This window comes from Anabaena sp. WA102, from assembly GCF_001277295.1.
GTDB classification, from domain to species: Bacteria; Cyanobacteriota; Cyanobacteriia; order Cyanobacteriales; family Nostocaceae; genus Dolichospermum; species Dolichospermum heterosporum.
In genome coordinates this window covers 3,223,015-3,338,357 of the sequence record NZ_CP011456.1, presented here as the reverse complement: position 1 = coordinate 3,338,357, position 115,343 = coordinate 3,223,015, and the positions used below count along the sequence as shown (strand labels likewise).

Here is a 115,343-nt window from a genome sequence, read left to right as displayed (position 1 = left end):
AGTTTTTAACAGCTTTGGAAATTGAAGTTAAATCTGCTCAAGAGAATATCAGTAATTTAGAGTTTAGATTAAATACTCAACTAGAACAACTAACTTTATCTGCTCAACAGCAAAAAATTACAATTGACAATATCAAAAAGTTAGAATTTGAGTTATTTTCTCAATTTACCCAACTCAAATCAGAAGTGGAAAATCAAAAAGATATTGCTATTAGTGATATTGAAAAATCTCGCGCTGGTTTAATATCTCAATTTCAAGGGTTAGAGTCAGAAACTCAACAAGAGAAATTCCATATTGTTGAGAACTTAGCAAAACTACAATCAGAATTTAATAATGAATTATCTCAATTTGAATTAGATGTTAAAACTCAAAAAGATATAGTTCTAGGTAATATCGAAACCCTTAATAATATATTTAAATCAGACATTACTGAATTAAAAACTGATATCCAAGTTCAAAAATATCAATTGCTTGAAGATTTAGCTGTATTACAAAGCGAATTTTCTCACCAACTAAGAGAATTACAAAATACAGCTATTCAACGACAACAGCAAATAATTGAGAATCTAGAAAAATCTGGAGGAGAATTTACATCTCAGTTTTCAGATTTACAAAATGATGTGCAAAAACAGCAAGTTACTGTTCTAGAAAATCTGCAAAACTTAGAAATTGAATTTTCTCACCAACTAAGAGAATTACAAAATACAGCTATTCAACGACAACAGCAAATAATTGAGAATCTAGAAAAATCTGGAGGAGAATTTACATCTCAGTTTTCAGATTTACAAAATGATGTGCAAAAACAGCAAGTTACTGTTCTAGAAAATCTGCAAAACTTAGAAATTGAATTTTCTCACCAACTAAGAGAATTACAACATACAGCTATTCAACGACAACAGCAACTAATTGAGAATCTGGAAAAATCTGGAGGAGAATTTACATCTCAGTTTTCAGATTTACAAAATGATGTGCAAAAACAGCAAGTTACTGTTCTAGAAAATCTGCAAAACTTAGAAATTGATGCTCAACAACGTAAAGAGATAATTCTCAAAGAATTAGCAGAAATTACACCTACAATATTACCAGCAATAGAACAAAAATCAGAATCATTACAACCAGAAATTTCTATTGATGATTATATCAAACAGGCAGAAGTGCTATTTTTAGAAAAACGCCATGAAGATGCTTTAGCTATTTATGAACAACTCATTAAAATTCAACCAGAAAATCCAGAAAATTGGTTAAAACGGGGGATAATTCTCAATAGATTAAAACGCTACAAAGATGCTATAGCCTCCTATAATCAAGCTATCAAAATTAATCCTGAATATCATCAAGCTTGGTGTGATATTGGTGTGGCTTGTGGAAATTTAGGAAAACATCAAGAGGCATTTAACTGTTTTGATAAAGCTACTAAAATCAAACCTGATGATGGGGTTGCTTGGGTAAATCGTGGTTTATCTTTGCTAGAATTAGAACGTTGTGAAGATGCAGTTGCTTCTTTTGATAAAGCTTTAGAATTTCAACCCAACTCTCCCAAAATTTGGGATAAACGGGGTTACACATTGGTAATGTTGGGAGAAGATGATCAAGCAATTATCAGTTTTGATAAAGCACTAGAAATCAAACCTGATTATTCTAGTGCTTATTACAACAAAGCTGCCTGTTATGCACTACAAAGAAAAATTGAATTAGCTTTAGAAAATCTGCAAAAAGCTATTGAATTTAATCCCAGTTATCGAGAAGATGCTGTAAATGATATTGACTTTGATGAGATTAAAAATGATCCAGGTTTCCAAACATTAATTAAGAGTTGATGTGAGGAAACCCTCCAAAACTTGCCCTCAAGGGTTTTTAGCCTATTTTCTTATCATTAATAACATTGCCAGGTTGAATATCACTTTTTTGTCAATTTGTCAATAGGAAATTTTTGCGATCGCTCAAATTAGATCATTTCTGAGCAAATTCATGGCTACAATTGTTGAAGGAATAGCTGTTTAATATCACTTTTTCGTCAATTTGTCAATAGGAAATTTTTGCGATCGCTCAAATTAGATTATTTCTGAGCAAATTCATGGCTACAATTGTTGAAGGAATAGCTGTTGAATATCACTTTTTCGTCAATTTGTCAATAGGAAATTTTTGCGATCGCTCAAATTAGATTATTTCTGAGCAAATTCATGGCTAAAATTGTTTAGAGACTTCCAAATAAAAAAATGTCCCAAAACTGATGCAAAAATTCTCTCTCTGTGTACTCTGTGCCTCTGTGGTTCGTTTCTTGGGATAATTTATTTCTTGGAAGTCTCTTAAGGAATAGCTATTAATTTTGTAAAGTTTTGTATTAGCCTGGGAAAATGATTTCTGAACCTACTGTCAATCAAGGGTTTGAGACTAACATCTTCTGAAAAATCTAAAATTGACAATAGTAACCCAATTATGAAATTCTCTGAAATTATAGCAAATCGCTGAAAGTATAGCAACCTCGTTGATAAATAGAAAAGATTCTCAACTAATTATTAAGGAAATATAAAGGCAAATTGCTAAAAGTTATAAATATCAAAAGTATTATTGATTTTCTATAATTTAAGCTAATCATACAGCCATTATGAATAATATATCTGATAAATAGCATCTAGGATAAAACTAAGAGTAAGTAGGTGAACACAATAAAACCAAACTGTGTAAAGAAACGTAAAATCGCCCAAACCCTCTTCACTCTTGCCTATTGCCTCTTGCCTTTTGCCTTGCCATAACGACAATTTTCAACGCCAACCTACTTATATTATTAGATTAAGTAGGTGAACACAATAAAACCAAACTGTGTAAAGAAACGTAAAATCGCCCAAACCCTCTTCACTCTTGCCTATTGCCTCTTGCCTTTTGCCTTGCCATAACGACAATTTTCAACGCCAACCTACTTATATTATTAGATTAAGTAGGTGAACACAATAAAACCAAACTGTGTAAAGAAACGTAAAATCGCCCAAACCCTCTTCACTCTTGCCTATTGCCTCTTGCCTTTTGCCTTGCCATAACGACAATTTTCAACGCCAACCTACTTATATTATTAGATTATTCATAGAGTTTGACTTTTAAGGCTTTATCTGGATAATCACTAAATACACCATCTACACCCAATTTAAAAAATGATTGATATTCCTGTTCAGGATTTCCCTGACAGTCTAAGGGTAAGAAAAAATCCTCATTTCTAAAAGTCCAAGCGTGAACTTGTAAATTAGCTGCATGAGCATCTATAATTAAAGATGTTGGTGATAGTAATTGACCATGATTATCTCTGGGAATTAATAAGTTTTTATTTACACCTATTGCTTGGGCATATTCGGCAATTTCTTTCAACCCTTTTTGATTTAATAAATCTGCATAATTTCGGGGATTATTATTAATCACAAAATCGTAAGGTTGACTAGTATCATTAATGAGTTGGACTAATGGTAAATCTGTTTTTCGAGACAATTCTTTGAGGTTACTAACTTCAAAGGATTGAATAAATATGGGTAAATTAACTGTTTGTAAGCTTAATAATAAAGTGTCTTCTAATGGTAAACCAATTGATTGAAAATAACTGGGATGTTTCGTTTCAGGATAAATGCCGATATTACGGCCAATTGCTTGACTTTTATGCTGGGCTAAATCAATGATTTCTGTAAAAGTGGGAATAGGAAATATTCCCTCATAAACTAGATTTTGAGGGCGTAATTGGGGAATACGTTCTTTAGCTGTTAAGGTTTTGATTTCTGCTATGGTCAAGTCTTCTGTAAACCAACCTGTTTTAATTTCACTATCAATAATTTTCGTGGTTTTTAAATGAGCAAATTCGGGATGATTAGCAATATCTGTAGTTTCAGAGATTTCATTTTCATGACGGGCAATTAAAACACCATCTTTAGTAATAACTAAATCGGGTTCAATATAATCAGCACCTAAATCAATTGCTAATTCATAACTAGCTAAAGTATGTTCGGGACGGTAGCCACTTGCACCGCGATGAGCGATAATAATGGGGGGTTTGTTTATGAATGTTTGAGTCATGATGACTGTTGACTGTTGACTGTTCGCTGTTTGCTGTTGACTGTTGACTGTTCGCTGTTGACTGTTGACTGTTGACTGTTGACTGTTTGCTGTTCCCTGTTCCTTGTTCCCTGTTCCCTGACCACACAAGTAAATTCACAGAATCAAACCGGATTCCTATAATTAAATTCCCACCGTTATTATTTTTTGTTATGAAACTGATGATGTCAAATCAGCCGGAAGTAAAACGTATAGAAGAGTTACGCCGCTTATTGCAACAAGCTAGTTATGCCTATTATGTTTTAGATGCGCCAGTTATGGAAGATACGGTTTATGATCGGCTGTATCGAGAGTTGCAAGAATTAGAAACACAAAATCCCGAATTAATTACTCCTGATAGTCCAACTCAGCGTGTTGGCGATCGCCCTGCCACCCATTTTACTTCAGTTCGTCACAACATTCCCCTATATAGCCTGGAAAATGCTTTCAATATTGAAGAATTGCAAAGTTGGGATCAGCGGTGGCGGCGATACTCACCTACTCAGTATAATACCGGAGAAGTAGAATATGTATCTGAGTTAAAAATTGATGGTGCAGCTTTGGCTTTGACTTACGAAAATGGCTTCTTAGTCAGGGGGACAACGCGAGGAGATGGGGTAATGGGTGAGGATATTACCCAAAATGTCAGGACTATTCGCTCAATTCCCCTCCGTTTGAATTTTGACGGGTTAGAAAATATTGCTAAGGTGGAAGTCCGAGGAGAAGCATTCTTACCTTTACAGGTATTTAAGGAAATTAATGAGAAGAGACAAAAGGCTGGAGAACAGTTATTTGCTAATCCGCGCAATGCTGTGGCGGGTACGCTCAGACAATTAGATTCACGGATTGTAGCACAGCGACAGTTAGATTTCTTTGCTTATACTCTGCATATTACAGGCTTGGATGATTCTAGTATTGCCAATACTCAATGGGAGGCTTTGGAATTGTTGCAAAAAATGGGTTTTCGAGTGGATACCAATCATAAACTCTGCCATTCTATCGCTGAAGTTGCTGAATATTACCAATATTGGGATACAGAACGGCTGAATTCTCCCTACATGACAGATGGTGTTGTCGTTAAATTAAATACGTTTAGACTCCAAGAACAATTGGGGTTTACACAGAAGTTTCCCCGCTGGGCTATAGCCTTAAAATATCCGGCGGAAGAAGCCCCAACCCGTGTAGTAAAAATTACCGTTAACGTTGGTAGAACTGGGGCATTAACTCCTTTAGCGGAAATGTTGCCAGTACAATTAGCGGGAACAACTGTTTCCCGTGCTACCTTACATAATAGCGATCGCATTGAGCAATTAGATATCCGTATTGGCGACACCGTGATTGTTCGCAAAGCCGGAGAAATCATTCCCGAAGTCGTCCGGGTCATCAAAGAACTACGTCCCGCTGACACTCAACCTTTCATTATGCCTTCCCATTGTCCCGTCTGTGGTCAACAGGTGGTGAGAGAAACGGGCGAAGCTGTTACTAGATGTGTAAATGCTTCCTGTGCGGCGATTCTTAAAGGTGAGGTTGAACATTGGGTCAGTCGTGACGCTTTAGATATTAAAGGTGTGGGAGAAAAGTTGGTGTATCAACTCGTAGACAAGGGTTTAATACATTCCATTGCTGATTTATATGAATTGACAACAGATAAATTATCTGCGTTAGAACGCATGGGACAAAAATCGGCAGAAAAATTGGTGAAGGCGATCGCTCAATCAAAAACCCAACCCTGGTCTAGAGTATTATATGGTTTAGGCATCCGTCACGTTGGCAGCGTCAACGCCCAATTACTCACCGAGAAGTTTACCACCGTCGCCGAGTTAACAGCCGCCAGACAATCGGATATTGCAGGCGTTTATGGTATCGGTGCAGAAATCGCCCAGTCAGTCTATCAATGGTTTCGCACCCCAGCCAATCAAACCTTAATCTCCCGGATTCAGACCATTGGCTTACAATTAGCCAACAGCATAGAAACCAAAGCAGTAGAGAAAATTAATCAAAATTTTGCTGGGAAAACCTTTGTCGTCACCGGCACATTACCAACCTTAAAACGGGATGAAGCCAAAGCCTTAATTCAAAAAGCAGGTGGTAAAATCACTGATTCGGTTAGCAAAAAAACAGACTTTTTAGTTGTGGGTGCAGATGCCGGTTCTAAGCTAGAAAAAGCCCAGAATTTAGGAATTAGCCAATTGACAGAGGCACAGTTATTAACAATGCTGGCAGAATAGTTACAGCAGGAGTCAGGGTGTAGGGGCGCAGGGTCTGCGCCCAGTCAGGAGTCAGGAGTAAAAACCTGTTGTGGACGGAGTTTCATGATAAATACCTTGACCGTTGCTACACATATGCACATAAATTGTTAAATTCTGTTACAATTTTGGTAGTGAATTTCAACTAAAATTTGTGGGAGCGAGAAATCATGAATTCCGTTTTTAGTAAAACACTTGCTATCACTGTAGCTGCAACCACCCTTTTCATCAGTGTTCCTGCTTTTGCAGAAAGCCAACCTGCACCTATGGGCAATAAACCTCATACTAGTAAAACCAAAGTAGGAACAATTATTGATGTTGCCAGTGGTAACAGTTCCTTTAAAACCTTAGTAGCCGCTATCAAAGCCGCAGGTTTAGTAGAAACCCTATCTGGTCAAGGACCATTTACCGTATTTGCACCCACAGACGCAGCCTTTGCTGCCTTACCAAAAGGAACTTTAGAAAAACTTTTGAAGCCAGAAAACAAAGGAACTTTAGTCAAAATTCTGACCTATCATGTAGTTTCGGGTGCAGTTTACGCTAAAGATATCAAACCTGGTGATGTCAAAACAGTTGAAGGTCAACCAGTAAATATAAAAGCTAAAAAAGGCGTAGTGTATGTAGGTAACGCTAAAGTTACTAAAACAGACGTTAAAGCTAGTAATGGCGTAATTCATGTGATTAATAAAGTGCTACTTCCTCCTAATGTGAAGTTGTAGAATTTTTGGCGTTGCTGATTAAGGGTATGGATTTTAGTCTCACGCAAAGGCGCAAAGACGCAAAGGTAAGATTTTTAAAGGTTCAATTTGGAAATTTCATACCTCGATTCAACAACGCCGAATTTTTCAGATCAGGCGAAATGCTGCTTGGATAATTACCCTGATAAATTGTTTCTTTTATTGCCTGATATTATAGCGATCGCATCGAATCATAGCACATATAGGTGATCAATCAATGCGATCGCTAATTATTTGGGCGTTGCTGATTAAGGGTATGAATTTTAGTCTCACGCAAAGGCGCACTGAGGTTTGAGTTTTAAAGGTTCAATTTGGGAATTTGATACCCTTAATATCAACACAAAACCGTTAAAATAGTACCAAATCAGAAAAACTGTAAAATTTGGATATGACCACAGCCACACCCGTAAAAACTGAATATGAAGCGATTATTGGCTTAGAAACCCATTGTCAACTCAGTACCAATACCAAGATTTTCTCCAACAGTTCCACAGCCTTTGGTGCTGACCCCAATACTAACATTGATCCTGTATGTATGGGTTTACCAGGGGTTTTACCCGTACTTAACGCCAAAGTTCTCGAATACGCCGTGAAAACGGGTTTGGCGTTAAATTGTCAAATCGCTCGGTATAGTAAATTTGACCGCAAACAATATTTTTATCCTGATTTACCCAAAAATTACCAAATTTCTCAATATGATTTACCCATAGCCGAACATGGTTGGATAGAAATTGAATTGGTAGATGATGCAGGAAACCCCAGTCGCAAACGCATTGGTATTACCCGTTTACACATGGAAGAGGATGCAGGGAAACTCGTCCACGCTGGGAGTGAAAGACTTTCCGGTTCTACCTATTCTCTCGTAGATTATAACCGCGCGGGGATTCCCTTGGTAGAAATTGTTTCTGAACCAGATTTACGGACAGGACAAGAAGCGGCGGAATATGCCCAAGAACTACGGCGGATTGTCCGCTATCTTGGTGTCAGTGATGGGAATATGCAAGAAGGATCTCTGCGTTGTGATGTGAATATTTCTGTGCGTCCGGTGGGACGAGAGAAATTTGGGACTAAGGTGGAAATTAAGAATATGAACTCCTTCAGTGCGATTCAAAAAGCGATTGATTATGAAATTGAACGCCAAATCGCCGCCATTGAATCAGGAGAAAAGATTATTCAAGAAACTCGGCTTTGGGAAGAAGGTTCGCAACGTACCAGTAGTATGCGAGTGAAAGAAGGTTCTAGTGATTATCGTTATTTTCCTGAACCTGATTTAGCACCCATTGAAGTCACCCAAACAGAATTAGACTCCTGGTTAAGTGAATTACCCCAACTACCTGCAAGCAAACGCCATTATTATGAAAATGAGTTGGGACTTTCGGCTTATGATGCGCGAGTCTTAACTGAGGATAAACCAGTTGCGGACTATTTTGAAAGTGCAATATCTAAAGGTGCAAATCCCAAATCTGCGGCTAACTGGATTACTCAAGATATCGCTGGGTACTTAAACAAACAAAAACTCACCATTTCCGAAATTAAACTGACTGCTGTTAACCTAGCTGATGTGATTACCCGCATTGAAAATGGGAAAATCAGCAACGCTCAAGCTAAGGAAAAACTCACAGATTTACTCAATGGTGTTTCCCCAGAAGAAGCCTTTGCAGGTCAAGAACTGATTTCAGATCGTACCATTCTTGAACCGATCATTGATGAAATCATCGCCGCTAATGCTCAACAAGTCGAAAAATACCGCAAAGGTAACACCAACCTCAAAGGCTTTTTCGTGGGACAAGTCCTGAAAAAAACCGATAAACGCGCAGAACCCAAACTCACCAATCAATTGGTAGAAGAGAAACTCAATGCACCAATGTAGGGTAACACCCCTCACCCCGACAATCGTATAATGTGATAATAAGACGCAACTTGATTATTGGGAGAGCTAGTTTTTATTGGCTCTCTTTCTTTATATAACTGAAAAAAATCTTCTCTTCCTTCTTCCCTCCGTGTTCTCTGTGCCTCTGTGGTTCGTTAAAATACTTCAACCACAAATTGCCCAAAGAGCGTAAAGGAAAAAAAACAGAATTACGCATTAACAGAAAATAAAAAATAGGGGGTTTGACCCCTTGGTGCTAGAATCATATAACGTGCTAAGTAGATGCACCCTGATGATTTTAGAGAGCTATCCAAGTGGCTCTCTTTTATTTGTTTTAGGTTTAATTTTCGTGATTAGAAAAAGATTGTCATCAACAGATAAACTCACTTATAGACATAAATACTGGACGCTGATATCAAACCAGAGGCGGAAAGTAATTGAGCAGCAAACGCGATATAGATAATTGTGAGTAAAATTATGGCAGATTGGCAAATCATTACTGGTGGTGTAACAGCAGCGCGGGGGTATAAAGCAGCGGGAATTACAGCGGGACTAAAAGCTTCGGGATTACCGGATTTAGCCTTAATTGTATCAGATGTGGAAGCGATCGCTGCTGGTGTATTCACCACTAGCCAAGTTAAAGCAGCCTGTGTAGATTACTGTCGTCAAGTATTACAAGGGAAACATAGCGCGAGAGCCATTCTTTGTAATGCGGGACAAGCTAACGCCGCAACAGGCGAACAAGGGATTAAAGATGCTCAAGAAAGTGCAGACTTGTTAGGTAAAGAATTGGGTATTAACCCAGAATCTATTTTATTAGCTTCCACCGGCGTAATTGGTCAACGGATTAAAATGGATATATTGCGGGGTGGTATCCCCAAAGTAGTTGCAGAACTATCAGAAACAGGCTCAGACGCAGCCGCAGGAGCAATAGTCACCACAGATTTAGTCACCAAATCCATAGCCTTAGAAACCATTATCCATGACCGTCCAGTGCGAATTGGTGGCATTGCTAAAGGTTCAGGAATGATTCACCCCAACATGGCGACAATGTTAGCCTTTGTTACCTGTGATGCAGCAGTCTCTTCTACGCTTTGGCAAAAAATGTTAACCAGAGCAGCAGATAGAAGCTTCAATTCTATCACCGTTGATGGTGACACAAGTACAAATGATTGTTTAATTGCTTTAGCAAATGGTCAATCTCGCACCCCAGCAATTACCGAAATGGGGGCAGAGGCACAGAAGCTAGAAGCCATGTTAACTTATGTATGTCAGCATTTAGCAAAAGCGATCGCTCGTGATGGCGAAGGAGCAACTTGTTTAATAGAAGTCCAAGTCACAGGCGCTCATGATGAATTAGCAGCCCGTCAAATCGCCAAAACCATTGCAGGTTCATCTTTAGTCAAAGCCGCCATTTTCGGTCATGATCCCAATTGGGGACGGATTGCGGCGGCTGCTGGTCGGGCTGGAGTCCGGTTTGAACAGGAAAACCTCTCTATTAAATTAGGGGATATTTTACTATTTGAAAATGGTCAACCTTTACCTTTTGATAAAGCAGCGGCTAGTGCATATTTAAAAGCAGCCGCTCATGGTGAATATCTGCAATCAGACACAGTGTTAATTTCCGTCAGTGTTGGTAATGGTCATGGCACAGGACAGGCTTGGGGTTGTGACTTGAGTTATGATTATGTGAAAATTAACGCTGAGTATACGACCTAAAAAAATCGGCGTTGCTGATATAGCGGTATGCAAAACCTTTAGGGGCGGGGAAACCCTGCCCTTGATTGTGATAACTGTAAGAGGTTGTTTGAAAACTTTTTCGTGTGGGATCTGACACCCACAGATCCCCCTAAATCCCCCTTTCCAAGGGGGACTTTGAGGAATTTAGCCCCCCTTTGTAAGGGGGGTTGGGGGGATCTCAATTAATTCTGATACTTTTCAAACATCCTCTAAGATGACGATGCCGTTATAATATTTTTATTGTCAGCAATACTCAACAGCCATGATTCAAACCTTATCTAAAGTTACTACCTTTGAGGAATTTGTCGCTGGGCTTCCTGAAAATTCTGGGGTACGTTACGAACTACATAATGGGAATATCATTGAAATGGCACAACCAGTAGGAGAACACGAAGAAGTAAAAGGATTTCTAGGCGTAGAAATTCCCTTTGAAATCAAACGGCTTGGATTACCCTACGGTATTCCCAACCAAGTTATAGTTAGACCAGAGGGTAAAGATTCTGGTTATTTCCCAGATTTATTAGTGCTAAATCGTGAAAATCTGGTAAATGAAAAATTATGGAAAAAACAATCTATTATTAGTAATGCTGCATCTATCCCTTTAGTAATTGAAGTTGTATCAACTAATTGGCGTGATGATTACTATTTGAAATATGCTGATTATGAAGAAATGGGAATCCCTGAATATTGGATTGTTGATTATGCAGCTTTAGGTGGAAGAAATTTTATTGGTAATCCTAAACAACCGACAATCTCTGTTTGTAATTTGGTTGATGAAGAATATCAAATTAGTAAGTTTAGAGATCATGAACGGATTATTTTCCAAACTTTTCCTGAATTAGATCTCACCGCAAATCAGATTTTTCAAGCTTCCATATAATCAAATCATAAATTATGAATAAATTTTTCCGTCACATACTCTCTGAGAACAGGTTGCAAGGTGTATTTACCCCCATCTTTCTCTATTAAAGAGCGTGAATATAGTTTTTCTATTGCTTGTAAAAAATGGGATCTAGAAATCAATACCTTGTCCAAATTAAAAAAAGCCTTGATTTGTAGGTTGGGTTGAAGCATGAAACCCAACAAATGGGTTGGGTTGCGCTGTCGCTTAACCCGACAAAGCAGAAAATGGACAAGGTATTGAGAAATATGAGGTAATATATTTGCTAAATTAGTAATTGTTGTTAATTGCTGGTTAGTTGCCAGAGAGTACATAATTTGGCGTTCTAGAACGGAGAGAGGATTTAACTGCTGTTCCAGTAAGCTCATAGGTGTCAACTTAACGTAAAACCCATAGCCCGCCTGGGAATGAATTCCCAGTCTCATAGCAAAAGTCATCTGAAGATGACCTTAACGGGTGACAAGGCGGCTAAAGAGCTTGTTTCATAAGGGATAGAGCCTGAAAGCCCCGTTGAAAAAAGAGGCGTTTATGAGGCTTGAGATTGATTAAATTCAGAGCTAAATCAGCCCATAATTCCATACCATAAATCCATAGTTGTCCGTAGAGAGCAAAGCTAAAATCACTTTGACGTGGGTACTTGTCCTGATGTTGTTGAATACGTCCGGCATAAGTCTCTATACCTAATTTTTTCATCCGTTGACCGTGCATAGTGGCTAAACTATAAGCAATGACAATCAATAATACTAAAGCTAAAAAGCGAGTTTCATTTACTTTAGTATCCTCTAAATTATAACCACCAGTTTTACAATCCTTAAAGAATTGCTCAATTCCCCATCGACATCTATAGAGGCATAAAGTTTGTTGGAGAGTTGGTAGATTCGTCAAGATATACCAAGGTTCTTTTGGTCCAGAGTTCCGATATTTTCTCTTCCAATAAACAGCGATATTAAATAAGCCTAATTCATCCCCTTTACCACATTTAACTTTTTCATAAAATCTCGACATTCCTGGCTTAAATCCTTGATTTTTAAGAACTTGATATTCTTGTTCAGGTTTTTCTTGAAAATAAAGGTTTTTCTTCTGGCGTAAAGCGAAGTAAACTCCTTGCTCATCAAGCCATTTAGCCAGTTTTGGACTATGAAATTCTCTGTCTGCTAACACCACAATTCGACATTTTTTTAACAACTTTATTGCTGTCTTTATTAATCTTTTCTGTGTTTGTAAATTACTATTTCCGACATGATTTAATGTTTCCCAATATAGTGGTAGGGCATGAGTACCCCATACCAATGTCACCATAAATATATTTCGCCCCTTCCACTGTGTTCTATCCAGTGCTACCATCCAATAACCATATTTTTGATACTGTTTTTTATGAAAATAACGGCGCTGTTCTCGATTCAGTTGTTTTGGTGTTAACGATTGTCTAATCCAATATTTTATCAATGGAAACCATAATAATTTTACGCAGAGTTTACCTATTCCTAAAAATCTTTGTAGATTACGTTTCCTGCTTTCATATTTAATTGGTTGGGGAAACAAGCTGGCCAATTTTGACAGTTTTACTTGGCGATGAGCCTGTATTAATAACAACAATATCTCTAGTGTCAAATACTGCTGTTCACTCAAATGCTTTCGGAAAATTGTTTGATATGATTGTGGTAACATTTTTTGCTTCGGGGGCTTCTTTGTCCCTATTTTTTTACTCCCTTATTTTCTCAAATTATTGCCACATCTCATCTTCAACCGCCTTGTCACCCGTTAAGGAAGATGACTAAATAACCCAGAAATTTTTGAGTAAACTTTAGTTTACTTTCGCTATTAGCCCGGAAATTCATTTCTGGGCGGGTGTGGAAGCCAAACAAATTAGGTATCTGTAGCCTAAGTTGACACCAATGAGCTTTTGCTTTACCCCTACTTTGAATCATTCAAATTAATAACATTAAAAGGTTCGGAATCATTGATAAGATAAAAGAAAAAATCTGAATCCAGAGTCAATATCCTGTTTATTTGCAGACGTTCAGCAGCAATCACAAGAGTTCCATCTGCAAGATCCATTGGACGATCTTGATACTTCTTAATTAGTTCAAATAGAAGCTCGTAATCTGTTGCTTGAACTTCATAAAAAGTTAACATATCATTGGTAATTAGCTTTCCCAACTGATTTTGCATTGCCCATCCACCACGACGTAAAGCAAGATACATCGCTTCTGTAAAACATGGCCATGTCGTTATCAAGGGTATTGAGAGTTTCATTACTGCTTTCTTGATAGCTACGTGCTGAGACTGCTTGTTATCCACAAGGGCAAACAGAGGACAAGCATCACAAAGAATCATACATCCAACCCTTGACTTCTATACTTTTCCAGTAGTGCTGATCCATAATCATCTACTTCAGAATCAGAAGATATAATTTCCAAATTATCAACTTCTTCAAACCAACTATACCACTTCATCTTAAAATCTTCTGGACTTGTTTGGGGAAAATCACTATCCTGAAAACTCATATTTAATGCAGACTGAATCATTAACGCAATTTCAGTTTGTTGTGGACAATGACGTAAATATTCCCTAACTTCTGGAGGAATAATTAGTAAACCTTCTTTGAGTTCTAATCTAAATGTTTTGCTGCTCATATATATTTTAAATTCTATACCCCGTAAAAATCTTTAGCCATAATTTCCTCTATTCTAACTTTACTTTGTCATTTTACCAGAGCGATCGCTTCTAGAAGATGTTTGCCATCTCAAAAAATTCTCAAGTATCATCAAAATCATTATACTAAACACGGGTGAGATTTAAACTTTTGCCAAATGACAAAGAACCCAGATGTGTAGGGGTTTAGCTCATGCTTTACCCCTACGTTTAGAATCAAACAATCAAGCCGTTTTGAGTATATTAGATGCACCTATTTAACCTCATGAACGTTTACGCAAAACAATGCAAACAATTATTTTTAATATAGCTTTAGCAAAATTTGATGCTTATACCCGATTTAAAGCAATGGCTATCACAGGAAACCCAGAAGCAGGTTTAAGAATACTAGATAAACACCAAAAATCAATAATTTGAAATTTCTACTCTGGAGAGACTCTGCGCCTCTGCGTGAGGTAAAATTGTCCTCTATAAACAGCAACGCCGACTTTTGTAAATTTCCAATCAAAGGTGTATTTTATGCGGTTACGCTCAATGCAGTTAATTTTTATAGCAGGACTAATGGGGTTACTTTCCTGGATATGGACACCCACAGCCTTAGCATTAACACAGATTAAATTATCTGATATTTCCTATCACGAATGTCCATCAGAACTGTCCAGTGGAATAGTAGGTAGTAGCGGTTCAAATTCTGCCAGTTGCTTCATCGTTACAGGTAAAGCAGAAAATAGCACCCGCAAAACTGTTTATGATGCGGATATTTTTGGGCGCATATATGATGCTAACGGTGATTCAACCTTACAAAATCGCACCCGTCTGGGTTTAATTGCCGAAGTTCCTCCCGGAGTTAGTGATTTTGAATTTAGAATCACTGTCCCCAGTAATCAACCTTTACCATTACAACTTAAACAATTTAAAGCTGCTGGATTTAGCGGACGAGTGAGAAGATAAAAGTTGTAGAGACGTTCCTGGGAACGTCCTTACATGGAAAATCGTAATTTGGGGCTTAAAACCCTTGTACCAAGGTGGCGCGAGCTAAACTATCTAAAATACCACCAACTATGTTCAATGCCAAAAATGCCAGGATAGGGGAGAAATCCATACCACCCAAGGGGGGAATTATGGAACGAAATAGATTGAGGTAGGGATCACTAATTTGGCTTAAAGCTGCAAATGGTTGATTAGACCATTCAATAGTGGGAAACCAAGTCAACAAGACTCGAATAATCAGCAAATAGCTGTAAAGAGAGACAAAGGTAGCTAGGGTTGTAATTAGTAAATTCATGGGTAACTTTCCTGTTAAATGTCAAACATAGATTCATGATTGATTTTAATTTAGCTCACGTCGCATTGTGTAGCCAATCAATATAACTAAGGGAAAGCTTAAGAATGCTCATTAACTTCCTGGGATGAGTTGCTGTTGACATTACCTAATTGCTTCCGCACATCATCAATTGTGGCATTAAGTTGGGCAATTTTATCTTCGAGCGATCGCCTGGTTGCTTCTATTTCCAAACTTTCATGAGCAGAAGCCCTCATTTGCCGCTTTTTAGTCCCTGTCTGTCCATCATTTTCCCCAACGGTTAACCCTTCATTCTCTTCATTTGCAAACTTAGCATCTAAGCGCGAAGTAATCACCGCCCCTAAAACACCACCAACTACACCCCCAATCAATGACCCCAGTAACAAACCACTAGCAAAACCATCTTGCTGACTCATATTTTTTACCGTCTTCTCGAAAATAAGCAACTTTGACAATACTTTAGCTATTTTCCAGCCTTAGCGGCATCCTAGCTTAAGTTCCAAAAATGCGATCGCCCGCATCCCCCAATCCTGGTACAATATACCCTTGATCATCAAGCGTTTCATCAATAGTAGCGGTGTAAACGATTAAGCCAGGATAGACAGCAGCCAATTTTTTCAACGCTGGGGGAGCAACAACTACGGATATAATCCGAATTAACGCCGGATCAACACCTCTTTGGGTCAATTCCGCCATTACTGCCATTATAGAGCCTCCAGTAGCCAACATCGGCTCAGTAATTAACACCCGCGTTTCGGGAGCGAATTTTTCGGGTAATTTATTTAAATAACAAGTAGGTTCTAGAGTTTCTTCATTTCGCGCCAAGCCAACATGGTAAATTGATGCCAAAGGCAGTACACCCTGCGCTCCCTCCAACAAGCCTAAACCAGCCCGCAAAATCGGCACAACAGCCACAGGTATCTGAGGATTAATAAAAGTGGCTGCACAGGTCGTCAGAGGCGTTTGCACCATTGTTTCTTGAGTCGGCAACCACTCCCTAGCAGCCTCATAAGTTAGCCACCTACCCAACTCAGTCATAGCAGAACGAAATAATACAGATGGCGTAGCTACATCACGAGCAACTCCCAACCAGTGCTGAATTAAAGGATGAGGTGGAACATAAACACGGAGTTGTTGTGTCATAGCTAGAAAAGGGCGGCTGGATAATTGTCTTTTTACTGGAACATCATAGCAGAATTCACCGAATCAGGAGTCAGGAGTCAGGAGTCAGGAAGAAGAAAGGAGAAAGGAGAAAGGAGAAGGTAGGGGCGCAGGGTCTGCGCCCAGGAAGAAGTCAGGAGTAAATAGGGGTTGCTGATAGTTAGCCATATAAACCGAAAACCTAGATATATTAAGAGTTTCCGGGTTAAAAAAGTGAATTATGTGCAAGCCCTAAATATATTTATTGATAAATCTTCTCATTAATAGTTGACAAAGATTCTCAATCAGAGTTATATTATTCTCAAGTGTTCTCCTCTCTTTAAAGGATCGGCAGGCGGGATTAGTCAGCAGCAGCAGACTTTTCCCTCTTTTTTGGATTAAATTACAGATTATGGATTCCGCATTATTTGATGTCATTATCATTGGTTCTGGTATTGGTGGTTTAGTGACAGCCACCCAATTAGCAGCCAAAGGTGCAAAAGTTATAGTTTTTGAAAGTTATCTCATTCCCGGTGGTAGCGCTGGCTATTTTCAAAGCCAAGGATATACATTTGATGTCGGTGCATCAATGATTTTTGGCATGGGAAATAAAGGAACAACCAACTTACTCACCCGTGCCTTAGATGCAGTCAATGTTAATCTGGAAACCATTCCCGATTCTGTCCAGATTCACTATCATTTACCCAATGGTTTGGATTTAAAAATTGATCGAGATTATGAAACATTTCTCCAAAATCTAATTGCTTATTTTCCCCAGGAAGCCAAGGGAATCAGGCGATTTTATGATGAATGTCAAAAAGTTTTTAATTGCCTGAATAATATTGAATTGTTATCATTAGAAGAACCTAAATATCTCCTGCGGGTATTTCTCAAAAATCCTTTAGCTTGTCTAGCTTTAGCCAAGTATTTACCCTTAAATGTGGGAGAAGTGGCACGAAAGTATATTCAAGATCGTCAGTTATTAAAATTTATTGATATCGAGTGTTATTGCTGGTCAGTAGTTCCAGCGGACATGACACCAATGATTAATGCTGGTATGGTTTTTTCTGATAGACATTATGGAGGAGTTAATTATCCTCGGGGTGGAGTTGGGAAAATTGCCGAAAAATTGGTAACAGGTTTAGCACAATTGGGGGGTGAAATTCAATACCAAGCGCGAGTGACAAAAATCATTACCAAACAGGGAAAAGCTGTAGGTGTGCAATTAGCAAATGGTCAAGTTTATTATGGTAAAAAAATAGTATCTAATGCCACACGCTGGGACACCTTTACAAAACTACTACCAGTCCAAGAAATGCCAGTTAAAGAAAAAAATTGGCAACAACGATATATAAAATCACCCAGTTTTTTAAGCTTGCATATAGGGGTAAAAGCATTTGTTTTACCTGTAGGAACAGAATGTCATCATATTTTATTAACAGATTGGCAAGAAATGACCACAGCAACAGGAACAATTTTTGTTTCTATTCCTACCCTCCTTGACCCGGATTTAGCACCACCAGGATATCATATTATTCATGCCTTTACACCTGACTGGATTAGTAATTGGCAGGGACTTTCCGAAAGCGAGTATACGGCTAAAAAAGAAATAGCAGCAGGGCAAATTATTAACAGATTAGCCGCAATTTTTCCTGGTTTAGATGCTGGGTTAGATTATTTGGAAATCGGGACTCCACGTACTCACAGACGCTTTTTAGGACGGATAGATGGTACTTATGGACCAATACCTAAACGTAAGTTGTGGGGGTTATTGGGAATGCCTTTCAATCGCACTGTGATTCCTAATTTGTATTGTGTAGGAGATAGTACATTCCCCGGACAGGGTTTGAATGCAGTAGCTTTTTCTGGGTTTGCTTGCGCTCATAGGATTGGAGTAGATTTACAACTGAGAAAATAGCTGGGAATAAGATCCCCGACTTCTTAAAGAAGTCGGGGATCTTTTTGTTTTTAAGTCAATGGTCGAGAGGATTTTTAGAGAAAACCCTCTTCTTCATTGACACTCAGGGCTAAAGCCGCTGAGTTTCCCACTTACCGCGAGGTTTTATGAGACGATGTTTTCAAAGTGGTATCCCGTAATTTTCATCACATTGTTACCCCCCCTTTCCCCTTGCAAAGGGGGGAAACAAGAAAAATCCAGTTCCCTCCCCTTTATAAGGGGAGGGTTAGGGATGGGTGAAATATTTGATACAGCAATTACAACTCTGAAGGGTTATCATTCACTGTAAGCATCACCTGTATTAAAAAACCCATGATTCACCGTCTCAACATGACCGAAATTGGGCTTTAACGATATTAACCATAGGTATAGTGAACTACCCACACTGACCTGACGGTACAGTGTCGGCTTCCTGTCCAACAGAAAGCACAAAGGTAGGGGGGGTAGGGGGGGTAGGGGAGGTAAGGGGGGTAGGGGGGGTAGGGGGGTAGGGGAGGTAAGGGGGGTAGGGGAGGTAAGGGGGGTAAGGGAGGGAAGAACAGAAGTTTTTTCGATCATTACCCGTCAAAATAAATTTGACGAACTACTAGTTCCCTCCAAAACCATCCCCTATCGCTGGGTAGAAATTGCTGTAGGCATTTATTTAATATCTAACTTTTGGTAGATGACGATGGATTTACTTGGTGCATATTTGGATTTTATCCAATTCAAACATTAAAGAAAACTAAAAAACTAGCGAATTCTCGGAAAATTAGCGGTTTTTGCTATTGCTTTTATTTTTAAATGTGCTTATTATGTCAGAAGATATAATACTTGTTACAAAAAAAGGGAACAGGGAACTCTTAACTGGGAACAGATAAGAAACACTCATTTGCACCAGTTTAGAGCTTCAGTCAAAAAAAAGATGTTTTTAAAAGATGCGTAGCACGAAAAAAACAGTGTCATTATTTCAATCTCATGTTTTTAAACATGAGTTTTTCCTGTTCCCTGTTGCTTCTTCCTCTGAAATCAGGCAATCTTAAAAAGACCATTCGTGGTCAAAAAAACCGAAATTGGGGGGCTAATTCGGAAGTTTCGCCTGTTGACTGGACTTACTGAAGCACAGTTTGGAGCTTATCTAGATGTGACTTATGGTACTGTTAAGCGTTGGGAAAATGAGCGATCTAAGCCCTCAGCTATGGATATGGACAAGATTGGGCAGAAGTTTGGGGAAGTGGGGGAACAATTTCCCCTGCTATTGATGATCTGAATGAATTATCGGGATATAAACAATGAAGATAGAACAGTTACAGCCAGGAATCATTATTTGCGGAGACAAATTTCCTGAACCCGTAAAAGTTTTATCATCTAAAATGATAGGAACTTCCAGAGTAAAAATAGAAGCTGTTGGTATTAATACTAATAAATATTATGATCCTGTTATTCCTATTCAAGAATTAATTGATCTCCAAGAACAAAAAGACCTACAATTTCAATTTACAGGAAATCCTGAATCAGTATTTTTATACTTAGAAGGAACACGCATTCGCAATGCTTTTCAATTTGACCCTCTTTATGGTATCAGTGCATCCCAAGTTGACCCATTACCCCATCAAATTGAAGCTATTTATCATTACATTCTCAAAAGTCCTAATATTCGTTTCTTATTAGCAGATGACCCCGGTGCTGGTAAAACCATCATGGGAGGATTATTAATTAAAGAATTAAAATATCGAGGTTTAGTAAATAGAGTATTAATCGTTGTTCCTGGACATCTCAAAGGCCAATGGTTACGAGAGATGAAGGAGCGTTTTTCTGAGAAGTTTTTGATGGTAGACAGGGGAGTAGTTAATGCTAGTTGGAGTCAAAATGTTTGGACAGAATTTCCTCAAATCATTACCTCCCTTGATTTTATTAAACAAAATGATGTGCAGTTAGCTTTTAATGATGCTAGATGGGATTTAGTTATTGTTGATGAAGCTCATAAAATGTCTGCTTATAAATATGGAGAGAAAATTAGTAAAACTGCTCGTTATACTGTAGGAGAAACCCTATCTAGTAATTCTAAATATTTAATTTTACTAACTGCTACTCCCCATAGAGGAGATCCTGAAAACTTCAAATTATTTCTGGATTTACTACAACCTAACTTCTTTGCTAATACAGAAATGTTAGCAACTTCTATTGAAGATGCAGATAATCCTTTATTTTTACGTCGTTTAAAAGAAGATTTAAAAAACTTTGATGGACAACCTTTATTCCCACCCCGTTTAGTGGAAACGATTAAGTATTATCTGAATGAAGAAGAGAAAAAACTTTATAATGCTGTTACCGATTATGTAGAAGAGAACTTTAACAAAGCTCTCCAAAAAGAAAAACGTAATGTGGCTTTTGCTTTAACTGTTCTGCAAAGACGTTTGGCTTCTAGCGTCAGAGCCGTTTTAAAATCTTTAGAACGTCGCAAACAACGATTAGAAGATTTATATAAAAAAGGCAAATTAATTCAGGATGGTATTTATAATGAAGATTATCTAGAAGACTTGGAAGATGAGGAACGCTACAGTAAAGAAGAAGAATTACTTGCTAAATTATCTTCAGCCGAATCTTTAGATGAATTAAAGTTAGAAATTACTAATTTAGAGTTTTTAGTTAAGTTAGCTAAAGCAGCAGAAAAGCAAGAGATTGAAACAAAACTCAATCGCTTACGGGAAGTTTTAGAAGAAAGAAAAATTCGAGAAAGTAAGGAAAAGTTACTAATTTTCACTGAGTCAAAAGATACAATGGAATATTTAGCAGAAAAGCTGAAAAAGTGGGAGTATAGTGTGACTTTAATTCATGGTGGCTTAAATATGGATGCTCGGATTAAAGCTGAATATGAGTTTAAAAATAAAACTCAAATTATGGTAGCTACGGAAGCCGCAGGTGAAGGTATTAATCTACAATTTTGTTGGTTAATGGTGAATTATGATATTCCTTGGAATCCTAATCGCTTAGAACAAAGAATGGGTAGAATTCATCGCTATGGACAAGAACATGAAGTTCATATTTACAATTTAGTGGCTTTGGATACTAGGGAAGGTCAGGTTTTACAAAAGCTATTTGATAAGTTAGAAGCAATGAAAGAAGCTCTAGGAGATAGAGTTTTTGATGTCATTGGTGATGTTTTACAAGGTGCTAGTTTAAAGGATTTAATTCTCGATGCGATCGCTAATAAAAGAACCATAGATGATATTTTAGCCCAAATGGATAAAGTCCCAGACATGGAGGCAATTAATAAGGTAAAACAGGCTAGTTTGGAGGCTTTAGCTACTCGTCATATTGATTTATCTCGAATTAATCAAGAACAGCGTACAGCTAAGGAAAATCGTCTTGTCCCGGAATATATTGAAAGGTTCTTTTTAAGAGCAGCTAAACATTTAAAAATCAAAGTGGAAAAACGTCAAAATGGCTTTTGGCGTATTCCTAGTGTACCTTTTGAGTTAAGAAATCAACCCCATGAATTTAAACTCAAATATGGAGAAGTACAACGAGAATATTTAAACTTTGGTTTTGAGAAAAAAACTACTTCCAAAGCACAAGCAGAATTAGTTACCAGTGGTCATCCTTTAATGGAAGCAATTTTAGAACATTTATTTAAACAATATCAAAAAGAAATAGATAAAGGCTCAGTTTTTTTAGACCCTGATGGTAAATGGGACGGTTTATTATGGTTTATGTCTGGTGAAATTCAAGATGGTAGTGGAGAAATAGCCGGACGTAGATTAGTCTGTTTGTATCAAGACAAGTTAGATAATTTTCAAATTGTTAATCCTTCGGTGTTATGGGATTTAAAACCCAATGACGAATCTACAGAAATTATAGAAGAATTAGTAGAAGCATTAAAAGTTAGCAATCTGAAATCTAAACTGGAAAATGCTATAGCTTATATTTTAGATAACTATTTAGACCCCTATCAACAAGAATTATTACAGAAACGTTTATCAGATGCTCAAATTAAGCGAAAATACGGTTTAAAATCCATTGATTCTTTAATTTTAGAGTCAGAAGCCAAATTAACTGACTATGAGATTAGAAAAATCCAAGGTGATAATATTCCTGATGTCATTATTGGTAATGAACAGCGTAACCGAGATGATTTAGAACAGAAAAAACTCAAGTTAGAAGAAGATATTAGAGTCCAAACTAATCTTTATCTTTCAGAACCTGAGATTTTAAGCGTTATTCAAGTCATACCTATTGTTCCTAAATTTGGCAGTTCTGACCAACATAGTAATAAAGAAATTGAATTAATTGGTATGGAAACTACTATTGAATACGAGAAACAACAGCAGAGAAATCCTCAAGATGTTTCTTTAGAATATGTAGGTTATGACATTCGTTCCTGTGATGATTCAGGTAATTATCGTTATATCGAAGTTAAAGCTAGGTCTGCTACTGGAGCAATTTCTTTAACTCCTAATGAATGGGTAATGGCTAATCGTTTAGGAGATGAATATTGGCTTTATATTGTGGAAAATGCAGCAACTAATCCTACATTATACACAATTCAAAATCCAGCACTTCATTTAAACCCTGCTGAGGAGGTAAGTGTAATTCGGTATGTCGTTAATGATTGGCGTTATCATGCTAATTGTGAAAGCAATCAGAGTTAGATCCCGGACTTCTCTAAGAAGTCCGGGATCTGATAAAATTAATAAAATAACCAGGGATATAATATTAATTATGAGCGACATTACCGCAAATTATGATGATACATGGAAAGAAGCAATAGGAGAATATCTGGAATTATTCTTACTATTCTTCTATCCAGAAATTCACCAAGAAATTGACTGGAGTAAACAACCAATATCTTTAGATAAGGAATTAGAACAAATTACCGCATCAAGTCAAACAGAAAAACGGTATGCGGATAAATTGTTTCAAGTGTGGTTATTAAATGGTGAAATAATTTGGATTTTAATTCATATAGAAGTACAAAGTCAATATGATAAAGAGTTTCCAAAAAGAATGTTTATCTACAATTATCGTTCTTTTGATTTATTTAATCAACCAGTAATTAGTTTAGCAATATTAGGAGATGAAAACAAAAAATGGCGACCAAATAGTTATGAATATGGTTTAGGTAATAGTAGAGTAAAAATTGAATTTAGTATAGTCAAACTATTAGACTATGAATGGGAATATCTAACCACAAGTGATAATCTCTTTGCTACAATAGTAATGGCACATCTGAAAACCAAAGCTACCACTAGTAATTTAACTGAAAGAGAACAATGGAAATGGAGTTTAGTTAGAGCATTATATCAAAAGGGCTTAACTAAGTTTGATATTATTAATCTAGTTAAGATCATTGATAAAATGATGACTTTACCACCACCATTACAAACAGCATTTGAAACCAAATTAGATGATTACGAAAAGGAGTTAAATATGCCATTCCTCAGCACTATTGAAGAAAACGCCCAAGCAAAAGGTAAGGAAATTGGTGCTAGAAAAACTTGTCAAGAAAACATTATCAAAATCCTCTCCAGTAGATTTGCTAATCTTCCAGAAAAGATGATCTATACTATTAAGGGAATTGATAATATGTCTATCCTGGAAAATTTACTTTTACCCAGTATTCATGTTAATTCTCTGGAGGAATTTCAGCAGTTAATTGATTCCTATTTACCGCAAAATTAACCAAATTCAGATCCCTGACTTCTCTGCTAAAGATACCCCTCCAAAAGATCCCCGACTTCTCTAAGAAGTCGGGGATCTGAAAACCTCACAACCACTAAAACCATGAACCAAGCAGCTATAGAACAATCATTTCCCATCCAAGAAGTTAGCGAATATTCCGCTAAAGAAAAAAACATTAGACATGGACATATTTCTACCTTACATATTTGGTGGGCAAGACGACCTTTAGCTGCTTCCCGTGCTACTATTTATGCTGCTTTAGTTCCGGCTTTTACTGAATCAGAAATTAAACAGAAAAATCAATTTATAGCAGAACTTTCTAAATGGGAAAATGCTAATAATCAAGAATTATTAAATCAAGCTAGAGCAGATATTTTAAAAGCTAATAATGGGATTCCTCCCAAGGTTTTAGACCCCTTTTCTGGTGGTGGTTCTATTCCTTTGGAAGCGTTGAGATTGGGTTGTGAAACCTATGCTAATGATTTAAACCCTGTAGCGGTTTTAATTGAAAAAGCTACTTTAGAATTTCCCCAAAAATATGGACAATTAAAAACTAGAATTATTGAACTTGCAGATGCTAAAAACAAAGAAGTTCAAAATCCCACACTTGAACAGGAATATAATCCTCTATTGGAAGATGTGAAAAAATGGGGTAATTGGGTATTAGAAACAGCCAAGAAGGAAATCGGTACATTTTACCCCCATGAAACCGATGGACGCATCCCTGTAGGTTATATTTGGGCAAGAACTGTTACTTGTCAAAATCCTGATTGTAGGGTGGAAATTCCCCTCATGCGTCAAACTTGGTTAGCTAAAAAAGATAATAAAAAGGTTGCTTTAAAAATTATTCCTATTATTCATGAATCAGGAAATAATCAAATTGATTTTGAAATTGTCGCAAATGATAATATTGATTTTGATCCTACAACGGGTACAGTAGCAAGAGCTAAGGTAATTTGTCCCTGTTGTGGTAGTAGTTTAACTGATAAAGATACTAGAAAACAATTTATAGATGGTATTGCTAGTCAAAGAATGGTTGCGGTGGTTTTACACAATCCTAAACAATCTGGTAAAACCTATCGGTTAGCAACTGCTGAAGATATGGAAATATTTAATGATGCTCAATCTTATTTAGAATCTAAGCAGAATGATTTATGGGATAAGTGGGGTATTGATCCTATTCCTGATGAAGAATTACCTTTAATGAGTGGTGTTTTTAATGTTCCTTTATATGGAATGAATACCTGGGGATCTTTATTTAATTCCCGTCAAAAGTTAGCTTTAATTACGTTTGCTGATGCTGTAAAACAAGCTCATCAATTAATCTTAAAAGAAGGGTATGATGAAGATTATGCTAAAGCGATCGCTACTTATTTGGCTTTAATTATAGATAGGCAAATTGATTACAATTCAACTTTGTGTAGTTGGCATAATACAGGCGAAAAAATTAATCATACTTTTACCCGTCAAGCATTAGGTATGGTATGGGACTATTTAGAATTAAATCCATTAAGTCATTCAACAGGAGATTTTAATTCAGCCTTAGAATGGGTAATTAGAGTTATTAACAGCAATTCAATATCCTCACTTAGTTTTGCTACAACAACCCAATCATCAGCAACAAATTTATTTTATCCTGATAATTACTTTGATGCAATTATCACAGATCCACCTTATTATAACAGCGTTACTTATGCTGATTTATCAGATTTTTTCTATGTTTGGTTATCAAGAACAATAGGTGAATACTACCCCGAATTATTTGCTACTCCTCTCACTCCTAAATCAGAAGAAATTACAGAAATGAAGGGCTGGGATAGTGTCAGATATGGGAATAAAGATAAACAATTTTTTGAAGATAAAATAGGCCAAGCGTTTCAAGAAATTTCCCGCACCTTAAAACCATCAGGAATAGCTGTTATTGTTTTTGCCCATAAATCTACAGATGCTTGGGAAACTATTATTAATGCACTTTCAAAAGCTAATTTATATCTAACTGCAAGTATTCCCATTCATAGCGAAATGAAAGCTAGATTAAGAGGACAAGAATCAGCCGTATTAGCATCATCAATATATATGGTATGTCGTAAACGCACCAGTGAAGAAACAGCCTATTTTGAAGAAATAGAAACCCAAGTACAGGAAAAGATCAAAGAAAGATTAGACCATTTTTGGAGTCAAGGAATCAGCGGTAGTGACTTCTTTATTTCTGCTATTGGTCCTGCATTAGAAGTATTTGGAAAATACCAAACCGTAGAAACTTATGCAGGAGACACCATAGAAGCAGCAACCCTATTAGAATTTATCCGTAAAACCGTTAGTGAATACGCATTAACTAAAATTCTCAAAAACCCGCAAGAACTGGGAGGAATTGACCCCCAAACCCGCTTTTATTTACTATGGCGCTGGACATTTGGTAATAGTAAAGTCATATTTGACGAAGGACGAAAATTAGCCTCTGCTTGTGGTATAGAAATTACGGAATATTGGAATAAGGGATTTATTAAGAAAGATAAAGAATTTATTACTGTCCTCAGTCCCAAGGACAGAGATAAAAAATTTATTGACCAAGAAAAACTAGAAAACATGATTGATATCCTGCATCAAATGTTATTATTATGGGAGAAGAATAATAGAGAGAAAATTACAGAACTTTTAACCAACACAGGACAATTAAACAATAATGCCTTTTGGCAAGTAGCACAATCTATTTCTGAAGTATTACCAGATGGTGATAAGGAAAAGCAGATGTTACAAGGTTTACTTTATGGACGGGAAAGTTATCAAAAGGGAGGAAATGAAGGTAAACAATTAGGGTTGTTTTAATCAGGGTTGTTGGAAAATTATTACACCTCTTTTCTATAGGGAGAGGATCTGAAGTCCGTAGGTTGGGTAGAACGAAGTGAAACCCAACAAAAGCTAACAAGTAATAACTTACAAATGTTGGGTTTCGTTCCTCAACCCAACCTACAGCATCTGAACCTGTAATTTCTCTTGCTAGTCCGTAGGTTGAGTAGAACGAAGTGAAACCCAACAAAAGCTAACAAGTAATAACTTACAAATGTTGGGTTTCGTTCCTCAACCCAACCTACAGCATCTGAACCTGTAATTTCTCTTGCTAGTCCGTAGGTTGAGTAGAACGAAGTGAAACCCAACAAAAGCTAACAAGTAATAACTTACAAATGTTGGGTTTCGTTCCTCAACCCAACCTACAGCATCTGAACCTGTAATTTCTCTTGCTAGTCCGTAGGTTGAGTAGAACGAAGTGAAACCCAACAAAAGCTAACAAGTAATAACTTACAAATGTTGGGTTTCGTTCCTCAACCCAACCTACAGCATCTGAAACTGTAATTTCTCTTGCTAGTTAATACTAGTTAATAAATGTTAGCCAAAATTCAAACAAAATCACAAGGAGTTGTTTATGAACTTACAATTAGTTGATTCCCTAGTTCACATCATCAATACTTTAACCTTGGAAGAAAAACAAATTTTGCAAACAAAAATCCTTTCTATACTTCCAAAAAAACCAGAATTAACTCCATTAAAAGAAGAGCCTTTTATTGGAATATGGTCTGATAGAACAGATATGGAAAATAGCACTGAATGGGTGAAAAATATTAGACAAAAAGAGTGGAGATAAATTATGATTTTAGTAGATACAGATATATTAATAGATGTTAGTCGTAATATTGACATAGCTATTAATCGTCTTGATTTAGAAGAAAAAACGAATCAGATTAGGAATATGAATTAAATAAAGTGCAAAAGTAGGGTGTGTTAGCGACAGCGTAACGCACCATTTCAGGTTAAGTCAGAATTGCAGGTTATTAAATTTGCGTTCCTTAGTATTAGCGTTATTACTGAAATGGAATTAATAGTAGGCTGTAGAAACAAACTAGAATTACAGCATATCAACAAATTTTTATCCCGTTATGACATTAGCCAAATCAATGATAATATATCAATTTTTACGGTAGAATTAATCAAAACCTACCGTTTAAGTCATGGATTATTAATGCCAGATGCCTTTATTGCTGCTACATCTATTATTAATAATTTTCCTTTACTAACAAAGAACCAAAGTGATTATCGCTTTATTTCTGGAATTAATTTACTCCCTTATCCTTAACTAATTGATTATATTATTACCAAATCAAATAACAGGAGAAAAAACAATGACATTACCAGCATGGTGGAATATTGCCACCCCAAGAAAAGAAATTTGTGACGGTACATTTAACGAATCATCCTTTGCTGTGGATATTGCAGAAGTGGTTAAAGGTACAGCACCCCAAGAATATTTAGACGCTCGTTTATTCTTTGAAAAAACCTATTTAACTAGCGGTTTACAAAGATTAATTTGTAACGTTTTAACCTGTATAGCTAATAGTACGGGAGATAAAGTTATTCAACTACAAACCCCTTTTGGAGGTGGTAAAACCCATTCTTTATTAGCAATTTATCATCTGGTTAAATCATTTAGTGAAATTAATCATTTATCCCAAATTCAATCTTTAGCTAATAACTTATCAATTCCTAGTACCAAAGTAGCGGTATTTGTAGGAACAGAAGCTGATGTAATTAATGGTAAAACTCCTTGGGGGAAAATAGCAGAACAACTGGGTTGTTATCATTTAATTAAAGACCATGACCAAAAACGTATTGCTCCAGGGAAAGAAATATTAAGAGAAATCATCAAACAAAGTGGCTCAGTTTTGATTTTAATAGATGAATTATTAGCATATATTACCAAAGCTAACCAACTAGAAAAACAGGAAAAAATTGCCCAAGGACAAACTTTAGTATTTTTACAAGAAATTACCGAAGTCATCGCCGCTTCTAATAATTCAGTGTTAATTCTTACTTTACCAAAAAGTGATTTAGAACAATTTGATGAAGCCGCAACTAGAGCATTATCTCAATTAGAAAAAATAGCTGGTAGAGTAGAAACTATTTATGTACCTGTAGATGGTGTAGAAATTTATGAAGTTGTCAGAAAACGTTTATTTGATAGTATAGGAGATATTGACCAGCATAAACAAACAGCAGAAACCTATTTTCGTCTTTATCAACAACTAGGTAATGATGTACCCTCAGAAGTCAAAGAAATTAGCTATCGGGATAAAATAGAACAAGCCTATCCTTTTCATCCCGAATTGATAGATACTCTGTATGAAAGATGGGGTTCATTTCCTACATTTCAGCGCACTAGAGGAGTATTAAGGCTATTAGCAGAAGTAATTAAAGACCTTTATAAACAAGGTGCAGATCCTTTAATTCAATCATCACAAATAAACCTATCAAATCCAGCATTAAAACGAGAATTAATTAAACATATTGGCAATGAATTTGATAGTATTATTACTTCCGATATCATGGGTAAATCTCAACAGATTGATAGAGATATGGGAAGTGAATATGAAAAATATAATATTGCGTCCAAATTAGCAACAGGAGTATTTTTCTATTCTTTTAGTGGTTCAGATAGAAGAGGAGTTAGTTTATCTTGGTTAAGAATAGCCTTACTTAATAGTAGTATTCCTTCTACGATCATTGGAGATGCTATAGCAAAATTAGCCGATAATCTTTGGTATTTTCATGAAGAAAAACCTCTTTATAGTTTTAAAAATGAACCCAATCTAAACCGAGTTATTGTTGATAGGGAGCAATTAATTGATGATGAACAAATTACAGATAAATTACGGGAATTAATCAAAGAACAGCCTAAAAGTAAATTTTTTGAAACCCATATTTGGAAAGAGTCTCAGGATATTCCTGATCATACTAAGTTTAAATTAGTGATTTTACATCCTAATTATAAAAAGGGAGATGAAGAGACTGAGAAATTTACCCAAGAATTATTTAGCAATACATCTTTTCGCATTTATAAAAACACAGTATTTTTAGTAATTGTAGATGCTGCTAATTATGTAACACTAGAAAAGCACCTAAAACGCTATTTGGCTTTAAGTGCTATCACAGAAGATCAAGACCTGAAAAAGACTCTTTCATTATCATCTAAAACTGATTTACAGGACAAACTGAGCCAAGCGAAAAAAGACACAGTAAACGGTTTGATTGTAGCTTATCGTCATCTAGCATGGTGTGGTCAAAATACTATAGATTATAATGATTTTAGTACAGCTACAAAAGTAGAAGGTAATTCTTGGCTAGAACGGATAGAAAATCACCTCAAAAATCAACGCCATATTATTTCTAAGATTGCACCAAATGTACTTTTAAAGGGATTAAGTGCTAATGAAACTGAGAAAAGTTTACAAGATATTTATAATAACTCTCTCAGAACTCCTGGACAGAAACCTTTATTAGAAAATGAATTAGTCATTTTAGAAGCAGTGAAAATAGGAGTTAAAGAAGGTAAATTTGGTGTTAGATTTAATGAAAAACTTTATTATGAAGATAATCTTCATGAAGTGACATTAGCAGCTATTTTAGTACGTCCTGAACTTGCTCAAGCAGAAAAAACACAGTTACAAACTCAATCTGATAATAATTCAAATAATAATTCAGATTCTCATAGTAATAAAACACCAGAAAATATAAGTCAAACTTCATCAGGTAATTCAACGGTTGAAAATCCTCTAGTAAATCCTGGCAAAGTTGAAACTCCATCTGGAACTTATAATGTCAATCCTTCCAGTGAAGCAAAAACTCAAACTAAAGTTAAAAAAGTCAAATTTAAAGCAGATTTACCTTGGAGTAAACTATCTAATCTAGTTCGTGGTGTAATTACACCACTTCAAGCAGGAGCATCCAACATCAAAATTACCATTGAAATCGAAGCAGAATCAAGCCAGGGGTATGACCGTCATACATTAGACAATACAGTGAAAGAAACCCTGAAACAATTAGATTCAAAAATTTTGAATTGGGAAGAGGATGAAAAATAATAGATTAAGGCTAAAAAATTTGGCGAATATAATTCGCTACCACAGTTTAGCCAACTTGAATAGGCGATCGCCCCCGTCACCCGACCAACTTCTCAAGGAAAAAAATAATGGCATATTGGTTATTTCAAAGTAATCCCAAATATTACAAAAGAAGGGAACAGGGAACTCTTAACTGGGAACAGGGAACAGGGAACTCTTAACTGGGAACAGGGAACAGGGAACAGGGAACAGGGAGCAAATAAGAAACACTCATTTGCACAAGTTTAAAGCTCAGTCAAAAAAAGGATGTTTTTAAAAGATGCGTAGCACGAAAAAAACAGTGTCATTATTTCAATCTCATGTTTTTAAACATGAGTTTTTCCTGTTCCCTGTTGCCCGTTCCCTGTTCCCTCTGAACGAATCATGGACGGTATTCGAGACTTTGAGCAGATGTTATGGTCAAGGACAGGCAGGATGCCCATCCCACAAAATTGAGTAATTTATCTTTTGGTGCTATACAATAGTTAACAAATAGAATTAGGAGTTTATAAGTAGTGTCTGAAGAGACTAAGACCCATTGCTTTGTAGTTGGCATTGGAGCTTCTGCGGGAGGACTACGAGCATTAGAAGAGTTTTTTGATAATATGCCCGCAGACAGTGGTGCTGCCTTCGTTGTAGTCCAACACTTGTCTCCAGACTTTAAAAGTTTAATGAAAGAACTGCTAGAACGGCGCACTCGCATGACAGTGAAGCGGGTACAAAGCGGAATGCAGATTGAACCGAATACAGTATATTTAATTACGCCTCAGAATAATTTAGTTGTTAATGATGGGATATTAGAGTTAATTCAGCAAAGCGAACCGCCGCGACAACAACCGAATTTCCCCATTGATATTTTTCTCGATTCTCTTTCAAGAGATCATGGTGAACAAGCAATGGCTGTGATTCTCTCAGGAACGGGAAGTGATGGCACAAGGGGGATACAAAGCATTAGCGAGTCCGGTGGGTTAACCTTTGTCCAGTCACCAGGAACAGCAGAATTTGATGGGATGCCCCAAAGTGCGATCGCTACAGGTATTGTAGATCAAGTGCTACCACCGGCAGAAATGGCAAGGACGATTTATGAAATCATCCAAATGCAGCGCCAAGGAGCAAGTCCAGGGGAATCATTACTTCCAGAACTAGAATCAGAGAAACTCCGCGCCATTATTCAAATTCTTAATCAATACGAAAAGCTCGATTTTTCCTATTATAAACCCAGCACTCTCAGCCGCCGCATTTACCGCCGTTGTTCCCTGAGTGGGCATAATCTCTTAGATGAATATGTACAATATCTAACCACCTCCAGTGAGGAACGGGCGCTGCTACGCGATGATTTAATGATTGGGGTGACAAGATTTTTCCGGGATTCAGAAGCCTGGGAATACTTAGATAAAGAAGTCTTACCCGAATTAATTAGCCCTTTGGAAAATGGTCAACAGTTGCGGGTGTGGGTGACAGCTTGCGCTACCGGGGAAGAAGCCTATTCTATGGCGATTTTGATGGATGAAGTCATCAACCGTTTAGGTAAACAACTGAGTGTGAAAATTTTCGCCACAGATATAGATGCAGCCGCTTTAAGTAAAGCCGCCGAAGGGATTTATCCTGAAAGTATTAGTATTGATGTTTCTCGTAAACGCTTAGAAAAATATTTTACCTTCCGTAACCGGAATTTCCATGTGTCGCGGGCGTTGCGGGAAATGATTATTTTTGCTCCCCACAACTTGGCGAAAAATGCCGGATTTACGCGAATGCACCTGATTAGCTGCCGTAATGTCCTGATATATATGCAGCCAGTTTTGCAACAGCACGTGATGAGGATGCTGCATTTTTCCTTAATGCACAAGGGTATTTTGTTGTTGGGTGCAGCGGAAACACCAGGGGAATTAATTGAAGAATTTAGTCCCCTGTATGAGAAGTTTAAAATTTATCAAAAGCGGCGAAATGTGCGTTTACCGATTCTGAATCAAAATTTAGAATATATAACTCCCGTTGTCGCCCGTCCTAGTCAAACCAGACGGGGGACAGTGCAATTTGATCCAGCTTTGGGTGCGGCTTTTAGTGCTTTTGTCCGCCGCCGACAATGTACCTGTTTGTTAGTTAATGATGATTTGGAACTATTTCACGTCGTTACTGATATGGTACAGATTATGCAAGTCCCAGAAGGACAAATGACCAGAGCGATCGCTGATTTAGTCCCAACTACCCTAAAATTACCTATTAATACTGCCCTACATCGTGCCAAACGCGAACGAAAAACTGTTCTTTACGGTAATATTCACTTAAATCAGGGCAATAATATTCGTAGTGTCAATTTAGAAGTTACCTATCATACGGGAGATACCCGCATGACTGACTTCTTCATGTTAATTATTGAGAATGAAGAACGTCCTTCTCTACCCAACCGTCCTGAAGCTTTTCAGCAAGACGCGGAAGCAACCCAACGCATTCTTGATTTAGAATACGAATTACAGCAAACCAGAGAAAATCTCCAAGCCACAATTGAAGAATTAGAAACTACTAACGAAGAACAACAAGCCACTAATGAAGAACTCTTGGCTTCTAATGAAGAGTTGCAAAGTACCAATGAAGAACTACATTCCGTTAACGAAGAACTATATACAGTTAATACAGAATATCAAACGAAAATTCGTCAATTATTAGAATTATCCAACGACGTGGATAATTTGCTGCGAAGTAGTGAAATTGGCGTAATTTTCCTAGATAGAGAATTGCGAATTCGTAAATTTACTCCCGCAGCTACAACTGCTATTAACCTGTTAGAAACTGATGTCGAACGTCCGGTTCAGCATATTACCCATAATATGAATTGTCCCAATCTGCTGGAACTATTACAGCGGGTAGTGGAAACAGAACGCCCCATTGAACAAGAAGTAAGAATTAATAATACAGAAAATCATTTGTTGATGCGGTTATATCCATATCTCAGAGATGATGGACAAGCCGATGGTGTGGTCATTACTTTTGTAAATATTAATGAAATTAAGCAAGTCCAGGAAGCTCTACAACGTCGCACGGAGGAATTAGAAAAACTTTATAATACAAATCCTGTGGGGTTGGTACTTCATGACGAAGAATTCCGCTTTGTGCGAGTTAACGAAGCAATGGCGGAAATTAATGGTTTACCAGCCAATGCACATATTGGTAAAAAACTCCGAGAAGTATTACCAGATTTAGCCAATCGGGTTGAACCGATTTTAGATCAGGTATTAACAACAGGAAAACCAATTCGCAATATAGAGATTTCTGGGTTTACACCTTCACAACCAAATATCCAAAGACATTGGATTGCTAGTTATTATCCTGTTAATCAACTTGATGGGGGTAAGGCTGTCAGTGCGGTAGTTGTGGAAGTTACCGAACTCAAACAAGCACAAATGGCTTTGCTCCAAAGTGAAGAAAGATTACGAGCTTTAATGAACTCTAGCCAAACTATTTTATTTAGTTGTCAACCTACTAGAGATTATCGAGCTACCTTTATTAGTGATAACGTGCAGTTGATTCTTGGTTATTCTCCTGAAGTATTTTTAGATGAAACTGGATTTTGGTATGATTATATCCATCCCGAAGATAGAAATCGGGTGTTAGCAGGATTAAATAGGTTAGAATTTGATAATACCTATTCCTTAGAATATCGGTTACGCTGCGCTGATGGTGACTATCGGTGGTTTTTTGCTCAGTTGCGGTTAATTAGGGATCAAGAAAATGAGCCGTTAGAGTGTGTAGGCTATTTAGTTGATATTAGCGATCGCAAAGCTGCTGAAAAGATTCTCGAACAACAGGTACAACGGGAACGACTATTAAAACAAATCACCGACGAAATTCGCCAAAGTCTCGAACCCCAAAAAATCTTTGAAACCTCCGCCAACCGCATTGGTGAAGCCTTTGGCGTAGATCGTTGTTTCCTGCATACTTACGAACTTGAGCCAACAGAGCATCTACCAATAGTAGCAGAATACTTGAGCGGTGATATTGCTTCCCTTCAAGGAGTCCTAGGACCTATTGCCGGTAATCCCCAAATTCATCAAATCCTTCAGCAAGATACAGCGATTATTATAGATAATGTATTTACTGATCCACTGGTATCATCCAGCATAGAAACTTCTCAAAAAATTGGTCTAAAATCAATATTGGCAATTCGCACATCCTATCAAGGAAAAGCCAACGGGCTGATTTGTTTACATCAGTGTAATTACCAACGTCATTGGATTACTGAAGACATTGCCCTGTTAGAAGCCGTAGCTGCTCAAGTGGGAATTGCGATCGCTCATGCTAAACTTCTACAACAAGCCGAACAGCGACAAATAGAACTTGCTCAACAAAACTTAGCCCTAGAAGCAGCCACCGAAAAAGCTCAAGCCGCCAGTCGCACCAAAAGTGAATTTCTCGCCAACATGAGCCATGAAATTCGCACGCCCATGAATGCTATTTTAGGATTCTCCGAACTATTACAAACCCTTGTCAGTGACGACTTAGCCCAAAGTTATCTCCAAGCCATTCAAACCAATGGTCGGACTTTGCTTACCTTAATTAATGATATCCTAGATTTGTCCAAAGTTGAAGCTGGGAAACTCAAACTCAACTATGAATCTGTGAATCTTCCCTCACTTCTGCAAGACATTCAACAAATGTTCTTACAAAGAGCGCAAGAAAAAGGATTATTTTTAAATCTCCACGTTGATGAATCCATTCCCGTCGAAATATATATTGATGAAGTCCGGTTGCGGCAGATTCTCGTGAATGTCGTCGGTAATGCAATTAAGTTTACCGAAAAAGGTGGGATTACCATCCGTGTCCATAGCCGCATTAACCCTAATATTCAGAATAACGCCCATTTAGAAATTTCTGTTGCTGACACAGGAATTGGGATTTCTCCCCGTGATCAAATTTTGATTTTTGATGCTTTTCGTCAAAGTCAAGGACAAAGTAATCGCAAGTACGGCGGAACCGGGCTAGGATTAACTATTAGCCGCCGTCTAACGCAAATGATGGGTGGTACAGTTGAGGTAACAAGTGAGTTGGAACAGGGTAGCACCTTCACCTTAATATTTCCCGAAATTACAGTCACTCAAACCACAGCAATTTCACCCTCATTAACCCCACAAAATCATGATTTAAGTCAATTTCCGGCTCTGAAAATTCTCATTGTTGATGACGTACAATCTAACCGAGATTTGCTCTTCGCCTATTTTAATGCTACTGCTCACCAAATTATCATGGCAGACAATGGGGCGATCGCTCTTAAATTAGCCATTAAACATCATCCTGACCTGATATTACTAGATTTGGTCATGCCACAAATGGATGGAATCACCGTTCTACAAGCCCTGAAGCAAAATCCCTCAACAGCGGATATTTGTGTAATCATCGTCACAGCTTCCATTCAAGAACAGGACTTTGAAGAATTACAACCCTTAGCTCAAGGATTTCTTCGCAAACCAGTTAGTCGTCAGGATCTTTTTAGTGAGTTGCAACGTTTATTTCCCTCCCAGTTATCAGTAGAGTTAAAATCTACTTCCCAGACACAAACCATCATTTCCCCAATGTCGCCCCAAGTCTTAGAAAATTTACCAGAACTGATAGAATTGTTACAACAGGAAGAAGCGTCTGTCTGGAAAACCTTACATCAAACCCTCCTAATTGACCAACTACGAGCTTTTGCGCTGCGATTACAAAATTGGGGAGAACAGTATAAATGTCCTGATTTGATAGAATACGCTAATACGCTAAAAACCCAAATTGATACCTTTGATTTGGCTCATTTGGCTGACACCGCTGCTAATTTCCCACAAATTAGCAAAAAGTTACAAAAATTGCTACCCTAAAAGATTATCATAAATTCTACAAATATAAGTAATTGGACAAAAATATTTACAGTCATTGCGAGGGAAGGGAAGCAATCACAACCCTGGGAATTGCTTCATTTCACTTCGTTCCATATGGCTAACGCCACGCAACGCTTACGCAATGGCATTGTGTAATTAATTCTGTCTCACTACTTATCAAAGGTTTGAGTCTGCTAAAAAAGAAAATAAGTAGGTGAACACAATAAAACCAAACTGTGTAAAGAAACGTAAAATCGCCCAAACCCTCTTCACTCTTCACTCTTCACTCTTGCCTCTTGCCTTTTGCCTCTTGCCTGCCCCCACGAGAAGACTTTTTCAGCAACCCCTATATAAATAATGGAAAAAATTGCTTTTAATCCCCAAGATTGTACAATATTAATTGTTGATGACCTGATTCAAAATATTCAAGTTTTAGGAAGAACCCTAGAAACACAAGGTTATTCCATTACCTATGCTTTAAGTGGAAAAGAAGCCCTCCAACGTCTTCAAGCAATTCAACCAGATTTAATTTTATTAGATTTATTGATGCCAGAAATGAGTGGCTTGGAAGTTTGCGAACAAATTAAGAAAAATCCAGATTATCATCATATACCAATTTTATTTCTGACTGCTAGTCACGAAGAAGAACATTTATTAGAAGCCTTTGAAAAGGGCGCGGCTGACTATGTAACCAAGCCTTTTCGATCTACAGAATTATTAGCCCGTGTGCGGACACATATTCAACTAAAACGCCAAACTAGACAGTTACAACAAAGTGAAAATAAACTCAATACCATCGTTACTCATATCAAAGATGGAATTTTAATTGTTGATGAAGCAGGAGTTGTAAAATTTGCTAATCCGGCTGCGGCGCAAATGTTTGATAGACCATTATCCGATTTAATTAATCGTGAATTGGGACTACCAATTGTAGTAGGAAAAGTTGCAGAACTTGATATTATTCGTTCTCGGGGAATTCTCGGACGGGCAGAAATTACCGTTGGGAAAACTGAATGGTTAGATCAAAAAGTCTCAATTGTTTCTATGAGAGATGTAAGTGAACGCAATCAAATTGAGAATAAATTAAGAATTGCTTTAAACAAACAGAAAATATTAAGTCAGAAATTGAAAAAAATAGCAAATACTGATCCCTTAACTGGAATTGCCAATAGACGCAACATTTTAGCAATTTTGAAAAAAGAATTTCAACGAACTCAATCTTACAAAGAACCTTTTTCACTTTTAGTAATTGATATTGATCACTTGAAATTTGTCAATGATTCCTATGGATATCCCATTGGTGATCAAGTATTAAAAGAAATATCTCAACTGTTAGTTAAGTGGTTACGCAATGAAGATACAGTAGGGCGTTGGGGAGGTGAGGAATTTATGATCATTTTACCAGCGACAACGTTACAAAAAGCGATGGAAATAGCTGAACATCTATGTGAACAAATTCGTAATTTAGAGATAGATACTACCTTTCAACCCATGAAAATTACTATCAGTATTGGCGTAACTGTCTATCAAGCTGATGATAAAACCGACACAGTGATACTAAAACGTGCCGATGATGCTCTTTGTCAAGCTAAAGAGTCTGGATGCGATCGCGCGATCGCCATTTCTGGGTAAAGAAAAATGAGCTAAATCAGGTCTAAATTGAAAGCCATAATTTTTTAGAACCAGAGTAAAGCTCAGATAAAATTATATAATAATTTGGTTTTGATGAGGTAGAATGTTTAATCTATTGAAGCACACATTTTTTAAATATGGATGCTAGAATGGACGCTTTTGGGATCAGAGTTCGCTATTTCAGAAAACGTTTAAAACTTTCTCAAGATGAATTAGCTGAAAAATCTGACTTACATCGTACATACATTGGTGCTGTAGAGCGAGGTGAACGAAATATTAGTTTAATGAATATTTTTCGTTTAGCTGATGCTCTTCAAGTTACAGCTAAAGATTTATTCGATAATCAACTAGAAAATGGGGAAAACACAAAATTATAAATGAGGATGAGTTATTGAATATAGCCATAGTAAATATTAGAAAAGTTTCAGAATTTGGCGTTGCTGATTAAGGGTATGAATTTTAGTCTCACGCAAAGGCGCAAAGACGCACTGAGGTTTGAGTTTTAAAGATTCAATTTGGGAATTTCATACCTCAATTCAGCAACGCCCAGAATTTAAACCTTACAAGAGCTATGTTGGTATCAATAACAAAGAGGAATTCTACGAAGGAATAAACAGTTTTAATTTAGTGCGCTCTATTACTGGATTTGACCTTTATAGTTATAGTTTTCTTCAGAGAAATTCAAAATATTTGAAAAAAGAGATAGATAATATTTTCTCTAATTTTTAATACATACTGCTGTTTCATACAAACGTTTTTTACCACCTCTTTTCCTAAAGGAAATTATTTTCTCAACTTCAAAACCCTCGTGTTGAAAAAGCTTACCTAAAATTACCTCTGTAAATATCTCTACATTGGAAAGCCTCGAATTGCCGACAACATAAACACCCTGGAAATTTCTGGATACGCTCTGTTTTAAACATTTTATATGTTTCCACAAATCAATAAAGTATTTGGTGGCATAATTACACATCAAGAGGTTTTGATTTTTGAGTTCATCATAATAACAAAGATATGGCTTAATCTCATCAGGAACTCTAATTAAATCCTTCTGTAAAATTGAAGTCGCTCTACCCCATGTTCCACCTATTGCTTGTAAATCTATTTCCGTAGCTTCACGAACATCTTCTAAGAGTTCTAAGAAGTGTAATTGAGGTCTAGTCTGATGAACATAACTATAACGGTTTGGATAAGGAGGTGAAGTAATTACAAAATCTATAGAACGATCAATAACTATATTTTGTAAGTTGTTTGTGGAATTACTGACTATAATAGAGTTGAAATTTGAAAATAATATTTGATCTTGATTGAGATTGATCAAATCTTCTTTTATGTTCTGGAGATTTGTACTAATTTCCAAATAAACATCTATCTCCCTCTGATGATTATCATCAAATGTAATAGTTGGATGATTTCTATGAATATTTGCACAATCTAAACACGCTTTATTCAAAGACAACCAGATATATTCAGAAATAGGATTATATTTTTCCTGATTCATTATCTCACGGCAAATAATCAAATTCTTTAACACATGAATTTTCCACCAACGAAAGACATTATGAATAATTGGAACTCTGGTATTGAATATCTCAATAACATCTTCTAGTGAAAATGTCTGATATTTTTTAATCGTATCAAATATTTCTTCAAGATAAATATTAATTAAATGCGTATTATCAATATTCCATAGTAACGACTTATTTCCCACTTGCTGAAGTAGAGGATTAATCTCAATTCCCATAGCCTTAATTCCATGCTTCTGACATTCAATAACTGTTGTGCCTCTACCACTAAATGGATCAACGACAAAATCATCTTTACTAATTTTAAATATATCAATAAAAAAGCGAACTAAATTTGGCGAATAGCTAGGGGTCAACCGATACCATCTATGTACTGACTCTGTTTGTCCTGCTTTAAATGTGATATCACCTATATCAATTTCTTGATAGTTAAAACCAGACTCCTCAATGCTTCTATAAAAACAGTTAGCAATATGAGTATTTCTATCTTCAAATAGTGATAAGTAGGTGAACACAATAAAACCAAACTGTGTAAAGAAACGTAAAATCGCCCAAACCCTCTTCACTCTTGCCTCTTGCCTCTTGCCTTTTGCCTTGCCATAACGACAATTTTCAACGCCAACCTACTTAGTTGTTGAAACATGATAACTTTAATGGTAAATTGCTACTTAAAAGTAGCACAAAATGTTCATATTGGCAATACTGCTTCAACTATAAATTTAGACTCTCCTGCCACCCACTACTATAGTACATAAGTTCTATTTTGGCTAATTTACTGCCATCTCAAAAATTCATCCCTAAGATTCTTTGATCCCCCTTTATTAGTTGTTACATACAGTCCTAAACTGTAGATGAGAGTGAAAGGCAGTTGGGAGAAATTTTGTGAAAAAAGTTTTAGCAATTATTCTGGGTGGGGGTGCGGGTACCCGGCTTTATCCGTTAACTAAACTCCGCGCCAAACCAGCAGTACCAGTAGCAGGGAAATATCGTCTAATAGATATACCTGTTAGCAACTGCATCAATTCGGAAATATTCAAAATCTACGTCCTCACTCAATTTAACTCAGCCTCTCTGAATCGTCACATCGCCCGTGCTTACAACTTCAGTGGGTTTAGCGATGGGTTTGTGGAAGTGTTAGCAGCACAACAAACCCCAGAAAACCCCAACTGGTTCCAAGGTACGGCTGATGCTGTGCGTCAGTACATCTGGATGTTACAAGAGTGGGATGTAGAAGAATTTCTGATTCTTTCCGGTGATCATCTTTACCGCATGGATTACCGACAATTTATCCAGCGTCACAGAGATACCAATGCTGATATTACACTTTCTGTAATTCCTATGGATGATCGTCGCGCCTCAGACTTTGGCTTGATGAAAATTAATGATTCAGGTAGGGTAATTGACTTTAGCGAAAAACCCAAAGGTGAAGCTTTAGCACAAATGCGTGTTGATACCACCATCTTGGGGTTGACAAAGGAACAAGCTGCATTACAGCCATATATCGCCTCAATGGGGATTTATGTCTTTAAAAAAGATGTTTTGATTAAGTTGCTAAAAGAATCTTTAGAACGGACTGATTTTGGTAAGGAAATTATTCCTGACGCAGCGAAGGATCACAATGTTCAAGCTTTCTTATTTGACGACTATTGGGAAGATATTGGGACAATTGAATCTTTTTATGAGGCTAATTTAGCCCTGACTAAGCAACCCCTACCTCCTTTTAGCTTCTACGATGAAGCAGCACCGATTTATACTCGCGCTCGTTACTTACCCCCCTCTAAACTGTTGAATTGCCAAATCACAGAATCTATGATTGGCGACGGTTGTATTTTGAAAGATTGTCGGATTCAACATTCAGTTTTGGGAGTGCGATCGCGGATAGAATCAGGATCGGTAATTGAAGAAACCCTGATCATGGGTGCTGACTATTACCAACCATCTGTAGAAAGACAATGCAGTTTAGAACAAGATGATGTTCCCGTCGGTATTGGTACAGACACCATTATTCGTCGTGCCATCATTGATAAAAATGCCCGCATTGGTCACAATGTGAAAATTATCAACAAAGACAACATCCAAGAAGCAGAAAGAGAAAAGCAAGGATTCTATATCCGTAGCGGCATTGTCGTTGTTCTCAAGGGTGCTTTAATTCCTGATGGTACAATCATTTAGTTAGTAGTGATTGGTAATTGGTAATTGGTAATTGGTAATTGGTAATTGGATGATTTATCTTTCTTGTCCCCTGTCCCCTGTTCCCTGTTCCCTGTTCCCTATTCCCTATTCCCTATGACTAAATTAATTTTGCTAATTGGTCTTCCTGGTAGCGGTAAATCAACCTTAGCAAAACAATTATTGACAGAATGCCCTCAGATGCAGCTAATTTCCACAGATGCTATCCGAGGGCAGCTTTTTGGCTCAGAAGCAATTCAAGGACCCTGGCTGCTAATTTGGCGCGAACTGGAACAGCAATTACAGCAAGCCATAACCGCAGATCAAGAAGTGATTTTTGATGCTACCAACGCCCAAAGGAAAAATCGTCGGGAAGTAATTACTCTCGCCCGTGATTGTGGCTTTAGTTATATCATGGGGGTTTGGGTAAAAACTCCAGTTTGGCTATGTTTGTCCCGAAATCAAAGACGGATTCGCCAAGTTCCCCAAGATATAATTCTCCGAATGCACCGTCAACTCCAGGATGCTCCCCCCAGTGTAGAAGAAGGAATAGACGAGCTTATATTCTTTTAATCATAGCAGAAGTACGGGAATTGCGATCGCCCATTCAGCAAGAACCACACTTGATCATAGGAATGATTTGTTAGTCTAATGTCAGGGTCTTTTTATCTGAGATTAGACCAAATAAAAGTTAGAAAAACATAACGTAAACGGCGTTGCTGAATCGAGGTATGAAATTTCCAAATTGAACCTTTAAAAATCTTACCTTTGCGTCTACTCTTCGAGATCACGAAGCGTGATTGCGCCTTTGCGTGAGACTAAAATTCATACCCTTAATCAGCAACGCCACGTAAACTTATATAGGAGGCTAGTAGATGGCTGCAACCGACTTTAAAGACTATTATGCAATGTTAGGAATTAGTAAAACCGCCACTTCAGAAGAAATTAAACAAGCTTTTCGCAAACTAGCCCGTAAATTTCATCCTGATGTTAACCCCAATAACAAACAGGCTGAAGCCAAATTTAAAGAAGTTAATGAAGCCTACGAAGTATTATCAGACCCAGATAAACGCAAAAAATACGATCAATTTGGTCAATATTGGAAACAAGCCGGTCAAGGTTTTCCCGGTGGTGGTCCTGGGGATATGGGCGGAGTTGATTTTGGTCAATACGGCAGTTTTAATGACTTCTTAAACGAATTATTTGGTGGTGCAAGTCCTCGCAGCGGACGACAAAGTTACTCTTATCGGACTCCTTCCGGTAGACCAGGTGGCGGTTTTAACGATTTTGGTTTTCCAGATAGCGGTACTGGTGGCACACAAGATACAGAAGCTGTAATTATTTTAACTTTTGCAGAAGCATTTTCCGGTGTTCAAAAACGCTTTAGTTTAGGAAACGAAACTATTGATGTGCGTATTCCTGGTGGTGCTAAAACTGGGACTCGTTTACGGGTGAAAGGAAAAGGCCAAATTAACCCCATGAGTCAACAACGGGGAGATTTATACTTAAAGGTAGAATTACAACCCCATACTTTTTTCCAAATAGAAGGGGACAATCTGGTTTGCGAAGTCTTAATTACCCCTGATGAAGCCACATTAGGTGCAGCGATAGATGTACCTACACCCGATGGTCATGTCAGTGTTAAGCTACCTGCGGGAGTTCGTTCTGGTCAATCTCTGCGCTTACGTGGTAAGGGCTGGCCTATAGCTAAAGGTGGACGTGGTGATCAATTTGTCAAAGTAGCGATCGCTCCCCCCAAAGACCTCACCCCCCAAGAACGAGAATGTTATGAAAAAATTCGGGCTATCCGCACTTACAACCCCCGCAGTCATTTAGCACAAGTTAAATTGTAAGAACTATTGAGAGCATTTCCTGAGAAAACAATCCAGAACTGCTATTTTGTCACCCTTACAAAAAACTCTCCCCAATTTTTCACATCCTGCGCTGTAGTAATTTGCTACAGCCTAATATTAGCTTATATATATTTAAAAACTCGTAGTTAATTTAAAGAAAATATTTACTTATGTAAAGCTTGCCTTTAAAGTTACATTTCCTGTACAATAAAAAGTGTGTGGTCAAGTCCTTTGTAGATATATATGCAAAATAGTTAGTATTTCGTCTGAATATTAAGTACCTGGGCGGAGGAAAATCAAAATATATTTCGTTTTTTGAAATGGCTAAAACTCAACGATAATAACCCATCGAGGTGAATTTACATATCGTTACACATTTTGGTTATACTCAAAACGGCTAGAAGCTGGACTTTTTTATCATACAAAGAACCAGTTCAAAGCCTCTCCAGTATTAAATATTATTCCTTTTCCCTCTCCTCTTAGGAGAGGGTTAGGGAGAGGTTTACCAGAGGGGTTTCATATTTGGTTAAACTATGAACCGTTCGCAGTATATTTCACATCCACCTACTTAATTCAGTCAAATTCAAAAATTATCTTGTATAGCTGTATACAGGGGCATGGATTGTTGCCACTGAATAACATCTTGTGAGGAGTGATATAGATGAAAAAGCATTCTCTTATACTAATTAATCACTACAAAAGCTTTTGCTACTTGGGTTTATTGCTAACCCTGCCAAGCTTGCTGATTACCACCACCATTTCAGTTAATTCCGCATCTGCGGCAGATGACATAGTAACTGAAAATCAGCCCAGTGAATTAATCACAGATAAAGTAGTCACAGCCGCCAAATTAGAACCAAAGGTTGAATCTATTTCTGAGCAACAACAACCACAACTAATTGCACAAACAGCGGACAGCAATCCGGACGATATTAATAAAATCCGCCAAGAGCTACTAGTTGAACCCCTCATCAAACTTAAAATAGTAGCACCTAAACAAACCTACCCACCTGGACTCAGTTTTGCTGCTCCCAGTGCCTTCGGCGCTAACATGGGTGATGCGTTTGTGGGAGCATCAGCAGCAACCGCTGGTAATAGAGGTAACTCTATAAATGACATAGACGGAAGCACTAGCGTCGGTTTTGGTTTAGGGAATTCCCAGAAACTAGTTGGTCTAGAATTATCCTTCAACAACGGTAGTATCAAAAAATTTGGCTCTAATGGCACCTTTGACTTAAAAGCTCACCGCATTGTCTACGCTAAAGGAACCAATCAAGTTGGTGTAGCTGCTGGCTGGAAAGCCTTTGCCCAGTATCAAACTAAGGACAGTAATGAAGAGATCAGGCCTTCCAGCGTCTATGGTGTGGTAACAAGCTACTCTCTTTTAAAGCCTAATGATGCTGTGAATAAAATGCCCGTCTCATTCTCCCTGGGGGTTGGAGGTGGTGACTTTAGGCAAGGTAACGCCAGTACTGGTGTATTTGCTGGAGCAGGTGTGCAAGTTCATCCCCAAGTCGGTGTGGGCTTTGGCTGGAGTGGAGTTGGCTTAAACCTTGGCGCTTCTTTCGTGCCTGTACCTACGTTACCCTTAACAATTACACTCCAAGGTGCGGATCTCACAGATAACAGTGTAGGCGGTACAACATTTGCGCTAAGTATAGGTTATGGTTTCAATTTCTTGCCTAAATAGGGCTTGCTGATAGAGTAGCGTGGCGATAAACCTGAAACCCTTGTATATAAAGATTTTAAGGGATATTATAGCCAAAAAATATCCAGGTAATCAGCGACTATAGCATCAATTGTCAAACAGTTCCATATTTTAGATAATCATCATGTTGAAAACCAGAAATCTCATTTTTGCCCTCAGCTTGAGTCCTCTGCTGTTATTTGCTTGGCAGTTACCAAGCCAAGCCCAGAGTTTCAGTCCCAGTAAAGGTTCAGCCGGTGTTGATGCTGGCGCTGCTACTGGTGCTTCACAAACTAGTGGGTTTGCCGTACCAACAACAACGACAACAACACCAACAACAACAACAACGATAGGAGGAACAACAACACCAGCAGTAACAGCAACAACAGCAACAGGAATTTCTATCACCATTCCCATCATATCTGGTGTTTCAACCGCCATTACAACTGGTGTTTCCACAACAGGTACTACGTCGGCGGTTATTACAACTGGTGGCACAACTACAGGTGGTGGTGGCGCAACTACAGGTGGTGGTGACACAACTACAGGTGGTGACACAACTGCGACAGTTCCGATATCAGTAGCGACCGTAGAATCAACTTCATCTAGCGTCACTGTGACAGAAGGTGCAACGCCAAATACTATTGTGATGAGTCTTGCACCACAAGTCCAGGTTGCTGTGAATCAGTTGGCTGCTGCTATTGTTCAGACTCTTAGTACAACAGGCGGTACAACAGGTGGTACAACAGGTGGTACAACAGGTGGTACAACAGGTGGTACAACAGGCGGGGATGGTACAACAGGCGGGGATGGTACAACAGGTGGTACAACAGGCGGTACAACAGGCGGGGATGGTACAACGGGCGGGGATGGTGGTACAGCATCCGTTGCTTCACTAGTCACAGGCGGTGCTGGGTCACAACAAGCTGCGGTAGCTCTGACAAACAGTCTCACCGCTGCGGGTATTTCCCCACAACAAGCAACAGCACTAGTCTCATCTCTCACAGGTTTGTTTGGTTCTACTAACGCTTCCTTACCAAATCAGCCCCTAGCCCAAGCAACATCAGGACAGCTGATAGCAGGAACCAAAGCTCTCAAACCTGTTTATGTCATTGCTCAAGGCGGTGCTGGGCTAAGTGTAAATATCAATAAGCTGAATGATGCTATTGTTGCTTACAACGGGATTATCCTCAACAGTGAACCGAAAGCTCTCAAGAATCTCTCTCGAAATACAGGTTTCGTCGGTATTGGTGGCATACTCAAACAATTGAGAACCGGGATCAAATAGCCGTCGCTCATTGGTGTCAACTTAAGCTCAAATCCCTACCACATCTCGTTCCTAGTCTCTGACTAGGAATGCAGTTAATGAGGCTCTGCCTCTAATATTATTGAAGGCAAAGCCTTCTAGAATTCATTCCCAGTCTCTGACTGGGAATGAGATGACTTGAGTTCTTTGCGGGATAGAGGTTTTACGTTAAGTTGACACCAATGGCTATCGCTCAACCCAACCTACACAATTTCATTGTTTGAGCTTAACCGACAAGTATTGACCTACAACCAACCTGCTAGATTTTTTTTCGTTTCATAAGCATTTCCTGAGTTGCTCAAACCGGGGATTTTGGGATTATCAACGGAATGACGGGGATTTTAGCAACTAATCCGGATCAGGTGTATATAAGTAATGTATATGTATAACTTTGAGATTATCCTAGTATTTATGGTTTAATTTTTAATAAAATAAGCATATACTCATCAAATCAAGGAGTTATTTATGAGTAATCGGTTCAAATCAAAAACCTCTTGGTTCGTGGCGACATTAGCCATATCTAGTTCCCTAATTGTCACATTCCCAGTACAAGCCGAATTGCCTCCCGTTGCCCGAGTAATTTATGTTGACCCTGTTAATGGTTTAAATGCTGCTGAAGCTGGAACATCAGCAAACCCCTACAAAACCATTACTTCCGCCCTCAGTCAAGCCAAACCGGGTACAGTTATTCAATTAGCTCCTGGTAATTATAGCAACGAATCATTCCCCATATTACTCAAACCAGGCGTAACATTACGGGGTGATGAATCCAGCAGGGGTGAGAGAGTAGTTATTTCCGGTGGTGGTGATTATATCAGTCGCACCTTCGCTAAACAGAATATTACCATCCTGACAAATCAAGATACCACAATCGAAGGTGTAACCGTCACCAACACCAATCAAAGGGGTACAGGTGTATGGGTAGAATCAACTAACCCAACGATCAAAAACAGTACCTTTACTAACAATGCTAGAGACGGAGTTTTTGTTACAGGTACAGGAAATCCTAAAATTGAAAATAACAGATTTGTACAAAACAGCGCCAACGGTATTTCCCTAACCAAATCAAGCCAGGGAGAAGTTCGTAATAATTTATTTCAGAATAACGGCTTTGGTTTAGCCATTGGTAATACTTCCGCGCCCTTGCTAACAGAAAATCAAATCGTTCAAAACAAAGATGGTATAGTGATTTCCGAATCCGCTAAACCTTCAGTGCGTAAAAATACAATTCAGAACAACACTCGGGATGGTGTTGTTCTCATTCATGATGCTTTACCTGATTTGGGGACTAGTAATAACCCAGGTGGCAATGTCATTGCTAATAATGGTCGTTATAACTTCAACAATGCTACGAAAAACAACACCATGTTTGATGTCACAACGACAGAAACACCAGATCCTTCGCAAAACGCTGATTTATCAGCCGATGATCCTAACATAGCACTGCTAAAAAAATGGGAACTAACACCTATAGCCTGTAACCCTGGTAGCGAAGTCGTCACCATCATCATGAGTAGCAGACGATACTGCATTACGCCCCATCCTGACTTAACAGCTAAACGTTACCAATATAATCAGGCTACTGGTAACCTCAAAGCTTTAGCAGATTCCCCTACATCTACTTCGTCTCGGAGAAAAGGGGGTTTATAGAGACATCCGGTAAGCGGGTTAGGGAGAGGTTTACCAGAGGGGTTTAATATTGGTTAAACCATGAACCGTTTTCAGTATACACAAACAAAATATCTCTCAAACCCTAATTTCTCCGTGACCTCTGTGCCTCTGTGGTTCGTGCGTAAATCAGATCCAGAACAGCTTATCTCCTCCCATTTTTAACATTTAAGAAGTCTTATGAAACATCAATTGAAAACAGCGATGATAGCGGCAACTTTAGCCCTCTCCAGCATTTTTGCCTTGGGGTCTACAGTTCAAGCTTTCCCAAAAGTAGATAATAGTGTTAATTCAGATGTAGATCCGTCGGAGGAATCCTATACAGGAACTCAATTCACCTGTGTACCTGACGGAAATGGTAACGTAGCCACCGTTGGTCAGCGAGCTGGTGGAGAACCAATCCCTGTCATTATCTGGACTTCAGATAGTTCCAAGTATTTTGGCAAGAAAGTTAGTCCTCAAAGCCGTTGCCAAATCGTGACAGAAAGATTTAATCAGGCTGTAGCTGAAAGTGGTGGTAGCCTCAAAGATGTTGTGTTGATGAACGGTCAAGTCGGAAGTAAAACCGTCATTTGCGTAGTTTCTATTAATGACACTGGTTGTGATGGCAATAATACTCTGTTTACCTTCAACCCGAAAAATGCCAAGAAGGCAGACCAAATTCTTGCCCAAATCGTGCAAATCAGTCGTGAGGGTTCCAGTGCCGGCGTAATTCGGGAAACAAAAGGTCGTGTCCAGGTGAGATTGAAGGATTTGCTAACCATGAATGCCAATCACCCACTCCGGCAAACCAGAAGAAACCCTCCTGCTCAAAATAACCCCGGTGGTTTGTAATTATCAACATCCTGCTAATAAAGTCTAGAGAAAACTAGACATTTACATCAGTCTAAAACTGGAAAAGTCTCATTTCTTCTTCTTTTTAACATTTAGGGAGTCTTATGAAATATCAATTAAAAACAGCGATTGTAGTTGCCACTTTAGCCATATCTAGCATTGTTGGTTTGGGAGATACGGTTCAAGCCTTACCACCAGTGGATAATACAATTGATAATAGTAACAGTAGTGCGATGCCAGATGTAGAACCATCGGAGGTAGCCAACACTGGGACTAAATTTACCTGCGTCCCCCAGGGTGATGGTAGCGTGGCTACGGTTGGTCAGCGACCCGGTGGTCAGCCAATCCCTGTCATTATCTGGACTTCAGCAGCTTCAAAGTATTTTGGTGAGAAATTTACTCCCCAAGGTCGTTGCCAAATCGTGACACCAAAATTAAATCAAGCTGTAGCTGAAAGTGGTGGTAGCCTCAAGGATGTTGTGTTGATGACCGGTCGAGTTAACAATAAAACTGTCATTTGCGTAGTTTCAGCAAATGACACTGGTTGCAATGGACGCAATACTCTGTTTACACTGAAACCAGAAAATGCCAAGAAGGCAGACCAAGTTCTTGCCCAAATCATGCAAATCAGTCGTGAAGGTTCTAGCGCAGGTTCCGTCCGTGAAACACAAGGTCGTGTACAGATCAAATTGAAAGATGTGTTAACAAGAAACCGTAATCTCTCTGGTCGGCAACCGGCAAAGACACCTGCCGTTCAAGATAACTCCCGTGGTTTGTAATTATTAACTCAAGTTGCTAGTAAGTAATTGGACAAAAATATTTACAGTCATTGCGAGGGAAGGGAAGCAATCACAACCCTTGGAATTGCTTCATTTCACTTCGTTCCATATGGCTAACGCCACGCTGCGCTAACGCAATGACATTGTGTAATTAATTTTGTCTCACTACTTACACTGCGGTGTAAGTGAATGAACCATTTTCAAGCCTTGTAATCAATCAAACTTTCGGAGCTTTTAATAGTCATATTATTTACGCCAACCTGTACTAGTAGTTCGTCAAATTTATTTTGACGGGTAATGATGGTAATGATGATCGGAAAAAACTTCTGTTCTTCCCTCCCCTACCTCCCCCACCTCCCCTACCTCCCCCACCTCCCCCACCTCCCCCACCTCCCCTGGGTTAGGGAGAGGTGCGGGGAAAAAGGTGATGGGTATTCCTGTAATTAGGGAACAGATGAAATTCTGATATTTTCCCTAATTAATAATATACAATTGGTAAGCATGATTTAATCCACATTATTTGAATATTAATCATGTTTTCTCCCATAGCTCGCAGGTTGTTTTTAATATTTATTACGACGGTTTGTGTGATTCAGTTGTATGCCCATTCCACCCCAGTAGTTTTAGGTGCTACATCCGAGCCTGATGTTACCGCAGCCAAAATTGCCAATCAGGTAACTGTGAGGATTTTAACTCAATCTGGTTCTGGCTCAGGGGTGGTCATTAAACGTGAAGGGCAAACTTATACAGTATTGACAAATAATCATGTAGTTGCTGATAGTCCTGAAGATGGTTATGGCATTTTGACTGCTGATGGTAAGATTTACCAGGGGCAACAAGTCAATGGCATGAATACGAAAAAATTGGACTTAGCCCTGGTAAAATTTACTAGTACACAGGATTATCAAGTAGTAAAATTGCCAAAGTCAAAAGCTATTTCTGAGGGAGAAACAGTATACGCCTCTGGTTTTCCAGCTTGGCATTTTGTCTTCAAAGGCAAGAAGATCACTAAAATGGAAGAAACCCGAAATTGGGGAGTTAAAGCCTTTCAAGTCAAACCTGGAACTATTAAAATGCAGATTACTAAAACTCTCCCTGGAGGTTATCAATTAGGCAACACTAATGATATCTTTCAAGGGATGAGTGGGGGACCTGCCTTAAATCAGCAAGGTGAACTAATTGGTATTAATGGGCTGTTAAAGTATCCTTTTCAAGGTATTGAGGCTTTTACTTTTACCGATGGGACTATACCAAAAGAAGAAGATTATTTGCAAATGGAATCTCTCAGTTGGGCTATTCCTATTGACAATGTTCTTGCTTTTCTCGAAGAACAAGAAATTGTCAAGGAAGATAAAACATAGTTACTAGAATTTACAAGAAGACTCAGAATCAGAATATGAATTTATATTTTACCAGGGTAAATTATACCATCTTGACTACGACAGTAATCGCAACTATTGTAATTTCTCTACCAACATCTGCTGCTGATACTGTTAGTACCCAAAAGATTGCTCAAATTGCTAAAAGCACCTCAGTCCAAATTAATGCAGGGGGTGATCTTACTCCCGGCGGTTCAGGAGTCATTATTTCTAAACAAGGTAACACTTACACTGTACTCACAGCTAATCATGTGGTGTGTGATGATTTAGGCCGGGCAGGAAAAATTACTTGCGCTACAGATACTACTTATTCTATACGCACAAACACGGGTAAAGATTATCCTGTCAAAGATATTAAAGTATTACAGCAAACTAGAAATGACGCAGATTTAGCTATAGCTACTTTTGTGGCTCCAGAAGATTATCCTATTGCGACTTTAGGAAACTCTGATCAAATGGTAGAGGGTGCAGATGTCTTTGTTGGTGGGTTTCCAGCCGTATTTGATAAGGTTGGAGCTGCCAGAGACTTTGCTTTCACTACGGGAATAGTTGTTTCTCGTGCCAGTAATGCCATTAATGGCTATGGTTTGATTTACGATGCTAGAACCATAACTGGTAATAGTGGCGGTCCTGTGTTTGATATTGCTGGTAGAGTTGTGGCCATTCACGGGTTAGCTGATACTTCAGGTAAGAATAAAACAGAAACGGGAGCAGTGGTAACACAGAAAACAGGATTTAATGCGGGGATTCCTATTAATACTTTTTTAGCTACAAGTGAGCCAATTATTAAAAACACCCCCATCAAGAAGGATAATAGTTCTACTAGTGAAAGTCCTGCTACCCGTTTAAACAATCCTCAGTCAGCAAGAGACTTTTATGCCAGAGGTATTACTAAACTAGATCAATATAATTATCAGGACGCAGCGGCAGATTTTACTCAAGCAATTAAGCTTGACCCTAAATATATAGAAGCATTCTTTAAAAGGGGATATTCATACACATGGGTCAGCAAACATCAAGAAGCTCTTACAGATTTTAACCAAGTTGTTGTTCTTGATCCTAACTACTTAGATGGCTACCTCAACCGGGGCTGGAGTCAGATATTCTTACAAAATGATCAAGCAGCCCTTGAGGATTTTAACCGGGCAATTCGTCTCAACCCTAACTATGCTGCCGCCTATGCCCATCAGGCTATGGCTTATATTAAATTAGGAAAGTATCAAGCGGCGTTGGAATCTTCCAAACAAGCTATTCGTCTTGATCCTCACAATAGTTATGGGTACACAATTCAAGCAGATGTGTTTAACAACTTAAAAGATTATCCAGCAGCCATAAAAGTGTCAACTCTAGCTATTATTATTGATCCTGATGATTTTAATGCTTACATTAACCGCGCCATAGCCTACACTTTAACTAGTAATTATCAAAATGCACTTGCAGATTATCAAAAATCCGCAGAAATATTTAATAGGCGTTATGTTAAAAAACCTGCGCCTGAAGCAGAGGAAAATCCAAAACCAACTTCTAATTCTCAAGCAGAAGCAAAGCCAAAACTAACTTCTAACTCTTCCACTGATGCTAATGTAGAGTTAATTAAAAGCTGGGAATTAACTAATGTTTCCTGTGATTCTGGGGAAAAGTTAGTCACAATTATGATTGATGGTAAACAATATTGTGTTAGTCCTCATCCTAGTTTAATTCAGAAAAGTTATCAATACAATCGGGGTACAGGTAAGTTAGAATCTTTGACTAAAGTACAGGAAAATCCAAAGCCAACTTCCCAGATTGCCACTGATGCTAATGTAGAGTTAATTAAAAGCTGGGAATTAACTAATGTTTCCTGTGATTCTGGGGGAAAATTAGTCACAATTATGATTGATGGTAAACAATATTGTGTTAGTCCTCATCCTAGTTTAATTCGGGAAAGTTATCAATACAATCGGGGTACAGGTAGGTTAGGAGCTTTTAATTAAACTGCGTCCTATTCAATTATATTTTTCCAGAAGTGTCTCTATACTGGCATTATGATCTAAAAAGGAAAATAAATGCCTGTAGAGCAGTTTGCCATCTTTATCTAATACAAATTGTGCTGGTAAAGGCGCTCCCAATGCTTGTCCAGTTTTATAAGTACGAAATGTATGGCAACTGGAATCACTTAATAATGGCATTTTTAGGCCCAAGTCTTGAACTATTATTTGACTTTGCTTTTTGTCGGTGCTGGTAATTAATAAAATTTCAATTCCCCGATTTTTAAACTGTTCATAGTTCTCATTTAAAGCTTGAATATGGGGATAACAAAATGGACAATATTGCTTTTCGGTAAATATTCTGGTAAAGGCAATTATTACAGGTTGTTTACCGCGAAAATCAGATAGCTTAACTACAGCATTATTGGTAATATCTGATAGTTTAAAATCTGGTGTGCCTACACCCAATCTAAAATTATCTAGCGCTGGTATGGGTAGAAAATTATGGAAAAATCGCTCATTAAATAAGCCAGTAAAATCAGTTGAAGTCAGCATAAAAAATTCAAAATTAGAAGTTTAATTACCAAATTTCCCATTCTCTAAATATCAGCAAAGTAAATTTTAGACTTCACCGGATCAGGATTCATGGTTTTGTCTCCAGGTTGCCAGTTAACAGGACAAACTTCATCAATATGGGACTGAACGTGCTGAATTGCTTGTAATGTTCGCAGGGATTCATCTACGTTGCGACCAAAAGCTAAGTTATTAATAGTGGAGTGTTGCAGAATACCATCTTTGTCTACGATGAATAAACCCCGCAAAGCAATACCAGCGTTTGGGTCAAGAACGTTGTAAGCGGCACTAATTTCTTTTTTGATGTCGGAAACTAGGGGATAATTTATATCACCGACTCCACCAGATTTACGATCTGTTTGAATCCAAGCGAGGTGGGAAAATTCACTATCAACGGAAATACCCAATATCTCTGTATTTAGTTGGCTAAATTCTGGGTAGCGATCGCTAAATGCTGTTACTTCAGTTGGACAAACAAAGGTAAAATCTAAGGGATAGAACAACAGAAGAACATATCTACCACGATAATCAGACAATTTAATTGACTTAAACTCTTGATCTACTACGCTTGTTGCTGTAAAGTCGGGAGCTTGTTGACCAATACGGAGACATCCCTCTGTTCTATAGGTAAGTGTCATATTTTCGGCTGAATTAGGGACTTTTTAACTCAATATCATCAATAATAAATTATATCACGAAGCAGGATATCTGCAAGTTGGCTTTTAGGGATATGCGCTCCCGTAGCCTACGTGGAAGCGCATCTAAAGACCGAAAGACTAACTTCTATTTTTGGTGCAAATCCTAATTATTCGCATACTTACCAATCACTTGAGCTAAATCTGGTACTGCTTCTTGTACGTGCTTTTCTGCGGAATTACGGAATTTTTCGTAAGTTCCTCGCACAAGTTGGCGTTTCGTATTTTTAACCCTGGCATCGGTTACGCTCAATAGCGCATTTGCAGTGCGACCACTATTTGCTGTGAGATATTTTACTGGTTCACCATGTTGCACTCCTTCACTCCAGATGGGATCAATTGCAGTTAAGCAAACTGGGAGGAGGGACTCAATAACATTGGGGATATAACCCGGTTGAATTCCCTTCAGTGCAGCAAAGGCGGCTTTTAGGGCTATGCCACTCATGCCTGACTTAGATGCTAGTTGTACGTCTATCATGGTGCAGCAGTCTTGGACAATTAAGTCCTTATGACTAGAATTCATTATTTCTTCACTCAGTCCCATTTTAATACTCCTACGTATCAAATTGCTTGACTTATTATTCTATAAGTAGTTGGATAAAATTAAATTCATTCCTAGAGTCAGGGAACAGGGAAGACTCAATTTTCCAGACTTGATATTACCAATTAATTTCCCTGTTCCCAGTTCCCAAACATAAAAACTGAAGATAAGTAGGTGAACACAATAAAACCAAACTGTGTAAAGAAACGTAAAATCGCCCAAACCCTCTTCACTCTTGCCTCTTCACTCTTGCCTCTTGCCTCTTGCCTTTTGCCTTGCCATAACGACAATTTTCAACGCCAACCTACTTATTATTAATTCCCCTGTTGAACTTATCCCCTGGAGAAGTTATTATATATGGGAATAAGATGCGTCTTGGCAATGGCAAAATAGTCTAAAAAATAAAAAATAGTTCAGAAGACACCGATTTCAGGAGTTAATCAATTTTACCTTGAGTATCATTATTCCCCCGTCTCTCAGTAGATGATACTGTGGGATATTAACTTCACGATTGGGATAACCCCTGAATTCTTTGTTGATAAAATTTCTATTCAACTTTCACTGATCAGAATCAACCATAACAGTATGTCTTACGTATCTCTCCTAAAAAACATACCAGAAATATTCGGACAACCAACGGGAATAGCTGCCATAGCCTCCCTTGGTATCCACGGTGCTATTGCCTTGATTGTGCCATTAATGCCAGTTAACTCTAATCACTCTTCTAAAACTGACTCACCCAAAGCAGTCGGATTAATAGAATTGAGCGCGGCTGATCAAAGCCGATTACCACAACCTCCTAGTACATCCCAGGTAGCTTTACAGCAACCCCAATTACCCCTACAGCAACAACTACCAGGTATTAATTTGAGTAGTCCATTAACTAGCTATCCCCCTTTACAACCGGAATTATCTAGTCAGTCGGTATTACCAGCTATTCCGAGTTCGCCAACCAACTTGAACCTGTCTTATCTACCCAGTAGGCAATCTATTGAAAGATTGACTCGCAATGATTTACAAATAGCAATGTCTAGATTGCCAGCCAGAAGTACATATACTCCCCCAACCGCTTCGACCTCTCCTTTTGTCAATAATTTAGATCAGCAAATACGAGAAACTGCACCTCTAGGTATTAATAAGTTGCCAGAACTGCGACAAAGTAATGAAATACCAGGAGAACCACTAAATAATCCATCTGCTGAAGCCATTGATATTGGCACTACAACAACAGCGGGTATTTCAGCACCACAAACAGTGGAATCAGGAAATAATGCCATTAAAGTCCCTCAATATGGGGAAAAATTAGCTTTAACAGATAATTCTCAGGGAAAATCACCAGCAATCATCACAAATGAATCTGCATCAAAAGGTAAACGAACGGAACAATTACTGGCTAAACTGAATTCTTACAATACTCTTAGACAAAATATTCGTCAAGAATACCCCAATGTAAAAGAGAAAGGGGTAATTCGTGAAACCATCTCTACAGATACACCTGAGATGGAAGGAACAGTTGTGGGTAGATTAGTTGTAGATGCAGATGGTAAGGTCTTAGATATTAAGTTCCAAGCAGGAGCAGAATCACCGCAGCTACAATCTAAGGTTAGAGAATTTTTCATCGCCAATCCACCTCAAGCTGATAAGCAGTTAATTAGTTCTTATCCTTTCCAACTGAAGTTCCAAAATAATCCCAATGCTACAGGCGTAAGTTCTAAGATTCAACCTCCCGCTACTTCAAATACAGAAAAGGTATTTGAACCTCAAATCAAACCTTCAGTAACTCCCAACTCTCAAAAATTACCTGAACCTCAAATCAAACCTTCAGTAACTCCCAACTCTCAAAAATTACCCCCTGAGACTCCACCGGTAAATAATCTTGGTTCTATCACGTCAGCAACACCCAACAGTGATGCTCCCGCTGTCTCTACTGAATCTAGTAAAAAACTTATTCAAACCCTACGCCAAATCAAGGAAAAAAGAAAAAATCCTTAGCACCATGATCAAAAATTTGGTGCGTTACCCTGTCGTTCTATGCTTTACACACCCTAGTAGTCTGTCAACCCGAAAATGACGGGTGAGGGCAAGCAGGGGTAGGGGAGGTTGGGGGGGTAGGGGAGGTTGGGGGGGTAGGGGAGGTTGGGGGGTAGGGGAGGGAAGAACAGAGGTTTTTTCCGATCATTACCCGTCAAAATAAATTTGACGAACTACTAGATATGTTTGAACCGGATTTATATAGATTTGTAAGGGTTTGGCAGTGTTAAACCCTTGCATAAAAAGACCACAGAAATATTGTACATGGATTGGATTACTCTCCTGCGATCGCTACAATCTGACTTCCTAAAAAGGTTAACATCTGGTTGTCTACTTCATTGTCAAATAGAAGGTCAACATAGTGAATTAACTATTATTTCTGGTGAGAGATTAAAGGCATTACGGGAATTTTGCTGGTTAATGGCGGAAAAATATAAACGCACTTCTCCAGTCCGTGATGTTTTTATTAATAATCTTAAAGGTAAATTAGGCGAGGAAGTTGTTAAGGAAAGATTAGCTAATTTTATTACGGAAGTAGATTATGAAAAACGCTTTGGTGGTGATGGTAAAAGTGATTTTACACTCACTGCTAATTCTGCCATTGGCGTTGAAGTCAAATCTCGTCACGGTAGTATTGATAGAGTGAGATGGTCAGTTAGTGCCGAAGAAGTGGAAAAAAATGCAGTAATTGTCTGTATTTTGATTCAAGAAGAAGTCAATGAAGCACAATCTGCATATCATCTTTTTTTAGCTGGATTTCTACCCACGCAAATGATTAAATTGAAAACTGGGAAAATTTCCTTTGGGATTAATCAATTATTGTATGGTGGTGGTCTATTTTCCTATTTAGAACAATTTCCAATTTCAGCAAATTCTTATCCATCTAATTTATCTCAAAGTCAAATAATTAAACCCCAATCTACACCTGTTGATTTAACTATTTTTTATTTAGATCTTGGTGATGAATATTTCCAAAAAGGCGAGTATGCAGCAGCAATTAATAGTTATAATCAAGCCTTACAGTTTAATAATAGTGATGCTGACATTTATTATAAACTAGGCTTGGTTAATTATCAATTAGGCGAGTATCACACAGCAATTACTAACTATAGTCAGGCAATAAATATTAATATTAATCATCTGCAAGCATATCATCAAATAGGTTTGACACATTATCAAATAGGGAATTATCAAATAGCTATAGAGGCTTATACCCAAGCGATTATAATTAATCCCCATATTGCGATTAATTATAAAAATCGTGCTGATGTTCGCTCTCATATTGGTGATACTCAAGGAGCAATTGAAGATTATAATCAAGCAATTAAGCTGAATCCTGATTATATTACCACACAGAAAGATAGACAAATATCTCGTTACCTATTAGATGATCAACAGAAATCACAGCCAGTAATTAATATTGATTTTGATGATGCTATTGGGTATAAAAATCGTGGATATGATCGGTTTGAATTAGGAGATTATGAAGGAGCAATTGCTGACTATACCCAAGCCATTCAAATTAATCCTGATGATATTGATACTTATTATTGTCGGGGTAATGCTCATTTCGATTTAGGAAAATATGCAGCAGCAATCACCGATTATACTCAAGTAGTGAAAATGAACTCTCACTATATCAATGCTTATTATAACCGAGGAAACGCCCTATTAGAAATTGCAGACAAACAAGGAGCAGTAGCAGATTTTCATAAAGCCGCAGATTTATATTGGCAAGAAGGAAAATTAGCAGAATATCAAGATATAAAAGCTAGAATAATAGAATTAGAAATAGAAGCATCTTTAGATATTTTAAATTTTTAATCCCAATTTCATGAAGTCGGGGATCTCAACCTCTCGATATTTACAAAAATATCACTCAATCTCTTAATTGAGTCGCGCAAAAAAGAAGATGCGGGGGTTGACAATTGATTTTAAATTTGTTATCATAAAATAGATGAGGAAGAACTATCATAAAATAATTATAGTTGGAAGGAAACCCAACACATAATTTTTGCCGTTACAAAAAATGTAACCAGGTTCGATATAAGTTTAAGGTATGCTAACCTACTTAGAGATTAGAGGATGTTTGAAAAGTATCAGAATTAATCGAGATTCCCCCAACCCTCGGATGCTTTGCTACGGTGTAAGTAGGTGAGCGTTAAAAATTGTCGTTGGGGGAAGGCAGGGGGAAAGAGTTTGGGTAATTTATTTTTTGGTGTTCCCTTATTCCTCCTTTGTGGGAGACGCTATGGGAGATTATAGAGATTAAAAGATTGGGCGGATTAGGTTGTTTGCTATGATAAAAGTTACTAAAATCTGTGAAATCAGCGCAATCCGTCTAATCCGTGATTCAGACCCTTTTCCCCTCGTAATGCTTATGATCCGCAATTCTAACCTACTTACTTAGTTTCCATCCAATTATCCCCTGCATGAATATCAACAACTAAAGGCACAGATAAAGAAACAGCATTTTCCATCACCGACTTAATTTGTGGTTGTAATTCTTCCCATTCTTGGGGAGGAACTTCAAACACTAATTCATCATGAACTTGCAACAACAACCGCGCTTGATATTTCTTCAGAACTTCATGCAATTGCACCATTGCTATTTTGATAATATCTGCACTAGAACCTTGAATTGGTGCATTAGCAGCAGAACGGAGTAACCCAGCATCATATTGACCTAAATTCTTTAATTTCTGTAAATTAATATCTTCCAACTTACTACCTTTTAACTGCCGTAAACTATTACTAGTAAACTCAAAATAACGTCGTCTACCCAAAATAGTTTCCACATAACCATAGGCGATCGCTTCTTTTTTCACCTTCTCCAAATATGCAAAAACATTGGCATATCTTTCATTAAATCGCTCAATAAATAACTTCGCATCTATCGGATTTATCCCCGTTTCTCTAGCGAATTTTTGCGCTCCCATCCCATAAATTACTCCGAAATTAATCGTCTTCGCAAAACGCCGTTCATCTGAAGAAATATCTTCTTTCTCAAAGACTAATTTTGCCGTCACAGTATGAATATCTTCATTTTGCTGATAAGCTTGAATTAACACAGGTTCTTGACTCAAATGCGCCAAAATCCTTAACTCAATTTGTGAGTAATCAGCAGCTACCATAAACCAACCTGATTCCGGTAAAAAAGCTTTTCTAATTTGGCGGCTAAAAGCAGTGCGAATCGGGATATTTTGTAAATTGGGATGAGAAGAAGATAACCTACCTGTAGAAGTTGCAGTTTGGTTAAAATCAGTATGTAATCTTTGACTTTTGGGATGTACCAAAGCTGGTAAAGCATCTACATAGGTAGATTTTAATTTTGACAAAGTCCGATTTTCAATAATGGCTTCCACAAATCCAGTATTATCAACTCCTTGGAGTTTTTCTAAAGTTGCTGCGTCTGTAGAATAACCAGTTTGAATTTTGCGAGAATATTTGGTACTCAAGCCTAATTTATCGAAAAGAATATGACTCAATTGTTTAGGAGAACCTAAGTTAAATTTTTCTCCAGCAATTTCAGTAGCTATTATTTCTAACTTGGCTAATTCTATTTCTAATTGCTGTGAAAGTTCTTGCAGATAATCTGAATTAATCCGAACTCCTGTATATTCAACTTCCGCTAAAACTTCCTCTAATGGTTGTTCAACTTCATTTAATAGTTTATATAAAGTTGGAGTTTCTACTAACTTTTCCCGTAATTTCGAGACTAATGCAAATGTAGAATAAACATCCATTCCGCAATAATCAGCAACCGCAGCAATACTAATATCAGCGATAGTCTTTCCTTTAGGAACTAAATCTCCATAGCTTTTCGCACTCAATCCCAAATATCGCAAAGATAAATCACTTAAATTATGACTACTATCGGGATTAATCAAATAACTGGCTAACATCGTATCAAAAACCACTCCAGCTAAATTAATTCCTTGACACCGCAGAATTAAGCGATCAAATTTAGCATTTTGTAAAGCCTTGGGATAATCAGCACTTTCCAAAATCGGACGCAGTGCTTCTAATACTAAATCTCGACTTAAATTATCGCCGATTTTATGACCAATGGGAATATAAGCAAGTTCATCTGATTCCGTTCCCCAACAGCAACCAATTCCCACCAAATCCGCATCTCGTGGTTCTAAAGCAGTAGTTTCTGTATCCCAAGCAACGGGGTTTTCTGGATTTGTGAATTTTCTTAAAAGTTTTACCAATTCTGTTAATTTAGCTTCTGTATTAATAATGCGTGGTTGAATTGGTGAAGCATTTTGTTTTATTTCTTGTGCTGTATCATCTGCACTAAAAAACCATAAATCATCATCTGTTTCTGCTGTGATTTCCGCTACCTTATTTTCTACAACTTCTCCGCCAAATTTTTGTTGTATTTCATTAATTGTCTCTAAAAATCTTTTAAACTCTAATTTCTCTAAAATCGGAATCAGCAAGTTATTATCAAAACCCGTTAATTGACAATCTTCTAAATCAACTTCTAAGGGAACATCACAAACTATCTTAGCTAAGTAACGAGATTTTTCTGCGTCTTCTTTACCAGTAATTAGTTTTTTCTGAGTTGCACCTTTAATATCATCTATAGCTGCATAAATTTCTTCCAAAGAATTATAAGTATTTAATAATTGAACTGCTGTTTTTTCCCCAATTCCTTTAACTCCGGGAATATTATCTGATTTGTCACCACATAAGGCTTTAAAATCAACAATTTGTGTAGGTAATACGCCTAATTTCTCTTTTACTTCTTCGGCTCTAAATTCAGCAATACTATTTGTAGAACGTTTTAATGCTTCCGGAGTGAAGTTTAAAACAGTAATTTCTTTATCAGCATCAATTAGTTGAAATAAATCCCTATCCCCCGAAAGTATTTTAACTCGATATCCAGAGGTAGCGGCTTTTTGTGCCAATGTTCCTAGTACATCATCTGCTTCATAACCAGGTGCAGTGAGTATGGGTAAATTCAAGCTTTGTAATAACTCATAGAGGTTTTCTAAGTCGGGAATAAAGTCTTCTGGAGTTTCCGCACGTCCAGCCTTGTAAGTATCATCAGCTTCATGACGGAAAGTAGGTAAAGCCAAATCAAAAGCTACAGCTATAGCTTGCGGCTGTTGTGTGGCTATTACCTCTAGTAAACATTTAATAAAACCGAAACAAACACTGGTGGGGATACCAGCTTTTGTGCGAAGTCCTCCGTCTCTACCTTTAGCAAAAGCAAAGTAGGAACGAAAAGCTAGAGAATGTCCATCTACAAGGATGAATATGGGTTTGTTGATAACGGAAGAATTAAAAGTCAACTGCTTAACCAAATTAGAAACTTATTACATTCTAATTTTTTTTCTCCAGATTTAATATGCAACATAGTAGTCTATCAACCCGAAAATGACGGGTGAAGGCAAGCAGGGGGAGGAGGGAAGAACAGAAGTTTTTTGGCGTTGCTGAATCGAGGTATGAAATTTCCAAATTGAACCTTTAAAAATCAAACCTCAGTGCGTCTACTCTTCGAGATCACGAAGCGTGATTGCGCCTTTGCGTGAGACTAAAATTCATACCCTTAATCAGCAACGCCGTTTTTTCCGATCATTACCCATCAAAATAAATTTGACGAACTAATAAGAGACTTCCAAATAAAAAAATGTCCCAAAACTGATGCAGAAATTCTCTCTCTGTGTACTCTGTGCCTCTGTGGTTCGTTTCTTAGGATAATTTATTTCTTGGAAGTCTCTAAGTAATTGGACAAAAATATTTACAGTCATTGCGAGCGAAGGGAAGCAATCGCAAGGGTTGTGATTGCTTAATTTCACTTCGTTCCATATGGCTAACGCCACGCTGCGCTAACGCCACGCTGCGCTAACGCAATGACATTGTGTAATTAATTCTGTCTCATTACTTATACAACCGAAAATCATCCTTTAATCCATGAAACGTCCTATTTGTCAATAGTATATTTGTTCTACATAATTTCTGAGATAATTCCTGTCTAAAAATTCGTCTCAGAACTTGCTATTAATTAGTAAAGTTTTGTATTATTTTTCAGAATTTATTTCTCAAATAACCATAAATAAGGGCTTTTGAAGATAACCTTCTCAGACTTATAAAAAATTGACAGTAAAAAACCAATTATGAAATTCTTGATAATCCTACCAAATTGCTGAAAGTATTGCAAGCTCGTTGCTAAATAAAAATTATTCTCAATTAATTCTTAAGAAAATCTAAAGGTGAATTATCATAAGTTATGAATATTAAAAGTATTACCATCTTTACATAATTTTTACTTATACTGTTAAATTTTGTGATAACTTCCTTACCATTAATCAGGTGTTGATAAAATACAGCAACGCTTGGGTTGCTTTTCTGTTTCCAGTTCTAGGAATAATTTTATTATGCTACAAAGACTATACGTAAATAACTTCAGATGTTTAGAAAACTTTGAACTGACCATGAAAGAGATGCCATCTGCTCTTTTGATTGGCAAAAATGGTGTAGGTAAATCAACTATTGCTAAGGCATTGGAGGTACTTCAATCTATTGCTAGAGGTACAAATAGATTGCGGGATCTTGAGAAAGAGCCTCGCCTTATTGGCCCCAAAGATTTCGCTCATGGCAAGTCTGACGTTCCTATTCGATTAGAAATAGAAGTATTACTTAAAAATAAATTATATAAATATGTCTTAGCATTAGAGTTGCCAGAAAAATTTAAAGAACTGCGAGTTTTTGAAGAACAACTTCTAGTTGCAGGAAATTTAATTTATTCTCGAAAAGCCGCCCAAGTAACTATTCATAATAACGATAACGCACAAAATAAGGAAGCTCAGTTTTTAGTAGATTGGCATTTAGTGGCAATGCCAATAATTGGTAATGATAGTCTTCATGTTTTCAAGAATTGGCTTTCTGAGATGATTATTTTAGCACCAATTCCCAGTTCAATGACAGGAAATTCCCCTGGTGAAACTTTAGAACCAAAGCGAGATGGTTCAAATGTTGGAGAATGGCTTTCTGGGATACTTGGTCGTTATCCTGCTGCCTATAGAGAAATTGACAAATATCTCCGAAATATTATGCCGGATTTTCAAGATTTTGTCACTGAAATTATTGGTAAAGACTTGAAAACCCTAATTATTAGATTCGAAAAAAATAATGCGACTTTGAATGTTGATTTTCAAGATTTATCAGATGGTGAAAAATGCTTTTTTCTTTGTGCTGTGGTCTTAGCTGCCAATAAATTCTATGGACCAATTTTCTGTTTTTGGGATGAACCTGATAATTATCTTTCTCTATCAGAAGTAGGTCATTTTACCAAATCTCTACAACGTTCATTTAAAAATAGTGGACAAATTTTAGTAACTTCTCATAATCCTGAAGCAATTAGAGAATTCTCTGATGAAAATACCTTTTTCCTAGATCGAAAAAGTCACTTAGAACCAACTTTAATTAGATTGCTTAGTGAGATACCCAGTAGTGGTGATCTGATCAATGCTTTAATTTGTGGAGACATAGAATTATGAGTGTAGACAAGTATAATCCACACCTTATTATTTTACCGGAAGATGATCATAATCGTCAGATTGCTAATGGATTTAAAGAAGATTTAAGTGTAAATTTTGGTGTTATTCAAACTTTGAGAATAGCTGGTGGTTGGAAAAAAGTTCTAGAGGAATTTAAAAATAATCATATTAGTAGTATGCGACAATTTCCACAAAGAAATATGTTATTGCTGATTGATTTCGATGCTCAAGAAGATAGATTTAGTTATGCAAAAGATTATATTCCAGAGGATCTAAGAGATAGAGTATTTATTCTGGGGGTAAAAACTGAACCAAGAGATTTGAAAGAAGATGTGCTTAAAAATTTTAACCATATTAAAAGTCTTCAGAATATCGGAGAAGAACTTGCTAAAGAATGCGCTGAAAACAGAAATGGATTATGGGGACATGATCTTCTAATACACAATAAACCTGAGTTAGAACGGATGATTTTATCTGTTAAACCATTTCTGTTTCTAAAGTAAGTAGGTGGGCGTTAAAAATTGTCGTTGGGGCAAGGGAACAGGGAACTCTTAACTGGGAACAGGGAACAGGAAGAGAGTTTTGAGTGATTTTACTTTTCTTCACATACCTTTAAATTTTTCTGTTCACCTACTTAGAGTGAAAAATAAAATCCTAAAACAAATTAATCAGGTTGGTTTTGCTGTAATTCTTGTAATTATCATCATTTCCCTTATAATCAAGTTTACGCAACTAAGTAGGTGAACACAATAAAACCAAACTGTGTAAAGAAACGTAAAATCGCTGAAAACTTCTTTACTCTTGCCTCTTGCCTTGCTATAACGATAATTTTCAACGCCAACCTACTTAAGTCTCTACTGTTAATTTTTTACTGGAACTTCAATTTTTGGGGAATTTATGCACAAAGCACCTGCTGAAGTGAGTGATATTAAACTGTTGGTTTTAGATATAGACGGGACAATTGCTGGACATTCCAATACTCTCAGTCATATTGTCAAGGAAGTGATTGCTGCTGTACAAACAAAGGGAATTAAAGTTGCTATAGCAACAGGAAGAATGTATTGCTCGGCTTTGCGGTTTCATCAGGAAATTGGATCTACACTGCCTTTAGTAGCTTATCAAGGCGCTTGGATTCAAGATCCAAATACTCAGGAAATTCACCGTCATTTATCTGTGTCTAGAGAAATTGCCTTACAACTACTAGAATACTTTGAACAGCCAGATTTGCGATCGCTCCTCTCCGTGCATTTTTACATCAACGACCAACTTTATGTCCGAGAAATTACCAAAGAAACGGAAAATTATCAACAACGCTGTGGTGTAAACGCCATTCCCGTCGGTGATTTACGTCAATTATTAGATCATGCACCCACTAAAATTTTAGCCTTATGTGATGACGCAAACTTAATTCAACAACTTTTGGCTAATTTACGCCGCAGATATCAACCCACAGAATTATATATGACAACATCTGTGGCTACTTTCTTGGAAGCAGCTAATACTCATGTTAATAAAGGCAATGCTGTCCGCTATCTAGCAGAAGAAATACTAGGTTTAGAAAGTCATCATGTCATGACTATTGGTGATAATTTCAATGATGTAGAAATGCTCAGTTATGCTGGCATTAGTGTCGCCATGGGTGACGCACCAGCCGAAGTGCAAGCGATCGCTCACTGGGTAGCACCTAGTGTAGAATTAGATGGTGCAGCCATAGCAATGGAAAAATTCTTACTTAATTAAAAATCTACACATAAGAAAAGACACCGACGACTGGCCGTGTTTCGTCTCGGTGTCCTTCCTAATTTCGCTCCTCACACACCTGCGATTTTATGCGGAGATATTTATTTTGTCAAGATAATTTCTCAAAGATTTTGTAAAGTTGGTGTGAATATCAATAAATCGCAAAACCTGTAGGGGCGCAGGGCCTGCGCCCTCGATTGCATTGCATCCTGGCGATAACCGCTTAAAGTTCCACAGGTGCAACAATTCCCAACTTGTCCTCTAACACACACCTTAAAACCAACTGAGTTGCTATCAGCAATCCCAAGCGAGCTTGAGCTAATTCTGGATCATGAATTTTCACTTCCCCCCAAATCCGACAATTACACCAAAACCGCTCAAAAGCTTGACTTAAATTCCCACCTGCCTTTTCCCAGTCAATAGAACTACTATCAGCACAAACCAAATCATCTACCACCTTAACTAATTGATAAATTAGAAACCTCTCATCCAAGTGATCAAGAAGAAGTTTCTGCTCACAATTTAGCAAAGGTATAGAGTTGACAGCCATAAAACCATTAAAATCTGTCCTATCAAGTTCAATCAATCCTTCATTCTGTCCTAAGCGCAGCAAAGAACAGCAGCGGGAATGAGCATATTGAATTGCAAAAACCTTTAATGAACTTAATGAAGTTGGTAATTGGTCATCTAAAAAATTATTCACCAAATCTCCAGTTTTTTTGGCAACTATTAAATTTTGTAACCAAGCAGCTAAAGTAGAGTCCATGAGTTCTATATGAATCTCACCGGGGGGAACTACTTTCACCCTAAATAAACTATCACTGTTTTGGGATAAATGTCCGGCAATACTTTCGGCAAGCGTGGCGATAGCTCCAGCACCGTCCATAACTGTTAAATTCTGAGATTTTGATATTCTCATAGCCACACCAGAGATATATAAAATTTTTTGATTATATCCTCCTTGGTAGAGAGGAACTTTTATCCCTTTTATGCTTGTAATTTCCTCCTTATTAGTAAAAATACTGAGAGAAGACATTAAATACCCAGCTATTAACTGTTTAATTGCTTTATTTTGCCCAAAAAGTAGTCTATGCGACACGTATCCTTTTGTAAAAAAATTATGGTGTGCATCATTTTATCCTGTTCCATCTACCTTGAGATAGAAGTTTACTGATGTCGGGAAAAATGAGAGTAGGATGAAATTTGATAAATAATGTATAAAAAATGGGTAATCTTTACTACCCTTGTTGTACAGTAGGAAGTATAAGAAAAAATAGAGAGCAATTTAGCTTTCTATCCCATTGGAGGGCTGGCGCTGTTAGGCGTTATGCCTACCCCGTTAACACAAAGACACTCCTTGCACTTTTCTTATCAAGTCTTTGTTTTCAGCCAATAGCTCTTTGTTACCTATGCAATCTCCATCTTCCTTTTCCGAAGCTTCGCGTCCTTTCTTAACCTGGCAACGTATTCTTGACTGGGCCCAAGAACACTACCGCTGCCGCACCTTCAGTAAAGACGAGCGCATTCCAGCTAGACCTGGTTTGCTCTATTTAGTCCAAAGAGGTGCTATCCGCATGGTAGGAACTGCCCAAGTCAGTGCTACTGCTAGTCAGTTAACATCTAGACGCATTAACAGAACACCCGAAGAAGCCTTCTTGGGTTTTGTGGGAGCAGGACAACCTTTTGAAATTGTTGCTCAATCTCCATTCACCCTCCAGTCCTACGCCCACGTTGACCAAACAGCAGTGCTGTGGATGTACTGGCATGACCTAGACAACTGGCCTCACTTCCGCCGTGAAGTTATGGATGCTTTTAGATATCAGCACCAGCGCAAGTTGTTATGGTTGAGCGCTTTAGGACAACGTCGTACAATTGACCGACTCTTAGGATTCCTCACCCTACTGATTGAGGAATATGGAGAGCCTTCAATGAGCGAAACCGATCCTGATGTCATTCGTGGTTATTGCTTACCCTTCCCCCTTACCCATGCTCAAATTGGCAGCGCCATTGGTTCAACCCGTGTTACTGTCACTCGTTTAATGGGTAAATTACGTCAACGTGGCTTAATCCTTACCCAAGGAGATAATCTGATTTGCCTACCCGCTGAATCTATCAATAGAGCCAGCTAGAACGTAGTTCAAATCTCTAATGAGCAGTAGATTGATAGATGTTAACTGAGAGCTTGCCACTCTCGGACACACCAATGACAGGTATTAGCGGATTCTAACTAATCCAAGTTGGGTAATTAGTTCTGTCAGCCTGCTCCTCATCTTCACCAATCTGTTTGACCACCACAAGCAGATTTTGGGTAATCGGGTATGAAATGCAATACGTCTGGGACGAAAAGTTCTCTAGTGCCTTCATCAAGAACGCGGCACTGATAACGCTAGATCGGCAAATTGGGGCCACCCACCTGGTTCCAATTATTGATCTTGGCTGTGTAATATGAATATTTATCTGGGAATATTTCAAACTTTTAAGATCAGTTTTCTCTTCGTCTTAAAAATGCTTAAGTAGGGTTTGCACCAAAAAGTTGTCTGTGAGGGCTAGAAGTATGGCTAACGCCACCCTGCGCTATCAGGACGTAGGGGGGGAGTGAATAACTACGCATAAATTGCCAATTTCGGTGCAAGATTGTTAGTTATACATTATGTTTGAGGCATTATGAATGTTTAAATTACCAAATATACCTACATTACCCGAAATTATTGATGATCTGCCAAATATCTGCGGTTGGGAAAAGGAAGTGTTGACTGTAGTTAACCACAATGAACCTATTTTTTTACCGATTACTAATCTGAAATTAGCAGATATTAATGCAGTATTTGCGATCGCTCTACATATGCACCAACCCACTATCCCAGCCGGGAATAATGGTGCATTAATCAGCAATTTGCAATATATGTTTACACATCAGCAAGAGGGAGATAACCACAATGCTGCCCCTTTTGCTAGTTGTTATAGTCGCATGGGAGATTTTATTCCTGAATTAGTTGCACAAGGTTGTAATCCCCGTGTGATGTTGGATTATTCTGGTAATCTTTTATGGGGATTGGTACAAATGGGCAGAAGTGATATTCTAGATAATCTCAAACACATCACTTGCAATCCTACCTACCAACCCTATGTGGAATGGTTGGGGACTATGTGGAGTCATGCCGTCATCCCTTCCACACCTATAGCAGATATTAAACTACACATTATCGCTTGGCAACATTATTTTGCGGCAATTTTCGGATGGGAAGCATTAGCAAGAGTCAAAGGATTTTCCCCTCCAGAAATGCACTTACCAAACCATCCAGATACCTTATTTGCATTTATTAAAGCATTGAAAGAATGTGGTTATCGTTGGTTATTAGTGCAAGAACATACTGTAGAAACAATTAATGGTCAGCCTTTAAATTCTAAACATTTACCCCATCGGTTAATAGCTCGCAATTCCTACGGAGAAGAAATTAGTATTACTGCATTGATTAAAACCCAAGGTTCAGATACTAAATTAGTTGCCCAAATGCAGCCATATTATGAAGCCAAAACTTTATCTAAACAAAAATTAGGTGATGTTGTTGTACCCCCCATAGTTAGTCAAATAGGTGATGGTGAAAATGGTGGTGTAATGATGAACGAATTTCCCGGCGGTTTTCAACGAGCTTGGGGGGATATGGTGCAAAATGGGGGAGGTAAAACTGGTGTTGTTGGTGTTTGCGGTACAGAATATTTAGAATTATTAGCAGCAGCAGGTTGTCAACCCGAAGACTTTCCTATTTGTCAAGCAAGTGGACAACATCAAATCTGGGCGCAAATTGCCGAAGATAATTATCAACCAGATGTTGTAGAAAATGTGATTCAAGAACTGAAAAAAAAACACCCCAATTTTCATATTGATGGGGCATCATGGACTAATCATATTAGTTGGGTGCAAGGATACGAAAATGTTTTATCTCCCATGTACAAATTGAGCAATTTATTTCATGAGAAATTCGACGATTTATTATCAGAGCAATCCAGTGTAAATTTGACTCAAGACAGTCACTACCGCCAACTACTATTACATAATCTCTTATTACAAACTAGCTGTTTTCGTTATTGGGGGCAAGGTACTTGGACGGACTACGCCCAGGAAATTTACGGACGGGGAGAGAAATTACTTTAAGAGTTGGTGATTTTTATTTGTTTGAATCGGGATATTCAGGATGTTTTTGGATGATGTTTGGTGGGGGGTTGGTGATTTTTATTTGTCTGAATCAGGATTTCCAGGATATTCAGGATTTACAGGATGTTATTGGATGATGTTTGGTGGGGGGTTGGTGATTTTTATTTGTCTGAATCAGGATTTCCAGGATATTCAGGATTTACAGGATGTTATTGGATGATGTTTGGTGGGGGGTTGGTGATTTTTATTTGTCTGAATCAGGATTTCCAGGATATTCAGGATTTACAGGATGTTATTGGATGATGTTTGGTGGGGGGTTGGTGATTTTTATTTGTCTGAATCAGGATTTCCAGGATATTCAGGATATTCAGGATGTTATTGGATGATGTTTGGTGGGGGGTTGGTGATTCTTATTTGTCTGAATCAGGATTTCCAGGATATTCAGGATTTACAGGATGTTATTGGATGATGTTTGGTGGGGGGTTGGTGATTTTTATTTGTCTGAATCAGGATTTCCAGGATATTCAGGATTTACAGGATGTTATTGGATGATGTTTGGTGGGGGGTTGGTGATTTTTATTTGTTTGAATCAGGATTTCCAGGATATTCAGGATTTACAGGATGTTATTGGATGATGTTTGGTGGGGGGTTGGTGATTTTTATTTGTTTGAATCAGGATTTCCAGGATATTCAGGATTTACAGGATGTTATTGGATGATGTTTGGTGGGGGGTTGGTGATTTTTATTTGTCTGAATCAGGATTTCCAGGATATTCAGGATTTACAGGATGTTATTGGATGATGTTTGGTGGGGGGTTGGTGATTTTTATTTGTCTGAATCAGGATTTCCAGGATATCCAGGATTTACAGGATGTTATTGGATGATGTTTGGTGGGGGGTTGGTGATTTTTATTTGTTTGAATCAGGATTTCCAGGATATTCAGGATTTACAGGATGTTATTGGATGATGTTTGGTGGGGGGTTGGTGATTTTTATTTGTTTGAATCAGGATTTCCAGGATATCCAGGATTTACAGGATGTTATTGGATGATGTTTGGTGGGGGGTTGGTGATTTTTATTTGTTTGAATCAGGATTTCCAGGATATTCAGGATTTACAGGATGTTATTGGATGATGTTTGGTGGGGGGTTGGTGATTTTTATTTGTCTGAATCAGGATTTCCAGGATATTCAGGATTTACAGGATGTTATTGGATGATGTTTGGTGGGGGGTTGGTGATTTTTATTTGTCTGAATCAGGATTTCCAGGATATTCAGGTAATGATAATATCATAATCTTGTATATCCTTTAATCCTGTACTTCTACTTCGCTCAGTAACCAGATATCCTGATTCCGACAATCCAAAAATTTACTATAAGTAGGTGAACACAATAAAACCAAACTGTGTAAAGAAATGTAAAATCGCCCAAACCCTCTTCACTCTTGCCTCTTGCCTTTTGCCTTTTGCCTTGCCATAACGACAATTTTCAACACCAACCTACTTAGTGACATACTCCACACACTCCCTTTCAGGTGAGTGTGGGCAACGAGCGCGACTCTTCTATGAAGACATTAACTGAGCTTTAAGACCGTGTGTCCCACGGTTCTTTGGTTAAGCCAAACAATTAGCTTTTATTTTGATAGGCTGCTTTTGGTGCATTTAATTGAGTTACACCTAGTGTTGAAAATTATATCAAATATTTGAAAAAAAATCAAGAAAGTGTTCATTCCGCACTTCGTGCCGCTTCGCTAACATCGCCCAACAACACTGATTAAGCTGCGCTTAATTTTGTTCGTTGGGCAATTCCTGACTCGCGCGTATTGTATTCATCTCATCACTTCCCTATCGGGTAGGTGAGAGGCTTCTACTGTTTAAGCTAAACACGGTTCAGACATGGACTTTTACAAAATTACGAAAAACCTCAAGTCGTCTCATTCCCAGTCTCTGACTGGGAATGAATTCTAGAAGGCTCTGCCTTCAATGATATTAGAGGCAGAGCCTCATCAACTGCATTCCTAGTCAGAGACTAGGAACGAGATGTGGTAGGGATTTGAGCTTAAGTTGACACATATCAGCTTTTGCTTTACCCCTACTACGCATCTGGGTTCTTTGTCATTTGGCAAAAGTTTAAATCTCACCCATGTTTAGTATATATATGCGCGCACAGATTTCTACTCTTAACATAAGTGTAAACCAAAATTTTCGTCTTGTCAAGTCTTGAAGTAAATTAAATTGTCCCCATCTGGGAGAGAAAAGAATTTAGAAAGGGCAAATCTCGGATATGATTCTGGGATATCCTTAGATAGAAAGGATATTGGCGAAATTAAAGTAGAATGAAGCTGGCAGCAAGAGTAAGTCAGGTAACACCCTCCATCACTTTAGCCATCGCAGCTAAAGCTAAGGCTATGAAAGCCGAGGGGATAGATGTTTGTAGTTTTAGCGCGGGTGAACCGGATTTTGATACCCCAGCGCATATCAAAGCCGCAGCCGCAAAGGCTTTGGATGAAGGTAAAACCAAGTATGGTCCAGCCGCTGGTGAACCAAAATTACGGGAAGCGATCGCACACAAGCTGAAAAATGATAATGGTCTTAATTATAAGTCAGAGAATGTCCTTGTCACCAATGGCGGTAAGCATTCTCTGTATAATTTGATTGTGGCACTGATTGACCCAGGTGATGAGGTAATTATTCCCTCACCCTACTGGTTAAGTTATCCCGAAATGGTGACATTAGTTGGTGGTAAGTCGGTGATTGTGGAAACAGATGCTTCCACTGGCTACAAAATTACTCCAGAACAGCTAAAAAAAGCTATTACCCCAAAAACCAAGTTATTTGTTCTTAACTCCCCTTCTAACCCCACAGGGATGGTATACACGCCGGGGGAAATCAAAGCCTTGGCGCAGGTAATAGTTGATGCAGATATCTATGTTGTGTCTGATGAGATTTACGAGAAGATTCTCTATGATGGTGCAGAACATATCAGCATTGGTTCTTTAGGTGAGGAAATTTTTTCTCGCACCTTAATTAGTAGCGGTTTCGCTAAAGGTTACTCAATGACCGGTTGGCGCTTGGGTTATTTAGCTGGACCTGTGGAAATTATCAAAGCCGCTAGTACCATTCAGGGACATAGTACATCAAATGTGTGTACTTTTGCTCAATATGGAGCGATCGCCGCTTTAGAAAGTTCCCAAGACTGTGTAGAGGAAATGCGTCAAGCTTTCGCTAAACGTCGTCAGGTAATGTTTGAAAGACTCAAAGCTATTCCGGGTTTGAGTACCGCTAAACCAGACGGTGCATTTTACCTCTTCCCTGATATCAGCAAAACCGGCTTGAAATCCCTGGAATTTTGTGATGCTTTATTAGCAGAACATCAAGTTGCACTTATTCCCGGTGTTGCTTTCGGCGCTGATAAAAATATTCGTCTTTCCTACGCTACTGATATGACGACAATTGAAAAGGGAATGGATAGATTAGAGAAATTCGTCCGTTCTCGGATTTAGCATAATTTCTAATTCCCGAAACTCAAGACTTAAAAGTTTTGAGTTTTCGGTATCAGTGACTTTTTTTAGGGTGCATTCTCAATATGAATAATGTCTATTCGGTGTTAATAATTGCGATTTCTCTATTACTGAGAATATATAATCTTGCTAATAATCCTATTGCCTTAAATCAAGATGAAGCCATAAATGGTTATGACGCATACTCCCTAATTGCTACCATGCGGGATCATCATGGGAATTTTCTGCCAATTATGTTGGAATCTTTTGGTGATTGGGTATCACCTGTTATCACTTATATCACAATTCCTTTTGTACAATTATTCGGATTATCAGAATTTTCGATCCGCTTACCTGTTGCCTTATTAGGAGTGGGTACGGTCGTTCTCATATACTTATTTAGTCTACAAGTTCTTAATGATAAAAAATTAGCCTTAATAGCTGCTTTTCTTCTGGCAATTATACCCTGGCATATCACCCTTTCCAGATGGGCTATTCCTCCCAGCATTGTGCCATTTTTTATGCTGTTATTTATGACAGTATTTTTATGGGCTGTTAAAAACAATCCAAAACAATCTTATAGGTTAATTATAGCATCCATTTGTGCAGGAATACTAACCTATTCTTACCCAAGTCAAAAATTATTTGTGCCACTTCTATTAATAGCATTAATGATAATTTTCTTGCGTAAGAATATCACTAAAATAACCATATTTTTATTAAGTTATATCATTTTTGTATCGCCAATATATTTATTAACTTTTGCTGATCCTGATAGATACAACGGTAGGTTTAAGATTGTTTCAATTTTTGGTCAAGAAGAAAATATATTTATTATTTTTGGGAAATTTTTATTAAGATATTTGAGCTATTTTTCACCAGAGTTTAACTTTGGTATTAGTGATTCTAATGTTATGCAGAGAGTTCCCGGCTTTGGTGCTAATTATGATTTTCTATCAGTATTTTTTTATATAGGAATTCTGGGATGTTTTACTCTAGCTTTTAAGAAAGATAGTTTAACTTATCCACATCGTCAGATCATCTTATTATTACTTGCATGGCTTTTTATTGCCCCAATTCCTGCCAGTTTAACAGAAACATATTACCATACATTAAGAATGATTCATGGATTACCTTTAACTATTATATTTGTGATTTTTGGGTTAAAAATAATAGTTGATTCCATAAAAGATATCCAACTAAAAAAGAAGTTGATTGTGATTGTGATCTTTCTAGGAATAATGAATATTCCTAGTTTTAGTTATGTTTATTTTCATAGATATCCTCAACAAACCCTGACTAGAGAAATGTTCCAATATGGAATTAAGGATTTCATGAATTATGTAATTATTAATCAGGATAGATTTAATAAAATAGTCATTGATAATCAAATAAATCAGCCATATATCTATTATCTATTTTATGCAAAATATGATCCAAAGTTAATTAATCATCTGGAAATTCAGCCAGATAAAGAAATTAAAAAAGTTGGTAAATATGAATTTAGAAACATTGATAATCAAGAGATTATCAATACCCAAGAAATATATCAAGTTAATGATAAAGATAGAATTTGGTATAAAATCTATGAAAGAAATGATCGGGTTCTATTTGTTAAAAAAGTAACCTAAAATCAAATCAAACCCATTTCCTTTAAACCTTGATAAAGTCGTTTTGCTTCTTCAGGGTTGTTTAATTCATGGAGAGAAATGGCATATTCAAAAGCTTCTAAACTACCTTGAACATCGCCAATTTTCAAGAGTACAACCCCTAAATTTTGATAAGCTTCTGCATAATCAGGATTCAAATTAATGGCGTTATTATAGGCATCAATAGCTTCACGAAATAACCCCATTGCTTTGCATACCATCCCTAAATTATAATAACCTGTTACAAAATTAGGATCAATTTTTATGGCTGTTTCATAAGCAATTTTTGCTGCTGGTAAATCTCCTACATTTTTGAGTAAATTTCCTAAATTATTATATCCTCCTAATTTCAAAAGGGGATAGATAGGCAATTTCACCGCAGCTTGATAATGAGAAATAGCTGGGGATAAATTTTGTAAATTCGTGTAGGCAATTCCTAAATGGTAATGTAATTCATATAAAATATCGTAATTTATATCTTCATCAAAATCAACTGCAAATTTCTGTGACTGCGAATGTTTAAATTTACTTAACGTTTTTTTTTCTTCATTAACCTGATTACCAATTAATTGATTTAATCCTCGATTTAATAACTCCATACCCGCATCAATTTTCCCCATTTGCATATACAAAGCTCCCAATTTACTGCATACATAAGCATCATTGGGGTGACTGGCAAAAAACTCTTCCATTGCGGCTGCGGCTTTAGCATATTTATTCTGTTCATTAATTACAGCTTTTTGATAACCTGTATGGAGAATTGCTACTCCTGGTAAATAACCAATTTGCCAATGTGGTTCTTGAGTGAGAATTGCGGTGACACTATCATCAATTAAAGCATGATAAGGGCGATCAAAAGATATATTAGGATGATAACGAAATAGTCGAGAAACCAGAGAATAAGGTGATTGTGTTGAACCGACTTCTTGACGTACTAAATTAATTACCAAATATTCTTCTTTGCTAATAACTGTTTTAAGTAAGGGGATAATTTCATCTGTCAAAGTTTCATCAGCATCTAAAACTAAAATCCAATCACCTGTCACATATTTTAAAGCTTCATTTCGAGCCGAACTAAAGTTATTATTCCAGGGGAAATAATACACTTTAGCCCCAAATTGTTGAGCAATTTGTGGGGTTTTGTCAGTTGAACCCGTATCAAGAACTACAATTTCATCAACAAAATTATTAACACTTCCTAGACATTTTGGTAAGCTAGTTTCTTCATTTTTTACAATCATACAGAGACTGATTTTCATCTGGTAACACTATGGTATTTACAACTATGGTTAATAATACAGCAGAAGTCAAGAACCAATACAATTCAATTAACAATACCTCTAGGTTGAGGTACGTTCACGAAGTGTGGCGATAGCTTGCGTGGCGACGTAGGAGCCATAGCCATAACCCAACAAATGCGTCGGGTTGCGCTGTCGCTTAACCCGACCTACAAAAAATGGAGAAGGTATTGATTAAGAAATTGTTTTACCTCTGTGTCCTCTGTGTCCTCTGTGGTTCGTATCTCTGAAAAAATATATTTAAACAGGATGGAAATAATCATAAATATCTTGCGCTAACCGTGAACCAATTCCGGGAACTTCAGTTAATTGTGTAGTTGTAGCTTGACGAATATAATCAAGAGAGCGAAAATGCGCTAATAACAACTTTTGCCGATTTTGTCCTAAACCGGGAATTTCATCTAAATGCGATCGCTTTAGTTTATCACTTCTTTGTTGACGATGAAAACTGACAGCAAATCTATGAGCTTCATCTCGCAATCTTCGTAATAACTGGACTCCTGGTTGTTCTGAGTCTGTTTCTAAAGGTTTTGATGAGTGGGGTAAAAAGATTTCTTCCCGTTTTTTGGCTAAACTGAGAACCCGCAAATCTGCGAATAGATTCATTTCCGTTAAAATCCCCACAACGGCAGATAGTTGACCTTTACCACCATCAATCATAATTAAATCAGGCCAGTCAGTATTACCTAATCTTGCTAATTTCGGATCTTCAATATATTTACGAAATCTTCTCTTAATAACTTCTGCTAAACTGGCAAAATCATCGGAATGACCAATTGTGATATCAGGATTTTTAATTTTATAATGTCGGTAATATTGTTTGGCTGGTAAACCATCAATAAATACGACTTGAGAACCTACTGCATTAGTTCCTTGAATATGAGAAATATCATATCCTTCAATGCGTTTGGGTAAATCTGGTAAGTCGAGAATAGCGGCTAAATCTTGGGTTGCTTGCAAATTACTATCACCCAATTTTTGCATTCTTTGTAATTCATATTGGGCATTTTTTTCGACCATTTCTATTAATTCTGCCTTACTTTGTCGCAAAGGATTGAAAATTGTCACTTTTCTACCTTTGCGTTCTGTTAGAATAGCGGACAAAATTTCACTATCTGGTAAATCATGCTGTACTAAGACTTCGCTGGGAATTTCTACACTTTCTGCTGTTTGATAATGTTCCTCTAAAACTCGTTGTAAAATTGCTCCCGGTTCAGGGTGGGAGTCAGCAACAAAAGCCAAGCGTCCCACTAATTGACCGGCGCGAATTTGGAATAATTGAATGTAGGCGTGTTGATCATCGGCGGCTAAAGCGATCGCATCTCGTGATACTGTATCATCAGGTAAGGATACTTTTTGAGCAGCATGGAGGGATTTTAATGCTCCAATTTGATCACGAATTTTTGCCGCAGTTTCAAAATTCAATTCTGCTGCGGCTGTTTCCATTTGTGCTGTTAAAATATCAATTAGTTCCTGAGTTCTGCCTTGAAAAACCATCGCTACTTTTTGGACAATTTTTGCATATTCAACCGGGGAAACTAATTTTTGACAAACACCAGGACAACGACCAATATCATAATTTAAACAGGGACGATCTTTAAATAAAGGTTGTGGTCTTTGTCGTAAAGGAAAAATCTTTTTACACAAATGGACAATTTCTCGTAATAAACCGGAATCTGTATAAGGACCGTAATATTTATCTTTGGCTTTTCCTAATTGACGTTTGCGGGTAATGAAAATGCGCGGATATTCATCTGACCAAGTAATGCACAGATAAGGATATTTTTTATCATCTTTGAGTAAGACGTTAAAATATGGCTGATGCTGTTTAATTAAATTGGCTTCTAGGGCTAATGCTTCGGCTTCGGTATCAGTGACAATGAATTCAATTTCTGTCACTAATTTAACCATTGTGTTAATCCGTTCCGTCTTGTTGGTGGAGTCGCGGAAATAGGAACGGACACGAGAACGCAATTTACGAGATTTACCTATATATATTAGGCGATCGCTGCCATCCCGCAACAAATAAACCCCCGGTTCTGGGGGAATTTCTCCCAGCCGATTTTCTAACCGTTCTGGGTTTTTATACAGTGGTAAGATTTGCTCAGATATAGTCACAAATGTATTTTACAGGAATATCCGGTAAGGGTAAAGCTCAGTGGCTAAAGCCGCTGAGAGTGTCAACTTGAGTTTAGATTTAATGTAGGGGTAGGCCTTGTGCCTACCCCGGTATTTAGGGCAACCACAGGGGGTTATTGATACACTACCATAGATAGATGAATTTCAGCATTAATTCAGGTACATTAAGCGACTATAGTAAACACTTGGTATATATGGGCTTGGCGATTTACCAAGCCTTTTTATTGATTTAGTGCTAGATTATACTAAGTTCCATTAAACCATCTGCCATTTCAAAATTAGCTGTCACACTTTGGACATCATCTAACCCTTCTAGAGTATCAATTAATTTGAGGAGAGATTTAGCTTGATCTGCATCTGTAACTTCTACTTGATTACCAGGAAGCCAACGCAATTCTATATCTGTGACTTTAAAACCTTTTGCTTTTAAGGTTTGGCTGAGTTTCTCCAAATTTGCTATTTCTGTAAATACCTCAACTGTTTCCTCTGCCATGATTTCATAAGATTCGGCATTTCCTTCTAAGGAAGCTTCTAAAAGCTTGTCTTCATCAATTACACCTTCGACGACACAAACTCCTTTTTGGGAAAACATCCAACTTACACAACCTGTTTCTCCCAAGTTTCCGCCATTTTTGCTAAAAGAGACGCGCAAATCTGCCGCAGTTCGATTCCGGTTATCTGTGAGGGCTTCAATTAAAATGGCGACACCACCGGGACCGTAACCTTCGTAGCGAATTTCTTCAAGGATGCTGTGATCACTGAAAGTACCTGCACCTTTAGCAACGGCTCTATCAATATTATCATTGGGAATCCCCGCTGCTTTGGCTTTATCAATGGCTGTCCGTAGTTGAAAATTACCTGCTGGATCTGGTACACCGTTTCTCGCAGCCACAATTATTGCCCGTGATAGTTGGGTAAATATACTTCCCCTTTTTGCATCTACTACGGCTTTTTGACGTTTAATATTTGCCCATTTACTATGTCCTGCCATAATCACCAAAATTATTAATACTCTGCTCACAAATAGGAAACCCCTCTGGTAAACCTCTCCCCGCACCCCTCCCTGACCCTCCCCTACAAGGGAGGGAAAAGGAGCAGCTTTTATAATTGGAGAGGCTTTGAACCTTGTTCTTTGTATGATAAAAAAGCCCAGCTTCTACCCGTTTTGAGTATATATAATAATCCAGCCGATTAACAACAAAAATACATAAAAAGCAAACCTGCTTATCACACCACAGAAACAATTATGGGAGAGGTCGAATATAGATAATCTATTTTGCACAACTAATTTATGATTCAGTTATTAACAACGGGACATCATAAAATTTAAACTTTTGATCTACCGTAATTATGGTTAGCCCTTCTACCAAAGCCTGAGCTATTAACTTTCCTAAAGACTGTTTAATAGAAATTTCCCAAGCACTAATAGCACTAACAACAATTAAATTCTCACGATTAATAATTACTTCTCGTACCTGATTTGACAACTTAGAATCATTTTCTAAAAACCATAACAGAATATGAGTATCTAGCAGAAAACTCATTGTTCTTCTCCATAAAAAGCAGCAATTACTTCTTCTGAAGTGTCATCAAAATTATCAGAAATCTTAACCTGTCCTTGCCAAAAACCTGCAACCCTTGGTTCTAAAGTACCTTCATTACTCATCACTATCGAACTATGATTTAAACCCGCTTTTTCAATTGTAGGTTCTGCTTGAGACAGAGGCAAAACTTTTGCCCAGGGAACTCCCTGACGAGTTAGCGTAATTTCCACATGATTTTGGATATCTGATAATAAATCAAGTAAATTATCTGATAAGTAAGCAATATCGAAAGTTTTTTCTGACATTGTTATTTCTGTCCGTCCTACTGACTATAAATATTATATAGCAATCTGGTTTTCTTACTCACAACCTCATTTTAGCATGAAATACCACTGCGGTTAAAACCGTGGTCAGTGAGCTTGTCGAACTGCTCGTGTCGCTTATTGCTGAAATTGGCTTAACAACCAAGCACAAACTTGACTATGATCCATTTGTCGAGTTTTTCTTAATGCTTCGTTTAGTAAAGAAATTTGTAACCCTGGTAATACTTGAGATTCACTAATTCTTTTACTGCCACCATTTTCAATCATAAAAGGGATAACTTGGACATTCTGCACATCAAGTACCCAGTATTCGGCTACACCTAAATCTTCATACATCAGGCGTTTTTCCCCTTTATCATCAGCTAGGGAACTACTCGCAACTTCAATTACTAAATCTGGTATGGGATAAATATCTAAATTAACAATGGAAGTTCCATAGGGAATAGCATTTGCTTTTTCAGCAATGTAATAAGAAACATCTGGTTGGACTTCTTGAAATCCGATTTTTCTGTATGTACAATTATCTTTGCTATTAAATTTAATTCCTTTAATAGTCGCAAATAGGTTAACAGCAAAAATAATCATACTATGGTCACTGGCATGATCATTTCCGATTGGTGGCATTTCTATCCTCATTTTTCCATTGTGATAATAGCCTTTGGCTTTTTGATCAGGATAATTTTCAATAACCTGAATATATTCATCCCAAGTTGCTGTTATCCAAGTGTTAGTTAGTAATTGCGTTGGCATTTCAGTGATGATCATTTTTTCGGACTCCTGAATATTTCACCGATATTACTCATTCTCAATTAAGGTTTAACAACTAAGCTGAAGGAATTTAAATAGCCTGTAATAGTTTTATTTAAAGTTTCATGCTGTTTTTTGGAGACGATAGCCATAACTTTATATAATCTACCATGAGCAACAAACATTCTGGTTTTAGTAATTTTACCGATAGCATTAACATATTCAATTTCTTTGCCGGGATGAAAGTTAGAACTGCGAATATTGCGCTGATTTAGTAATCTACTTTTGGTGGTTGTTAGTTCTACATATTGGGCTTGATCCATGATTGTTTGGGGGTTAGTCATCTGGACATAGCTATCAGGAAATTCATTGTATGTGACTATATATGCAGCTTCTTGTTGCGGTGGTTGGATTAAAAATATTTCTAATTTTATTTTTCCCATGTAGGTTTTTTGGATTTGGGTTTTTCGCTTGGGCATTCCTGGCATTAATACGGTGAAATATCCATCAGGGGATGTAAATGTTCGCCATTTGGGCTGTATTACTGCGGGAACAATAGGTTTTTTTTCGGCAACTTTGGGTTTGGATAAATGGACTTCGGCGACGGCGTAATTGCTAGATAAAAAGGTGGCAGCAATCAAAGATAGTAAAATTTTGCTATTCATAATTTATAAAATTTGTAGATGCAGATTTCACTGTTATTAAGAAATAAGCATTCAGCCATCACTGTTCAGCAATTACTATTTAATCAATAATTTACCGATTTATAAGGAAGAACGCCGAAAACCCTTGAAAATGTGGGTGACTCAGGAAGCCACATTTGGGCTTTAGACAAGGGATTACCGCAAGGCGGAAGTCAAAAGTCAAAAGTCAAAAGTCAAAATGAAGACAGTATAGGCTTTTGGAGGATTTAGAATGGTTGGTTTATTTACGCCGTTTTGTACTAGAGGCAGGATAAATCCTGCATTGATTTTAATCCATATTCGTGATACAACTATATTGTCACTAAAGACATAAAAAGCTACCGAGGGACTCTCGGAAAGTTACGCTTGTCAGATATGATTTCGCCCGCCAGGGCCAACGAAATCAGGGCAAGAACCCAAATATTTAAGGCAGTGCCTGAAACTGGGATAACTGAGGGATATAGACTGAAACTCTCTATAGAATCTCCGCGTCTTTAGACCGGAGAGTGTCAACAAACTTTCTGACTCCTGACGTTGCTAGTAGTTCGTCAAATTTATTTTGACGGGTAATGATCGGAAAAAACTTCTGTTCTTCCCTCCCCTACCCCTGGTGCCTCTCTTCTCCCCCTGCTTGCCTTCACCCGTCATTTTTGGGTTGACAGACTACTAGTTATAACCTAGAGGCAGACAAAGCTGCACCAATTAATCCCACTTGTTGATTAAGAATTATATGCACGGGGATTTCTTCGAGAAGAGAACGCATTCTGCCTTTTTGGATAAAATTCAAGAGGAAACTACCATTTTCCATTAAGGGGAGGATTTTGGGGGCGATACCACCGGCAATGTATAATCCGCCATAGGGGAGGAGTTTTAAGGCTAGATTGCCGGCTTCTGCACCGTAGGCTTTTATAAATAATTGCATGGTTTGTTCGGAAAGGCGATCGCTTTTTTGCAGTGCAGCAGCGCCAATAAGGGCCCCTGGATCAACGGTTTTTTCGGTTGTCTGTGCTTCTTGTTCCCATGTTCTGACTGCTTGGGCAATTTCTGGTGATTCGGTGGCTATTTTTCTATCTCGTAAAAATTGGTAAATGGAGGTAATTCCTAACCCGGAAACTACTCTTTCTACGGAGACTCGTGGAATATCATGTTTATCTACTAGATATTTCAACAGTTGAAACTCTAGTTCATTGCGTGGTGCAAAATCTGCGTGTCCACCCTCGGAAGGAAAGACTTGATATTGATGGTCTTGTTTAATCAAAAATCCTTGTCCTAACCCAGTTCCTGCACCGATTACAGCCATTGGTGCTGCTGGTTGGTATTTACCAACTTGTAAAGTTAGTAAATCCTGTTTTGTTAATCCAAAAATGCCGTAACCAACAGCCGCAAAGTCATTAATCAGGGAAATTGATAGAATACCCAATTCTTGAGTTAAACGATTTGTATCGAGAAACCAGGCTAAATTGGTCAACTTGGCGGTGTTTTCCACTACTGGTCCTGCGATCGCAAAACAAGCCTTTTCTGGTGTGCTAGAGTTAGCTGTAGTCAAAAACCTTTGGACGATGGGGACTAAATCAGGAAAATCTCCACTGCGAAAACTCTCTTCGTGCAGAGTTTTTAATCCCAGTGTTTCTGAAAATTCCACTAAACGCAAAATAGTTTTTGTTCCGCCTATGTCTCCGGCCAGTAGCAATGTCATAAAATTTATCAGTTAGTAAGTTACTTTTGCTGAGTCAGCGTTAGTTGTGATTTAGAGAAAATCCTCATTAAATATTTACACAAATCTCACCAATTCTTCAACTTTCGTCAAATGGGACGTATCACCCTTTAGTGCTAACAACCATTCTGAATCTTGGCGGACAACTTTTACTAAAGAACATAGAGAAGCTTTGACTTCATTTTTGGCTATGTCCCCTACAAATCCCATTGCTGCACCCAAGACAGACGCGCCATGTGCCACCAATAGGATATCATGGGGGGAGAATTCAGTAGATAAACACCTGGCAGTTTGTGCCGAACGTTCCCGCACCTGTTGATGAGTTTCCGGGTATTTTGCGGCTATGCGTGATGTGTAACTGGTATCAATTCTGGGAAATAATTTGACTAAAGCTGAAGTTGGGAGTTTTTCCGGTTCTTCAGTCATCCATTCGGGATTAAGCCATTCACTCAAACCTACTTCCAGTTTAATAGATAAATCCAAAACTTCAGCGATCGCATTTGCCGTTTGGATAGTTCGCAAAAATGGAGAAGCAAAAATATGGGCGATTTTTTCCCCTTTAAGTCGCTTTGCTAACTGCTGCGCCTGAATCATACCATCATCTGATAAAGGTGGATCATACCGTCTTTCGGCGGTTAGAAACCAATCGGGATATACGAAATCAAGGCGGTTAGCGTGTCTTGCTATCCAAACTATTTGACTCATGGGAAAATCCGAATATTAATTTTTGTTATGTGGCTATAATACGATACTTTGCAAACCTTTGACTAATCTTTCTATACCTGCTTTAGCTGTATCTGCTGGTAACGCACCATAAGCAACCCGCAAATAACAACCATCTTCCATCCCAAAGGTTGTTCCCGGAATCACTGCTATTTTGTGTTCTTGAATCAGTTTTTTCACTAATTCCAAATCATTCATTTTTGTCTGCACTTTCAAGAAAAAGTAAAATGCACCATTAGCTGGTGTAATTGTACATAAATCCTGAAGCGATCGCAGTGAATCAATTACTATTTCTCGAACTTTAGCAATAGTCCCAATATTATCTTTTAAATAATCATCTTTTACTTGTAAAGCCCCCAAAGCTGCATATTGAGAAACCACAGGTGGACAAATTAAAATGGTATCTTGGACTTTTTTCACAGCAATTAATAGATGTTGAGGAATTACCATATAACCAATTCGCCAACTAGCAAAACCATAAGCTTTCGACAAACTAAACAGAGAAATTGTATATTGATGACTGCCCGCAAATGCCCCCGGTGAAATATGTTTTACACCGTCATAAGTAAAATATTCATAAGCCTCATCACTAATATGATAAATTCCCCTTTCTCGACAAATTTCATTAACTTGTTTTAATGCTGTTTCTGAATAAATAACACCTGTAGGATTATTCGGAGAAATCGTCACTACCGCACGGGTTTTATCTGTAATTGCGGCGGCTATGGCTTTAGGAATTAATTGATAATTTGTATCTGTGGCAACTAATACCGGATGACAACCTGCCATTTTAATTGCCATTTCATGATTAAAATAGTAGGGAGTATTTAAAATAATTTCATCACCAGGAGAAGTAATTGCTAAAATAGCATTTATAAACCCCATATTGCTACCTGCTGTCACCACAATAGCATTTTCTTCATTGATATCAAGACTATTAAATATTGATAACTTTGCTGCTAATACTGTTAATAATTCAGGAATCCCGATAACGGGTTGATAAAGATGATTTTTAGGTTCAGCCAGGAACTTTGGTAATAATTCCATTGCGGTATCTGGTGGTTGATAGTGAACCACACCTTGTCCTAAAGAAATTGTCCCAGGAGAGTTTTTAATTAATTCTCCCACCACCGGAATAATTGGCGATTGAATCGCTGCCATTCGTGATAATTTATAATTCATAACTCTTAAAAATGTATATGTAGGATTCTATTCCAGAGTATCACCATTTATCTAATTTTTTAAAGTAAGTAGGTGAACACAATAAAACCAAACTGTGTAAGAGGATGTTTGAAAAGTATCAGAATTAATCGAGATACCCCCAACCCCCCTTACAAAGGGGGGCTAAATTCCTCAAAGTCCCCCTTTTTAAGGGGGACTTAGGGGGATCTGCGGGTGTCAGATCCCACACGAAAAAGTTTTCAAACAACCTCTAAAGAAACGTAAAATCGCCCAAACCCTCTTCACTCTTGCCTATTGCCTATTGCCTATTGCCTTGCCATAACGACAATTTTCAACACCAACCTACTTAGTATGGATTGAGACTTTTCAAACACCCTCTTAGAGGATGTTTGAAAAGTGGTATTCCGTAATTTTCATCACATTGCTACCCCCCTTTCCCCTTGTAAAAGGGGAAACAATAAAAATCCAGTTCCCTCCCCTTGTAAAGGGGAGGGTTAGGGTGGGGTAAAAAATATTTGATACATTGACCATAACTTTTCAAACACCCTCTAAGGGGAGATATACTGAAAACGGTTCATAGTTTAACCAAATATGAAACCCCTCTGGTAAACCTCTCCCCCTTGCGGGGAGAGGCTTTGAACTTGTTCTTTGTATGATAAAAAAGTCCAGCTTCCAGCCGTTTTGAGTATAGAGGATGAAGACAAGTAGAGGGAGCAGAGGAGGAATAGAACCATTACCCGTTAAAATATCTTTGACAGACTACTACTTACTTAAAAAATGAACCCGACACTCAAAAACAAGTATGATTTCATACCTCGCTATTTCCAATTAGCTCTAGCCAACGTCCTATCGAATATTATGATCCCGGTAGCTAATTTAGTCAGTGTCATATTTTTGGGTCATCTTGAAGAAATCAACAACTTCGCCGGAGTCATCCTTGCTGGCAACTTGCTCAACTTTCTCTACTTCGTTTTACTCTTTTTACGAATGGGGACTACTGGAGTCACAGCGCAAGCGGTTGGACGAGATGACAGGGAAGAAATGTTATTGATAGGATTGCGTAATGGTTTAATAGCTTTGGTGCTGGGTATTGCCCTCATACTTTTACAATACCCTTTGGGAGAGCTTGGGTTTACCATCCTCAATGTCCCCCTAGAAATCAAATCTTCAGGTCTTGCCTATTTCAACACCCAAATTTGGGGAGCGCCTGCGGTTTTGCTCAATTTTGTTCTGATAGGTTGGTTTCTAGGGCGAGAAAAAAATGGCTTAGTTGTGCTGTTATCAGTAGTTGGTAATGGTGTGAAAATTGGACTTGACTATCTGTTTATTATCAACTTAGGGTGGGAAAGTATGGGAGCAGGAGTTTCTTCTGCTGCCAGCCAATATATATTGTTGTTGGTAGGATTGATATTTTTTTGTAGAGAATTCCAGTGGTTGGAAGTGATATCTATAGCGTTTAAAATATGGGACATCTCAGCTATAAAATCTAACTTAACTCTCAATGGCAACATCTTTATTAGCAATTTAGTTCTTCTGTTTATCTCCTTAACATTTAGTTATCAAGGAGTACAGATGGGAATGCTAGTTTACGCACAGAATTCTTTGTTGTGGCAGATAATCAGCTTTAATACATATTTTATTGAAGGAATCGGATTCGGTACAGAAAGTTTGGTCGGAAACTTTAAAGGAAAAGGAGATTCACACCAGTTAGCACCTCTAGTTAGTTTTTCTGTCTTAACTGCTCTGATTGTAGGAATATTTTTCGGTGGAATATGTATATTATTTCCCGATAGTGTTTTTAGATTATTCACTAACCACACCGAAATCATCTCTAAGATAGATACTTTTGTTCCCTGGTTGGTACTGGCCTTGGTACTTAGTTCTATAGATTTTACACTGGAAGGATACTTCTTAGGTTTAGCACAAGGACATACCCTCCGTAATGTTAGCTTAGTCGCTCTTTTTATCGGATTTGCACCTGTGAATTTTGCTGCCGTTAAGTTCTCCAGTAACCATATCTTGTGGTTGAGTCTATCTTTGTTCTATGCAATAAGAACGATGATGTTTGTGGTAAAGTTGCCCAGTACATTTAGAAATGATCTTGATAATATTAGTGCTACTCTCCCGGCTTTAGAAGCAAATCCCCTGTTGACTTTAGCTTTTGGAGAAACTCGTGAACAAATAATGGTGGAAAAGTTGGGAGTAGGGGAAGATGTTGAAAACGGGCGCATATAGCAACTATTATTGACCTCAATTCAGCCATTAAGTAAGGCTCTTCGGTACTTGTTATGCTAAATTATTTTTTTTAAATCCCAAAATTCTTGTTATATAAGGATTTTACTTTAATTCATTGGTTATTTTGACAAATTTGGTATCAAGAACAATAAAACCCTTTATTTATATGGGTTGTGGGGTAAATAAACTCATGTTTGGCATAACAGGTACGGAAGAACCTTAAGTAAGAAAAAACACGGTAGTGGTAAATATGTAGTGAAATGGCTGCTTGTGGGTGGGGACGTTGGGGACAACAAATTTCTCAAATTATTGCTACATCTCATCTTCAACAGCCTTGTCACCCGTTAAGGCCTAATTCATCCCCTTTACCACATTTAACTTTTTCATAAAATCTCGACATTCCTGGCTTAAATCCTTGATTTTTAAGAACTTGATATTCTTGTTCAGGTTTTTCTTGAAAATAAAGGTTTTTCTTCTGGCGTAAAGCGAAGTAAACTCCTTGCTCATCAAGCCATTTAGCCAGTTTTGGACTATGAAATTCTCTGTCTGCTAACACCACAATTCGACATTTTTTTAACAACTTTATTGCTGTCTTTATTAATCTTTTCTGTGTTTGTAAATTACTATTTCCGACATGATTTAATGTTTCCCAATATAGTGGTAGGGCATGAGTACCCCATACCAATGTCACCATAAATATATTTCGCCCCTTCCACTGTGTTCTATCCAGTGCTACCATCCAATAACCATATTTTTGATACTGTTTTTTATGAAAATAACGGCGCTGTTCTCGATTCAGTTGTTTTGGTGTTAACGATTGTCTAATCCAATATTTTATCAATGGAAACCATAATAATTTTACGCAGAGTTTACCTATTCCTAAAAATCTTTGTAGATTACGTTTCCTGCTTTCATATTTAATTGGTTGGGGAAACAAGCTGGCCAATTTTGACAGTTTTACTTGGCGATGAGCCTGTATTAATAACAACAATATCTCTAGTGTCAAATACTGCTGTTCACTCAAATGCTTTCGGAAAATTGTTTGATATGATTGTGGTAACATTTTTTGCTTCGGGGGCTTCTTTGTCCCTATTTTTTTACTCCCTTATTTTCTCAAATTATTGCCACATCTCATCTTCAACCGCCTTGTCACCCGTTAAGTTTAATAATCGCCAAATCTATATCAAATGCTGATCCTCGTTGATGTCCTTCTATTAAGAATGGCGACATCACTAAAGATGATTTTTGGCTATTATCATACCAGCGATGCTCTTGCCAAGTTAAAGAAACTTGAAACAGAGGAGAACGACTAGAATCTCTTTCAGGAATAAGCTGTTTTACTAATAGGGGAAAGGGATAATCTTCATGTTTCTTACCCTCAGAAACTGTGCGACGTATTTGAGCAAGAAAATCTCTGAAGGTGGGATTTTCCCCTAGATTTGCACGTAATACTACGGGGTCTGTAAAATAGCCAACAATACTTTCAAACTCCTTGTTACCTGACCGACCCGCAACCGGACAACCTACTAGGATGTCTTCTTGTCCTGATAAGCGGTAAAATAGAATAAAAAATGCAGCCAGGAAAATTCTATACAGGCTTGTTTTTTCTAATTCTGACAACTTTCTCAGCCTGGAAAGCAATTCTTCATCTAACTTGATGATGTGTGTGCTACCAGAGTAGGTTTGCACATTTGGTCTAAGTTTATCTACGGGCAAGTCTAAGACTGGCAACTCACCTATTAATTGTTTATGCCAGTATGCTGAAATTTGTTCACCTTGAGAACTTGACAACATCTCGGTCTGCCAACTTACATAATCTGTGTATGATAGCTTTGGAAGAGAGAGACTATTATCTGTTTGAGAATTATAAATATCTGAATTTTCAATAATTTGTAAGTCAGCTTGAGACGATGTTTTTACTTCTGTAGCATACAGAATTTGCAGTTCATTTAATAATATGTCAAAAGACCACATATCTCCAGCAATGTGGTGCATGGCCAGTAATTGGATATGTTCTTCTGATGATCTTGTAAATAGATGTACCCGCAATACTGGACCTGTTTCCAAGTTGTAGGGACGCTCGGTTTCTGTCAGAATTTGTTTTTTCAAGTAGTCTAAATTCCAAGCAGAAGCATCTGTTATTTTAATATCTATCTCTTGGTATGGGTGAATTACTTGAATAGGTTGATCTTCATGCTGTGTATAGGTAGTTCGCAGGATGGGATGACGTTCTACAATTTGCAGCCAAGCTCTGTGCCATGCTTCCAAATCTAACTCTGAGCTTATCTGCACTGTTGTATAGATATTGTATGCGATGCTTTGGGGTGCTATCTGGTCAAGAAACCACATCGCTTGTTGACCGTAGGAGAGGGGAAATGATTTCGCTTCCTCTGTAAGTTGTGGCTGCCTTTCCAAAGAAGAATTGCTTTGCATTGCTAATTTATAACTTTGTTATCTGTGAGTTTAATTGTAGTCGTTAGGGGCGTACAGAAAATAGCACAACCATAATAACAGAAATTCGTACTATGATTCTTCGATTTCTAAGAGGATGTTTGAAAAGTTTTAGGTTGTGATTTTAGGCACTTACAGATCCCCCTAACCCCCCTTGTTAAGGGGGGAACTAGAGTCAAAGTCCCCCTTTTTAAGGGGGATTTAGGGGGATCTAAAAATATTTGATACACCATGAGGGACTTTTCAAACACCCTCTAACGGGTAAATGGGTATCCTGGTATCTACGTTCCCTGTTCCCTTTGAATGTACATCTATTGATAATTTTTAGGGATACCAACTTGTGATAAACCAGCAATTACTTTCAAGTTTTGACAACGAATTAATTCACTAAAATTTAAACCAGAACGCCCTTCTATTGTTCCTACGGCTTCAATAGCTGTTAACAAATGTTGGGCGGCTTCAGTTTCTGAATAACCCCGTCTTTGGGCGATTCTAATAGCGACTGTATCAGCAGTTAATTCTGACTCCTGGGATTTATTCGTGCGCCAAATCCGGATAGCCGCTACAGCACTTAATCCCCCGGCTATTACCACACCTACCACATCCGCCTGGACTGCTTCGAGTATTCCCCCTACAAGCCCTGCTAACACCACACCTTGATAAACATTAGGTTGCAGCCATTTCACCCCTATTAACCAGCTTACCTTCTGTAATAGGAGTAAATCTCGTTGGGGTTTTGTCAACCGTCTCCATAAGTCGAAATTAATATATATTGGTCTTGCTTGACTTAAAGGCAAAGGAAAAGCCGCATCTATTACCTGTTTTTGTTCTGGTTTACTGACGATTTTAGTCATCATTCGCCCAGAAGCGGGCATTACATCCAACAACCGACGAATTTCAATATTTGGTTCCATAACACCCATTATTAGTCATAATTATGTATATTCAATGACTACTAAGATTACACTCTATTCCACTTTATATTTATATGGACGCTTTTGATCCCAATCCGCCAGAATGGACTAATCAAGCCGTACACGCCTACCAGTTTCATTGTCCCAAATGCCATGCTGGTAGTCGAGATGCTGTTAATGTGTGGTTAAATAGAAGGTCTCCTGTAAGTACCCCAGATCGTCGTCGGAAGTGGCAAGAATTCTATCATTGTCAATGCAGTTATGTCTGGTGGGCTTGGAGTAATGACAGACCACCGACGGATTTATCTAAGCAAAATCAAAATAATTAACTGCTTTGAGGCAGAGCCTCTATATGGCATTCCCAGTCGGAGACTGGGAACGAGAGATTTTGTTTATAAGGAAGAACGCCGAAAACCCTTGAAAATGTGGCTTCCTGAGTCAGCCACATTTGGGCTTTAGACAAGGGATGAAGGCTAGAGGCTTTCCTTTATCCTGCATTGACGTTAATTTGAAAATTTGAAATTATTTCAAATTTTCATCCATATTCGTGATACAATTAAATTTTCACTAAAGACATAAAAAGCTACCGAGGGACTCTCGGAAAGTTACGCTTGTCAGATATGATTTCGCCCGCCAGGGCAAACGAAATCAGGGCAAGAACCCAAATATTTAAGGAACCCTGCCTGAAACTGGGATAACTGAGGGATATAGACTGAAACTCTCTATAGAATCTCCGCGTCTTTAGACCGGAGAGTGTCAATCTAAATCTGGTTCAACACCAAGCGCACGAAGTTGGGCAATTAATCTTTCGGTTTTTTGCCTTTCTTGTTCTAACTTTTGTCTTTCTTGTTCAGCTTTTTGTCTTTCCTGTTCAGCTTTCTGTCTTTCTTGTTCAGCTTTCTGTCTTTCCTCCTCTGTGCTGGTTAATATCCAATTACCGTCTTTGTCGTACCAACGTAACCAAGGCATTTCGACGTTTTTATAACTTCCTTGCCACACTCCTAAACCTAATTCTATTTCGGGAATCCAAAACCGAAAATCTGATAATTTTACTTCAGCATAACGAGCGCCTGTTAACTGAAACATTCTAAATTCAGATTTATAACGATCAAAGATGGCGTAATAGGGTACTCTTAAAATTTGTTCGTAAACTTCCCATTTACCAGGAGGTTTTTCTACATCTCTTAATATTGTCCCTAAGTCTTCTTTCTCTGTTCCTGGTGAGAGTAATTCAACAATAATATGAGGATTAACCGCTTCTTGCCAAACCACATAACTTAACCGCAAATCTCTTTTGTCATAAAGAGAGGGAACACCTAACACTGCAAACCAATCAGGGCGTTTATACCATGAAGGATGACGCAAATCATAGTAAAGATTCAGATCACTTCCTGTAAATATTTGGTCGCTAGGATAGTCAGGGGGACGGAATGTTTCTGCTAATAATTGTGGTTGGAATAAATGAAATTGATCTGGCAAACCAGGTTCCTCCGGGTCTTCGCTAGGAAGATCATACATTGTCGGTAATGTTTCTTTAGGGGAAAGTGGCGGATCTGTTTGATACATTCTTAACAATCCTAAAGATAGAATTTCTATTTCTAAAATGTAGCAATAATTCAGAAGTTGTGGTTTTATTTTAGCATTATATTAAGACAGATAAGGCAGAGCCTCTAAAATAACATTCCCAGTCAGAGACTGGGAACGATTTATACAGGTGATCAAGCTTCACAAAACACATGATAGCGGCTGCGTCCCATTGTATTTCTTTGATTGATATTGGTATGGAGGTTGAGGCAGAGCCTCTATGATGGCATTCCCAGTCGGAGACTGGGAACGAGAAATGGCACGCTACGCTATCAGCAAGCCCTATTTATGCTTCAGTTTGTTTACGATTATTTCCTTAACGGTTGAGACTTTCTTTTAAAGCTCCAATTTGTTCACGACGGGCTTCTAATTCTAAACTACGACGGGCTAAATCTTGATTTTGTAAAGTTAAACTTTGCTGCCAATTCTCCATTTTTACCGCTTCTTGTTTGAGAAATTCAGAAGTAACTCCTGTAGAAAGATAGGTTTGCACTAAATTAATTACCCAGTCAGTGGCATCTTTAATTGTTTCAATTTCACCTTGAGGAGATAGTTCAACTAATACTAATAATTTATTAATTTTAGTGTTTCCCTTTCCTAAGAGAATTAACATTTCTTCCGAAATTGTCAGCCAAAAGTTTTTTGATTCTTGACGTGCTAATAAGTAGGTGAACGGAAAAAAACCGAAATATGTAACGAAAAGTAAAATCGCCCAAACCCTCTTCACTCTTGCCTCTTGCCTCTTGCCTCTTGCCTTGCCATAACGACGATTTTCAATGCTAACCTACTTAAACGTAATTGATACTGATCTAAAAAATCATTTTTATGTATTTGGGCAAGATATAACATAATTGCTAAGGAATAGGTAATGGGTAATGGGTAATAGCGAATCTTTCCAATCACCAATTACCCATTATACTTATACCAAACTCAGGAAGCGATATCTAGGATAATGTTTCCAACCGTATACGTAAAATTTCTGCTTGTTTTTGTGCTTCTGCTAAAGTCTCTCTTGCAGTCTGTACTACATCTGCGGGGGCTTTATCCACAAACTTAGAATTGCTTAATCTTGCACTTAAAGATTGGGCTTCTGCTTCGGCTTTTTGTAAGCTTTTCTCCAGTTTTGCACGCACAACTTCAATATCTACAACTCCTTTTAAAGGAATAACTACCTGTACAGTCCCGACAACACCAGCAATGGAATTTTCTTTTTCCGGGGGTGCAGTTGGTGGTAATTCTGGTGCAGTTGGTGTTTCACTGGGTGGAAAGTATTTTGCAGATAACTCTTCTCTTGCTTGGGCATTGAGTAAATAGCGGAAAGCAAACCAAACTACATAACCCAAACCAACTATTTCAAAGCCAGTTCCAAATATGGGAATATCTAAGGCAGTATTTCCCACAAATATAGCTACTTTTAAGCTGATAATGGCGACAATTGTTAAACCGATGATATTGATTCCACCCCAATATTTATTATTTTCGACTGTGACAATCTCTTGGGGAACAACAACAGGATTAGTATCAACAATTGTTAAATTTTCTACCTTGGCTAAATCTTGAATATAAGCCTGTCCAGCAGTGAGAATAAATCTTTCACTTTCGCTTTCAGTTTGTAAATTGGCAGTAATTTTTACCCCTGGTTTAATATCTGCTTCTGCCCGCAAATTACGAATTGTGCGAATTGTGCCAATTAATAAATCAAACTGTGTCTCTAAAGCTGAATCAATGAAATTTTCATCGGCTTCAGGATAGGATTGCAAGGGTAAAAGTTGAGGATTTTCGGCAGGTTGTTGGGTGAGAGTTTGCCAAATTTCTTCAGTAATATGAGGCATAAAGGGATGGAGTAATTTTAAAATCCCTTCGAGAATGTAAGCAATGATTTGTTGGGCTACTTTGCGAGATGCGGGTTCTGCATCTTTCTGTAATCTAGATTTAACTAATTCAATATACCAATCACAGAAATCACCCCAAATAAATTCATAAAGTCCCTTTGCTGCTTCACCTAAACCATAATTATCAATGTCATGATTAGTTTGTTTAACAACTTGGTTGAACCGGGAAACAATCCACTTATCACTTAATTCTGTGGGAATTGGTTGACCTAATTGGGCTGGGGTTTGTCCATCCAAATTCATCATGACAAATCGGGCAGCATTCCACAACTTATTGGCAAAATTGCGAGAAGCTTCGACAGAGATAGATTCATCTTTTTTGCGGTCATATTCTAAACGAATATCTTGACCTGCGCCCGCAACTTCCTTAATTAAGGTATAGCGTAAAGCATCAGTTCCATATTTGGCAATCAACAACAAAGGATCAATACCATTATTTGCTGATTTGGACATTTTCTTATTATTTTCATCCCTGACCAAACCATGAATGTACACAGTTTTAAACGGCATTTTTCCGGTAAAATGTGTTCCCATCATCGTCATTCTAGCTACCCAGAAAAAGATAATATCAAAACCAGTAACTAGGGTTGCTGTGGGGTAATATGCCGCTAAATCTTCGGTTTCTTCCGGCCAACCTAAAGTAGAAAATGGCCACAGTCCCGAAGAAAACCAAGTATCTAAAACATCGGGGTCTTGAACTAATTTCACATCTTCCCCAAATTGCAATTTGGCTTTTTGTAGCGCTTCTGCTTCATTGCGGGCGACAAAATAAGGGGTAGAGTCGGTAATTTCTCCTTGAGTTTCGCTGACAGCATACCAAGCGGGGATTTGATGCCCCCACCACAACTGGCGAGAAATACACCAATCACGCAGATTTACTAACCAATCACGATAAACTTTATGCCAACGTTGGGGGACAATTTCGGGGGAATCTTGGTTATCAAGGAAATCTAAAGTTTTATCAGCCAGGGGGCGGATTTTGACAAACCATTGGGTAGAAAGCAGAGGTTCAACAGGGACTTTTCCGCGATCGCTATAAGGTACTGTATGTTTATATTCCTCAACTTTGACTAAAACACTTTCAGCATCTAAACGGGCTACCAAATTTTTCCGCGCCACAAAGCGGTCTTGACCTTGAAAATCACCGGCATTTTCATTGAGTGTGCCGTCCTTATTCATAATATTAATGAAGGGCAAATCATGGCGTTTACCCATTTCAAAATCATTGGGGTCATGGGCTGGAGTCACCTTCACGCAACCTGTTCCAAAGGTCGCGTCCACCAATTCATCACCAATAATCGGGATTTCCCGGTTCATAATTGGTAAAGTTACGGTTTTCCCAATCAGGTGTTTATATCTGTCGTCATGGGGATTAACCGCCACACCTGTATCACCTAACATAGTTTCGGGGCGAGTTGTCGCCACTTCCAGAAAGCCAGAACCGTCGCTGAGAGGATAACGGAAATACCACAGATTCCCATTTACCTCCTTGGGTTCTACTTCCAAATCAGACACCGCCGAACCAGAAGCGGGACACCAATTGACTAAATAGTTACTACGATGAATTAATCCCTCTTCATGAAGGCGAATAAATGCTTCTAAAACAGCTTTTGATAAACCTTCATCTAAAGTAAAGCGTTCCCGCGTCCAGTCTACGGACACGCCTAACCGTTTTAACTGATTAATAATTGTCCCACCAGATTCCGCCTTCCATTGCCAAGCCCGTTCTAGGAACTTTTCTCGCCCTAAATCATGGCGAGTTTTGCCCTCGGCTTTGAGTTGCTTTTCTAAAATCGTTTGTACAGCAATGCTGGCATGGTCAGTTCCCGGTAGCCATAGGGTGTTCCGTCCCTTCATGCGGTGGTAACGTACCAGGGTGTCAATGATAGCCCCTTCAAAGGCGTGACCCATGTGCAAACTGCCAGTTACGTTAGGTGGAGGGATAACGATGCAGTAGGGTTCGCCTTTGTGGTTGGGGTCAGCTTTGTAAACTTGGTTGTCTTCCCAGAATTTTTGCCATTTGGCTTCTGTGGAGAAGGCTTCGTAAAGACTGGGGAGATTAGGAATAGTTACGGTCATGCTGGGAATATTAATTTTATTACAACTTTACTAAATTTTGCCACAGGCTTGGAAAACCTTGGTCATCTGTTGGCAATTTTAGATTTTAGATTATCGTAGTTTTCATGTATTTAGACCACACTCTTGATTCCTCTTTGCGTCTTTGCGCCTCTGCGTGAGACAAAAAAATGTGGTTCATTTACCCGAAAATCGCTGTAAAAAAATTTGGTACAAATGCACATATTTTTTATCCTCACTAGGTATTCTATGTGATAGTCTGTCAAGGTATTTGCCAGGATTCCGCCTTTACGCATAGCATTGTACACCTAAACCAGCAGAAACATATGTATCAATTCCAGGTTAGTGCTTCCACACAAACTGGTGAATCCATTGGTATCGTCGGTTCTACTCCCGAATTGGGATTGTGGGATATTACCAAATGTGTTCATCTTCGGACAAGTGGCGATTGCTATCCTTTATGGTGGACAGATCAAGAAATTGACATCCAATCGTCTGATAATTGCCAAAGAGTTGAATACAAGTATGTACGCATTGATGCCAAAGGACGGGGACAATGGGAAGCTATAGGTGCAAACCGTTGGCTACCAATTAACAGTGAAGAACAATCCCGGACTATTGTTGTGGATGATGGTGCTTATGGTTATTTACAGCCCTATCCCTTTGGATATTTTCGGGATGTTACTGACAATAAACCCATTGCAAAAGAGTCAGACGGTCTGAAAATTGTCGTGATTGGCAGTTCTGTGTCCTTGGGCTATAAAGCTTGGTTATTGAGAGGTTGGGCTTGGTTGTTGGCAGAGGATTTGCAGCAAAAATATGGACATCAAGTAATTAATTTATCAGAATCGGGCGCAAATGTCAGCAGAACGATCGCTCGATTCGCCTCAGTTGTCACCCCAGAACAACCGGATATAGTAATTATTGCCTTATCTTTGGGTAACGAAGGGTTAGCTTATTGCCCTCCTCACGAACGCCGCGCAGTACAGCGACGTTTTGAAAGTGGCTTGCAGCAGTTGGTAAAAATGACCCGGAAACTGGGCGCACGTCCAATTTTAGGAGGGGTCTATCCCAATGGCGATTTTTCCCCTGAACATCATTGGTTGTTGAAAGATACACACAACCGAATGTTGAATTGGGGTGTGCCGGTTTTGGATTGGTTAGCACCATTAGATAATGGTCAGGGACGCTGGCAAGAGGGAATATCCTTTGACCCATCTCACCCTAACACCATCGGTCACAACCTGATGTATGAGGCCATAGACCTGCGCTTCTTCCAAATTGAAAAAGACGAATTAGCAAAAGAAAAACAACGCTTCTGGCAACCGAACGAAGTTCCCATCTATCTTGATAACGCAGGTTTCTATATCTGTGCATCTATCGAAGACAAGAGTTTGCGGATTAAAAATCCATCAAAATATAGTTATACCATTGCTGCTTATTGGCAAGAATTACAAACTGTTCTACAAAATAAGGCAGGATTAATCCCCGGTATTTACATTGCCAAAAATACCGAACCAGGAATACTCCCCTTCTTTGCTGTGCAAGAGAATGGAACTATCTCCACAACCCTAAATATTCCCCCTGGCGCTGACTTGGAATATAGTGCGGCTTTCAATCTTTTTGCACCGAATAACTCCCAGGTTTTATTCTATGATGGGCATCTGGGGATTTTACAAAAAGATGAACATCACATCTGGATTATCAACGAATCAGATAATGAGTACAATATCCAGCCGATGTGGACGGAGATCCGCAAAGCATTAAAAGCTATACCATCGGGTGTATATGAAGATCCCCTTCAACCCGATGCACCTTTTCGCACCATGATGATTGGTAAGCATGGGTTAGAAAGTCGGGTGAAAGCGCCACCGAAATCAGCAGTATTTTTGGAATACAAATGCAAATTATCGGATATTAGCCGTGTGGCTATTTTGCCGTTGGGCGATCGCTGTGCCGTCCGCATGATGTTGTATAAGATGGAGTACGATGGTCCAGCTTTTCCCTTTGATTTGACCCGCACGACCAAGATAGCAGATATTGCAGATATCATCGAAAACCGTTTTTATGATATGTGGAATCCTCATTTGCTGCATTACAATTCCGAGGAACACAGAATTTATCATAGCAAATGGGGCGGTCTATCCTTTGCCCATGAAGTTGAGGATACGGAAGACCCTGTTAACGATATGTCTCCCATCCATGAACGGATGCGAGTGCGGTATACGGCACGTTCGGAAAGGTTTTGGTATGCCCTCGATCATTGTGACGAGGTGCTGTTTATTCGCACAGGAATCGCTGACCGAGGTGGAGTAATTGATCTGTTGAATAAGTTGGAAAAACAATCTCAGGGTAAACCTTTTCAACTGTTGATTATTTCTCCCCAATCTGCTGATGAGTTTTCAAATTTGTCTAATGTATTGCATTACAATTTCGAGTTTAATCCTGATCGAATGTATGACGATTTAGGACATTGGATGTATTGTACAGATGTGATGAAAGGGATTTTAGAATCGTTGGGAGTGTCCAGTAAAAACCTGTTTTGGTGTCCACCAAATCCACCGAAGGGGTAAGCTGTTGTCATAATATTTTGCAAATTAGACATCTGGTAGAAATTAAATCTGCATTTTCCAGAACCCTCCCAAATTAGCCTTACAAACAATAAAATCCCTAACTTACTGGAAAAGTTAGGGATTTTTTAATTGTAATCTTCAAACTCTGGAAAATTATACCAAATATTCGGGTTTTCCTGTTAATATGCAAATTCTAATTGGCATAGCATTCTGGATCATAAGTAGTGAGACAGAATTAATTACACAATGTCATTGCGTTAGCGCAGCGTGGCGTTAGCCATATGGAACGAAGTGAAATGAAGCAATCGCAAGGGTTGTGATTGCTTCCCTTCGCTCGCAATGACTGTAAATATTTTTGTCCAATTACTTAGCGCTTGTAACGGCTATCACGCTTTGGATTTTTTGGTTCTTTGGCAACAGCAAGTTCTGGATTTACTGAAGAGGGAAATTGAGTATTTTCATTGTAAATTGCTTGATAGAAACTAACTCCTTTTTTCTCCCCTCGGTAACGGGTTTCGCATCTGTATTTGTCGAAGCTGCCATATCCGTCATATCTGTCAGATGTATATATACTTGAATCACATCCTTTCAGATCCTCACTATCCAAGTTAGCATCAGTCAAGTTTGCGCCTTGAAAATTGATAAAATCACCTACATAGTGGTATCCACTTAGATTTGCCCCAGTTAGGTTTGCTCCACCGAAGTCTGTATCGGAAAAAGATGCCTTGGTCAAGTCTGCTCCAGTCAAATTAGCATTATTTAATTTAACACTAATGAGATCGGCATCATGTAGGTTAGTACCAGCTAAATTTGCTCCACTTAGGTCTGAGAAGCGTAAAAAAGCATCAGTTAGGTTTAAACCACTCAAATCTGCTCCAGTTAAATCAATATCTTGGCTTCCTCTCCCACCGTGTAAATTCCAATTATTCCATTGTTCAACACCACTTTTGAGAAGGTCAAGTTGAGTTTGATTATAAGCCCAAGCATTACTAGAAAAGCTAGTTAGGGATAGTATAGCAATCAAACAAGTAGCGATTAAGGATGCAATAAATCTTCTCATGTTTTTTCTGGCTTCATCATTGTTAATGACCAAGTAATATTCAACTCTATCTATAAGGGTGTTGTACAACTACTTTAATATTCCGTAATATTAATGATTGACATACAAGGTTGCTGTTCTTTATATACTTTGCAATGTCACAGTTTGATCTCTTGCTTAGAGGATGTTTGAAAAGTATCAGAATTAATCGAGATCCCCCCAACCCCCCTTACAAAGGGGGGCTAAATTCCTCAAAGTCCCCCTTTTCAAGAGGGATTTAGGGGGATCTGCGGGTGTCAGATCCCACACGAAAAAGTTTTCAAACAAACTCTAAAAGTGCTGCTATTCTTGTAGGGTGCGTTAATGAAATGTAACGCACCTTCCTTATCGGTATTTATTCTACAACAGATCCTACAAAATAGCGCACTGCCGTAAGGGACTTCCAAATAAAAAAATACTCAACCACCTAACGCAAAAATCTCTCAAACCCTTATTCCTCTGTGTCCTCTGCGCCTCTGTGGTTCGTTAATCAGGATAATTTATTTCTTGGAAGTCCCTAAGCGATCGCTCCTCTTGTAGATTGGATTGATGAAAGAAAACCCAACAAATAAAGGTTTATATCAGTAAAATAGAAATATCATTCAACAGTGAGGCGTTTCTGATGCTTGAAATTCAATTAAACTTTGAAATGTTATCCCAGCCGCAAGAAAGTTGATTATTTCTTCATAAGAACACCCGGTAAGTGGGAAACGAGCGCGTCTTTAGACCTGAGAGGGAAACGACACTTCGACAAGTGTTACAGTGAGCTTGCCGAACTGCTCAGTGACCGCACGAGCAGTTCGATAAGTGTTACAATGAGCTTGCCGAACTGCTCACTGACCACGGTTTTAACCGCTGTGGATATTAAAATTGAAACCAGATTTTTGATTGGAATCTGGAAACCAACTCCCATTTCTGGGGTAATGTTAGCCGATGCCTACGGCACGCTGGCGCGAACGACCTGTTATAAGAGCTTGTTGGGCTTGCAACACTGTTCCAGTGACCTTAGAACTGTTTAATCACAAGCGACAGAGCAGGGAACTGGCAACGCATTTGGTGGGTGTCGTGACTCAAATAACGGCTACCCTTCGACAACGCTCAGGGTGGTCTGGTCAGTACGGCTTGCTTGATTACTCTTGCAAGCCCAGTCCCTTTAGGGCTGGGTTACTGACAATAATTTACCATCTCTTTTATTAAAGATATTTTTGACATCTTTAAACCCACGACCCATTGTAACACTTTTTGCGGGGATAGCGCAGCACTGCTACAAGCATATCGCCGCTCTTGTTAGGGTTCGTTAATTATCCGCTCTTTATCCTGCCTGAAATAGTTCAAACACCTGCGGCTTAGTTACTTTCCCCATAGCATTACGGGGTAATTCATCAACTATCAAAATGCGAGTGGGAATCTTATAAACTGCCAATTGCCCCTTTGCCCAACTCCTCAAAGATTCTAATGTCAATTGACGTTCTGGTAGTAATACTAACGCCGCACAAACTCGCTCACCCCATTCTAAATCTGTCACCCCAACTACTGCACATTCTTGAATATCTGGATGAGTTCTTAACACTTCCTCAATTTCCAAAGCTGAAACCTTATACCCTCCTGTTTTGATGATATCAACGCTCATTCTTCCTAAAATACGATAGTTGTCATTTTCGACTATGGCCGTATCTCCAGTACAAAACCAGCCATTGCTAAATGCCTTTTCTGTTGCTTGGGGGTTTTGCCAATATTCTAAAAACACTCCAGGGCTTTTAACTTGAATTTCTCCTGGTATTCCTGGTGGCACTAATTCTCCATTTTCATCTACTAATCTAACTTCAACTTGTGGTAAAGGTTGACCCACATATCCTGCGTATCGTTGACCATGTAAAGAGTTGGATAGTGCCATACCAATTTCCGTCATTCCATAGCGTTCTAGGAGAAAATGACCGCTAATACTTTGCCACTTTGCTAATACTTGTACTGGTAAAGCTGCTGAACCAGAAACCATCAGACGCATTTTTTCACATCCTGCGGTCATAGTTTTTTGGCGTTCCTGAGTAGCATTTTCCCAAGCAGCAATCAATTTTACATAAATTGTTGGTACTGCCATAAATAGGGTTAACTTACCCTCACAAATCTGATTACACACAGTTTCAGCATCAAATTTACTTAATATATGGCATTCCGCCCCAACCCATAAAGCACAGGTCAGGACGTTGATAATCCCATGAATATGATGTAATGGTAGTACATTGAGAATACGGTCATCTGATGTCCATTCCCAAGCAGTAACTAAGCTAGTTACTTGCGCTTGAATATGATCATGAGTTGTCACCACACCCTTGGGTTTACCTGTTGTCCCACTCGTATAAAGAATTAATGCCCGTCTTTGAATATCTATATTTGGTAGGGTAGTAACATGATCTGGGAGTGTTGCTGAGGTGAGAATAAAGCGTAAATTTTTTTCAGTGGCAAGCGATAGCAGTATATCCTCAAATTGGGGATGGACAACAATAATTGATGCTCCCGAATTAGTAATCACATACTCCAATTCTGGACGGGGGTGAGAAACACATAACGGTACCGCTATTCCCCCAGCCCGCCAAATTCCCCACTGAGTGGCTACATACTCAAACCCAGGGGGGATAAGAAAAGCAACTCTCTGTTCTTGTAAGTCTTCTGTATCCTTCAGCAGACCTGTGGCAATTAGCCCAGAGATGTGGAGTAAATCACTATAGCTAAATACGTCTTCACCTGTAACAATTGCTATTTTTTTGTTATGCTTTTTAGCATGAGTAATCAAAGGGAGATTCACTTTTCTTTACCAATTTATCTATGATTGTTTACTTAGGGACTTCCAATTAAAAAAATACCCAAAAATTTCTTGTGGTGCGGGACGAAAAGCCCACTAATCATCAAGGACGGGCAGGACTTGTGCTGAGCTTGTCGATAGCGTAGCGTGGCGTTAGCCATAGTATGCCCATCCCACAAAATTGGGTAATTTATTTTTTGGTGTTCTCTTAGCAATACCTTGTCCAAATTAGAAAAAGCCTTGATTTGTAGGTTGGATTGAAGCATGAAACCCAACAAAGCAGAAAATGGACAAGGTATTGGTGCAAGGAATAAGCATGGAAACTATTAAAAACCTATCACGTTTCAGATTCAAGACTATTCTTACCTCCTGATAATTCTGACTCCTGACTCCTGAACTTCTAGCGCTCATAGACAACTTTTTCAGCAAACCCTACTTATGGTTGCTTCTAAGTAGTGAGACAGAATTAATTACACAATGTTATTGCATTAGCGAAGCATAGCTTTAGCCATATGGAATGAAGTGAAATGAAGCAATTCCAAGGGTTGTGATTGCTTCCCTTCGCTGGCAATGACTGTAAATGTTTAAGAATGTAAGGGTTTAAATGTCATGAAACCTTAAAATGAGAATTGCTGAACTCAAAAGCCATACATAGCATTTCCTAATCATATCGAGTACATTATAGCCCCCTCCTTGCTTGCGGAGAGGAAGTTGGAGGTGGGGTGCTTGAACTTCGCTGAATTAAAAACCGCTATACAACAATTCTGAGATAAATATGCTTGTTTTTGTTGCCAACGTGGGTAATATACAACAACATGAAGTGCATACTAAAAGTAAATATTAGCAGAAGGAAAAATATGAGAATTTTAGTGACAGGCGGTGCTGGTTTTATTGGCTCTCATCTGATTGACAGATTAATGAATGATGGTCATGAAGTCATTTGTTTGGACAATTTCTACACAGGAAAGAAACATAATATCCTCCATTGGTTAGACAATCCTAATTTTGAAGTGATTCGTCACGACATTACCGAACCAATTCGCTTAGAAGTAGATCAGGTTTATCATCTGGCTTGTCCAGCGTCCCCTGTGCATTACCAGTATAACCCCATTAAAACTGTTAAAACTAACGTCATTGGTACACTCAATATGTTAGGTTTAGCTAAACGAGTTAAAGCCAGATTTTTATTAGCTTCTACAAGCGAAGTTTACGGAGATCCAGAAATTCATCCCCAGACTGAAGATTATCGAGGCAGCGTCAATCCCATTGGCATTCGCTCATGTTATGACGAAGGCAAAAGAATGGCTGAAACCCTGGCATTTGACTACTACAGAGAGAATAAAGTCGAGATTCGCGTCGCCAGGATATTCAACACTTATGGACCGAGAATGTTGGAAAATGATGGGCGCGTAGTCAGCAATTTCGTGGCGCAAGCATTACGAGGTGTGCCTTTAACTGTTTATGGTGAAGGTCAACAAACCCGCAGCTTTTGTTATGTTTCCGACTTGGTAAATGGACTAATGCGATTAATGAATGGTGAACATACCGGACCCATAAATCTGGGGAATCCTGATGAATATACGATTTTAGAACTAGCTCAGGCTGTACAAAACCTGATTAACCCAGATGCAGAAATTAAATTTGAACCCCTACCTGCTGATGATCCCCGTCGTCGTCGTCCTGATATTACCAAGGCACAGACTTTGTTAGATTGGGAACCCACTATTCCTCTGCAAGATGGTTTAAAACTGATGATTGAAGATTTCCGTCAACGTTTCCAACAGGTTTAGCATTACGCCTTACCTAAAGGATCACCAATCATTGATTCACAACTGACAACTATAAAAAACAGGGGTTTTAAAAATGCGTGTTTGCGTAATTGGTACTGGTTATGTTGGTTTAGTAACAGGTGCTTGTTTGGCTCATATTGGCCATAATGTAATTTGCATAGATAATAACGAAGAAAAAGTAAAATTAATGAAGTCTGGGCAGTCACCGATTTTTGAGCCAGGACTTTCGGAAATTATGCAATCTGCTATTAATAGTGGCAATATTGAATTTTCTAGTGATCTCGCTGCTGGTGTTCATCATGGAGAAATCCTGTTTATTGCTGTGGGAACTCCTCCTTTGCCCAATGGTGAAAGTGATACTCGCTACGTAGAAGCGGTAGCTCGTGGTATTGGTGAAAATCTCAATGGTGGTTATAAGGTCATTGTGAACAAATCTACTGTTCCTATTGGTTCTGGCGACTGGGTAAGAATGATTGTTGTGGATGGGATTGCAGAACGTCAGAAAACATTATTGGCATCTGGTGATACAACTAGTGAGGAGAAATTATCGGAGATTGCTCACCAGTTTGATGTAGTCAGTAATCCAGAGTTTCTGCGGGAAGGTTCAGCAGTTTATGATACCTTTAATCCTGACCGGATTGTGTTAGGTGGTAATAGTCAACAAGCCACAGGCATGATGAAAGAATTATATGCACCAATCATAGAACGCAAATTTGCGGCTAATCAGTCTTTACCTTCCGTTCCAGTGTTAGTAACAGACCTCAGTTCCGCAGAAATGATTAAATATGCCGCTAATGCCTTTTTAGCCACCAAGATTAGTTTTATTAATGAAGTTGCTAATATATGCGATCGCGTCGGTGCGGATGTTACCCAAGTAGCAAAAGGCATCGGTTTAGATTCCCGCATTGGTAGCAAGTTCTTACAAGCTGGTATTGGTTGGGGTGGTTCATGTTTCCCCAAAGATGTTTCCGCCCTCATTCACACCGCTGATGATTATGGCTATGAAGCCCAACTTATGAAAGCTGCTGTCAGTGTTAACGAACGTCAACGCCTCATCGCCCTAGAAAAACTCCAACAAGCTTTAAAAATCCTCAAAGGTAAAACTGTGGGACTACTCGGTTTAACCTTCAAACCAGATACAGACGATTTACGGGACGCACCGGCACTCATGTTGATTGAACAACTTAACCGATTGGGAGCGAAAGTCAAGGCTTACGACCCCATTATTTCCCAAACAGGGATGCGTCATGGTCTTTCTGGTGTGTTAGTAGAAACCGACGCGGAAAGATTAGCAGATGGCTGTGATGCTTTGGTACTTGTCACTGAATGGCAACAGTTCAGCACTTTGGACTATGGGAAAATGGCAAAATTGATGAACCACGCGGTCATGATTGATGGTCGTAATTTTCTTGACCGTCAAGCAATGGTCAGGGCTGGATTCCAGTATGTGGGTGTGGGGAGGTAGGGGAGGTGGGGGGAGTGGGGGAGGTAGGGGAGGTAGGGGAGGTAGGGGAGGTAGGGGGGGTGGGGGAGGTAGGGGAGGTAGGGGAAGTAGGGGGAGTGGGGGGAGTGGGGGGAGTGGGGGAGTGGGGGAGAAATTTCATTCTTCATTCTTCATTCTTCTGAACTCCTGACTGGGCGCAGGCCCTGCGCCCCTACATCCTGACTTCTGCTATAGAAATTAAATTGCCGCCCAGGGTCAACTAGGCGGCGTTAGTTTTTTGGCAATTTTTTCTCAATTTCAGGAACTGTGAGGAATTCTTTCTATTTCTGCATAACCACTAAAAATCAATCTTTGACCTTCTGTTTCTAAACGATTTAGTCGCATTTTTACCCCATCTAAATCAAAGCGATCTAAATCAACCATATTATCCAAAATTTCTACCAATGCCACACTTAAAGTCTGGGAAATTTCTCTTTGTGCTTCTGGAACTCCCTCAAGTTCAATCTTTGGTTCTTTGAAAGAAACCCGCCTTCTTCTTTCAATCCCAATACCGACAGTCATAGCTAGTGGTATGAGTTCGCCGTTGTTTAAATCAGCTTTAGCTACTAAATGCAAGCGATTTTCAGGTAATAGCTTGACCTCAACTTCGGTAAAAGAAATTGGTTCGCCACCAGATATGGCAATCAAAGTGGGTTCGGAAAGGTTAAGCAGGCGCTTTTTCACCAATTCTGACTCAAAAGCCCGATTAATACCTTCTTCTGATAGAATCACCTGAGCTACAGCCTGGGTAGGTTGTTTGAGGGTAAGTTTACCACTTAAAACCGAGCCGAAGTCAATGGCGACTGCATCGGTTTCAAAAGACATTTCCTCTACTGCGAAGTCTTTACGAATTACTAAGCCGCAGCCGTTCATTTTAAAGCTGTCAATGCTGCCTTGCAACAGTTTGCTGGAGGGATAGCAGCGCACAAAGACTTCTACCGACTCGCTCTGGGTAAACAGGTGGCGAATCGTTTGACTGGCGACTGTGTTGAGCATTCGCTCTCCCCAATCGGTGCTTTTGGTATCTGTTAAACCAGTAAGTCCGCCGAACATTAGGTTTTAGTCTCTAGAAGTTCTTTATATTTTTGTAACAAATTGTGAACAATTATGCAAGCGATCCCTTGATTTAATCTGCTGATGGGTTAGAACAGGATAACTGATGGTTGATGGTGATTGGTCATTGGTCATTGGTCATTGGTCATTGGGAAAATTCTTTCTCCCCCCCTACTCCCCCTACCTCCCCTACTCCCCCTACCTCCCCTACTCCCCCCCACTCCCCCTACCTCCCCCACTCCCCCTACTCCCTGTTCCCTATTGCCTTCCGCTGAGTTTGATAAATGTGGATTTCGTCTACTAAATCTTTAATACCAGGAATATCATAGCCATAAAGTTGAAACCCCTTACCGACAGAATTAGTTAAAACTGCTGAACCCTTACCTTGATAATAAACAGGAACTGGAAGGTTAGCATGATTTCCCCAACCATATTTGATATTAGGATTAGAACCCCAAAAATGACCAGCTTTGATAGAATCAGATTCAGCGGTTAAAGCTTCTGCACCTTTTTCTTTCAGCAGTTCGGAAAAGTTGGGATTTAAAGTGAGATAATGATCATGATCGGCGGTGACAATTAGTAGATTATTTTCCCAACCACCGTTATTTTTAATCCAGTCAATTGTTGTTTTTACAGCCTTATCAAAATCCAAGACTGTCCCAATCATATTATCTAAGTTATCATCATGGGCAGCCCAATCAATATCACCACCTTCTACCATTAACCAAAATCCATCTTTGTCTTTAGATAAAACTGCTAAAGCTGCTTTGGTTAAATCATCAAGTGTGGGATTTTCATTAATTTCTTTCGCAATAAAAGATTTGTCGGTTTCTCCAGCAAGTAGAGGCCGAACTGTATCGGGGTTTTTTCCTTGAGAACCAAACAGGGAAAAGATACTCAAACCGGTATTACTGTAATCACCATTAGCGGTACTTACAGGGAGATTTCCCTCTTGTCCCCTAGCTCCATATAATCCTAACAAGCGATCGCCCATATTTGGATCTAATTTAGCCGCAGTAGTCCCTAACTTATCAGCCGCATCTTTTCCCCGTTCTAAAAATGTGTAGTTATAGCGGTTTTGATTGGGGTTTTTACTCAATTCTGCATAGGTCGTTTTAGTGATATATTCAAACTTAGTTGGCGGTTCTACGCCCGTAGGCAGAGGTTGACTACTCGCACCTGTGAGAGGATGACCACCACCTAAAATTACAGTTGGTTGATATATGCGAAGTTCCTGCTGAAGAATATTATCTAAAGTTGGATAATCACCATCATATTTATTGCGACGATTCACGTTTGCTGCTGCTGCTCCCGGTGTAGCATGATCAATAGGAACAGAAGTCACAATCCCCGTAGATTTACCATGATCAGCCGCAGTTTTGAGAATGGTTTCTAAAGGTTTTTCAAATATATCCACAGAAATAGCATTGTTATAGCTTTTGACTCCTGTGTACAGAGTAGTCGCTGTATTAGCAGAATCAGGATAACTATGCTTGATATATTCAGGATCATTCCCAGGTGTCCAAGGATTTATTCCCCCACGCTGAGGATCATAACCCACTAAATTACCTACCGCATTAGATTGAGGATTTTTACCTCCTCCAGACGGTGTATTTCCGGGATTAAATTGAGGTTGGAATTTAAACCCTGGTAGAATCGGACTAGCACCTGTAATCGGATTAGAGTTTGATAACGCAGAGTTACCCGTGCTGAAAACCCCATTACCAGGAGCAATGGTAGTACCATAGGTGGTAGCAAGGGCGTAATTATCCAGAGTTTGAAAACTCAGTCCTTCCCCCTTACCAGAAGTGTAATTATATCCTTTAGCCATAGCCCCAGCGCGAGCCATTTCCCAGCCCATACCGTCCCCAATCATCAGAATGACGTTTTTGGTTTTAGTGACAGGTGTAGCGGGGCTAGAATGGTTAGTCAGAGTGATGAATATACCAACTACAATGATCAACGCTGTAGTAAATAAACGGCGTTTAAATCGGAATTGTGTACTAGATTTAATTACCATTGGTAAAATGCCTGCTAGGAAATTGCTCTATGATGAGAGAATATTACAAAATGATCACAAAACTTTAAATTGACTCATCATGGCGAAAATTCAGTTTGCTAAAGGTATTGAAGAAAGAGTAGTTCCAGATGTCCGGTTGACAAGAGCAAAACAAGGGGAAAGTGGTACAGCCACGTTTGTGTTCACCAATCCTGACATCTTGTCACAAGATGGTACAGATGAAGTTACCGGGTTGTATTTGATTGACGAAGAAGGGGAAATCGTGATTCCTGGGGTTCAGGGTAAATTTGTCAACGGTAAACCGGAATCCTTAGAAGCGATTTATGTGATGAAGTCTAATGAAGAATGGGATCGGTTTATGCGTTTCATGAATCGTTATGCTGAACAAAATGGACTCGGATTAAGCAAATCTTAATTAGTCAGTAGGGGCGCAGGGCCTGCGCCCAGCATTGCTCAGTGGTCATTGGTCATTGGTTATTGGCTAAAACGTAAAATATCTATGGAATTTCAACCACACCCAAATACACAGCAAGTTTCTGTAACTTGTGCAGTGATTACCGTTAGCGATACCCGTTCCCCAGATACAGATAAAAGTGGTCAATTAATTAAAGAACTACTTTTAGCTGATGATCACACTGTGTCATTGTATCAGATTATCAAAGATGAGCCTAAAGAAATTCAATCCCAAATGACAGCCTTGGGCGAAGATACTCGTATCAATGCTGTGATTTTTAATGGAGGAACGGGAATTGCTCCCAGGGATACTACTTATGATGCTTTAGAAAAGCTATTAGAAAAGACTTTACCCGGATTTGGGGAATTATTTCGGTTTTTAAGTTATCAAGAAATTGGTTCTCGCGCTATGGCTTCTCGTGCTGTCGCCGGCGTTTATCAAAGCAAAATCATTTTTTCTCTTCCTGGTTCTAGTAATGCTGTACGACTGGGGATGGAAAAGTTGATTTTACCGGAATTGGTGCATTTGGTAAAACAATTAAATTTGCAGAATTAAACATAATTGATAAATTGATCTTAGTCGTGAGGTGACAGATCCCCGACTTCTTTAAGAAGTCGGGGATCTAATTCATTTTATAATGTGAAGATGATTTTTCATCCTCAAATCTCAATGGTTCATAGACAATCAAAAAATCACATCCTGTTAATCCTTAAATCCTGGACATCCTGATTCTGACAAAATATTATTGTTATCATCCAAAGCCTCCCGTGAGCATTCCCCAGTAGAGCCAGGGAACGAGGGAAAATCTAACAATCACATCCTGTTAATCCTGAACTCGTTCCCAGACTCCGGCTGGGAATGGGAGTTTGAGGCTCTGCCTCAAATACAGTGAATATAATGGAGGCAGAGCCTCCTGTGGGCATTCCCCGGCAGAGCCAGGGAACGAGGGATTAACATCACCAAAGAAACTCCCTACAACCCTTTTAATAAACCCATTATTTTTTCAGAAAAGGCAGTATTCCCTTGAGCCTTGAACAATTGCGCTGCTCGTTGCAGGTCTTCTCTGGCTTTTTGTTTGTCACCAAGTTCATAATAAACAACTCCCCGGTTGGTGTATGCGTTGGCATAGTTAGGATTAATCTTGATAGCTTGGTTGTAATCATCTATTGCTCCTGGCTTATCTCCTAATTCATCACGGACAATTCCCCGGTTGTAGTAGGCTTGGGCTAAGTTAGGATTAATCTTGATAGCTTGGTTGTAATCATCTATTGCTCCTGGCTTATCTCCTAAATCATTACGGACAACTCCCCGGTTGTTGTAGGCTAGGGCATAGTTAGGATTAATCTTGATAGCTAGGTTGAAATCTGCTATTGCTCCTGGCTTATCTCCTAATTCATAACGGACAATTCCCCGGTTGTAGTAGGCTAGGGCTAAGTTAGGATTAATCTTGATAGCTTGGGTGTAATCATCTATTGCTCCTGGCTTATCTCCTAAATCATCACGGACAATTCCCCGGTTGTAGTAGGCATCGGCATAGTTAGGATTAAACTTGATAGCTTGGGTGTAATCATCTATTGCTCCTGGCTTATCTCCTAAATCATCACGGACAATTCCCCGGTTGTAGTAAAATCCTGCACGGGGACTGAATTCAATGGCTTTATTTATCGCTGCTGCTGCTTCTCTATATCTTTTTAAATTACTTAAAACTCCCCACTTCTCATTATACAAATTAGGATTATTGGGCTGGAGTTGAATGGCTTTATCTATGGCTGCTAAGGCTTTATCCAGTTGGTTTGATTTTCGATAAACTACACTTAAATAATTCCAAGCAGGAACAAAATCAGGTTGAGATTTCACCGCTTGCTGTAATGCAGTTATAGCTTCGGGATATTCTCCACTCTCAAATAATGCCAAACCCTTACCATAATAAGCTAGGTGAATAAACTTTGGTTTTTGCTTAATTGCTGCGTCAAAAGCCTGTATTGCTTCTGGATAACGACCTAACCGCCACAGTTGATTTCCCCTTTCTAACCATTGACTGGCGGTAGTATTGCCTTGGGAAACATCTACTGATAAAATCGCTGTTTGAATAGACTTAACTTCTTGTTGATTTAGTTCTGGTGTTGGGGTGGTTTCTATCTTTTGTGCTTGAGTATTCAGTCGGGTAGCTAATGCCAAAAATGTACTCACCGGAATACCCAAACTATTACCTAATTGGATATTTCCGCCACTACTACTATTATTATCAATAGCAGCCTCTCCCTCAGTTCTGCCATGAATACCTATTACCCGCCCTTGGGAATCTAAAACAGGTCCTCCACTCATACCGCCAAAGGTGATACTACTATAAACTAATTCATATCCTCCTGTTAAAGAAACTGCTGCTTTAGCTGTACCCGAACTGTTATTGTTAAAATCTGATTGGGTAGTTTGTAATAATCCTCTCTCCTTACTATAAATCTGTCCCAATGTGAATCGCCAAGGTGATTTTTCTCCTAACCTGGGATAACCCGCCGTGAACATATATTCATCATCTTGTATGGGATAATTTGCTAAAGTCGCAACTTGATAATTTTCCCGACTGGTGAATTTAACTACTGCTAAATCTACCCCCTCTTCTAATTTAATGGTGCTGGGTTCTACGGGATATTGTTTACCATCTACTGTGACGATTTTATAGGTATTTGGCTCACATAGTCCTACTTTATCTGGTGGTTTACAAACTACATGAGCAGCAGTTAAAACGGTGTAAATATCTCCTTCTTTAGCAATAATAATTCCTGAACCATTAGCACCGCTACTGCTATCAATTTTGACGGTAATTTGTTTAGCTTTTGCTTCTAATTCTCCTAACCAACCTGTTAATGGTACTTCTGCTATTGTCTGTTTAATATCTGGTATAGGTAAATTATAAGCGGTGAGAACTTCTGGTTTTACCTGACCTAAAACGGTTTTAATAGGTATTCCCCAACTCAGTTTTCTAAATTCTTGAATTTCTGTATTTGTCGGGCGTTTTCCGTTGGTATAAGTATAAGCAGAATTGGACCAAGGATAGGAACTAATGCCATTAATTCCTATTAAATTTCCTGTATTACTAATAATTGCACCACCACTCATTCCCGGTTGAATATCGCTAGTATAGCCAATTTCATAACCATCTTTTAAACTGGGTTGAGAAATGATTTGTTGTATTTTTCCTGTTGTTAATACTAATTTATCCTCAGATACAGCATAGCCTGCGGACATAACTGGTGTTTCTAAGTTAATATCAAAAGAGGCGATTCTCTCAGCAATTTCTGATGGTAAACAATATTTTTGATTAGATGTAAATTCTACTATAGCTAAATCGAATTTATCAAAATTAGTATCAGGTAAAATTTTACCTGTATATTTTTGACCATCGGCTGTGATAATATTGATATTATTAATTCTTCTGACAACGTGGGAATTAGTAACTACTAAATAAGAATTATCTTTTCTAGCGAAAATTGTCCCGGAAGCGCCTCTTTCTTTGTCTCTGACTCTAACTGTAATTTGTTTAGCAATGGTTTGTAATTGTGGGTCTGAATAAATACCGTTTTCTGGGTCTGCTGGTTGTAATTTGCACCTTTGCGAGGTCTGTGTAAGTAGTTTTGTTGTCTTGGTTTGGGTTTCTATAGCTGACACTGGATAAGGTAGCAGCAGTAAGCAGGAGATAATGGCGATTTGACGTTTCATGATTAGTTAAATAGTGTTTTTATTAGTGGTAATTTACCCCCCTTAATCCCCCCTTTACAAGCTACGGTGTACACACAAGTCTTCTATAGTTGCCCCACAACGTTTAGATCCCCCCAACCCCCCTTAAAAAGGGGGGCTAAATTCTTCAAAGTCCCACTTTTTAAGGGGGATTTAGGGGGATCGGATCACGTTTAGCATCCTGTCTAGAGATGTGTGTACACCGTAGCCTTTACAAGGGGGGCTAAATTCTTCAAAGTCCCCCTTTTTAAGGGGGATTTAGGGGGATCGGATCACGTTTAGCATCCTGTCTAGAGATGTGTGTACACCGTAGCCTTTACAAGGGGGGCTAAATTCTTCAAAGTCCCCCTTTTTAAGGGGGATTTAGGGGGATCGGATCACGTTTAGCATCCTGTCTAGAGATGTGTGTACACCGTAGCCTTTATAAGGGGGGCTAAATTCCTCAAAGTCCCCCTTACAAAGGGGGATTTAGGGGGATCAGATCCCACAGGAAAAAGTTTTCAAATAACCTCTTACTTAAACTCCAAATTCAAGGGTGTAAATGACAATTTGAGTATTGGGAATTGGGGTAATTTACGTCCCGCACAGAACCGTTCTATAAAACTTA

Annotated in this window: 84 protein-coding genes and 2 pseudogenes (1 of these 86 running past the window's edge); 50 read left to right on the top strand and 36 right to left on the bottom strand. The window is 38.4% G+C overall.

The window, feature by feature from the left end; translation table 11 throughout:
* On the top strand, positions 1 to 1,817 hold the 3' portion of the coding sequence (locus AA650_RS14380; RefSeq protein WP_053539533.1) for a tetratricopeptide repeat protein. Its footprint begins 529 nt before the window's first position; only the last 1,817 of its 2,346 coding nucleotides appear in the window; the start codon falls outside the window, past its left edge; its stop codon occupies positions 1,815 to 1,817.
* A 1,255-nt stretch (positions 1,818 to 3,072) separates the two neighbouring features.
* On the opposite strand, the gene AA650_RS14375 is transcribed toward AA650_RS14380, so the two are convergent.
* Entirely contained in the window at positions 3,073 to 4,050 is a 978-nt protein-coding gene (locus AA650_RS14375; RefSeq protein WP_039205034.1) for a glycerophosphodiester phosphodiesterase, read from the bottom strand.
* Positions 4,051 to 4,250: 200 nt separating this feature from the next.
* Between AA650_RS14375 and ligA the strand changes: the two genes are divergently transcribed.
* From ligA to AA650_RS14350, 5 genes are all read left to right on the top strand, one after another.
* On the top strand, positions 4,251 to 6,296 hold the full coding sequence (gene ligA / locus AA650_RS14370) for an NAD-dependent DNA ligase LigA (protein WP_053539532.1): 2,046 nt from the start codon (positions 4,251 to 4,253) through the stop codon (positions 6,294 to 6,296).
* Positions 6,297 to 6,484: 188 nt separating this feature from the next.
* Positions 6,485 to 7,033 (top strand): fasciclin domain-containing protein, encoded by a 549-nt coding sequence (locus AA650_RS14365; RefSeq protein WP_053539531.1) that lies wholly within the window; start codon positions 6,485 to 6,487, stop codon positions 7,031 to 7,033.
* 406 nt (positions 7,034 to 7,439) lie between these two features.
* On the top strand, positions 7,440 to 8,921 hold the full coding sequence (gene gatB / locus AA650_RS14360) for an Asp-tRNA(Asn)/Glu-tRNA(Gln) amidotransferase subunit GatB (protein WP_053539530.1): 1,482 nt from the start codon (positions 7,440 to 7,442) through the stop codon (positions 8,919 to 8,921).
* A gap of 477 nt (positions 8,922 to 9,398) precedes the next feature.
* The gene (argJ, locus tag AA650_RS14355; protein WP_053539529.1) at positions 9,399 to 10,640 is read left to right on the top strand and encodes a bifunctional ornithine acetyltransferase/N-acetylglutamate synthase; all 1,242 of its coding nucleotides are present in this window, start codon (positions 9,399 to 9,401) and stop codon (positions 10,638 to 10,640) included.
* Positions 10,641 to 10,923: 283 nt separating this feature from the next.
* Positions 10,924 to 11,541: a Uma2 family endonuclease gene (locus AA650_RS14350; RefSeq protein ID WP_053539528.1), complete on the top strand. Its 618-nt coding sequence runs from the start codon at positions 10,924 to 10,926 to the stop codon at positions 11,539 to 11,541.
* 5 nt (positions 11,542 to 11,546) lie between these two features.
* Here AA650_RS14350 and AA650_RS14345 read toward each other — a convergent pair whose 3' ends face one another.
* The 4 genes from AA650_RS14345 to AA650_RS14330 form a co-directional block, all read right to left on the bottom strand.
* Positions 11,547 to 11,930: a hypothetical protein gene (locus AA650_RS14345; RefSeq protein ID WP_190383692.1), complete on the bottom strand. Its 384-nt coding sequence runs from the start codon at positions 11,928 to 11,930 to the stop codon at positions 11,547 to 11,549.
* Positions 11,931 to 12,030: 100 nt separating this feature from the next.
* Positions 12,031 to 13,230, bottom strand: coding sequence for an IS4 family transposase (locus tag AA650_RS14340; protein ID WP_053537530.1), 1,200 nt, complete (start codon positions 13,228 to 13,230; stop codon positions 12,031 to 12,033).
* A gap of 246 nt (positions 13,231 to 13,476) precedes the next feature.
* Positions 13,477 to 13,899, bottom strand: coding sequence for a type II toxin-antitoxin system VapC family toxin (locus tag AA650_RS14335; protein ID WP_053539526.1), 423 nt, complete (start codon positions 13,897 to 13,899; stop codon positions 13,477 to 13,479).
* Entirely contained in the window at positions 13,896 to 14,198 is a 303-nt protein-coding gene (locus AA650_RS14330; RefSeq protein ID WP_053539525.1) for a hypothetical protein, read from the bottom strand. Before AA650_RS14330 ends, AA650_RS14335 begins: the two co-directional genes overlap by 4 nt.
* A gap of 304 nt (positions 14,199 to 14,502) precedes the next feature.
* On the opposite strand from AA650_RS14330, the gene AA650_RS29130 reads away from it, so the two are divergent.
* Together AA650_RS29130 and AA650_RS14325 are read left to right on the top strand one after the other, a co-directional pair.
* A complete protein-coding gene (locus tag AA650_RS29130) occupies positions 14,503 to 14,634 on the top strand; it encodes a hypothetical protein (RefSeq protein WP_256366886.1) in 132 nt (43 codons plus the stop codon).
* Between the two features lie 102 nt (positions 14,635 to 14,736).
* On the top strand, positions 14,737 to 15,168 hold the full coding sequence (locus AA650_RS14325) for a hypothetical protein (RefSeq protein WP_053539524.1): 432 nt from the start codon (positions 14,737 to 14,739) through the stop codon (positions 15,166 to 15,168).
* Positions 15,169 to 15,223: 55 nt separating this feature from the next.
* On the opposite strand, the gene AA650_RS14320 is transcribed toward AA650_RS14325, so the two are convergent.
* The 3 genes from AA650_RS14320 to upp all read right to left on the bottom strand — a co-directional run bounded on the left by AA650_RS14320 (position 15,224) and on the right by upp (position 16,663).
* A complete protein-coding gene (locus AA650_RS14320) occupies positions 15,224 to 15,502 on the bottom strand; it encodes a YggT family protein (protein WP_027401027.1) in 279 nt (92 codons plus the stop codon).
* A 98-nt stretch (positions 15,503 to 15,600) separates the two neighbouring features.
* Positions 15,601 to 15,936: a hypothetical protein gene (locus tag AA650_RS14315; protein WP_039205019.1), complete on the bottom strand. Its 336-nt coding sequence runs from the start codon at positions 15,934 to 15,936 to the stop codon at positions 15,601 to 15,603.
* 76 nt (positions 15,937 to 16,012) lie between these two features.
* Positions 16,013 to 16,663, bottom strand: coding sequence for a uracil phosphoribosyltransferase (upp, locus tag AA650_RS14310; protein WP_053539523.1), 651 nt, complete (start codon positions 16,661 to 16,663; stop codon positions 16,013 to 16,015).
* A 409-nt stretch (positions 16,664 to 17,072) separates the two neighbouring features.
* Between upp and crtH the strand changes: the two genes are divergently transcribed.
* The 11 genes from crtH to AA650_RS14255 all read left to right on the top strand — a co-directional run bounded on the left by crtH (position 17,073) and on the right by AA650_RS14255 (position 39,062).
* Positions 17,073 to 18,578, top strand: a complete 1,506-nt coding sequence (gene crtH / locus AA650_RS14305; protein WP_053539522.1) for a carotenoid isomerase — start codon at positions 17,073 to 17,075, stop codon at positions 18,576 to 18,578.
* A 1,072-nt stretch (positions 18,579 to 19,650) separates the two neighbouring features.
* Positions 19,651 to 19,866: a helix-turn-helix domain-containing protein gene (locus AA650_RS14300; protein WP_234413185.1), complete on the top strand. Its 216-nt coding sequence runs from the start codon at positions 19,651 to 19,653 to the stop codon at positions 19,864 to 19,866.
* Between the two features lie 22 nt (positions 19,867 to 19,888).
* A complete protein-coding gene (locus AA650_RS14295; protein WP_053539520.1) occupies positions 19,889 to 23,248 on the top strand; it encodes a helicase-related protein in 3,360 nt (1,119 codons plus the stop codon).
* A gap of 70 nt (positions 23,249 to 23,318) precedes the next feature.
* Entirely contained in the window at positions 23,319 to 24,278 is a 960-nt protein-coding gene (locus AA650_RS14290; protein WP_053541294.1) for a hypothetical protein, read from the top strand.
* Between the two features lie 102 nt (positions 24,279 to 24,380).
* Complete coding sequence (locus tag AA650_RS14285; RefSeq protein ID WP_053539519.1) at positions 24,381 to 27,104, top strand: DUF1156 domain-containing protein; 2,724 nt, start codon at positions 24,381 to 24,383, stop codon at positions 27,102 to 27,104.
* A 595-nt stretch (positions 27,105 to 27,699) separates the two neighbouring features.
* Entirely contained in the window at positions 27,700 to 27,918 is a 219-nt protein-coding gene (locus AA650_RS14280; RefSeq protein ID WP_053539518.1) for a hypothetical protein, read from the top strand.
* A 177-nt stretch (positions 27,919 to 28,095) separates the two neighbouring features.
* Positions 28,096 to 28,407 carry a type II toxin-antitoxin system VapC family toxin gene (locus AA650_RS14275; RefSeq protein ID WP_257720872.1) on the top strand — a complete coding sequence of 104 codons (312 nt, stop codon included), beginning with the start codon at positions 28,096 to 28,098 and terminating at the stop codon, positions 28,405 to 28,407.
* A 46-nt stretch (positions 28,408 to 28,453) separates the two neighbouring features.
* On the top strand, positions 28,454 to 31,189 hold the full coding sequence (locus AA650_RS14270; protein WP_053539516.1) for an ATP-binding protein: 2,736 nt from the start codon (positions 28,454 to 28,456) through the stop codon (positions 31,187 to 31,189).
* A gap of 533 nt (positions 31,190 to 31,722) precedes the next feature.
* The gene (locus AA650_RS14265; protein ID WP_053539515.1) at positions 31,723 to 37,053 is read left to right on the top strand and encodes a chemotaxis protein CheB; all 5,331 of its coding nucleotides are present in this window, start codon (positions 31,723 to 31,725) and stop codon (positions 37,051 to 37,053) included.
* Positions 37,054 to 37,410: 357 nt separating this feature from the next.
* Positions 37,411 to 38,685, top strand: a complete 1,275-nt coding sequence (locus AA650_RS14260) for a diguanylate cyclase (protein ID WP_053539514.1) — start codon at positions 37,411 to 37,413, stop codon at positions 38,683 to 38,685.
* 137 nt (positions 38,686 to 38,822) lie between these two features.
* The gene (locus AA650_RS14255) at positions 38,823 to 39,062 is read left to right on the top strand and encodes a helix-turn-helix domain-containing protein (RefSeq protein ID WP_053539513.1); all 240 of its coding nucleotides are present in this window, start codon (positions 38,823 to 38,825) and stop codon (positions 39,060 to 39,062) included.
* A gap of 341 nt (positions 39,063 to 39,403) precedes the next feature.
* Here AA650_RS14255 and AA650_RS14245 read toward each other — a convergent pair whose 3' ends face one another.
* Positions 39,404 to 40,726: a DNA methyltransferase gene (locus AA650_RS14245; protein ID WP_053541293.1), complete on the bottom strand. Its 1,323-nt coding sequence runs from the start codon at positions 40,724 to 40,726 to the stop codon at positions 39,404 to 39,406.
* Positions 40,727 to 41,093: 367 nt separating this feature from the next.
* On the opposite strand from AA650_RS14245, the gene AA650_RS14240 reads away from it, so the two are divergent.
* The 10 genes and pseudogenes from AA650_RS14240 (at position 41,094) to AA650_RS14195 (ending at position 53,859) form a co-directional block, all read left to right on the top strand.
* The gene (locus AA650_RS14240; protein ID WP_039201600.1) at positions 41,094 to 42,383 is read left to right on the top strand and encodes a glucose-1-phosphate adenylyltransferase; all 1,290 of its coding nucleotides are present in this window, start codon (positions 41,094 to 41,096) and stop codon (positions 42,381 to 42,383) included.
* A gap of 114 nt (positions 42,384 to 42,497) precedes the next feature.
* Positions 42,498 to 42,953: an AAA family ATPase gene (locus tag AA650_RS14235; protein ID WP_053539511.1), complete on the top strand. Its 456-nt coding sequence runs from the start codon at positions 42,498 to 42,500 to the stop codon at positions 42,951 to 42,953.
* Between the two features lie 302 nt (positions 42,954 to 43,255).
* Positions 43,256 to 44,233, top strand: a complete 978-nt coding sequence (locus AA650_RS14230) for a DnaJ C-terminal domain-containing protein (RefSeq protein WP_053539510.1) — start codon at positions 43,256 to 43,258, stop codon at positions 44,231 to 44,233.
* Positions 44,234 to 44,894: 661 nt separating this feature from the next.
* Positions 44,895 to 45,923, top strand: a complete 1,029-nt coding sequence (locus AA650_RS14225) for a hypothetical protein (RefSeq protein WP_053539509.1) — start codon at positions 44,895 to 44,897, stop codon at positions 45,921 to 45,923.
* A 142-nt stretch (positions 45,924 to 46,065) separates the two neighbouring features.
* Complete coding sequence (locus AA650_RS27970; protein ID WP_053539508.1) at positions 46,066 to 47,208, top strand: hypothetical protein; 1,143 nt, start codon at positions 46,066 to 46,068, stop codon at positions 47,206 to 47,208.
* A gap of 483 nt (positions 47,209 to 47,691) precedes the next feature.
* Positions 47,692 to 48,594, top strand: a pseudogene (locus AA650_RS14215) (DUF1565 domain-containing protein); the annotation flags it as partial.
* A 480-nt stretch (positions 48,595 to 49,074) separates the two neighbouring features.
* Complete coding sequence (locus tag AA650_RS14210; protein WP_053539506.1) at positions 49,075 to 49,728, top strand: COP23 domain-containing protein; 654 nt, start codon at positions 49,075 to 49,077, stop codon at positions 49,726 to 49,728.
* A gap of 104 nt (positions 49,729 to 49,832) precedes the next feature.
* A complete protein-coding gene (locus tag AA650_RS14205) occupies positions 49,833 to 50,507 on the top strand; it encodes a COP23 domain-containing protein (RefSeq protein WP_053539505.1) in 675 nt (224 codons plus the stop codon).
* Positions 50,508 to 51,040: 533 nt separating this feature from the next.
* The gene (locus tag AA650_RS14200) at positions 51,041 to 51,868 is read left to right on the top strand and encodes a S1 family peptidase (RefSeq protein WP_053539504.1); all 828 of its coding nucleotides are present in this window, start codon (positions 51,041 to 51,043) and stop codon (positions 51,866 to 51,868) included.
* Between the two features lie 71 nt (positions 51,869 to 51,939).
* Positions 51,940 to 53,859, top strand: a complete 1,920-nt coding sequence (locus AA650_RS14195; protein ID WP_234413184.1) for a tetratricopeptide repeat-containing S1 family peptidase — start codon at positions 51,940 to 51,942, stop codon at positions 53,857 to 53,859.
* Positions 53,860 to 53,871: 12 nt separating this feature from the next.
* Here AA650_RS14195 and AA650_RS14190 read toward each other — a convergent pair whose 3' ends face one another.
* The 3 genes from AA650_RS14190 to AA650_RS14180 all read right to left on the bottom strand — a co-directional run bounded on the left by AA650_RS14190 (position 53,872) and on the right by AA650_RS14180 (position 55,665).
* Positions 53,872 to 54,408: a peroxiredoxin family protein gene (locus tag AA650_RS14190; RefSeq protein WP_053539503.1), complete on the bottom strand. Its 537-nt coding sequence runs from the start codon at positions 54,406 to 54,408 to the stop codon at positions 53,872 to 53,874.
* Between the two features lie 44 nt (positions 54,409 to 54,452).
* Complete coding sequence (locus AA650_RS14185; protein ID WP_053539502.1) at positions 54,453 to 55,064, bottom strand: peroxiredoxin; 612 nt, start codon at positions 55,062 to 55,064, stop codon at positions 54,453 to 54,455.
* A 163-nt stretch (positions 55,065 to 55,227) separates the two neighbouring features.
* Positions 55,228 to 55,665 carry a DUF6918 family protein gene (locus tag AA650_RS14180; RefSeq protein ID WP_053539501.1) on the bottom strand — a complete coding sequence of 146 codons (438 nt, stop codon included), beginning with the start codon at positions 55,663 to 55,665 and terminating at the stop codon, positions 55,228 to 55,230.
* Positions 55,666 to 56,247: 582 nt separating this feature from the next.
* Here AA650_RS14180 and AA650_RS14175 point away from each other — a divergent pair.
* Together AA650_RS14175 and AA650_RS14170 are read left to right on the top strand one after the other, a co-directional pair.
* Positions 56,248 to 57,654, top strand: a complete 1,407-nt coding sequence (locus tag AA650_RS14175; RefSeq protein WP_053539500.1) for a hypothetical protein — start codon at positions 56,248 to 56,250, stop codon at positions 57,652 to 57,654.
* A 303-nt stretch (positions 57,655 to 57,957) separates the two neighbouring features.
* A complete protein-coding gene (locus AA650_RS14170) occupies positions 57,958 to 59,517 on the top strand; it encodes a tetratricopeptide repeat protein (RefSeq protein WP_039201332.1) in 1,560 nt (519 codons plus the stop codon).
* Between the two features lie 578 nt (positions 59,518 to 60,095).
* Here AA650_RS14170 and polA read toward each other — a convergent pair.
* Positions 60,096 to 62,999 (bottom strand): DNA polymerase I, encoded by a 2,904-nt coding sequence (polA, locus tag AA650_RS14165; protein WP_199924255.1) that lies wholly within the window; start codon positions 62,997 to 62,999, stop codon positions 60,096 to 60,098.
* 1,086 nt (positions 63,000 to 64,085) lie between these two features.
* On the opposite strand from polA, the gene AA650_RS14160 reads away from it, so the two are divergent.
* The 3 genes from AA650_RS14160 (at position 64,086) to AA650_RS14150 (ending at position 66,947) form a co-directional block, all read left to right on the top strand.
* Positions 64,086 to 65,207: an AAA family ATPase gene (locus AA650_RS14160; protein WP_053539498.1), complete on the top strand. Its 1,122-nt coding sequence runs from the start codon at positions 64,086 to 64,088 to the stop codon at positions 65,205 to 65,207.
* Positions 65,204 to 65,710 (top strand): hypothetical protein, encoded by a 507-nt coding sequence (locus AA650_RS14155; protein ID WP_053539497.1) that lies wholly within the window; start codon positions 65,204 to 65,206, stop codon positions 65,708 to 65,710. Before AA650_RS14160 ends, AA650_RS14155 begins: the two co-directional genes overlap by 4 nt.
* A 394-nt stretch (positions 65,711 to 66,104) precedes the next feature.
* Positions 66,105 to 66,947, top strand: coding sequence for a Cof-type HAD-IIB family hydrolase (locus AA650_RS14150; RefSeq protein ID WP_053539496.1), 843 nt, complete (start codon positions 66,105 to 66,107; stop codon positions 66,945 to 66,947).
* 223 nt (positions 66,948 to 67,170) lie between these two features.
* Here AA650_RS14150 and AA650_RS14145 read toward each other — a convergent pair whose 3' ends face one another.
* On the bottom strand, positions 67,171 to 67,983 hold the full coding sequence (locus tag AA650_RS14145; protein ID WP_071992741.1) for a DALR anticodon-binding domain-containing protein: 813 nt from the start codon (positions 67,981 to 67,983) through the stop codon (positions 67,171 to 67,173).
* A 373-nt stretch (positions 67,984 to 68,356) separates the two neighbouring features.
* On the opposite strand from AA650_RS14145, the gene AA650_RS14140 reads away from it, so the two are divergent.
* From AA650_RS14140 to AA650_RS14090, 9 genes are all read left to right on the top strand, one after another.
* Positions 68,357 to 69,076: a Crp/Fnr family transcriptional regulator gene (locus AA650_RS14140; protein WP_027401051.1), complete on the top strand. Its 720-nt coding sequence runs from the start codon at positions 68,357 to 68,359 to the stop codon at positions 69,074 to 69,076.
* 539 nt (positions 69,077 to 69,615) lie between these two features.
* Positions 69,616 to 71,100, top strand: a complete 1,485-nt coding sequence (locus tag AA650_RS14135; protein WP_053539494.1) for a glycosyl hydrolase family 57 — start codon at positions 69,616 to 69,618, stop codon at positions 71,098 to 71,100.
* Positions 71,101 to 71,223: 123 nt separating this feature from the next.
* Positions 71,224 to 71,403, top strand: a complete 180-nt coding sequence (locus AA650_RS27965; RefSeq protein ID WP_053539490.1) for a hypothetical protein — start codon at positions 71,224 to 71,226, stop codon at positions 71,401 to 71,403.
* A gap of 69 nt (positions 71,404 to 71,472) precedes the next feature.
* Positions 71,473 to 71,652 (top strand): hypothetical protein, encoded by a 180-nt coding sequence (locus AA650_RS14120; RefSeq protein ID WP_053539491.1) that lies wholly within the window; start codon positions 71,473 to 71,475, stop codon positions 71,650 to 71,652.
* Between the two features lie 69 nt (positions 71,653 to 71,721).
* Positions 71,722 to 71,901: a hypothetical protein gene (locus AA650_RS27960; RefSeq protein ID WP_053539489.1), complete on the top strand. Its 180-nt coding sequence runs from the start codon at positions 71,722 to 71,724 to the stop codon at positions 71,899 to 71,901.
* The gene (locus tag AA650_RS27955; protein WP_199924254.1) at positions 71,888 to 72,067 is read left to right on the top strand and encodes a hypothetical protein; all 180 of its coding nucleotides are present in this window, start codon (positions 71,888 to 71,890) and stop codon (positions 72,065 to 72,067) included. Before AA650_RS27960 ends, AA650_RS27955 begins: the two co-directional genes overlap by 14 nt.
* Positions 72,054 to 72,233, top strand: coding sequence for a hypothetical protein (locus AA650_RS28710; RefSeq protein WP_234413183.1), 180 nt, complete (start codon positions 72,054 to 72,056; stop codon positions 72,231 to 72,233). Before AA650_RS27955 ends, AA650_RS28710 begins: the two co-directional genes overlap by 14 nt.
* Before the next feature lie 1,199 nt (positions 72,234 to 73,432).
* Positions 73,433 to 74,599, top strand: coding sequence for a pyridoxal phosphate-dependent aminotransferase (locus AA650_RS14095; RefSeq protein WP_053539488.1), 1,167 nt, complete (start codon positions 73,433 to 73,435; stop codon positions 74,597 to 74,599).
* Positions 74,600 to 74,682: 83 nt separating this feature from the next.
* The gene (locus tag AA650_RS14090) at positions 74,683 to 76,227 is read left to right on the top strand and encodes a phospholipid carrier-dependent glycosyltransferase (RefSeq protein ID WP_053539487.1); all 1,545 of its coding nucleotides are present in this window, start codon (positions 74,683 to 74,685) and stop codon (positions 76,225 to 76,227) included.
* 2 nt (positions 76,228 to 76,229) lie between these two features.
* Here AA650_RS14090 and AA650_RS14085 read toward each other — a convergent pair whose 3' ends face one another.
* The 10 genes from AA650_RS14085 to AA650_RS14040 form a co-directional block, all read right to left on the bottom strand.
* Entirely contained in the window at positions 76,230 to 77,504 is a 1,275-nt protein-coding gene (locus AA650_RS14085; RefSeq protein WP_081424223.1) for a glycosyltransferase, read from the bottom strand.
* Positions 77,505 to 77,783: 279 nt separating this feature from the next.
* On the bottom strand, positions 77,784 to 79,661 hold the full coding sequence (gene uvrC / locus AA650_RS14080) for an excinuclease ABC subunit UvrC (protein WP_053539485.1): 1,878 nt from the start codon (positions 79,659 to 79,661) through the stop codon (positions 77,784 to 77,786).
* Between the two features lie 256 nt (positions 79,662 to 79,917).
* Positions 79,918 to 80,673, bottom strand: a complete 756-nt coding sequence (locus AA650_RS14075) for a YebC/PmpR family DNA-binding transcriptional regulator (RefSeq protein ID WP_039200743.1) — start codon at positions 80,671 to 80,673, stop codon at positions 79,918 to 79,920.
* Positions 80,674 to 80,971: 298 nt separating this feature from the next.
* Positions 80,972 to 81,226: a type II toxin-antitoxin system VapC family toxin gene (locus AA650_RS14070; RefSeq protein ID WP_039200744.1), complete on the bottom strand. Its 255-nt coding sequence runs from the start codon at positions 81,224 to 81,226 to the stop codon at positions 80,972 to 80,974.
* Entirely contained in the window at positions 81,223 to 81,531 is a 309-nt protein-coding gene (locus tag AA650_RS14065) for a hypothetical protein (protein ID WP_039200745.1), read from the bottom strand. Before AA650_RS14065 ends, AA650_RS14070 begins: the two co-directional genes overlap by 4 nt.
* A 135-nt stretch (positions 81,532 to 81,666) precedes the next feature.
* Complete coding sequence (locus AA650_RS14060) at positions 81,667 to 82,314, bottom strand: Uma2 family endonuclease (RefSeq protein WP_053539484.1); 648 nt, start codon at positions 82,312 to 82,314, stop codon at positions 81,667 to 81,669.
* 44 nt (positions 82,315 to 82,358) lie between these two features.
* Positions 82,359 to 82,961: a hypothetical protein gene (locus AA650_RS14055; protein WP_027401100.1), complete on the bottom strand. Its 603-nt coding sequence runs from the start codon at positions 82,959 to 82,961 to the stop codon at positions 82,359 to 82,361.
* 688 nt (positions 82,962 to 83,649) lie between these two features.
* Positions 83,650 to 84,675 carry a glucokinase gene (locus AA650_RS14050; protein ID WP_039203311.1) on the bottom strand — a complete coding sequence of 342 codons (1,026 nt, stop codon included), beginning with the start codon at positions 84,673 to 84,675 and terminating at the stop codon, positions 83,650 to 83,652.
* A gap of 75 nt (positions 84,676 to 84,750) precedes the next feature.
* Positions 84,751 to 85,398, bottom strand: coding sequence for a histidine phosphatase family protein (locus tag AA650_RS14045; protein ID WP_053539483.1), 648 nt, complete (start codon positions 85,396 to 85,398; stop codon positions 84,751 to 84,753).
* 33 nt (positions 85,399 to 85,431) lie between these two features.
* Positions 85,432 to 86,598 (bottom strand): pyridoxal phosphate-dependent aminotransferase, encoded by a 1,167-nt coding sequence (locus AA650_RS14040; RefSeq protein WP_053539482.1) that lies wholly within the window; start codon positions 86,596 to 86,598, stop codon positions 85,432 to 85,434.
* 777 nt (positions 86,599 to 87,375) lie between these two features.
* On the opposite strand from AA650_RS14040, the gene gntT reads away from it, so the two are divergent.
* Positions 87,376 to 88,833 carry a guanitoxin biosynthesis MATE family efflux transporter GntT gene (gene gntT / locus AA650_RS14035; RefSeq protein ID WP_053539481.1) on the top strand — a complete coding sequence of 486 codons (1,458 nt, stop codon included), beginning with the start codon at positions 87,376 to 87,378 and terminating at the stop codon, positions 88,831 to 88,833.
* A 349-nt stretch (positions 88,834 to 89,182) separates the two neighbouring features.
* On the opposite strand, the pseudogene AA650_RS14030 reads toward gntT, so the two are convergent.
* The 3 genes and pseudogenes from AA650_RS14030 to AA650_RS14020 form a co-directional block, all read right to left on the bottom strand.
* Positions 89,183 to 89,896, bottom strand: a pseudogene (locus AA650_RS14030) (IS4 family transposase); the annotation flags it as partial.
* Between the two features lie 86 nt (positions 89,897 to 89,982).
* Positions 89,983 to 91,266 (bottom strand): condensation domain-containing protein, encoded by a 1,284-nt coding sequence (locus AA650_RS14025; protein ID WP_053539480.1) that lies wholly within the window; start codon positions 91,264 to 91,266, stop codon positions 89,983 to 89,985.
* A gap of 329 nt (positions 91,267 to 91,595) precedes the next feature.
* On the bottom strand, positions 91,596 to 92,198 hold the full coding sequence (locus AA650_RS14020; RefSeq protein ID WP_053541292.1) for a DUF3318 domain-containing protein: 603 nt from the start codon (positions 92,196 to 92,198) through the stop codon (positions 91,596 to 91,598).
* 74 nt (positions 92,199 to 92,272) lie between these two features.
* Between AA650_RS14020 and AA650_RS14015 the strand changes: the two genes are divergently transcribed.
* Entirely contained in the window at positions 92,273 to 92,527 is a 255-nt protein-coding gene (locus tag AA650_RS14015; RefSeq protein ID WP_039203522.1) for a hypothetical protein, read from the top strand.
* A 427-nt stretch (positions 92,528 to 92,954) separates the two neighbouring features.
* Here the strand turns inward: AA650_RS14015 and AA650_RS14010 are convergent, their stop codons facing one another.
* From AA650_RS14010 to AA650_RS14000, 4 genes are all read right to left on the bottom strand, one after another.
* A complete protein-coding gene (locus AA650_RS14010; RefSeq protein ID WP_039203524.1) occupies positions 92,955 to 93,764 on the bottom strand; it encodes a DUF874 family protein in 810 nt (269 codons plus the stop codon).
* 334 nt (positions 93,765 to 94,098) lie between these two features.
* Positions 94,099 to 94,491, bottom strand: coding sequence for a hypothetical protein (locus AA650_RS14005; protein ID WP_053541291.1), 393 nt, complete (start codon positions 94,489 to 94,491; stop codon positions 94,099 to 94,101).
* Between the two features lie 14 nt (positions 94,492 to 94,505).
* Positions 94,506 to 94,685: a hypothetical protein gene (locus AA650_RS27950; RefSeq protein WP_199924253.1), complete on the bottom strand. Its 180-nt coding sequence runs from the start codon at positions 94,683 to 94,685 to the stop codon at positions 94,506 to 94,508.
* A gap of 41 nt (positions 94,686 to 94,726) precedes the next feature.
* Positions 94,727 to 97,753: a valine--tRNA ligase gene (locus tag AA650_RS14000; RefSeq protein ID WP_053539479.1), complete on the bottom strand. Its 3,027-nt coding sequence runs from the start codon at positions 97,751 to 97,753 to the stop codon at positions 94,727 to 94,729.
* 323 nt (positions 97,754 to 98,076) lie between these two features.
* Here AA650_RS14000 and AA650_RS13995 point away from each other — a divergent pair, with 323 nt between their 5' ends.
* Complete coding sequence (locus AA650_RS13995; protein ID WP_053539478.1) at positions 98,077 to 100,323, top strand: DUF1796 family putative cysteine peptidase; 2,247 nt, start codon at positions 98,077 to 98,079, stop codon at positions 100,321 to 100,323.
* A gap of 367 nt (positions 100,324 to 100,690) precedes the next feature.
* Here the strand turns inward: AA650_RS13995 and AA650_RS13990 are convergent, their stop codons facing one another.
* Together AA650_RS13990 and AA650_RS13985 are read right to left on the bottom strand one after the other, a co-directional pair.
* Positions 100,691 to 101,452, bottom strand: a complete 762-nt coding sequence (locus tag AA650_RS13990) for a pentapeptide repeat-containing protein (protein ID WP_199924252.1) — start codon at positions 101,450 to 101,452, stop codon at positions 100,691 to 100,693.
* A 1,261-nt stretch (positions 101,453 to 102,713) separates the two neighbouring features.
* Positions 102,714 to 104,204 carry an acyl-CoA synthetase gene (locus AA650_RS13985; protein WP_053539476.1) on the bottom strand — a complete coding sequence of 497 codons (1,491 nt, stop codon included), beginning with the start codon at positions 104,202 to 104,204 and terminating at the stop codon, positions 102,714 to 102,716.
* 854 nt (positions 104,205 to 105,058) lie between these two features.
* Between AA650_RS13985 and AA650_RS13980 the strand changes: the two genes are divergently transcribed.
* Both AA650_RS13980 and AA650_RS13975 read left to right on the top strand, forming a co-directional pair.
* Complete coding sequence (locus AA650_RS13980; protein WP_053539475.1) at positions 105,059 to 105,991, top strand: UDP-glucuronic acid decarboxylase family protein; 933 nt, start codon at positions 105,059 to 105,061, stop codon at positions 105,989 to 105,991.
* A 73-nt stretch (positions 105,992 to 106,064) separates the two neighbouring features.
* On the top strand, positions 106,065 to 107,456 hold the full coding sequence (locus tag AA650_RS13975) for a UDP-glucose dehydrogenase family protein (protein ID WP_053539474.1): 1,392 nt from the start codon (positions 106,065 to 106,067) through the stop codon (positions 107,454 to 107,456).
* Between the two features lie 276 nt (positions 107,457 to 107,732).
* Here AA650_RS13975 and AA650_RS13970 read toward each other — a convergent pair whose 3' ends face one another.
* Together AA650_RS13970 and AA650_RS13965 are read right to left on the bottom strand one after the other, a co-directional pair.
* The gene (locus AA650_RS13970; protein ID WP_053539473.1) at positions 107,733 to 108,527 is read right to left on the bottom strand and encodes an LmeA family phospholipid-binding protein; all 795 of its coding nucleotides are present in this window, start codon (positions 108,525 to 108,527) and stop codon (positions 107,733 to 107,735) included.
* A gap of 244 nt (positions 108,528 to 108,771) precedes the next feature.
* On the bottom strand, positions 108,772 to 110,547 hold the full coding sequence (locus tag AA650_RS13965) for an alkaline phosphatase (protein ID WP_053539472.1): 1,776 nt from the start codon (positions 110,545 to 110,547) through the stop codon (positions 108,772 to 108,774).
* A gap of 79 nt (positions 110,548 to 110,626) precedes the next feature.
* Here AA650_RS13965 and psb28 point away from each other — a divergent pair, with 79 nt between their 5' ends.
* Both psb28 and AA650_RS13955 read left to right on the top strand, forming a co-directional pair.
* Positions 110,627 to 110,962, top strand: a complete 336-nt coding sequence (psb28, locus tag AA650_RS13960) for a photosystem II reaction center protein Psb28 (protein WP_053539471.1) — start codon at positions 110,627 to 110,629, stop codon at positions 110,960 to 110,962.
* Between the two features lie 84 nt (positions 110,963 to 111,046).
* On the top strand, positions 111,047 to 111,556 hold the full coding sequence (locus AA650_RS13955) for a MogA/MoaB family molybdenum cofactor biosynthesis protein (protein WP_039200216.1): 510 nt from the start codon (positions 111,047 to 111,049) through the stop codon (positions 111,554 to 111,556).
* Positions 111,557 to 111,973: 417 nt separating this feature from the next.
* On the opposite strand, the gene AA650_RS13950 is transcribed toward AA650_RS13955, so the two are convergent.
* The gene (locus AA650_RS13950; protein WP_053539470.1) at positions 111,974 to 114,718 is read right to left on the bottom strand and encodes a tetratricopeptide repeat protein; all 2,745 of its coding nucleotides are present in this window, start codon (positions 114,716 to 114,718) and stop codon (positions 111,974 to 111,976) included.
* Between the last annotated feature and the right edge of the window lie 625 nt (positions 114,719 to 115,343).

Bases quoted from the DNA above. Each gene is read 5' to 3' on its own strand.
- AA650_RS14375 (WP_039205034.1), bottom strand. From the start codon at position 4,050: ATGACTCAAACATTCATAAACAAACCCCCCATTATTATCGCTCATCGC.
- ligA (WP_053539532.1), top strand. From the start codon at position 4,251: ATGATGTCAAATCAGCCGGAAGTAAAACGTATAGAAGAGTTACGCCGC.
- AA650_RS14365 (WP_053539531.1), top strand. From the start codon at position 6,485: ATGAATTCCGTTTTTAGTAAAACACTTGCTATCACTGTAGCTGCAACC.
- gatB (WP_053539530.1), top strand. From the start codon at position 7,440: ATGACCACAGCCACACCCGTAAAAACTGAATATGAAGCGATTATTGGC.
- argJ (WP_053539529.1), top strand. From the start codon at position 9,399: ATGGCAGATTGGCAAATCATTACTGGTGGTGTAACAGCAGCGCGGGGG.
- AA650_RS14350 (WP_053539528.1), top strand. From the start codon at position 10,924: ATGATTCAAACCTTATCTAAAGTTACTACCTTTGAGGAATTTGTCGCT.
- AA650_RS14345 (WP_190383692.1), bottom strand. From the start codon at position 11,930: ATGAGCTTACTGGAACAGCAGTTAAATCCTCTCTCCGTTCTAGAACGC.
- AA650_RS14340 (WP_053537530.1), bottom strand. From the start codon at position 13,230: ATGTTACCACAATCATATCAAACAATTTTCCGAAAGCATTTGAGTGAA.
- AA650_RS14335 (WP_053539526.1), bottom strand. From the start codon at position 13,899: ATGATTCTTTGTGATGCTTGTCCTCTGTTTGCCCTTGTGGATAACAAG.
- AA650_RS14330 (WP_053539525.1), bottom strand. From the start codon at position 14,198: ATGAGCAGCAAAACATTTAGATTAGAACTCAAAGAAGGTTTACTAATT.
- AA650_RS29130 (WP_256366886.1), top strand. From the start codon at position 14,503: ATGCAAACAATTATTTTTAATATAGCTTTAGCAAAATTTGATGCTTAT.
- AA650_RS14325 (WP_053539524.1), top strand. From the start codon at position 14,737: ATGCGGTTACGCTCAATGCAGTTAATTTTTATAGCAGGACTAATGGGG.
- AA650_RS14320 (WP_027401027.1), bottom strand. From the start codon at position 15,502: ATGAATTTACTAATTACAACCCTAGCTACCTTTGTCTCTCTTTACAGC.
- AA650_RS14315 (WP_039205019.1), bottom strand. From the start codon at position 15,936: ATGAGTCAGCAAGATGGTTTTGCTAGTGGTTTGTTACTGGGGTCATTG.
- upp (WP_053539523.1), bottom strand. From the start codon at position 16,663: ATGACACAACAACTCCGTGTTTATGTTCCACCTCATCCTTTAATTCAG.
- crtH (WP_053539522.1), top strand. From the start codon at position 17,073: ATGGATTCCGCATTATTTGATGTCATTATCATTGGTTCTGGTATTGGT.
- AA650_RS14295 (WP_053539520.1), top strand. From the start codon at position 19,889: ATGAAGATAGAACAGTTACAGCCAGGAATCATTATTTGCGGAGACAAA.
- AA650_RS14290 (WP_053541294.1), top strand. From the start codon at position 23,319: ATGAGCGACATTACCGCAAATTATGATGATACATGGAAAGAAGCAATA.
- AA650_RS14285 (WP_053539519.1), top strand. From the start codon at position 24,381: ATGAACCAAGCAGCTATAGAACAATCATTTCCCATCCAAGAAGTTAGC.
- AA650_RS14280 (WP_053539518.1), top strand. From the start codon at position 27,700: ATGAACTTACAATTAGTTGATTCCCTAGTTCACATCATCAATACTTTA.
- AA650_RS14270 (WP_053539516.1), top strand. From the start codon at position 28,454: ATGACATTACCAGCATGGTGGAATATTGCCACCCCAAGAAAAGAAATT.
- AA650_RS14260 (WP_053539514.1), top strand. From the start codon at position 37,411: ATGGAAAAAATTGCTTTTAATCCCCAAGATTGTACAATATTAATTGTT.
- AA650_RS14255 (WP_053539513.1), top strand. From the start codon at position 38,823: ATGGATGCTAGAATGGACGCTTTTGGGATCAGAGTTCGCTATTTCAGA.
- AA650_RS14235 (WP_053539511.1), top strand. From the start codon at position 42,498: ATGACTAAATTAATTTTGCTAATTGGTCTTCCTGGTAGCGGTAAATCA.
- AA650_RS14230 (WP_053539510.1), top strand. From the start codon at position 43,256: ATGGCTGCAACCGACTTTAAAGACTATTATGCAATGTTAGGAATTAGT.
- AA650_RS14225 (WP_053539509.1), top strand. From the start codon at position 44,895: ATGAAAAAGCATTCTCTTATACTAATTAATCACTACAAAAGCTTTTGC.
- AA650_RS27970 (WP_053539508.1), top strand. From the start codon at position 46,066: ATGTTGAAAACCAGAAATCTCATTTTTGCCCTCAGCTTGAGTCCTCTG.
- AA650_RS14210 (WP_053539506.1), top strand. From the start codon at position 49,075: ATGAAACATCAATTGAAAACAGCGATGATAGCGGCAACTTTAGCCCTC.
- AA650_RS14205 (WP_053539505.1), top strand. From the start codon at position 49,833: ATGAAATATCAATTAAAAACAGCGATTGTAGTTGCCACTTTAGCCATA.
- AA650_RS14200 (WP_053539504.1), top strand. From the start codon at position 51,041: ATGTTTTCTCCCATAGCTCGCAGGTTGTTTTTAATATTTATTACGACG.
- AA650_RS14190 (WP_053539503.1), bottom strand. From the start codon at position 54,408: ATGCTGACTTCAACTGATTTTACTGGCTTATTTAATGAGCGATTTTTC.
- AA650_RS14185 (WP_053539502.1), bottom strand. From the start codon at position 55,064: ATGACACTTACCTATAGAACAGAGGGATGTCTCCGTATTGGTCAACAA.
- AA650_RS14180 (WP_053539501.1), bottom strand. From the start codon at position 55,665: ATGGGACTGAGTGAAGAAATAATGAATTCTAGTCATAAGGACTTAATT.
- AA650_RS14175 (WP_053539500.1), top strand. From the start codon at position 56,248: ATGTCTTACGTATCTCTCCTAAAAAACATACCAGAAATATTCGGACAA.
- AA650_RS14170 (WP_039201332.1), top strand. From the start codon at position 57,958: ATGGATTGGATTACTCTCCTGCGATCGCTACAATCTGACTTCCTAAAA.
- AA650_RS14160 (WP_053539498.1), top strand. From the start codon at position 64,086: ATGCTACAAAGACTATACGTAAATAACTTCAGATGTTTAGAAAACTTT.
- AA650_RS14155 (WP_053539497.1), top strand. From the start codon at position 65,204: ATGAGTGTAGACAAGTATAATCCACACCTTATTATTTTACCGGAAGAT.
- AA650_RS14150 (WP_053539496.1), top strand. From the start codon at position 66,105: ATGCACAAAGCACCTGCTGAAGTGAGTGATATTAAACTGTTGGTTTTA.
- AA650_RS14145 (WP_071992741.1), bottom strand. From the start codon at position 67,983: ATGTCTTCTCTCAGTATTTTTACTAATAAGGAGGAAATTACAAGCATA.
- AA650_RS14140 (WP_027401051.1), top strand. From the start codon at position 68,357: ATGCAATCTCCATCTTCCTTTTCCGAAGCTTCGCGTCCTTTCTTAACC.
- AA650_RS14135 (WP_053539494.1), top strand. From the start codon at position 69,616: ATGTTTAAATTACCAAATATACCTACATTACCCGAAATTATTGATGAT.
- AA650_RS27965 (WP_053539490.1), top strand. From the start codon at position 71,224: ATGTTATTGGATGATGTTTGGTGGGGGGTTGGTGATTTTTATTTGTCT.
- AA650_RS14120 (WP_053539491.1), top strand. From the start codon at position 71,473: ATGTTATTGGATGATGTTTGGTGGGGGGTTGGTGATTCTTATTTGTCT.
- AA650_RS27960 (WP_053539489.1), top strand. From the start codon at position 71,722: ATGTTATTGGATGATGTTTGGTGGGGGGTTGGTGATTTTTATTTGTTT.
- AA650_RS27955 (WP_199924254.1), top strand. From the start codon at position 71,888: ATGTTATTGGATGATGTTTGGTGGGGGGTTGGTGATTTTTATTTGTCT.
- AA650_RS28710 (WP_234413183.1), top strand. From the start codon at position 72,054: ATGTTATTGGATGATGTTTGGTGGGGGGTTGGTGATTTTTATTTGTTT.
- AA650_RS14095 (WP_053539488.1), top strand. From the start codon at position 73,433: ATGAAGCTGGCAGCAAGAGTAAGTCAGGTAACACCCTCCATCACTTTA.
- AA650_RS14090 (WP_053539487.1), top strand. From the start codon at position 74,683: ATGAATAATGTCTATTCGGTGTTAATAATTGCGATTTCTCTATTACTG.
- AA650_RS14085 (WP_081424223.1), bottom strand. From the start codon at position 77,504: ATGAAAATCAGTCTCTGTATGATTGTAAAAAATGAAGAAACTAGCTTA.
- AA650_RS14075 (WP_039200743.1), bottom strand. From the start codon at position 80,673: ATGGCAGGACATAGTAAATGGGCAAATATTAAACGTCAAAAAGCCGTA.
- AA650_RS14070 (WP_039200744.1), bottom strand. From the start codon at position 81,226: ATGAGTTTTCTGCTAGATACTCATATTCTGTTATGGTTTTTAGAAAAT.
- AA650_RS14065 (WP_039200745.1), bottom strand. From the start codon at position 81,531: ATGTCAGAAAAAACTTTCGATATTGCTTACTTATCAGATAATTTACTT.
- AA650_RS14060 (WP_053539484.1), bottom strand. From the start codon at position 82,314: ATGATCATCACTGAAATGCCAACGCAATTACTAACTAACACTTGGATA.
- AA650_RS14055 (WP_027401100.1), bottom strand. From the start codon at position 82,961: ATGAATAGCAAAATTTTACTATCTTTGATTGCTGCCACCTTTTTATCT.
- AA650_RS14050 (WP_039203311.1), bottom strand. From the start codon at position 84,675: ATGACATTGCTACTGGCCGGAGACATAGGCGGAACAAAAACTATTTTG.
- AA650_RS14045 (WP_053539483.1), bottom strand. From the start codon at position 85,398: ATGAGTCAAATAGTTTGGATAGCAAGACACGCTAACCGCCTTGATTTC.
- AA650_RS14040 (WP_053539482.1), bottom strand. From the start codon at position 86,598: ATGAATTATAAATTATCACGAATGGCAGCGATTCAATCGCCAATTATT.
- gntT (WP_053539481.1), top strand. From the start codon at position 87,376: ATGAACCCGACACTCAAAAACAAGTATGATTTCATACCTCGCTATTTC.
- AA650_RS14025 (WP_053539480.1), bottom strand. From the start codon at position 91,266: ATGCAAAGCAATTCTTCTTTGGAAAGGCAGCCACAACTTACAGAGGAA.
- AA650_RS14020 (WP_053541292.1), bottom strand. From the start codon at position 92,198: ATGGAACCAAATATTGAAATTCGTCGGTTGTTGGATGTAATGCCCGCT.
- AA650_RS14015 (WP_039203522.1), top strand. From the start codon at position 92,273: ATGGACGCTTTTGATCCCAATCCGCCAGAATGGACTAATCAAGCCGTA.
- AA650_RS14010 (WP_039203524.1), bottom strand. From the start codon at position 93,764: ATGTATCAAACAGATCCGCCACTTTCCCCTAAAGAAACATTACCGACA.
- AA650_RS14000 (WP_053539479.1), bottom strand. From the start codon at position 97,753: ATGACCGTAACTATTCCTAATCTCCCCAGTCTTTACGAAGCCTTCTCC.
- AA650_RS13995 (WP_053539478.1), top strand. From the start codon at position 98,077: ATGTATCAATTCCAGGTTAGTGCTTCCACACAAACTGGTGAATCCATT.
- AA650_RS13980 (WP_053539475.1), top strand. From the start codon at position 105,059: ATGAGAATTTTAGTGACAGGCGGTGCTGGTTTTATTGGCTCTCATCTG.
- AA650_RS13975 (WP_053539474.1), top strand. From the start codon at position 106,065: ATGCGTGTTTGCGTAATTGGTACTGGTTATGTTGGTTTAGTAACAGGT.
- AA650_RS13970 (WP_053539473.1), bottom strand. From the start codon at position 108,527: ATGTTCGGCGGACTTACTGGTTTAACAGATACCAAAAGCACCGATTGG.
- AA650_RS13965 (WP_053539472.1), bottom strand. From the start codon at position 110,547: ATGGTAATTAAATCTAGTACACAATTCCGATTTAAACGCCGTTTATTT.
- psb28 (WP_053539471.1), top strand. From the start codon at position 110,627: ATGGCGAAAATTCAGTTTGCTAAAGGTATTGAAGAAAGAGTAGTTCCA.
- AA650_RS13955 (WP_039200216.1), top strand. From the start codon at position 111,047: ATGGAATTTCAACCACACCCAAATACACAGCAAGTTTCTGTAACTTGT.
- AA650_RS13950 (WP_053539470.1), bottom strand. From the start codon at position 114,718: ATGAAACGTCAAATCGCCATTATCTCCTGCTTACTGCTGCTACCTTAT.